The 111,150-nt window shown below is 61.2% G+C and carries 110 protein-coding genes, 1 tRNA gene, 1 other RNA gene and 6 pseudogenes (2 of these 118 cut by a window edge); 65 read left to right on the forward strand and 53 right to left on the reverse strand.

Going from position 1 to position 111,150, the window contains the following annotated elements; translation table 11 throughout:
- From FN060_RS20795 to FN060_RS20850, 12 genes are all read left to right on the forward strand, one after another.
- A protein-coding gene (locus FN060_RS20795; RefSeq protein WP_183949968.1) for a phage tail assembly chaperone crosses the window boundary here: on the forward strand, positions 1-155 show its final stretch. 262 nt of this gene lie to the left of the window's left edge; the window shows 155 of its 417 coding nt (coding positions 263-417); its start codon lies off the left edge, out of view; its stop codon occupies positions 153-155.
- Between the two features lie 77 nt (positions 156-232).
- On the forward strand, positions 233-526 hold the full coding sequence (locus FN060_RS20800; RefSeq protein WP_210310782.1) for a DUF1799 domain-containing protein: 294 nt from the start codon (positions 233-235) through the stop codon (positions 524-526).
- Entirely contained in the window at positions 526-3,063 is a 2,538-nt protein-coding gene (locus FN060_RS20805; protein WP_244665901.1) for a phage tail length tape measure family protein, read from the forward strand. Before FN060_RS20800 ends, FN060_RS20805 begins: the two co-directional genes overlap by 1 nt.
- Entirely contained in the window at positions 3,063-3,704 is a 642-nt protein-coding gene (locus tag FN060_RS20810) for a hypothetical protein (RefSeq protein ID WP_142589869.1), read from the forward strand. Before FN060_RS20805 ends, FN060_RS20810 begins: the two co-directional genes overlap by 1 nt.
- Entirely contained in the window at positions 3,705-4,334 is a 630-nt protein-coding gene (locus FN060_RS20815; RefSeq protein ID WP_142589870.1) for a hypothetical protein, read from the forward strand.
- A gap of 127 nt (positions 4,335-4,461) precedes the next feature.
- The gene (locus FN060_RS20820; RefSeq protein ID WP_142589871.1) at positions 4,462-4,884 is read left to right on the forward strand and encodes a DUF6950 family protein; all 423 of its coding nucleotides are present in this window, start codon (positions 4,462-4,464) and stop codon (positions 4,882-4,884) included.
- Complete coding sequence (locus FN060_RS20825) at positions 4,885-7,437, forward strand: phage tail tip fiber protein (protein WP_142589872.1); 2,553 nt, start codon at positions 4,885-4,887, stop codon at positions 7,435-7,437.
- On the forward strand, positions 7,434-8,924 hold the full coding sequence (locus tag FN060_RS20830; RefSeq protein ID WP_142589873.1) for a hypothetical protein: 1,491 nt from the start codon (positions 7,434-7,436) through the stop codon (positions 8,922-8,924). The genes FN060_RS20825 and FN060_RS20830 overlap by 4 nt, the downstream gene beginning before the upstream one ends.
- A gap of 8 nt (positions 8,925-8,932) precedes the next feature.
- Complete coding sequence (locus FN060_RS20835) at positions 8,933-9,976, forward strand: hypothetical protein (RefSeq protein ID WP_142589874.1); 1,044 nt, start codon at positions 8,933-8,935, stop codon at positions 9,974-9,976.
- Positions 9,973-11,286: a hyaluronate lyase N-terminal domain-containing protein gene (locus FN060_RS20840; protein WP_142589875.1), complete on the forward strand. Its 1,314-nt coding sequence runs from the start codon at positions 9,973-9,975 to the stop codon at positions 11,284-11,286. Before FN060_RS20835 ends, FN060_RS20840 begins: the two co-directional genes overlap by 4 nt.
- Positions 11,286-12,809 (forward strand): hypothetical protein, encoded by a 1,524-nt coding sequence (locus FN060_RS20845; protein WP_142589876.1) that lies wholly within the window; start codon positions 11,286-11,288, stop codon positions 12,807-12,809. The genes FN060_RS20840 and FN060_RS20845 overlap by 1 nt, the downstream gene beginning before the upstream one ends.
- A 185-nt stretch (positions 12,810-12,994) precedes the next feature.
- The gene (locus FN060_RS20850; RefSeq protein ID WP_142589877.1) at positions 12,995-13,798 is read left to right on the forward strand and encodes a DNA adenine methylase; all 804 of its coding nucleotides are present in this window, start codon (positions 12,995-12,997) and stop codon (positions 13,796-13,798) included.
- Between the two features lie 493 nt (positions 13,799-14,291).
- On the opposite strand, the gene FN060_RS20855 is transcribed toward FN060_RS20850, so the two are convergent.
- From FN060_RS20855 to FN060_RS20865, 3 genes are all read right to left on the reverse strand, one after another.
- Positions 14,292-14,368: transfer RNA gene (locus FN060_RS20855), tRNA-Met, on the reverse strand.
- A 134-nt stretch (positions 14,369-14,502) separates the two neighbouring features.
- On the reverse strand, positions 14,503-15,699 hold the full coding sequence (gene mnmA, locus FN060_RS20860; RefSeq protein ID WP_142589878.1) for a tRNA 2-thiouridine(34) synthase MnmA: 1,197 nt from the start codon (positions 15,697-15,699) through the stop codon (positions 14,503-14,505).
- Between the two features lie 136 nt (positions 15,700-15,835).
- Positions 15,836-16,963 carry a mechanosensitive ion channel family protein gene (locus tag FN060_RS20865; RefSeq protein WP_142589879.1) on the reverse strand — a complete coding sequence of 376 codons (1,128 nt, stop codon included), beginning with the start codon at positions 16,961-16,963 and terminating at the stop codon, positions 15,836-15,838.
- Between the two features lie 99 nt (positions 16,964-17,062).
- On the opposite strand from FN060_RS20865, the gene FN060_RS20870 reads away from it, so the two are divergent.
- Positions 17,063-17,482, forward strand: coding sequence for a DUF1810 domain-containing protein (locus FN060_RS20870; RefSeq protein ID WP_142589880.1), 420 nt, complete (start codon positions 17,063-17,065; stop codon positions 17,480-17,482).
- Between the two features lie 2 nt (positions 17,483-17,484).
- Here the strand turns inward: FN060_RS20870 and FN060_RS20875 are convergent, their stop codons facing one another.
- Positions 17,485-18,492 (reverse strand): TIM44-like domain-containing protein, encoded by a 1,008-nt coding sequence (locus tag FN060_RS20875; RefSeq protein WP_142589881.1) that lies wholly within the window; start codon positions 18,490-18,492, stop codon positions 17,485-17,487.
- A 170-nt stretch (positions 18,493-18,662) separates the two neighbouring features.
- On the opposite strand from FN060_RS20875, the gene FN060_RS20880 reads away from it, so the two are divergent.
- On the forward strand, positions 18,663-19,112 hold the full coding sequence (locus FN060_RS20880) for a DUF305 domain-containing protein (protein WP_142589882.1): 450 nt from the start codon (positions 18,663-18,665) through the stop codon (positions 19,110-19,112).
- Between the two features lie 59 nt (positions 19,113-19,171).
- On the opposite strand, the gene serA is transcribed toward FN060_RS20880, so the two are convergent.
- The 12 genes from serA to tolQ all read right to left on the reverse strand — a co-directional run bounded on the left by serA (position 19,172) and on the right by tolQ (position 33,695).
- Positions 19,172-20,767, reverse strand: coding sequence for a phosphoglycerate dehydrogenase (serA, locus tag FN060_RS20885; protein ID WP_142589883.1), 1,596 nt, complete (start codon positions 20,765-20,767; stop codon positions 19,172-19,174).
- 80 nt (positions 20,768-20,847) lie between these two features.
- Entirely contained in the window at positions 20,848-22,029 is a 1,182-nt protein-coding gene (locus tag FN060_RS20890; RefSeq protein WP_142589884.1) for a phosphoserine transaminase, read from the reverse strand.
- 187 nt (positions 22,030-22,216) lie between these two features.
- Complete coding sequence (locus FN060_RS20895) at positions 22,217-23,062, reverse strand: outer membrane protein (protein ID WP_142589885.1); 846 nt, start codon at positions 23,060-23,062, stop codon at positions 22,217-22,219.
- 176 nt (positions 23,063-23,238) lie between these two features.
- Entirely contained in the window at positions 23,239-24,594 is a 1,356-nt protein-coding gene (gene glmM / locus FN060_RS20900) for a phosphoglucosamine mutase (protein WP_142589886.1), read from the reverse strand.
- A gap of 212 nt (positions 24,595-24,806) precedes the next feature.
- A complete protein-coding gene (ftsH, locus tag FN060_RS20905) occupies positions 24,807-26,741 on the reverse strand; it encodes an ATP-dependent zinc metalloprotease FtsH (RefSeq protein WP_052639161.1) in 1,935 nt (644 codons plus the stop codon).
- 99 nt (positions 26,742-26,840) lie between these two features.
- Positions 26,841-28,175, reverse strand: a complete 1,335-nt coding sequence (gene tilS / locus FN060_RS20910) for a tRNA lysidine(34) synthetase TilS (protein WP_183949970.1) — start codon at positions 28,173-28,175, stop codon at positions 26,841-26,843.
- A gap of 8 nt (positions 28,176-28,183) precedes the next feature.
- Positions 28,184-29,158, reverse strand: coding sequence for a tol-pal system protein YbgF (gene ybgF, locus FN060_RS20915; RefSeq protein WP_142589888.1), 975 nt, complete (start codon positions 29,156-29,158; stop codon positions 28,184-28,186).
- Between the two features lie 176 nt (positions 29,159-29,334).
- A complete protein-coding gene (pal, locus tag FN060_RS20920; RefSeq protein WP_052639200.1) occupies positions 29,335-29,871 on the reverse strand; it encodes a peptidoglycan-associated lipoprotein Pal in 537 nt (178 codons plus the stop codon).
- Between the two features lie 174 nt (positions 29,872-30,045).
- Entirely contained in the window at positions 30,046-31,350 is a 1,305-nt protein-coding gene (gene tolB / locus FN060_RS20925) for a Tol-Pal system beta propeller repeat protein TolB (protein ID WP_142589889.1), read from the reverse strand.
- A 20-nt stretch (positions 31,351-31,370) separates the two neighbouring features.
- Positions 31,371-32,492, reverse strand: a complete 1,122-nt coding sequence (locus FN060_RS20930; RefSeq protein ID WP_142589890.1) for a hypothetical protein — start codon at positions 32,490-32,492, stop codon at positions 31,371-31,373.
- 9 nt (positions 32,493-32,501) lie between these two features.
- On the reverse strand, positions 32,502-32,954 hold the full coding sequence (tolR, locus tag FN060_RS20935; RefSeq protein WP_052639206.1) for a protein TolR: 453 nt from the start codon (positions 32,952-32,954) through the stop codon (positions 32,502-32,504).
- A 21-nt stretch (positions 32,955-32,975) separates the two neighbouring features.
- Positions 32,976-33,695: a protein TolQ gene (gene tolQ, locus FN060_RS20940; RefSeq protein ID WP_077549584.1), complete on the reverse strand. Its 720-nt coding sequence runs from the start codon at positions 33,693-33,695 to the stop codon at positions 32,976-32,978.
- Between the two features lie 304 nt (positions 33,696-33,999).
- Here tolQ and FN060_RS23605 point away from each other — a divergent pair.
- Positions 34,000-34,794, forward strand: a pseudogene (locus FN060_RS23605) (IS5 family transposase).
- A gap of 19 nt (positions 34,795-34,813) precedes the next feature.
- On the forward strand, positions 34,814-35,812 hold the full coding sequence (locus FN060_RS20950; protein WP_183949972.1) for an NAD(P)-dependent oxidoreductase: 999 nt from the start codon (positions 34,814-34,816) through the stop codon (positions 35,810-35,812).
- Positions 35,813-35,836: 24 nt separating this feature from the next.
- Here FN060_RS20950 and FN060_RS20955 read toward each other — a convergent pair whose 3' ends face one another.
- The gene (locus tag FN060_RS20955) at positions 35,837-36,064 is read right to left on the reverse strand and encodes an SEL1-like repeat protein (protein ID WP_142589892.1); all 228 of its coding nucleotides are present in this window, start codon (positions 36,062-36,064) and stop codon (positions 35,837-35,839) included.
- A 2-nt stretch (positions 36,065-36,066) separates the two neighbouring features.
- Here FN060_RS20955 and FN060_RS20960 point away from each other — a divergent pair.
- Positions 36,067-36,290 (forward strand): annotated as a pseudogene (locus FN060_RS20960) (transposase); the annotation flags it as partial.
- Here the strand turns inward: FN060_RS20960 and ybgC are convergent.
- On the reverse strand, positions 36,287-36,736 hold the full coding sequence (ybgC, locus tag FN060_RS20965) for a tol-pal system-associated acyl-CoA thioesterase (RefSeq protein WP_142589893.1): 450 nt from the start codon (positions 36,734-36,736) through the stop codon (positions 36,287-36,289). The pseudogene FN060_RS20960 and the gene ybgC overlap by 4 nt on opposite strands.
- A gap of 122 nt (positions 36,737-36,858) precedes the next feature.
- Here ybgC and FN060_RS20970 point away from each other — a divergent pair, with 122 nt between their 5' ends.
- Genes FN060_RS20970 through FN060_RS20980 form a run of 3 tightly spaced genes read left to right on the forward strand, consistent with a single transcriptional unit; the run spans position 36,859 to position 39,838 of the window.
- Positions 36,859-38,079, forward strand: a complete 1,221-nt coding sequence (locus FN060_RS20970; protein ID WP_142589894.1) for an NAD-dependent epimerase/dehydratase family protein — start codon at positions 36,859-36,861, stop codon at positions 38,077-38,079.
- Positions 38,079-38,936, forward strand: coding sequence for a glycosyltransferase (locus tag FN060_RS20975; RefSeq protein WP_142589895.1), 858 nt, complete (start codon positions 38,079-38,081; stop codon positions 38,934-38,936). Before FN060_RS20970 ends, FN060_RS20975 begins: the two co-directional genes overlap by 1 nt.
- Positions 38,933-39,838, forward strand: coding sequence for an NAD-dependent epimerase/dehydratase family protein (locus FN060_RS20980; RefSeq protein ID WP_142589896.1), 906 nt, complete (start codon positions 38,933-38,935; stop codon positions 39,836-39,838). The genes FN060_RS20975 and FN060_RS20980 overlap by 4 nt, the downstream gene beginning before the upstream one ends.
- Here the strand turns inward: FN060_RS20980 and FN060_RS20985 are convergent.
- The 6 genes from FN060_RS20985 to ruvC form a co-directional block, all read right to left on the reverse strand.
- Positions 39,825-40,040, reverse strand: coding sequence for a hypervirulence associated TUDOR domain-containing protein (locus FN060_RS20985; protein WP_142589897.1), 216 nt, complete (start codon positions 40,038-40,040; stop codon positions 39,825-39,827). The genes FN060_RS20980 and FN060_RS20985 overlap by 14 nt on opposite strands.
- 57 nt (positions 40,041-40,097) lie before the next feature.
- The gene (gene ruvB, locus FN060_RS20990; protein WP_142589898.1) at positions 40,098-41,138 is read right to left on the reverse strand and encodes a Holliday junction branch migration DNA helicase RuvB; all 1,041 of its coding nucleotides are present in this window, start codon (positions 41,136-41,138) and stop codon (positions 40,098-40,100) included.
- Between the two features lie 72 nt (positions 41,139-41,210).
- On the reverse strand, positions 41,211-41,828 hold the full coding sequence (ruvA, locus tag FN060_RS20995; RefSeq protein ID WP_142589899.1) for a Holliday junction branch migration protein RuvA: 618 nt from the start codon (positions 41,826-41,828) through the stop codon (positions 41,211-41,213).
- 15 nt (positions 41,829-41,843) lie between these two features.
- Positions 41,844-42,260 (reverse strand): type II toxin-antitoxin system VapC family toxin, encoded by a 417-nt coding sequence (locus FN060_RS21000; RefSeq protein WP_142589900.1) that lies wholly within the window; start codon positions 42,258-42,260, stop codon positions 41,844-41,846.
- Position 42,261: 1 nt separating this feature from the next.
- Positions 42,262-42,513, reverse strand: a complete 252-nt coding sequence (locus tag FN060_RS21005) for an AbrB/MazE/SpoVT family DNA-binding domain-containing protein (protein WP_142589901.1) — start codon at positions 42,511-42,513, stop codon at positions 42,262-42,264.
- Positions 42,514-42,571: 58 nt separating this feature from the next.
- A complete protein-coding gene (gene ruvC, locus FN060_RS21010; protein WP_142589902.1) occupies positions 42,572-43,084 on the reverse strand; it encodes a crossover junction endodeoxyribonuclease RuvC in 513 nt (170 codons plus the stop codon).
- Between the two features lie 202 nt (positions 43,085-43,286).
- On the opposite strand from ruvC, the gene FN060_RS21015 reads away from it, so the two are divergent.
- Together FN060_RS21015 and FN060_RS21020 are read left to right on the forward strand one after the other, a co-directional pair.
- Positions 43,287-44,303 carry a hypothetical protein gene (locus FN060_RS21015; RefSeq protein WP_142589903.1) on the forward strand — a complete coding sequence of 339 codons (1,017 nt, stop codon included), beginning with the start codon at positions 43,287-43,289 and terminating at the stop codon, positions 44,301-44,303.
- A 102-nt stretch (positions 44,304-44,405) separates the two neighbouring features.
- Complete coding sequence (locus tag FN060_RS21020) at positions 44,406-45,404, forward strand: LLM class flavin-dependent oxidoreductase (RefSeq protein ID WP_142589904.1); 999 nt, start codon at positions 44,406-44,408, stop codon at positions 45,402-45,404.
- A 22-nt stretch (positions 45,405-45,426) separates the two neighbouring features.
- Here FN060_RS21020 and FN060_RS21025 read toward each other — a convergent pair whose 3' ends face one another.
- From FN060_RS21025 to FN060_RS21060, 8 genes are all read right to left on the reverse strand, one after another.
- Complete coding sequence (locus FN060_RS21025; protein ID WP_142590138.1) at positions 45,427-46,173, reverse strand: YebC/PmpR family DNA-binding transcriptional regulator; 747 nt, start codon at positions 46,171-46,173, stop codon at positions 45,427-45,429.
- Between the two features lie 100 nt (positions 46,174-46,273).
- On the reverse strand, positions 46,274-47,125 hold the full coding sequence (locus tag FN060_RS21030; protein ID WP_142589905.1) for an MBL fold metallo-hydrolase: 852 nt from the start codon (positions 47,123-47,125) through the stop codon (positions 46,274-46,276).
- Positions 47,126-47,223: 98 nt separating this feature from the next.
- A complete protein-coding gene (locus FN060_RS21035) occupies positions 47,224-48,048 on the reverse strand; it encodes a TIGR00282 family metallophosphoesterase (RefSeq protein WP_052639235.1) in 825 nt (274 codons plus the stop codon).
- A 15-nt stretch (positions 48,049-48,063) separates the two neighbouring features.
- Complete coding sequence (locus FN060_RS21040; protein WP_142590139.1) at positions 48,064-48,639, reverse strand: 5-formyltetrahydrofolate cyclo-ligase; 576 nt, start codon at positions 48,637-48,639, stop codon at positions 48,064-48,066.
- Positions 48,639-49,928 (reverse strand): hemolysin family protein, encoded by a 1,290-nt coding sequence (locus FN060_RS21045; RefSeq protein ID WP_142589906.1) that lies wholly within the window; start codon positions 49,926-49,928, stop codon positions 48,639-48,641. The genes FN060_RS21040 and FN060_RS21045 overlap by 1 nt, the downstream gene beginning before the upstream one ends.
- A gap of 208 nt (positions 49,929-50,136) precedes the next feature.
- Positions 50,137-51,171, reverse strand: coding sequence for a sensor histidine kinase (locus FN060_RS21050; protein ID WP_142589907.1), 1,035 nt, complete (start codon positions 51,169-51,171; stop codon positions 50,137-50,139).
- A 9-nt stretch (positions 51,172-51,180) separates the two neighbouring features.
- Complete coding sequence (locus tag FN060_RS21055; RefSeq protein ID WP_052639238.1) at positions 51,181-51,624, reverse strand: response regulator; 444 nt, start codon at positions 51,622-51,624, stop codon at positions 51,181-51,183.
- Complete coding sequence (locus FN060_RS21060; protein WP_142589908.1) at positions 51,621-53,120, reverse strand: sensor histidine kinase; 1,500 nt, start codon at positions 53,118-53,120, stop codon at positions 51,621-51,623. The genes FN060_RS21055 and FN060_RS21060 overlap by 4 nt, the downstream gene beginning before the upstream one ends.
- Positions 53,121-53,279: 159 nt before the next feature.
- Here FN060_RS21060 and FN060_RS21065 point away from each other — a divergent pair, with 159 nt between their 5' ends.
- A complete protein-coding gene (locus FN060_RS21065; protein WP_142589909.1) occupies positions 53,280-53,501 on the forward strand; it encodes a hypothetical protein in 222 nt (73 codons plus the stop codon).
- Positions 53,502-53,655: 154 nt separating this feature from the next.
- The gene (locus FN060_RS21070) at positions 53,656-54,474 is read left to right on the forward strand and encodes an ion transporter (RefSeq protein WP_142589910.1); all 819 of its coding nucleotides are present in this window, start codon (positions 53,656-53,658) and stop codon (positions 54,472-54,474) included.
- 81 nt (positions 54,475-54,555) lie between these two features.
- On the opposite strand, the gene ssrS is transcribed toward FN060_RS21070, so the two are convergent.
- The 3 genes from ssrS to FN060_RS21085 form a co-directional block, all read right to left on the reverse strand.
- Positions 54,556-54,714, reverse strand: a non-coding RNA gene (ssrS, locus tag FN060_RS21075) — 6S RNA.
- A gap of 49 nt (positions 54,715-54,763) precedes the next feature.
- Positions 54,764-55,138, reverse strand: coding sequence for a cell division protein ZapA (locus tag FN060_RS21080; RefSeq protein ID WP_142589911.1), 375 nt, complete (start codon positions 55,136-55,138; stop codon positions 54,764-54,766).
- A gap of 23 nt (positions 55,139-55,161) precedes the next feature.
- The gene (locus FN060_RS21085) at positions 55,162-55,434 is read right to left on the reverse strand and encodes a DUF4164 domain-containing protein (RefSeq protein ID WP_052639244.1); all 273 of its coding nucleotides are present in this window, start codon (positions 55,432-55,434) and stop codon (positions 55,162-55,164) included.
- Between the two features lie 318 nt (positions 55,435-55,752).
- Here FN060_RS21085 and tkt point away from each other — a divergent pair, with 318 nt between their 5' ends.
- The 5 genes from tkt to FN060_RS21110 all read left to right on the forward strand — a co-directional run bounded on the left by tkt (position 55,753) and on the right by FN060_RS21110 (position 63,270).
- The gene (gene tkt / locus FN060_RS21090; RefSeq protein ID WP_142589912.1) at positions 55,753-57,762 is read left to right on the forward strand and encodes a transketolase; all 2,010 of its coding nucleotides are present in this window, start codon (positions 55,753-55,755) and stop codon (positions 57,760-57,762) included.
- Positions 57,763-57,798: 36 nt separating this feature from the next.
- Positions 57,799-58,803, forward strand: coding sequence for a type I glyceraldehyde-3-phosphate dehydrogenase (gene gap, locus FN060_RS21095; RefSeq protein ID WP_142589913.1), 1,005 nt, complete (start codon positions 57,799-57,801; stop codon positions 58,801-58,803).
- A 226-nt stretch (positions 58,804-59,029) separates the two neighbouring features.
- Entirely contained in the window at positions 59,030-60,871 is a 1,842-nt protein-coding gene (locus FN060_RS21100) for a potassium/proton antiporter (protein WP_142589914.1), read from the forward strand.
- Between the two features lie 86 nt (positions 60,872-60,957).
- A complete protein-coding gene (locus FN060_RS21105; protein ID WP_142589915.1) occupies positions 60,958-62,154 on the forward strand; it encodes a phosphoglycerate kinase in 1,197 nt (398 codons plus the stop codon).
- Between the two features lie 219 nt (positions 62,155-62,373).
- Entirely contained in the window at positions 62,374-63,270 is an 897-nt protein-coding gene (locus FN060_RS21110) for a fructose bisphosphate aldolase (RefSeq protein ID WP_142589916.1), read from the forward strand.
- Positions 63,271-63,384: 114 nt separating this feature from the next.
- Here the strand turns inward: FN060_RS21110 and FN060_RS21115 are convergent, their stop codons facing one another.
- The gene (locus FN060_RS21115) at positions 63,385-63,546 is read right to left on the reverse strand and encodes a hypothetical protein (RefSeq protein WP_172972456.1); all 162 of its coding nucleotides are present in this window, start codon (positions 63,544-63,546) and stop codon (positions 63,385-63,387) included.
- A gap of 184 nt (positions 63,547-63,730) precedes the next feature.
- Between FN060_RS21115 and FN060_RS21120 the strand changes: the two genes are divergently transcribed.
- From FN060_RS21120 to rcdA, 3 genes are all read left to right on the forward strand, one after another.
- A complete protein-coding gene (locus FN060_RS21120) occupies positions 63,731-65,008 on the forward strand; it encodes an MFS transporter (protein ID WP_077549606.1) in 1,278 nt (425 codons plus the stop codon).
- Positions 65,005-65,196 (forward strand): DUF1192 domain-containing protein, encoded by a 192-nt coding sequence (locus tag FN060_RS21125; RefSeq protein ID WP_142589917.1) that lies wholly within the window; start codon positions 65,005-65,007, stop codon positions 65,194-65,196. The genes FN060_RS21120 and FN060_RS21125 overlap by 4 nt, the downstream gene beginning before the upstream one ends.
- Positions 65,197-65,530: 334 nt before the next feature.
- Complete coding sequence (gene rcdA / locus FN060_RS21130) at positions 65,531-66,040, forward strand: protease adaptor protein RcdA (RefSeq protein WP_052639258.1); 510 nt, start codon at positions 65,531-65,533, stop codon at positions 66,038-66,040.
- Positions 66,041-66,159: 119 nt separating this feature from the next.
- Here rcdA and rpmE read toward each other — a convergent pair whose 3' ends face one another.
- Entirely contained in the window at positions 66,160-66,381 is a 222-nt protein-coding gene (gene rpmE, locus FN060_RS21135; protein ID WP_052639260.1) for a 50S ribosomal protein L31, read from the reverse strand.
- A gap of 63 nt (positions 66,382-66,444) precedes the next feature.
- Between rpmE and FN060_RS21140 the strand changes: the two genes are divergently transcribed.
- On the forward strand, positions 66,445-68,367 hold the full coding sequence (locus FN060_RS21140; protein WP_342345194.1) for an ABC transporter transmembrane domain-containing protein: 1,923 nt from the start codon (positions 66,445-66,447) through the stop codon (positions 68,365-68,367).
- Here the strand turns inward: FN060_RS21140 and FN060_RS21145 are convergent.
- The 3 genes from FN060_RS21145 to FN060_RS21155 form a co-directional block, all read right to left on the reverse strand.
- Positions 68,348-69,379 (reverse strand): peptidoglycan -binding protein, encoded by a 1,032-nt coding sequence (locus FN060_RS21145; RefSeq protein WP_142589918.1) that lies wholly within the window; start codon positions 69,377-69,379, stop codon positions 68,348-68,350. The two genes, FN060_RS21140 and FN060_RS21145, sit on opposite strands and share 20 nt — an antisense overlap.
- A gap of 3 nt (positions 69,380-69,382) precedes the next feature.
- Entirely contained in the window at positions 69,383-70,426 is a 1,044-nt protein-coding gene (locus FN060_RS21150) for a flagellar motor protein MotA (RefSeq protein WP_142589919.1), read from the reverse strand.
- A 104-nt stretch (positions 70,427-70,530) separates the two neighbouring features.
- Positions 70,531-71,331, reverse strand: coding sequence for an inositol monophosphatase family protein (locus FN060_RS21155; RefSeq protein ID WP_077549607.1), 801 nt, complete (start codon positions 71,329-71,331; stop codon positions 70,531-70,533).
- 200 nt (positions 71,332-71,531) lie between these two features.
- Between FN060_RS21155 and FN060_RS21160 the strand changes: the two genes are divergently transcribed.
- Positions 71,532-71,870, forward strand: coding sequence for an SdpI family protein (locus FN060_RS21160; RefSeq protein WP_142589920.1), 339 nt, complete (start codon positions 71,532-71,534; stop codon positions 71,868-71,870).
- Here the strand turns inward: FN060_RS21160 and FN060_RS21165 are convergent, their stop codons facing one another.
- Together FN060_RS21165 and FN060_RS21170 are read right to left on the reverse strand one after the other, a co-directional pair.
- Positions 71,871-72,986 carry a tetratricopeptide repeat protein gene (locus FN060_RS21165; protein ID WP_244665904.1) on the reverse strand — a complete coding sequence of 372 codons (1,116 nt, stop codon included), beginning with the start codon at positions 72,984-72,986 and terminating at the stop codon, positions 71,871-71,873.
- A complete protein-coding gene (locus FN060_RS21170; protein WP_142589921.1) occupies positions 72,986-73,639 on the reverse strand; it encodes a thiamine phosphate synthase in 654 nt (217 codons plus the stop codon). Before FN060_RS21170 ends, FN060_RS21165 begins: the two co-directional genes overlap by 1 nt.
- Before the next feature lie 95 nt (positions 73,640-73,734).
- Between FN060_RS21170 and FN060_RS21175 the strand changes: the two genes are divergently transcribed.
- On the forward strand, positions 73,735-74,496 hold the full coding sequence (locus tag FN060_RS21175) for a sulfite exporter TauE/SafE family protein (protein ID WP_142589922.1): 762 nt from the start codon (positions 73,735-73,737) through the stop codon (positions 74,494-74,496).
- Here FN060_RS21175 and FN060_RS21180 read toward each other — a convergent pair.
- Positions 74,485-74,853 carry a hypothetical protein gene (locus FN060_RS21180; RefSeq protein WP_142589923.1) on the reverse strand — a complete coding sequence of 123 codons (369 nt, stop codon included), beginning with the start codon at positions 74,851-74,853 and terminating at the stop codon, positions 74,485-74,487. The two genes, FN060_RS21175 and FN060_RS21180, sit on opposite strands and share 12 nt — an antisense overlap.
- 135 nt (positions 74,854-74,988) lie before the next feature.
- Between FN060_RS21180 and FN060_RS21185 the strand changes: the two genes are divergently transcribed.
- Positions 74,989-75,249: an ArsR/SmtB family transcription factor gene (locus FN060_RS21185; RefSeq protein ID WP_052639280.1), complete on the forward strand. Its 261-nt coding sequence runs from the start codon at positions 74,989-74,991 to the stop codon at positions 75,247-75,249.
- A 103-nt stretch (positions 75,250-75,352) separates the two neighbouring features.
- Here the strand turns inward: FN060_RS21185 and FN060_RS21190 are convergent, their stop codons facing one another.
- Positions 75,353-75,529 (reverse strand): YdcH family protein, encoded by a 177-nt coding sequence (locus tag FN060_RS21190; RefSeq protein WP_065814533.1) that lies wholly within the window; start codon positions 75,527-75,529, stop codon positions 75,353-75,355.
- Between the two features lie 231 nt (positions 75,530-75,760).
- Here FN060_RS21190 and FN060_RS21195 point away from each other — a divergent pair, with 231 nt between their 5' ends.
- The 6 genes from FN060_RS21195 to FN060_RS21220 all read left to right on the forward strand — a co-directional run bounded on the left by FN060_RS21195 (position 75,761) and on the right by FN060_RS21220 (position 79,523).
- On the forward strand, positions 75,761-75,964 hold the full coding sequence (locus FN060_RS21195) for a YdcH family protein (protein WP_052639282.1): 204 nt from the start codon (positions 75,761-75,763) through the stop codon (positions 75,962-75,964).
- A gap of 13 nt (positions 75,965-75,977) precedes the next feature.
- Entirely contained in the window at positions 75,978-76,475 is a 498-nt protein-coding gene (gene purE, locus FN060_RS21200; protein ID WP_052639284.1) for a 5-(carboxyamino)imidazole ribonucleotide mutase, read from the forward strand.
- On the forward strand, positions 76,475-77,554 hold the full coding sequence (locus tag FN060_RS21205) for a 5-(carboxyamino)imidazole ribonucleotide synthase (protein WP_142589924.1): 1,080 nt from the start codon (positions 76,475-76,477) through the stop codon (positions 77,552-77,554). The genes purE and FN060_RS21205 overlap by 1 nt, the downstream gene beginning before the upstream one ends.
- Before the next feature lie 129 nt (positions 77,555-77,683).
- Positions 77,684-77,809 carry a type B 50S ribosomal protein L36 gene (ykgO, locus tag FN060_RS21210; RefSeq protein ID WP_003497670.1) on the forward strand — a complete coding sequence of 42 codons (126 nt, stop codon included), beginning with the start codon at positions 77,684-77,686 and terminating at the stop codon, positions 77,807-77,809.
- Between the two features lie 98 nt (positions 77,810-77,907).
- The gene (locus FN060_RS21215; RefSeq protein ID WP_425312206.1) at positions 77,908-78,498 is read left to right on the forward strand and encodes a tetratricopeptide repeat protein; all 591 of its coding nucleotides are present in this window, start codon (positions 77,908-77,910) and stop codon (positions 78,496-78,498) included.
- A 14-nt stretch (positions 78,499-78,512) separates the two neighbouring features.
- The gene (locus FN060_RS21220) at positions 78,513-79,523 is read left to right on the forward strand and encodes an alpha/beta fold hydrolase (RefSeq protein ID WP_142589926.1); all 1,011 of its coding nucleotides are present in this window, start codon (positions 78,513-78,515) and stop codon (positions 79,521-79,523) included.
- A gap of 6 nt (positions 79,524-79,529) precedes the next feature.
- Here FN060_RS21220 and pyk read toward each other — a convergent pair whose 3' ends face one another.
- Both pyk and FN060_RS21230 read right to left on the reverse strand, forming a co-directional pair.
- On the reverse strand, positions 79,530-80,969 hold the full coding sequence (pyk, locus tag FN060_RS21225; protein WP_142589927.1) for a pyruvate kinase: 1,440 nt from the start codon (positions 80,967-80,969) through the stop codon (positions 79,530-79,532).
- Positions 80,969-81,361 (reverse strand): annotated as a pseudogene (locus FN060_RS21230) (DUF1036 domain-containing protein); the annotation flags it as partial. The gene pyk and the pseudogene FN060_RS21230, both read right to left, overlap by 1 nt.
- 272 nt (positions 81,362-81,633) lie before the next feature.
- Here FN060_RS21230 and FN060_RS21235 point away from each other — a divergent pair.
- The 4 genes and pseudogenes from FN060_RS21235 to FN060_RS21250 all read left to right on the forward strand — a co-directional run bounded on the left by FN060_RS21235 (position 81,634) and on the right by FN060_RS21250 (position 83,345).
- Positions 81,634-82,425 (forward strand): N-formylglutamate amidohydrolase, encoded by a 792-nt coding sequence (locus FN060_RS21235; RefSeq protein WP_142589928.1) that lies wholly within the window; start codon positions 81,634-81,636, stop codon positions 82,423-82,425.
- Positions 82,426-82,445: 20 nt separating this feature from the next.
- Positions 82,446-82,754, forward strand: a complete 309-nt coding sequence (locus FN060_RS21240; protein WP_142589929.1) for a DUF1244 domain-containing protein — start codon at positions 82,446-82,448, stop codon at positions 82,752-82,754.
- An 86-nt stretch (positions 82,755-82,840) separates the two neighbouring features.
- A pseudogene (locus tag FN060_RS21245) lies at positions 82,841-82,942 on the forward strand (GapR family DNA-binding domain-containing protein); the annotation flags it as partial.
- Between the two features lie 133 nt (positions 82,943-83,075).
- Positions 83,076-83,345, forward strand: a complete 270-nt coding sequence (locus FN060_RS21250) for a DUF2312 domain-containing protein (protein WP_183949974.1) — start codon at positions 83,076-83,078, stop codon at positions 83,343-83,345.
- A 180-nt stretch (positions 83,346-83,525) separates the two neighbouring features.
- On the opposite strand, the gene FN060_RS23610 is transcribed toward FN060_RS21250, so the two are convergent.
- Positions 83,526-83,813: a helix-turn-helix domain-containing protein gene (locus FN060_RS23610; RefSeq protein ID WP_142589930.1), complete on the reverse strand. Its 288-nt coding sequence runs from the start codon at positions 83,811-83,813 to the stop codon at positions 83,526-83,528.
- Positions 83,814-83,956: 143 nt separating this feature from the next.
- Here FN060_RS23610 and FN060_RS21260 point away from each other — a divergent pair, with 143 nt between their 5' ends.
- From FN060_RS21260 to FN060_RS21285, 6 genes are all read left to right on the forward strand, one after another.
- On the forward strand, positions 83,957-84,283 hold the full coding sequence (locus FN060_RS21260; protein ID WP_142589931.1) for a hypothetical protein: 327 nt from the start codon (positions 83,957-83,959) through the stop codon (positions 84,281-84,283).
- On the forward strand, positions 84,280-86,310 hold the full coding sequence (locus FN060_RS21265; protein ID WP_183949976.1) for an AAA family ATPase: 2,031 nt from the start codon (positions 84,280-84,282) through the stop codon (positions 86,308-86,310). Before FN060_RS21260 ends, FN060_RS21265 begins: the two co-directional genes overlap by 4 nt.
- Positions 86,311-86,402: 92 nt before the next feature.
- Complete coding sequence (locus FN060_RS21270; protein ID WP_142589933.1) at positions 86,403-87,218, forward strand: metallophosphoesterase; 816 nt, start codon at positions 86,403-86,405, stop codon at positions 87,216-87,218.
- 22 nt (positions 87,219-87,240) lie between these two features.
- Positions 87,241-87,522, forward strand: a complete 282-nt coding sequence (locus FN060_RS21275; protein WP_142589934.1) for a hypothetical protein — start codon at positions 87,241-87,243, stop codon at positions 87,520-87,522.
- A 258-nt stretch (positions 87,523-87,780) separates the two neighbouring features.
- A complete protein-coding gene (locus FN060_RS21280) occupies positions 87,781-89,640 on the forward strand; it encodes a lipase family alpha/beta hydrolase (protein ID WP_142589935.1) in 1,860 nt (619 codons plus the stop codon).
- Positions 89,641-89,741: 101 nt separating this feature from the next.
- Complete coding sequence (locus tag FN060_RS21285; protein ID WP_142589936.1) at positions 89,742-91,238, forward strand: hypothetical protein; 1,497 nt, start codon at positions 89,742-89,744, stop codon at positions 91,236-91,238.
- 43 nt (positions 91,239-91,281) lie between these two features.
- On the opposite strand, the gene FN060_RS21290 is transcribed toward FN060_RS21285, so the two are convergent.
- From FN060_RS21290 to FN060_RS21300, 3 genes are read right to left on the reverse strand one after another with little or no spacing between them, the layout of a single operon-like run.
- Positions 91,282-94,542, reverse strand: a complete 3,261-nt coding sequence (locus FN060_RS21290) for an error-prone DNA polymerase (RefSeq protein WP_142589937.1) — start codon at positions 94,540-94,542, stop codon at positions 91,282-91,284.
- Positions 94,543-94,553: 11 nt separating this feature from the next.
- Complete coding sequence (locus FN060_RS21295; RefSeq protein ID WP_142589938.1) at positions 94,554-96,068, reverse strand: Y-family DNA polymerase; 1,515 nt, start codon at positions 96,066-96,068, stop codon at positions 94,554-94,556.
- On the reverse strand, positions 95,986-96,744 hold the full coding sequence (locus FN060_RS21300; protein WP_142589939.1) for an ImuA family protein: 759 nt from the start codon (positions 96,742-96,744) through the stop codon (positions 95,986-95,988). Before FN060_RS21300 ends, FN060_RS21295 begins: the two co-directional genes overlap by 83 nt.
- 257 nt (positions 96,745-97,001) lie before the next feature.
- On the opposite strand from FN060_RS21300, the gene FN060_RS21305 reads away from it, so the two are divergent.
- The 5 genes from FN060_RS21305 (at position 97,002) to FN060_RS21325 (ending at position 100,974) form a co-directional block, all read left to right on the forward strand.
- Complete coding sequence (locus tag FN060_RS21305) at positions 97,002-97,256, forward strand: hypothetical protein (protein WP_142589940.1); 255 nt, start codon at positions 97,002-97,004, stop codon at positions 97,254-97,256.
- Between the two features lie 7 nt (positions 97,257-97,263).
- A complete protein-coding gene (gene dinB, locus FN060_RS21310) occupies positions 97,264-98,385 on the forward strand; it encodes a DNA polymerase IV (protein ID WP_142589941.1) in 1,122 nt (373 codons plus the stop codon).
- Between the two features lie 317 nt (positions 98,386-98,702).
- A complete protein-coding gene (locus FN060_RS23310) occupies positions 98,703-100,163 on the forward strand; it encodes a hypothetical protein (RefSeq protein WP_244665905.1) in 1,461 nt (486 codons plus the stop codon).
- A gap of 8 nt (positions 100,164-100,171) precedes the next feature.
- Positions 100,172-100,555: a hypothetical protein gene (locus FN060_RS21320; protein ID WP_142589942.1), complete on the forward strand. Its 384-nt coding sequence runs from the start codon at positions 100,172-100,174 to the stop codon at positions 100,553-100,555.
- Entirely contained in the window at positions 100,555-100,974 is a 420-nt protein-coding gene (locus FN060_RS21325; protein WP_142589943.1) for a hypothetical protein, read from the forward strand. The genes FN060_RS21320 and FN060_RS21325 overlap by 1 nt, the downstream gene beginning before the upstream one ends.
- Positions 100,975-101,281: 307 nt before the next feature.
- On the opposite strand, the gene FN060_RS21330 is transcribed toward FN060_RS21325, so the two are convergent.
- Positions 101,282-101,749 (reverse strand): Hsp20 family protein, encoded by a 468-nt coding sequence (locus FN060_RS21330; protein WP_142589944.1) that lies wholly within the window; start codon positions 101,747-101,749, stop codon positions 101,282-101,284.
- A gap of 372 nt (positions 101,750-102,121) precedes the next feature.
- On the opposite strand from FN060_RS21330, the gene FN060_RS21335 reads away from it, so the two are divergent.
- On the forward strand, positions 102,122-102,424 hold the full coding sequence (locus FN060_RS21335; protein WP_142590144.1) for a DUF982 domain-containing protein: 303 nt from the start codon (positions 102,122-102,124) through the stop codon (positions 102,422-102,424).
- Positions 102,425-102,747: 323 nt separating this feature from the next.
- On the opposite strand, the gene FN060_RS21340 is transcribed toward FN060_RS21335, so the two are convergent.
- Positions 102,748-103,041, reverse strand: coding sequence for a hypothetical protein (locus FN060_RS21340; RefSeq protein WP_142589945.1), 294 nt, complete (start codon positions 103,039-103,041; stop codon positions 102,748-102,750).
- Positions 103,042-103,154: 113 nt separating this feature from the next.
- On the opposite strand from FN060_RS21340, the gene FN060_RS21345 reads away from it, so the two are divergent.
- The 7 genes and pseudogenes from FN060_RS21345 (at position 103,155) to FN060_RS21370 (ending at position 110,739) form a co-directional block, all read left to right on the forward strand.
- Entirely contained in the window at positions 103,155-104,642 is a 1,488-nt protein-coding gene (locus FN060_RS21345) for a multicopper oxidase family protein (protein WP_142589946.1), read from the forward strand.
- Between the two features lie 118 nt (positions 104,643-104,760).
- Positions 104,761-106,884 carry a copper-transporting P-type ATPase gene (locus FN060_RS21350; protein ID WP_244665922.1) on the forward strand — a complete coding sequence of 708 codons (2,124 nt, stop codon included), beginning with the start codon at positions 104,761-104,763 and terminating at the stop codon, positions 106,882-106,884.
- A complete protein-coding gene (locus FN060_RS21355) occupies positions 106,881-107,066 on the forward strand; it encodes a DUF2933 domain-containing protein (protein WP_142589948.1) in 186 nt (61 codons plus the stop codon). The genes FN060_RS21350 and FN060_RS21355 overlap by 4 nt, the downstream gene beginning before the upstream one ends.
- 106 nt (positions 107,067-107,172) lie before the next feature.
- Positions 107,173-108,486: an MFS transporter gene (locus tag FN060_RS21360; RefSeq protein ID WP_142589949.1), complete on the forward strand. Its 1,314-nt coding sequence runs from the start codon at positions 107,173-107,175 to the stop codon at positions 108,484-108,486.
- Between the two features lie 206 nt (positions 108,487-108,692).
- Complete coding sequence (gene nirK, locus FN060_RS21365) at positions 108,693-109,778, forward strand: copper-containing nitrite reductase (protein ID WP_142589950.1); 1,086 nt, start codon at positions 108,693-108,695, stop codon at positions 109,776-109,778.
- A 10-nt stretch (positions 109,779-109,788) separates the two neighbouring features.
- Positions 109,789-109,936: pseudogene (locus FN060_RS23315) on the forward strand (DUF411 domain-containing protein); the annotation flags it as partial.
- 42 nt (positions 109,937-109,978) lie between these two features.
- Positions 109,979-110,739 (forward strand): annotated as a pseudogene (locus tag FN060_RS21370) (MauE/DoxX family redox-associated membrane protein).
- Positions 110,740-110,856: 117 nt separating this feature from the next.
- On the opposite strand, the gene FN060_RS21375 reads toward FN060_RS21370, so the two are convergent.
- Positions 110,857-111,150, reverse strand: the 3' portion of a protein-coding gene (locus FN060_RS21375; RefSeq protein ID WP_183949855.1) for a GNAT family N-acetyltransferase. The gene runs 138 nt beyond the window's last position; 294 of the gene's 432 nt are visible here — the last part of the coding sequence; the start codon falls outside the window, past its right edge; it ends in the stop codon at positions 110,857-110,859.

Below are 111,150 nucleotides of genomic sequence, written 5' to 3' on the forward strand. Positions count from 1 at the left end.
AGGGATGGCAGGACATCGTCGATGACGACGATCGGCCGATCGACTTCACCGACAAGAGCTTCCGGGAAGTGCTCGAATACCCGCGCGTCAAGTCGGCTCTGATCCGGGCATACCGCGAGGCCATCAGCGAGGACCAGGCCCGCCTAAAAAACTGACTGACGCGGCGGTCGCCTGGGCTCGCGCCCGCACCGGCCGCGTCGATCGAAGCAAACCCGCCGCGATCGATGACGACGTGCGCAAGCAGTTTGCGGAGTTGAATGTCCAGGTCGAGCACGACCAGGACGACGGGGATGACACCGAGATCATGGCCAATGCCTGGCACAGCTTCAGCGCCTTCATCGCCTGCCAGACGCAATGGCGTGCCGTGGCGGGCATGACGGGGCTGATCTGGCTTGGCCTCGACTATCTCGCCTGCAAGCAGGTTCTCCTCTCTCTCGATTTCGAGCGCGAGCAGCGCAAATCCGCCTTCAACGATCTCCGGTTCATGGAGGCCGCCGCTCTTCCCATCCTCAACGAGGTGGCGTGATGGCTACTCCACTGAAGATCTCCGCCAGGGTCGAGATCGACCCGAGCCAGGCGCGGCAAGGTGCCGCCGAGGCAAGCCGTGCCGTCGATACCATCGGCGATGCTGCCGGCCGTACCGCGACGGAGATGCAGAAGCTGATCGCAGCCTCGACCGGCCTGCACAGCAGCACCGGTAATGACAACATCCGGCGCTGGACTGGCGCGCTGGCCGATGAAGGGCTGGCGCTCGATCGACTTCGGGCGAAATACAACCCGCTCTTCTCCGTCATTCAGAACTATAAGCAGGCGCAGATCGAGATCCGCACCGCACATGCCATGGGCGCACTGTCGGCCGATGAAATGAGCGCTGCGCTCCAACGCCATCGGCAGGCGACGCTGGCGAGCATCGATGCGATCAAGGGACGGAACCGGGCGCTGGTCGACACACCAGCCATGATGGGCGGTTCGGCTCGTGGGTTTGAGACGGCCAATATCGCGGCGCAGTTTCAGGACATCGCGGTCACCTCGGCCATGGGCATGTCGCCCCTACAGATTGCCCTCCAGCAGGGCACCCAGCTTTCGATGGTTCTCAACCAGATGGAAAGCCCGGTTCGCGGACTGGCTGCTGCCTTCATGTCGGTCATCAACCCGGTCTCGCTGGTGACCATCGGCGTCGTCGCGGCCGGCGCTGCGGCGATCCAGTACTTCTCCACCCTCAATGATGATTCCGCTACGGCGAAGCAGGTTCTTGAGAACCATACCGCGCTGATCGCCCGCATTCGGGAAGCCTGGCCACAGGCGGCTGATGGCCTTCGAGCCTATGCCTCCGAAAGCAGCAAGATCCTGAAGCAGGAGATCGCCGATCAGATCAAGGCGCTTGAGAAATCCGTGCTCGATGCCGGCGTTTCTCTCCGCGACGGCCTCGGCCAGTTCGACATCCGCGATTTTGGCGGTGCGACCTTCATAATCGGCCAGATGCGATCGGCGATGGCGCAGTTGGATGAGGGCATTCGCTCCGGAAAGCCCAACCTTGAGGCTTTTGTCGGAACGCTGATCGATATCGAGAACCAGAGCGGCACGCCGGAGAACATCCGCAAGATGATTGCGGAGCTTCGCGCCTCGGCGAGTTCGGGGCTTGAAGCCCAACGCGCCCTTTCACCGCTTGAAGGTGTGATGAAGGGGATCGGCGCTGCGGCTGCGGCCGAGGCGAACCGCGTTGGCATCTTCACGAAAGCCCTCCGGGAGCTTTCGGGGATCTCGGTTGCCAATCTCACGGACACCGAACTTGCGGAAAGGCAATACCGGCTTGCGCAATCCTACGCGAACAACCGCGAGGAGCGCGACGACGCCTATCGGCAGTTCCAGGACACCCTGCGCCGGATCGAGGACCAAAACCCGACCGTCATCAACAGTGATGGCAACCGCACCAATGTACCCGCACCTGGCAGCCGGCCGGTAACGCTCGGCGACAAGCCCGACAAGGCCGCCACGGCGACGGCCAATGCCTACCGGGACCTGGTCAAGTCGGCCGACGATCGCGTGGCCCAGATGAAGCTGGAGGCGGAGCTGGCGGGCCAGACCGGTGTCGCCTCCGAAACGCTGCGCTTCAAGCTCGACCTCCTGCAGCAATCGGAGGAGAAGGGTCGCTCGCTATCGGCCAAGCAGGTCGAGGCGATCAATGCTCGAGTCGAGGCGTTCAAGAAATACGCCGAGGCGGCAGCATCCGCGCAGCTGAAGGCGGACCTGCTCTTCCAGCGTGAGCAGCTCGGTCGATCGGCGATGGACCAGCAGATCGCATCGACGCTGCGTAGCGCCGGCCTTGCGGTCGATTTCGACAGCTATGAGGCTGGCCTCATCCGGACGAACCTGCAGCTGCAGTATGCGCGGGATCTCGCCGGCGACTTCACTAGCACCCTCTTCAGCGGCCTTCGGGAAGGCAAGGGGCTGTGGGAGTCGATGGGCGACGCGGCGATCTCCGTCCTCAAGCGGATCTCCGACACCCTGTTGAACGACGTCCTGAATAGCCTCTTTCAGGTGAACGGCGCGGCATCCGGCGGCTCCGGAGGCGGCATCCTTGGCGCCCTCTTCGGCGGGTTCGGCAGTCTGTTTGGTGGCGGAACCTCCGCCTTCCCTTCTGCCCCTGGCGGTCTTTACGATCGTGGCGGCTATACCGGTCCTGGTGGCGTTCACGAGCCGCGCGGCGTGGTTCACGCTGGCGAGGTGGTCTGGTCCCAGCGGGATGTCGCCCGCGCCGGCGGCCCTCAGGTTGTCGAGGCGATGCGTCTCGGCCGACGAGGCTATAACAATGGCGGTGTCGTTGACGTCGCGCCGCTGATGTCGCCGCAGATGTCTCGTCCGAATGGTGCGGCCACGTCAGGCAAGATGCAGCTCATCCTGAAGCTCGGCCTTGATGCCGACAGCAATGGAAACATCATGCCGGCGATCCGCGAAGCCATCGCCCAGGATGCGCCCGGAATCGCGGTCGAGGTCGTGAAGCAGTACGATCAGGATCTTCCCAACCGGATGGCCGAGATCAACGAAAACCCGAGGTGGCGCTAATGGCTGCTCCGCTTTCACTTGCCGCCGTGTTCGACCAGCTGCCGATCGCTTCGGTGGAATGGTCGATCCAGCGGAACGACGAATTCTCCGGGATTGGAAGTGGTGACGTCTGGCAGGCCGAGCTGGCCGATCCGCTCTGGACGGCCGACGTCATCCTGGGCGACGGCCTGCACGATGAATTGAAGCAGGTTGCGGCACGGATCAGGGCACTGGATGGGTCGCGCGTATCGTTCCTGATGTGCGACCCGCTGTCTCTCTACCCGCAGGCGGATCCCGGCGGCCTGGTCCTCGGCGCGGCGGCCGTGACAATCCGCGCGGTGGACAGCGATCGGCGCGTCGCACTTCTTCAGGGACTGCCGGCGGGCTACGTCCTGACCATCGGCGACAAGCTGCAGATCACTCAGGGCGAGGCAATCCGGTTCTTCGAAGTCGCCGCCACCGTCGCAGCAGCTGGTACCGGTGAAGCGAACGTGTCCGTCTTCCCGAGACTTCCCCTGTCTCTAGCGCCAGGTGCGACTGTAACCCTGATCCGCCCAGCCTGCCCCGTGATCATCCAGCCGAACACCCACAAGCCGGGTGTCGGCCGCCGAGGTGCCACCAGGGGCGCAGCATTCCGAGTCCTGCAGAAGAAGAGAAGCTAGGTGCGCAATCAGCCCGCTGCCATCACGGCCGTCCAGTCAGCCGCCACAGACGCGGGCCTCATCACACGCCTCGCGGTCTGGGTCGTTGCCAAGAACAGAGCAACAGGATTGCCGGAGCCGATCGGCGTCTGGGATGGGGATGAGGATATTGCCCTCTCCGTCATCGACGGGGAGACCAATCAGGTTGTGACCCGACCCTACTATGGCGGCGGCAACCTTCTGACCGTCAGCGAGATCCCGCGCACGTCTGACTTCACCGTCCAGACGGTCAGCATCGATCTTTCGCAGCTCGCCACGGTCGCGCAGCTCGTGACCAGGACGCATGACGTTCATCGTGCTCATGTCGAGATCCACGAGATCCTCCTGCATCCGGAGACCGGCCAACCGGTCGCGGCCGACCTTCCTCTGTTCCTCGGGATTGTCGATGGCATGCCGATCAAGACGCCGCGGATCGGCGGCGAAGGACGTGCGACGCTCAAATGCGTTTCCGAGGTCATGTCGATGCTCACCCGCACCAACCCCGAGAAAGCGTCCTACGAAGCGCAGAAACTGCGCGGCGGCGATGAGTGGAACCTGTATGCCGGCGTCATCGAGACATGGGACCTTCCCTGGGGCCAGAAGGCATCCTGACGGCAGCTATTGCTCTGTCCGCTTCCGTTGACTATGCTTCCCCCCATCCACCTGACATTGCGATAGGTTCCCCACCGTCCGAAATCGGACGGTGTTTCGTTGTGCGCCGGCCGACCATGATGCCGGGATGACGCTCACCCGACACAAAGACTGGCGCCGTCGCTACGAAGCCGCGATCGACGAGATCAAGGCGCGCCCGTTCGTGTGGGGCGAGCACGATTGCGGTCCCTCGCTTGCCGGCCGCCTGGTCCATGCAATGACCGGCGTCGATCTCTCGGCGCAGTATGCCGGCACCTACCATGATGCATTGAGCGCCGCCCGTCTGATCCGGGAGCTTGGCTTCGAGACGCTGGGCGACCTGGTCGCATCGATGCTGCCTCCCATCCATCCAAGCCAGGCAGAGATCGGCGACATCGCGGCGATCGCCATGGATGGACCGATCGGCCACGCGCTCGGCGTCGTCAACGGCGAGAGGATCTTCGTGCTCACCGAAACAGGCGTCGGCACCGTTGACCTGCTCGACGCCGCCATCTGCTTCAAGGTGGGTTGAATGGGCCTCCGAAGCCTCCTTGCTCTCCTAATTCTGCTTCTGGCTGCAACGTCCGCGACAGCTGCCCCGGTCGGAGGCGCAATCGCGGCTATTGCCGGGTTCTTCTCGGCCGGCGGTGTCGCGGCCTTCCTCGTCAAGACGGCCTTCGTCATCGCTGTCAACGTGGGCATGGGGTTGATCCAGCAGGCCCGTGCTGGCAAGGCGGCAAGAAAGCGGGAGCCGATCGGCGTCACCCTTTCGGTGCAGATGGGGGATACCCAGCCGCGCACCTATCTGCTGGGCACCTATGCCACAGCTGGCCGCCGGATCTACATCGGCACCTGGGGAAGCGCTGACAACACGCCCAACGCCTATGTCACCGATGTCATCGAGCTTTCCTGCCTTCCCTCCAATGCCGGACCGCAAGGATTGCAGTCCGCTTGGATCGGCGACGTCCAGTGCACGATCCTCTGGAACGAGCCCCATCCGGACGGCAGGGGCTTCCCAGTCCAGCAATTCAGGCGAGGCGGCACCGATTATCTGTGGCTGAAATATCTCGACGGCAGTCAGGTTGCCGCCGATCCGTTCCTGATGGCAGTATTCGGTGGTCATGCCGAGCGGCCGTTCAAGTCCTCCATGGTCGGCCGTGGCTGTCAGGCCGTCATCCTGACCGCGCGCTTCAACCAGGACCTCTTCCAGCAAGGCTTGCCCCAGGGCGTCTACCAGCCGACGCCGATGCCGCTCTATGACCTGCGGCAGGACAGCACGAACGGAGGATCGGGTGCCCAGCGCTGGACGAACTCCGGAACGTGGGCGTCGAGCGACAATCTTGCGACCATGATCTACAACGTCGCACGCGGCATCTACTATGACGGCCGATGGCTGCATGGCGGGCGGAACTTCCCTCAGCATCGCCTTCCCGCCTCCTCATGGATCGCCGCACTCAATGAAGCGGACCGCCTCCTCGGCGGTCGCCGCCAGTTCCGTGGCGGTCTTGAGGTTCCGGTCGACCAGGAGCCGCTCGAAACGATCGAAGATCTCCGGCTCGGCTGTGCCGGTCGCCTGGCTGAAGTCGGCGGCATCATCAAGCTCCTGGTCGGTGCGCCGGCAGCTGCCGTCTACAGCTTCGACGATAGCGGCATCGTGGTCACCAGCGAGCAGGATTTCCAGCCGTTCCCTTCCATCTCCTCAACCTACAATACCGCGACGGCCGTCTATCCGGAGCCTTTGCAAAGGTGGACCTACAAGGACGCTCCGGAGAAGTCCTCGCCGGCGCTGGTTGCACGAGACGGCGGTCAACGGCTGCCCATCGACCTCCGTTTCGATGCCGTGCCCTTTTCGGATCAGGTTCAGTCCCTGATGAAGACAATGATCGACGAGGAGCAGCGCTGGCGCGTCCACGAGGTCGTTCTCCCGCCTTCGGCTTCGGCGCTGGAGCCGAACGACGTGGTGTCCTGGTCGAGTGAGCGGAACAGCTACTCTAACAAGAAATTCCTTATCGTCAGGAGCACGCGCCTCAGGGGCAGCCTGCACCGCACCCTGATCAAGGAACTCGACCCATCCGACTACGATCCGCCCGAGATCATCACGCCTCCGGTCGTCGGGTGGCTTGGCCCGATCCTGCCGCCGCCCCAGCCGATGTTTGGTTGGCAGGTGGAGCCCGATGTGCTGCGGGACGCGGATGGCAATCCGTGGCGGCCGACAATTCGCATCAGCGCCGCACCCGACCAGGACGATGTTCAGTTTGTTTGGGTGCAGGTGCGCCTTGCCGCCGATCAGTCGATAGTGTTCGAGAGCACCTCGACACCCTATGCGCCTCCGTACAGCTGGCTGATCAACGCCGTCTTTAAGGGCAGCACCGACTACGAGGCTCGCGGAAGGTTCACGCCCTATACCCGCCGCGAAACTGAGTGGTCGGATTGGATGCCGGTTCGGACTCCCAATGTCGGCGACGGCGATTTGATCGCGGATCTGAGCAAGATCGGTGCTGACGTCAAAGCGATCTTTACGAAGCTTTATAGCGAGATCGGCGACCTCCGGTCTTCGCTTGAGCGCCTTCTCACGGATCATCAACTTGAAGGCGCAGTGACCGAGACGCAGCGCCGGCGCGTCGAGGTAGCGGTAGAAAACGCCCGCGCCTTCTTCGAGGAAGAGATCGTCGTCATCGCAGACGACTTGGCGGCCATCGCCAGCCAGACCACAGAAATCGGGACCCAGCTCAACGAACGCTTCGCTGGTGGCATGGTCAAGTTCGAAGCGGTCGCCAGTCCGGCCGGTGTCGATGTCAGCTATGCCATCCTACTGAAGGCCGGAAGCACCGGCGCGTTCATGACAACGGGCATGCTGCTGCAGCTCTACACACAAGCCGGCGTCGTGAAGTCTCGGATCGCCTTCGACACGCAGCAGTTCGTTGTCACAGACACGGCCGGCAACGCCTCTTCGCCACTGGTCTTTGAGAACGGCCAGCTCAAGCTCAATGTCGCCAACATCGGCCTCGTCAATTCGGCGATCATCAGCCTCGGCGGTGGCCGCGTCCGGATCGATGAGAACGGCATCGTGGTGAGGTCGTCATGATCAGCTGGGCGGTAGGTGTCGACTACGAGAACGTCTCTTGCGTCAAGATCACCTATGGCGACCGGGATCCGAGGACCATCCTGGACAGCGAGCGGTCGGCGTTCCTCTACAATTCGAAATGGTCGGCCGACGTAAAGGTCCAGCTCTCGATCACGCCTCTCACCTACTACTCTTCGACGGGTGGCGACGGAAACTACTTCGTGCGCACCACGACCGGCAGCAACCGGCTCTATGCTTCGAATGCCTATTTCGGCGGGCTCCTCTATGGCCTGCCTCTGTTTGACCTCAAGCCGATCCACTTCTCGACCGGAAGGTTCCTGGACGGCAAGACGGTCCTGAGCACTCGTGGTTACGGCGATCGAGGCGGCCGCTGGCGGACAAGTGCTGCCGGGGTCAACGGCGGGATCTGGTACAAGGATTGGGATCCTCCGGACACGAGCGCCCCCACCTATTGGTCCTACGGCGTCTATGTGTTGCAGGAACTCAACGACAGCAACAGCAGCACCGGCCGCCGAGCGGGCCTCGTGATCTGGCGACTGCCGGGTGATGAGACGCCGATCATCGGCGGCGCTCCTCAGGCTCCGGTGCCTGGTCAGGACGTCATCCAGATAACCAAGGATTGGTGCCGGGCGGCCAAGCCCGGTTTCGACGTCAAGATGGCGACCGAAACCCAGCTGGCCTTTGACAGCTCCAAGCTCCCGCCCAAGGTGATTGCCGCCGCGGATATCGCCGTCCCAGCTGGCGTTTCGAGCTATGACCTCGGAATGCCTCTGCCGGCCGGGTCCGCGCCTGATGTCTACTTCTACACCGCCGGCGACGCTCTTTATTTCCCGACCAATCCGACTGAGTTCGAGAAGGGGGCGGAGTATTGGATCGACGGGCAGTATCTGTACTTCAGCAATCCATCTGGGGCCTGTCGCGCGCGCTTCATCGTCATTGCTGGCGAAGGCGATGCTCCCACCTCCGGCAACAACGACGTCTGGCGCCAGCTGACCATCAACGGCGAGGATGTTGTTCAGTTCTTACGTCCTGGCGCCGGGCCCAGCCCAAGCTTTCGGGACATCGTTCTCGATAGCCGGTGGCCATCGCTGCAGATCCTTGCGGAAGGGTACCTGCCGGTCGGGAATGGCGCACAGCAGCACGTTGTCCCGATCAATGCAGCCGGCATGTTCCCGATCGTGAAGTACATGACCGTCCACGGCGGTTATAGCGACGGCCTTGGGACGTCGTGGTCGAAGGCGATCAAGCCGCCAGTGGTAAGCCGGCTTGGGCTCTATCGGACGGGCTGGCAGTCCATCGAGGACGGCGGCGATTCCACCTATTGCCGGGTAACCTCGACGGAAGCCCGCTTCTTTACGTTTCGGGGCGCTCCCGTCTGGAAGTGGTACCCCACCGCCCAGGCATTCGACCAGAACACCCCGTCTTACGAGTACGACGACAACCCGATCATCGGGATCCGCTACTACGTGTTCGGCATCCCGGCTTAGGACCCGCTATGACCTCTTTCTATCGCACCGGAACAGTCACTCTTGAACAAGGCAGCACCGCTGTCGTCGGCAATGGTACCGGCTGGATGCTGGCGCTCATTTCAGGCGGAAACATCCTTGTCGAGGCGATCGGGAATCCACTCCCGATCGCCACTGTCGACAGCGACACCGCGATCACGGCCGAGCTGGCATGGATGGGAGCAAGCGGCACCTACAGCTATTCGATCCAGCGGGACACGGCGTACCTGAAGGAACTCGATGCCAACAGCCGAAACCTGTCGTTCATGCTCTCGGAGCTGCGGGCCGGAACGATCTTCAAGTATGACGCGGTGGGCACGCTCGCAGGCCGCGCCATGCATGACGCCAAACCGGCGAGGTTCGGATACCTCGTTATCATCGGGGTCGAGGAGCCGGAGTTCTACGTCAAGGCAAGCGATGCGGCGGGTGATTGGGCTGGGCCTTTCAACTACGGTACCGGTCCCGTAGGGCCGGCACCATCACTGGCGATCGGCACAGTACAGACACTTTCGCCAGATCAGCCGGCAAGTGTTTCGCTGACCGGCAATAACGGCGCTTACCAGATGACCTTCGCCATCCCGCGCGGCGTTCAAGGATACAAGGGCTGGGTAATTGAGCCAGAGGTAGTGGCCCACGGTTCGAAGCAGGTGCTGCGCGTTGCCGACTTTATTGGTGGAGAGGGTACGAAGCCCGCCGGGACCGGCCTCTATGTCGGCCTCGGGGGCCTGGTTGCAGACATCAATGATGCCATCGACATTCGGGGCGACGTCGGTCCGCAGGGTATACGCGGGATCACCTGGCGCGGGGCGTGGAGCAGCCTGAGCGAGTACGTAAACGGCGATCTCGTGACGGATGACGACGCCGAGGCCAACCCCGCCACGTGGATCTCCTCCACCACCAATACCAATAGCCGGCCACGCGATAACCCGGCCGACTGGCAGTACTTCCCCGGCTCAGTCCCCCGTGTGCAGGACTATGGCCTCATCACCGACGCAGCAGACATCACCCGAGATTATGGAGGCCTCGCAGCATGAGCGAAGCAATCAAGCGCCGTCGCGGCACAGACGCTGAGCATTCGACCTTTGTGGGCTTGGAGGGCGAGTTCACCTTCAACACGACTACAAAGCGGATCCACGCCCACGATGCGGTGACGCCGGGAGGCATACCAGCCGCTCGCTTAGACGAAGTCGGTGGCGGGTCTGCCTCCGAACTAGTCGAGGCGGTGAAGACCGACGACTATACGCTGACTGTTGATGACGCTGGCATCGTCATCACGGCCAACAAGGCAACCACTATTACATTCGCCCTTCCTGCGGTGGGTGCGAGCAATGCGGAAGCCTATCTCGTCTACAACGCCGGTGCTGGCACGCTGGTGATAGATCCGAACGCATCGGAGCAAATCGAAGGCGCGTCTTCGATCTCGCTGCTGACTGGTGAGTCCGCCCGCATCTGGCCGAATGAGGCGAAGACGCTCTGGCGTGCGACCGTTTGGATGGCAACGAACAAGAACGATGTCATCGCTGCATTGTTTGCAACCCCAAAGACCATCAAGAGCGCGAATTTTGCTCTTTCGAATGATGGCGGCGGGAAGGCGCTCTTCGACACCAGTGCGATTGCCGCCGGTCAGTCGAGATCTATCAAATTGCCTGACCGAGATACCGCAATCGGACGAACGCTGCTTCGTATCACGACCTTCACGGCGAGTGGAACGTGGACGCCTCATCCTGACGCAAAGATGGTTTGCTTCGCTGCGCAGGGCGCTGGCGGTGGCGGCGGTGGTGTGGCTGCTGCGGGCACTGGCGTCGGCGGAGGCGCAGGAGGCGGCGGTGGCGGATACCAGGAGCGGTGGCTTGTGTCTGGATGGGGAGCGACGGAGCCGATCACTGTTGGCGCGATGGGGTCAGGTGGCATTGGAGGTGGGGCACCCACGGCGGGAGGTGATAGTTCCGTTGGAACGCTTTGCGTCGGCAAGGGTGGTGGCGCCGGCGCTTCCGGCACCACTAGAGTGACCGGCAACCAGCGGGCAGCAGGCCCGGGCGGTGATGGCGGTGGCGGTACGGGTACCGGTGGCGTCTCGGCAGGGATGGATATCGTCATCCCCGGTGATGGCGGCCGTGTTGGTGTCCTTTTCGGGACGGGACTGACCGCGCTTTCTGGGGAAGGCGGCGGGTCCGCGCTTGGGTCAGGTGGCCGACAAGTCACCGAAGGCGGTTCTTCAGGCAATATTGGACAGAATGGCACCGGCTACGGTGGCGGTGGCTCAGGCGCTTCGAACGCAAGTGCGAACGCATACAATGGTGGCAATGGCGCGCCCGGTATTGTAATCATCACGGAATGGTCATGATGTCCCGGCGTACATTTGCTTTTAGCCTAGCTTCCTTCGCGCTCGGTGCTGGAGGCGGCGGCGCGGGCCAGAACTCCGTTTCTCGATCCTCATCGAAAATCACGCTTTCCGCCACAGTGAACCTTGGCATCGAGGCTGGGCAGGCGTTGGGCACGCTGCTTCAGGTTCGCGGCAGCGGTTCAATGGACGTCATTAGCGCCCTTGGCGTACCGCAGTTCTACAATCACTACGTCCGTAACAATCCCCGGATGCTGCATTCCTTCGCTAAGAAGGGTGACCAAAGCGACTTTGTCGTGACCGAGCTGGGCACGGCGCGAAATGATAATCCGCGCTACCACGTCTTCGTGCTTGATGGCGTTCTGATCGACGGGACCAACCGGCAATATTATGACGAGGGCAGCAATACGTGGGTCAACCTGCCGACACCATGGAACGGCACAACCTTCGCCGCCGGCGAGCAGATCAACTATGCTCACTGGATCGGGAGCGGCCTCTTCGTCTCGACCGACAAGGGAATCTACTACGACGGCGTCAAGATCGTCGGCTACAGCGGCCCAACATACAAGCCGAGCAACGGCAGTGCGCTGTTTCACAATGGCCTGCTGTTCACAAGTTGGGACGACGGCTATATCCGCGTCTATTCCTGGACACCCGGTGGAGCGGTAGGATCTCCGATCAGTTCATTCGCTCTTATGCCGTCGCATTTCCTGAGGGCCTTTGGGATCCTCAACGGGGCAGTCTACGCCATCTCTGGATATGGAAGAGCCATCAAGTACGATGCGGTAGCTAACTCTTGGGCGTATGTCAGTCAGCCTGAGAGCGTGAACGAATTCTACTGCTTGATGCAGTGGTTTGATGAGCTTCGTTTAGGCGACTATCCGAACGGAGATCAGTGGCATCTGACCGCAAGCTCGGTCACCCGCATTCCTGACTTCCCGCCGGAAGAAGCGGGCGCGGGTCCGAACGTGAGAGAGATCCAGGCCATGACAATGTATGGGGGAGACATGGTGCTTCCCCTGTTCCCGTGGGGCGTAGTTCACCGCCACGACACGATCAACAACGCCTGGCACTACCAGAGGCTCTACACGGCACCGCCGATCGACATGAGCAATGGTCCTTACATCGACACCTTCGGTGGCAATACCGACTGGCGTCAGCGTCTGCCATGCGCCGGCATCTGGAAGGATGGAGCGTTCACGGTAGGGTCGAACACACCCGGCAACCTCCAAGCGCCAGACTATGAATCCGTGCCGAACCGAGATGAATACGGGAAGGTGTGGAAGCTCGTGCGGCCCCATGCTGTGTCAGGTGAATTGTCGTGGAAGACCGTTCCGACCACGTTCACGATGGAGATCAGTGCGGCCGGGATTGTCACGAAACAGGACGGCGTAACGATCTCAACAGTCGCCGGCTTCACGCCTTCTCAGCTTGAAGGCACTGATCCGCTCACGGTTGAGTTCGGCAATGGCATCTATGGCCAGTTCCCTGGTTCGATTGTCAGCACGAGCATTCAGCAAGAATAGCACCTCCTCGGCTATCCCTGCGGCCGTCTCAATCCGATGCGGCCTACCAGGCAGCCGGAGCGCCGAAGCGCTCCTAGCGACGGGCCGAAGTTTGGCGACCTGACCCGTCCGACTGTAGCTCTCACAACCGTCGTACCTGGACCCCGAAGGGCCAGACGACAGTGAGCGGAACGGATTAATTTTTTATGCACCATCTTCATCTTGAACAAGTATCGCCTACCCTGCCGGCGGCAGCTTACATCGGCGGGAAACGCATCTTATCGAAACAGATCATCGAGCGCGTCAACGAGGTGCCGCACGACTGCTATGCCGAACCCTTCGTTGGCATGGGCGGTGTCTTCCTGAGGCGCAATAGACGACCTCGACTGGAAGTGATCAACGACATCAACGGCGAGGTCGCCAACCTCTTCCGAATCCTCCAGCGGCACTACCCGCAATTCATGGAGACGCTGCGCTTCCAGATCACGTCTCGGAGGGAATTTGAGCGGCTTTCTCAGACTGATCCCGCAACCCTCACCGATCTAGAAAGGGCGGCGCGCTTTCTCTACCTCCAGCGCCTCGCATTTGGTGGTAAGGTGGCCGGTCAGAACTTCGGGATCTCGATGTCTGGAGCGCGCTTCAATCTCCTGAAGCTCGGTCCACAGTTGGAAGACATCCATGAGAGGATGGCAGGCGTCGTCATCGAGAGCGTCACCTGGCAGAAGGTCATCGAGCGCTATGATCGAGCAGCGACCCTTTTCTACCTCGACCCTCCGTACTGGGGGAACGAGGAGGACTACGGCCGGGCGGTGTTTGCCCGCAAGGATTTCGCCGAGATGGCATTAGTTCTCGGCAGCATAAAAGGCCGCTTCATCCTATCCTTGAACGCGGTTCCAGGCGTCTTTGAGACCTTCTCAAAGTTCAGGATCGAGGAGGTCGACTGCACCTATTCGATCAGCGGCGGACCGAGGTCCAAGGCGGTAAAAGAAGTGATCATCTCCAGCCCTTGATCTCCGTTTCAAGTGGGCCGATACCAGTTGGGACCGGTGGCGGCCGGGACTGACTTACGACCGATGCGGCGGTCTCAACGTGAGAATGCCATATGCGTCGAAAACCGCTTCCCGACGACGAGCCCCGCGATCCTCACCTGGCAGACTTCACCGGCCGTAAGATCGTGGTGCAATGCGCTACCTGCGGGATGCGCCGCAGGTACGATGCAAGCGCCATGCTGAAGAAAGTGCCTGATATGAGCCTACCGGAGCTGCGGCTCAAATTGGCTGAGGCAGAAGGCTGCTTGAAGGTCCACAACCCCTACTACGATCGATGCGGCCTTAGATATGACGTCGAAGCTATGGGGCTGCTTTGAGGGGCGTTCTTGCCAGCGGCTGGATTTTCGAAAAGTCCGGATCTCGCTGTCAAAAGTCCGGAAAGGCGCGTCCGGCTACAACGGCGCCTTCGCGGCAGTCGACGAGATGCAGTGACTTCTGATATTCTGGAGAAAAGTGGTAGCGGGAGAGGGACTTGAACCCCCGACACGCGGATTATGATTCCGCTGCTCTAACCACCTGAGCTACCCCGCCACACGATGACCGGCCCTTGGTTTTCAGCGTGCTGAAAAGGCGGCTCCGTTCGGATGTGCGGCTTATAAGACCGGTGCGATGGAAGTGTCAAGCACGGTCTTTCGCGTTTTTGCCACGAGGAACGATCCGTGGCCTCAGGCAGCTACGGGCTCTGCAAGCAGCGCCTTGAGCGAAGCCTCGGCATCCGGCGCACGTTCCGAGCGCTCGATGAAGCCACCGCCCCAGACGCGCGCATCTGCGCCTTGCGCGGAATAGAGAACGCAGGCCTGTCCCGGCGCGACGCCAGCCTCCCCTTCGAGGAGATCGACATAGATGCCGCTCTCGTCACTGTGGAGCACGACAGGGGTGGGCGGACGGCTGGAGCGCACCTTGGCGAAGCAGGGAAAGCCGTTGGCGGCGTCTTCCGCCAGCGTGCCATCGCCCAGCCAGTTGACGTCGCGCAGGTAGACGCGGCGAGTATCCAGCGCTTCCTTGGGGCCGACGATGACGCGGCGGCCGCGGGCATCGAGGTAGACGACGTAGAGCGGTTCGCCGGTCGCGACCCCGATGCCGCGCCGCTGGCCGATCGTGTAGTGGAGTATGCCTTCATGCTGCCCGAGCACGCGTCCGTCCATGTGGACGATATCGCCTCCCAGCGCTGCGTTCGGCCGCACCTTGTTGATGACGTCCGTGTAGCGGCCCTGCGGCACGAAACAGATGTCCTGGCTGTCCGCCTTCTGGGCAACGACGAGCCCCATCTCCTCGGCAAGCGCCCTCACCTGCGCCTTCGACATGCCGCCGAGCGGGAAGCGCAGGTAGTCGATCTGCTCCTGGGTAGTGGCGAACAGGAACCAGCTCTGGTCGCGGTCGGCGTCGATCGGCCGGTAGAGGGCACGGCGCTTCGGGTTGCTCTGCGACGGATTTGGCTTGGAGCGGATATAGTGACCGGTGGCCAGTGCGTCCGCCCCGAGCTCCTTCGCCGTAGCCAGCAGATCGGCGAACTTGACCGTCTGGTTGCAGGCGACGCAGGGGATCGGCGTTTCGCCCATGGCATAGGCTTCGGCGAAGGGATTGATCACCGCGTCACGGAAGCGCTTCTCGTAGTCGAGCACGTAGTGGGGAATGCCGAGGGTCTCGGAGACCCGACGCGCGTCATCGATGTCCTGGCCGGCACAGCAGGAGCCGGCGCGGTGGACGGCAGCACCATGATCATAGAGCTGCAACGTAATGCCGAGCACGTCATAGCCCTGTCGCTTCAGAAGACCGGCGACCACCGAGGAATCGACGCCGCCAGACATGGCGACCACGACGCGCGTATCTTCCGGCCTCTTGTCGAAATCCAACGTATTCACGGAACTCTCTCACTCGGTCGCTCGCCTGCGGCAATCGCGGCAAGCAGCAGAACAGGCTCGGAGGGATTGTCCGTCGCGGCCCGGATCGCCCGGATATAGAAAGGATTGCCCCTCCACGCAAGGTCGCACGGCTTGATCAGGATTGCAGCGACCGGGCCCCTGCCCCATCCACCACAGCGGCATCGGCGCCGGAACCGGCTACTCCCTCCGCCCGCACCTTCGGCAGCCCCGACGGGTAATTGCGCTGGATAAAATCGATCAGCTTCTCGCGCACCTCGCAGCGCAGGTCGAAGGCCCTGCCCGCATCGGCGGCCGACACGAGGATGCGCACTTCCATCACGTTCTCCCGGAAGTCGGTAACGGCGATGTTCACCACCTGCCCGTCCCACAGCCTGGAACCTCTTGCAATCTCCTCGACCTTTCGCCGGATCTCGTCCACAGGGACGCTGTAGTCGAGATAGATCATCACGGTGCCGATCAGCGCGGCTCCCTCGCGGGTCCAGTTCTGGAAGGGCTTTTCGATGAAGTAGCCGAGCGGCAGGATCAGCCGCCGCCAGTCCCACAGGCGAACCACGACATAGGTGGAGGTGATTTCCTCGACCTTGCCCCACTCCCCCTCCACCAGCAGCGCATCGTCGATGCGGATCGGCTGGGTGATGGCGAGCTGAATGCCGGCGAACAGGTTCTTCAGGACGGGCTGGAGGGCGAGACCGAGAACGATACCCGCAACACCCGCGGAGGCGAGCAGGCTGACGCCATACTGGCGGGCCGCGGGGAAGGTCATGATCACGGCCGACAGGGTGAGCGCGATAATCAGCGTTGCCGCGACCCGCTCCAGGATCCGGGACTGCGTCACATGCTTGCGCGCAAGCAGGTTGTCTTCAGCGTCAAGCTTGAACCGGCGAAGATAGACCGTGGTCCAGATGTGCAGCGTCGTCCGCGCCATCCAGCCGACGACGACGATGAAGCAGAGAAGGAGGATATGGCGGAGGGTGCTTTCACCTTCATTGCTGAGTGGCGCGATCACCACGCCGAGCGAGAGCGTCCAGGTGAGGATCGCGAGCCGCAGCGGACGCTTCGTCCGCTGCACAAGAGAGCGCCAGAAAAGGTCGCGATTCTCCGTAAGCCGAGTGAGGATCCGGGAAATGATCTTGTGAAGGAGCCATCCTGCGCCGAAGCTCGCGATGAGGATCAAGACGCTGAGGATGGGATCCGGCAGCCAGCGGATGATGGCGTGGATATACTGTTCCAGACGTGCTTCCATGCCCCTAGGTTAGGGTGCATCGCAGCAGAGAAAAGATCGGTCGCCACAATTTCACATGTGCGGCACACTTGCGGCAGGCAGAGAAACGAGGAGAAGGCGGTGAGCGACCCATTCAACCTGCAACGCTTCATCGACGCGCAAAGCAGCGTCTATGGCCAGGTAACGACCGAACTGAGGAATGGCGGCAAGCGGTCGCATTGGATGTGGTTCATCTTCCCGCAGGTGCAGGGGCTGGGATCATCTCCCATGGCGCAGCGCTATGCCATCGCGTCACGTTCAGAGGCGGAAGCCTATCTGGAGCACCCCGTGCTCGGTCCGCGGCTGCTCGAATGCACACGGCTGATGCTGGATCATTCAGACCGGAGTGCCAACGAGATCCTCGGCTCCCCCGACGACATGAAGTTCAGGAGTTCGATGACGCTCTTTGCCGCCATCAGCGAAAAGGGCTCGCCATTCGAGCGAGCCCTCCATTCTTTCTACGATGGTGAAGAGGATCCCCTCACCCTCGCCCGCCTCTGATCTCAGGCAGCGTTCTGGATCGCCGAAAGCTGCCAGTCCTGGGCAGGCTTCCGCACGAAGGTCCAGACCTCGACAGTCTCCGTGGCGTTATCCGGATCACCCTGAACGACAGCTCCGGTATCCCGGTCGCGCATGACCTCGATACTGGAATAGCGCATGGCGACAGTCGCATATTCCTGACCGTTTTCACGCCAGGCTTCCGAGAGGTCCCCCTGCAGCAGCGTCACCTCGCGCACGTCGTTCTTGAGCCCGCTGGTGGCATTCTCCCCCAGTTCCTCGGCCAGGTAGGACATGGCCTCGGGCGTGGTGATGGCGCGGAGGGCCGCATAGTCTTCCGCCGCATATGCCGCCTGGACCTGCTTCAGCAGCTTCTCGAACTGATCGAGGTCGCGGTTGGTGACGCCGATCTCGTCCGTCGCGTCGGATGCCTGGCGAACGGCTTGAGACGCAGACGCACCTGCCCCGCCCGCAAGACCGCCGATCTTCGGAATCTGAAAGCCGCGACCCTCGCCCTGTGGGGACTGGTAGGCATGACCGTGGCCGGCAGTGGAGGGACCACCGGCAGGCTGCTGGCGCCGTGCGAAGAACCGCATGGCGAGCATCACCAGGCCGCCGATCAGCGCGATCTGCAGCAGCATCCCGAGGAAGCCGGCCGCGCCGCCGAAGCCGGAGCCCATCAACATGCCGAACAGTCCGCCAAGGAAGAGGCCACCGAGCAGGCCGCCGGCGAGACCACCGAACAGCCCGCGATTCTGAGGCGCATTCTGCGGGCGCGCGGCGTTCGGCGTCGTCGCATTCTGCTGCGGACGCGGCGCCATGGTCCGATCCACCGGTGCGGCCTGATTGGGCGCAGTCCGGGTCACCGGAGGCGCACTGAACGTGCGAGTTCCACGGCTGCCAAAGCCGCCGCCACGTCGGGCCTCTGCGAAGTCGACGGCAACCAGTGAAACCGCCATCGCGATCGTCGCGATCGCGAAGACGTGCCTGAAGCGGCGGATGGATGAAAGCATTCTTGTCTCCTCTCGATCCGCAACGTGCGGACATTGTCCGGCATATAGCGACCCCGCCTCCGGAATATAAGTCCTCTGGCTATACATACACGCCGGACTTCGCCACGCCCGTACGGGAACCAGCGCGTCCTTGCCGCCGTTCCAAGTGCAGCAAGGAAAGGAGTCCCGCCATGTCCTATATTCGCTTCCTGACGATGGTGACCGTCTCCACCGCCATCATGTTCGGGCTGATGTACCTGAACGTCTTCAGCTTCGATCATGTCTTCTTCAGCGAAACGCGGCTGTTCATGGCGCTGATCATGGGATCTGTCATGGCCGTTGTCATGCTCACCTTCATGTTGAACATGTATACCAACATGGCTGCGAACCTCGCGATATATGCTGGCGCCGCCATCCTGTTTGCTGGCTCGCTCTATCTGGTCCGCAGCCAGCAAACGGTTGGAGACGTGGCCTGGATGAAGGCGATGATCCCGCACCATTCGATCGCCATCCTCACGAGCGAACGGGCGACCATCACCGATCCGCGAGCGCGGAAACTCGCCGACGAGATCATCGACGCCCAACGCAGAGAGATCGACGAAATGAAGGGGATCATCAGCGACCTTGAGAAAGGCGGCTAACGGAAAAGCCCGGTCGGATCTCTCCGGCCGGGCTTCCGCACTGGTCCTTGGGAGGACGATCAGTCGACGTTGAATACGAGGGACTTGGCCTGGCGGATCGCCGGATTGGCGGTCAGCTTGTCGAGCACCTCCTGCTTCACCGGCTCATCAACGTAGAGAAGCGCGATCGCGTCGCCGCCTTGCTTATCGCGGCCGAGCTGGAAGTTGGCGATGTTCACGCCGCCTTCCCCGAGCGTCGTACCCATGAATCCGATCATGCCGGGCACGTCGGTGTTGGAGATGTAGATCATGTTGGCGCCGACGTCGGCGTCCATGTTGATGCCCTTGATCTGGATGAAGCGCGGCTTGCCGTCGGAGAACACGGTGCCTGCGATCGAGCGCGTCTGGTTCTCCGTCGTCACCGTCAGCTTGATGTAGCCGTCATAGACGCCGGTCTTGTCGCGCTTGACCTCCGACAGCACGATGCCCTTTTCTTTCACCATGATTGGAGCCGAGACCATGTTGACGTCCGACACCTGGTTGCGGATGAGGCCGGCCAGAAGGGCGCTGGTGAGCGCCTTGGTGTTCATCTCGGCCGTCGAGCCATCGTAGAGGATCTCGATTTCCTTGATCGCGCTTTCCGTCACCTGCCCGACGAAGGCGCCAAGCACGTCGGCAAGCCGGATGAAGGGCTTCAGGATCGGCGCTTCTTCCGCAGTGATCGACGGCATGTTGATGGCGTTCGAAACGGCTCCCTTAACGAGATAGTCCGACATCTGCTCGGCCACCTGCAGCGCGACGTTCTCCTGGGCTTCGGTCGTGGACGCGCCGAGATGCGGCGTGCAGACGACGTTCGGCAGGCCGAAAAGCGGGCTCTCCGTGGCAGGCTCAACCTCGAAGACATCGAAGCCGGCACCGGCGACGTGGCCCGACTTGATGGCTTCCGCCAGTGCGGCCTCATCGACGAGCCCGCCGCGGGCGCAGTTGATGATCCGCACGCCGGGCTTCGTCTTGGCAAGCGCTTCCTTCGACAGGATGCCGCGCGTCTTGTCGGTCATCGGCACGTGCAAAGTGATGAAGTCTGCCTTGGCGAGCAACTCATCGAGCTCGACCTTCGTCACGCCCATTTCCTCCGCGCGCTCGGCGGAGAGGAAAGGATCATAGGCAATGACATGCATGCCTAGGCCGATCGCCTTCCTGCAGACGATTCCGCCGATATTGCCGGCACCGATGACGCCGAGCGTCTTGCCGGTAATCTCGACGCCCATGAACTTCGACTTCTCCCACTTGCCTGCCTGCGTGGAGGCATCGGCGGCTGGAATCTGCCGGGCAACGGCAAACATCAGCGCAATGGCGTGCTCGGCCGTGGTGATCGAATTGCCGAACGGCGTGTTCATCACGATGATGCCGCGTTTCGAAGCTGCCGGAATGTCGACGTTGTCGACGCCAATGCCGGCGCGGCCGATCACCTTGAGGTTGGTGGCGGCGGCGATCAGCTTCTCCGTCGCCTTGGTTGCGGAGCGGATAGCAAGTCCGTCGTAGTTGCCGATGATTTCGGCAAGCTTTTCCTTGTCCTTGCCGAGTTTCGGCCGGAAATCGACTTCGACGCCGCGGTCGCGGAAGATCTGGACTGCGGTTTCCGAAAGTTCGTCGGATACGAGAACGCGAGGTGCCATTGTTGGGCTCCTTGAAAGAGGTTCAGTCTCTGGATCGGGATGAGCCGATCCCGCTTGTGCGGGATCGGAAGCACGTCAGGTCAGGCTGCGGACTTGTTCAGCGCCGCCTTCTGGGTCTGGTAAGCCCATGTGAGCCACGGCATCAGGGCTTCCATATCCGCCGTCTCGATCGTGGCGCCGGCCCAGATACGAAGACCGGATGGCGCGTCGCGATAGGCGCCGATATCGAGGGCCACGCCCTCTTTCTCCAGCAGCGAGACGATGCCCTTGGCGAAAGCCGCCTGTGCATCGGCATCGAGTGCCGTGATCTCGGGATCGACGATCTTGAGGCACACCGACGTATTGGAACGGGTCTCGTCCTTGACGGCGAGATTGGCGATCCAGTCGTTCTTGGCCACGAAGTCGAAGATCACTTTCGCATTGGCATCGGCGCGCGCGATCAGCGCCTTCAGCCCGCCAAGGGACTTCGCCCAGTTGAGGGCATCGAGATAATCCTCGACGCAGAGCATCGACGGCGTATTGATCGTCTCGCCAACGAAAATGCCCTCGATCAGCTTGCCGCCTTTGGTCATGCGGAAGATCTTCGGCAGCGGCCAGGCCGGAACGTAGCTTTCAAGCCGCTCGACGGCGCGCGGCGACAGGATCAGCATGCCGTGGCCGCCCTCCCCGCCCAGAACCTTCTGCCAGGAGAAAGTGACTACGTCGAGCTTGGAGAAGTCCATGTCCTGCGCGAAGGCCGCGGACGTGGCGTCGCAAATGGTCAGGCCCTTGCGGTCCGCCGGAATGAAGTCGGCATTCGGAACGCGAACGCCTGAGGTGGTGCCATTCCAGGTGAAGACGACATCGCGGTCGAAATCGACTTCCGCGAGGTTAGGCAGCAGACCGTAGTCGGCCTCGAACTTGCGCACGTCCTTAAGCTTCAGCTGCTTGACAACGTCCGTCACCCAGCCGGCACCGAAGCTTTCCCAAGACAACATGTCGACGCCGCGCTCGCCGAGCAGCGACCAGAGCGCCATTTCCACGGCGCCGGTATCGGAGGCCGGGACGATGCCGATGCGGTAGTCCGCCGGCACGTTGAGAATTTCACGGGTAAGATCGATGGCCTGCTTCAGCTTCGCCTTGCCGATCTTGGCGCGGTGCGAGCGACCGAGCGGAGCATCGGAGAGGGCTTCGAGCGACCAGCCAGGGCGCTTCGAGCAAGGACCAGAGGAAAAATGGGTATCGTTCGGACGTACGTCCGGCTTTTGTGCGAGATCCGCCATATGGCTATCCTTCCAGATAGAAAGCCTCTCGTTGGGGAGAGGTGTCCCGCCGCCGTGGGTATTCCTCGATCGAGTCGTAGTCAAGGGAAGAAATGTCGCGGGAGGTGATTCCGGTGGTGCGACGGACATGACGAAGGGCCGCGCGGGAAATTCCGCACGGCCCTTCGTCATCGAATAGATGAGCGTCTCACTTGTAAACGATCGGCTCCGGCGCCGGTTCATAGGCAACCGGGGTGTCGCAGCCGCCGAAGACATAGCGGGCGCCCACGCGAGCCTCATGGCTGTAGAAGCCCTTGTCGTAGCCCGGGCCGCCTCTGTCGAGGTAGCCGAACATGTCGCCGCCCGCGATGTGGCGGAAGCGGTAACCGACGTCAGCCTTGAGGGCACAGGTGATGTCGACCGTAGCGCCCGCCATCAGGGCGTAGGTGAAGCGCCAGCTCTTCTCGCCGTCGTGATCACCGCCGTAGCATCCGGGCTGATAGGGATCGTCGCAGATGCGGTTCTTCAACTTGCCCCATTTGACATAGGTGCCGCCGATGCCAGCGCCGACATAAGGCGTGACATAACCGTATGTGCCGAGATCGACATAGGCGTTCGCCATCAGCGAGTAGGCGTGCATGTAGGATCTGTCGGTGGACGAGCAGGCAACGAAGGGATTTCCTGCCCCGTCACCGCAAACCCCGCTCGTGCTGCCGCGGAAATCCGCCGAGGTCAGGTAGTCGAAGGTCACGTCCGTACGCAGGTAGCTGTTGATCTGGTAGCCGACGCCACCGCCGATCAGGAAGCTGTCCTTCAGGGAAGCGGTGTCGAAGTCGTTGAGAAACTCGTTCGAGCCCTGATAGTATTTGGCCCCACGAATCTTGTTGAACGAATAGCCGACATCTCCCCGGAGATACCAGCCACTGGCTTCCTGGACGGTGATCTCAGGCGCGTCCATGAACGGCATCGGTTCGGCAGGTTGGTAAAGGTCGGCGGAGTGGGCAAAACTCGCCGTCAGCAACAGCGCAGCCGCGCCGGGCAGACACCATTTCATAGCTTCATCTCCAAGCTAGCATCGTCATTGCCGGCGACGCCATAACCAAAGGGTTGATCCGTGATGGATAATGAAGAGGAAAGGTAAAGACCCGCTTAACTATATCGCTTTACCAAGAATCAAATAGAAAAAGCCGGCGCTGTGGCCGGCCTTTCATTCCAGGGATAGCTGCCAACTCAGGCAGCCGCCGCCCGTACATTGGCTATGACGCCGACCAGTTCATTGACGATCCGTTCGATCTGACTGCGGTCGTCGCCCTCCGCCATGACGCGGATCAACGGTTCGGTGCCGGATGGCCGGATCACGAGCCGCCCCTTGCCTGCGAGCTCTGCTTCGGCATCGGCAATCGCCTGCTGGACGATCATGTCTTCCAGAGGCTTGCCGCCTCCGAAGCGGACATTCTTCAGCAGTTGCGGCACGGGCTCGAAGCGGCGGCAGAGTTCGCTGACCGGCAGCCCCGTCCGCTTCACGCGAGCGAGAATCTGCAGAGCGGCCACCAATCCGTCGCCAGTCGTGCCGAAATCGGACAGCACGATGTGCCCGGACTGCTCGCCGCCGAGGTTGAAGTTGTGCGCACGCATGTGCTCGACGACATAGCGGTCGCCAACCTTCGTACGCGCCAGCCCGAGTCCCTTGGAGGTGAGGTAGCGCTCCAGCCCGAGGTTCGACATGACCGTTGCGACAATCCCGCCGCCCTGGAGACGATCCTCGGCCAGCCAGCTTTCGGCGATGACTGCCATCAGCTGGTCCCCGTCGACCACCTCGCCCAGTTCGTCGACGATGATGACGCGGTCGGCGTCACCATCGAGCGCGATGCCGATGTCGGCGCGAACCTCGTGGACCTTCCTCTGCAGCGCGCCGGGGCTCGTGGAGCCGCACTCAAGATTGATGTTCTGGCCGTCCGGCTCGTCGCCCATGGTCACCACGTCAGCACCGAGTTCCCAGAGGACGGCGGGCGCCACCTTGTAGGCGGCACCGTTCGCACAGTCTATGGCGACCCTGAGCCCCTGCAGCGTGGCATCGCGCGGCAGGGTCCGCTTCGCATGCTCGACGTAACGGTCATGGACTCCATCGACGCGCTTCGCGCGACCGATGTCGCCGGCCTTTGCGAGCTGCCCGGAAATGTCCTGCTCGATCAGATCCTCGATCTGCATCTCGAGCTCGTCCGAAAGCTTGTAGCCGTCCGGACCGAAGAGCTTGATGCCGTTGTCCTGGTAAGGATTGTGCGAGGCGGAGATCATCACGCCGACATCGGCGCGCAGCGATCGGGTCAGCATCGCGACTGCAGGTGTCGGGATTGGCCCGAGGATGAAGGCGTCGAGGCCAGCGGCGGTAAAGCCTGCGACCATGGCGTTCTCGAGCATGTAGCCCGAAAGCCTGGTGTCCTTGCCGATCACCACGCGGTGCCGATGGCTGCCATTGCGGAAGATCTTCCCGACGGCGATCCCGACGCGCATCGCCAGGTCCGGGGTCATCGGAAATGCGTTGGAATGCCCTCGGATTCCGTCGGTGCCAAAATAGCGGCGTGTCATGCATGCTCCTTCGTGCCGCGCCTCCATGGCGCGCTTCGCGGCATCTGCCGCGGCCAAACGGGCTCATCCGTCCCTCAGGGGCTGCGGTCATGCCATATTTCACAGGTCCTGACACGTAAAATAGCGTCAAAGACCATTACATCCCGTTACCAACAGAAAAGAGCCGCCCAAAGGGACGGCTCTTTCCGGAGTTGATCTCGATGACCCGATAACTAGTGGGGCTGCGGCTCCATTCCGCCTTCGGCTTCGCCGCCCTTGGGCTCGTCCTTCTTGGTCCCGGCAGTCGGGACAGCGGATCCGCGGGCTGGCGGAGCGTCGTCGCCGAGATCCCGGCTGGGCTTCTGCCCCTTGATCAGCGCCTTGATCTCGTCGCCAGAGAGGGTCTCGTATTCGAGCAGCCCCTCGGCAATCGCGACGAACTCGTCATGATGGTCCGTGAGGATTCGACGGGCCTCGTTATAGGCCTCGTCGATCAGGCGCCGAACCTCGACATCGATCTTCTGTGCCGTTGCCTCGGAGACATTCTTCGACTGTGACACGGAGTGGCCGAGGAAGACCTCCTGCTGGTTCTCACCATAGGCGACCTGGCCGAGCACGTCGGAGAATCCCCACTGCGTGACCATCGCCCGTGCCAGCTTGGTGGCCTGCTCGATGTCGGAGGACGCGCCGGACGTGATGTTCTCCTTGCCGAAGGTAAGCTCCTCGGCAACGCGTCCGCCCATCATGATGACCAGACGTGAGACCATCCACTTGTAGCTCATGGAATAGCGGTCGCCTTCCGGCAACTGCATGACCATGCCGAGAGCCCGGCCGCGCGGGATGATCGTCGCCTTGTGCAGGGGATCCGCGACGGGCACCCGGAGCGCGGTGATGGCGTGACCTGCTTCATGATAGGCGGTGAGCTTCTTCTCCGCCTCGGTCATGGCCGAGGAACGGCGCTCCGCGCCCATCATGATCTTGTCCTTGGCGTCCTCGAATTCCTGCATGGTGACGAGCCGCTTGTTGCGACGCGCCGCCATCAGGGCTGCTTCGTTGACAAGGTTCATCAGGTCCGCACCGGAGAAACCGGGCGTACCGCGAGCAAGCACCTTGAGGTCGACATTTGGCGCCAGCGGCACGTTACGGACGTGAACCTTGAGGATACGCTCGCGCCCGACGATGTCCGGGTTCGGCACCACGACCTGGCGGTCGAAACGGCCGGGACGCAGCAGCGCGGGATCAAGGACGTCCGGACGGTTGGTGGCAGCGATCAGGATGATGCCCTCGTTCGCCTCGAAGCCGTCCATCTCGACGAGCAACTGGTTCAAGGTCTGCTCGCGCTCATCATTGCCGCCGCCGAGGCCGGCGCCACGATGGCGGCCAACGGCGTCGATTTCGTCGATGAAGATGATGCAGGGGGCGTTCTTCTTGGCCTGCTCGAACATGTCACGGACACGGCTCGCGCCAACGCCGACGAACATCTCCACGAAATCCGAACCGGAAATGGTGAAGAACGGCACATTGGCCTCGCCGGCAACGGAGCGGGCGAGCAAGGTCTTGCCGGTACCGGGAGGACCAACCAGTAGAACGCCGCGGGGAATGCGGCCGCCGAGACGCTGGAACTTCTGCGGGTCACGCAGGAACTCAACGATTTCTTCGAGGTCCTGCTTGGCCTCGTCGACACCAGCGACGTCGTCAAAGGTCACGCGTCCATGCGCTTCCGTCAGCAGCTTCGCCTTCGACTTGCCGAACCCCATGGCGCCGCGCGAGCCGCCCTGCATTTGTCGCATGAAGAACAGCCAGACGCCGAGGATCAGCAGCATCGGCAGGAGCGTTCCGAGATAGCTCAGGAAACCCGAGGAGCCGTCGCTCTCCGGCCGCGCGACGATGGTGACGTTCTTCGACTGGAGGCGCTCCATCAGCGAGTCGTCGATCACCGGAGAATAGGTCTGGAAGCCGGCGCCGTTCTCGACATAGGTCCCCATGACGCGATTGCCCGTCACCACGACCTCGCGAACGCGGCCACTCTCCACATCACTGAGGAACTGCGAATACGCGATCTCCCGAGAGCTCGTCTGTGACGGCGCCGTCTGGAACATGCTGAACAACGCGATCAGCAGAAGCGCTATGATCGCCCAGAGGGCGAAATTGCGAAAGTTTGGGTTCATCGAACTCCCCGGAAATGAGAGGTGGCCTGAAAGCCGCCTGTGCTTGCGGCTAACATAGGGGTGCACCTAGCCCTTGCCAAGGCAAAGCGGCTGGACTGGTTATCTTTTCCGAACCGAATCCTCGATGGGAACGGGCGCGAAGTCGTCGCATCCCATCAGCTTTGCAAAAGCGCCCGCGACACTAAGGTCGAACTGAGGCAAAAAGCGGTCGAATGGTGCAAGCAGCGGCCTACAGAAGAAACCTTCCGTCGCCGTACCCCCGGAACCTTCGACAGGCTCGGGAGGCAAAACCCCCGCTGCCCGCAGTGCCACCGATGGAGGGGCCTCCTCGAACAGCCCTGCGGCGCCTTTGGGGTTCCTCGTCGGAACCAGCGACAGCGGCTCATCACCGCGATTTGTCACCCGGAAGCGGCCGTCCCAGATGGCTGCCTCGCCGGCATTCAGCGTGAGCGAGGGAAGATTGCGGTTTTCCCGGCAAAGATAAAGGCCGGACCTGCGGCGGTCGATCAGCACCCGTCCTGCGGTCATCTTCCAGGGCGTGTCGAGCCGGCATGCGTCAACCAGCTTGCCGAGGGTGAGACCCGCCGGTCCCTGCTCCCGTCCGCCAAGAATGGCAATCGACGTTGACAGGGCATAACGCAGAACGACCGGGTCCGCCGAAAGCCCCTCGACGGGTACCTGCATCAGGACCGAGTGCTGGACATTGGCGTAGGCTGAAAGCCATTCGGCCGCAGAGTCGGCGATGTCCTGGCGTCGACGTGAGACGGCATCGATCTGGTCGAGCAGGACCGCTGGCTTCTCCGCCAGTGCAAGCCGCGTGCGGACCCGCTCAGAACGGGGGTCGGCGTTGGAAGGATCCTCGAGCCAGTCCTGGTCAAATCTATCCAGAACCATACGGATGTCTTCCCGCCGCGTCCGAAGGAACGGCCGCAACAGCCAGTGGCGGCGACGGAGAAGCACTGCCTCAGCCATACCGGCGAGTCCGGGGGCATCGGGTTCGCTCGCCCGGGCCGCCCGCATCGTCACCGTCTCGATCTGATCATCAAGCGTGTGGCCGGTGAGGATAGCGGTTGCCCGAACCTCATCCGCCGCTTCGCAGAGCAGGCGATAGCGCGCCTCGCGGGCCGCGGCCGCAACACCGGTTGCGGGCTTGTCTCCGAGCCACGTCTTCGTCACATGCGGGATGCCAAGTCCCTGGCAGATGCGGCTCACCTCAGCGGCCTCCAGCGCCGATGCCGCCCTCAGGCCGTGGTCGACTGTAACCGCAAGCAGCGTGATGCCTTCATGTGGATGGCGGACCAGGGAGAGCAGGAGACCGAGTGAATCGCTCCCGCCGGACACGGCGACGAGGAGCCGGGCCGGCCTTGCCAGTCGCGCCAGCAGGCTGCGGATGGCTTCGTTAGGCGAAATGGGTGGCTGGGTTCCGGTTTGCACGGCCGCGATCAGCAGCCGAGACGCTTCTGCTCGGAAGAAACCTTGGAAAGGACGGCGCGAGGGGCCTTGGGATAGCGCTTCGTCACTTCCCGCAGGGTGGCACAGGCCGTCTCGCTATTGTCGAGGGCAGCAAGGGACATGCCGAGCTTCAACAGCATTTCTGGGGCCTTCGCTGATGTGCCGTAGGTCTGGTGGGCGTTCAGGAAGGTCTGTGCCGACTCGTTGTACTTGCCCTGCGAATACTGCGCCTCACCCAGCCAGAAGCTCGCATCTGCCGAGCGGGAGCCTTCCGGGAAACTGGCGAGATACTGCGTGAATTCCTGCTCCGCCAGTGCATAGTCACCGGAGAGAATGTGATTGTAGGCAACCTGGTAGACATCGCTCTCGCTCCCGAGCGACGCGGTCTGCTGGGGATCCTGCGCCTGCGGCAGGCCGGGTCCCGCGTCGACATCGGGGAGGCCAGCCGAATTGTCTGCCTCGTTACGAGTGACCGTCTTCGGGTTGCCGCTCTGGTCGAACTCGATCGAGCCGAGAACCGTTTCGCCGGGAGCGGCCCCGGATGGTTCCGTCGCCGGCGGGGTCTCGATGATACGCGCTACGTCGTCAGCTGGCGGCTCAGGGACGGCTGTCCCCTGGCCTGAAGCGGCGACGGCCGGTTTCCCGGCCGCTCCGTTTTCGCTTTTCTCGAGCTCCTGGAAGCGGAACTCATTGTCTTCCTGCGTCTTTCGCATTTGCTCCTGCATCTGCAGCAACTGGAAGCTCATTTCCTCGATCCGGCCATTCAACTGCCGGATCTGTTCCTCCAGCTGCTGGACGCGGATGGATGCATCGCCGCTCTGCGCAAGAACCATGGGCTGTTCCGAGTCATCCGGTTGCTGCGGGGCCTGTCTTCCCCCCGGCAGAAGTTCGGGCAATGAGAATGCCCCGGCAGGGCCGCCCGCCACCATCAGCCCCAGCATTGCTGCCAAGACAAGTTTCTTCATATCGTCCGTCCTGCTTTGATCTGCGCCCCTTTGGCGCGAGTGGAGATTTTGTCAATCCGCGCCAAAATGCAACTGAACTCTCAACCTTAATTGGAGCGAAGTTCGGCCAAACTATGAAAAAGCGAAAAGGCGGCCACCTGGACCGCCTTCACGAAATCGTTGGTCGTCGCGGACGACTACATTCCGGCGCCGCCGAGGACGGTTACTGCCCGGCGATTCTGCGACCAGCAGGAAATGTCGTCGCAAACCGCAACCGGCTTTTCCTTGCCGTAGGAGATCGTGCGCATCCGGTTGGCCGGAACGCCGCGGGAGGCAAGATATTCCTTCGTGGCGGCGGCACGGCGCGCGCCGAGCGCCAGGTTGTATTCGCGCGTTCCGCGTTCGTCGGCATGGCCTTCGACCGTAATCGCGTAGTTCGGGTAGCGCTGCAGCCACTGTGCCTGCCGGTCAAGCGTCTGCTGCGCATCGGCACGGATGGAGGTGGAGTCAGTATCGAAGAAGATCCGGTCACCGACATTGACGGTGAAGTCCTGGCTGGAGCCTGGCGTTGCGGCACCGGCGGCACCACCGAGGCCGAGATCCCCCGCATTGTTCGGAAGGTTCTTCTTGTTGGCACAGCCGGCAAGCGCGAGTGCCAGCGTCAGGGCAATGACGGCCGGGTTGCGAGCGAGTGTCTGCATGCGGCTCATCGCCGGGGTAACGGTGCGGCTCATAGCCGGTCTCTCCTTAGATCAACGTATCAGAGTTGCTGAACTCTAACTGGTCTCGGTTAACCCACCTGAAATGCATATGGTTAACAAACCGATTCGACGTCCCTTAAGTCGCTCCTTTTTCAGGAGATTGGGGCGGCAAAGAGGCAGCAATCTGCCTCTGTCCGCATTCCGCCATTATTCAAGCAGCGGCGACCACGCCGGGTCGGATGCATAGGCCGGCGTCTTGATCTGCTGCTCGTTATAGCCGGTCAGGTCGATCGAATAGAGCTGCGGCCCGCCTGCCCCGGCGTTCTGCCGGAAGAACATCAGCACGCGGCCATTCGGCGCCCAGGTCGGGCCCTCATTGTGGAACCCGGTGGTCAGGATGCGCTCGCCGGAACCGTCCGGCTTCATGACACCGATCGAAAACTTGCCGCCGGACTGCTTGGTGAAGGCGATGAGGTCGCCACGGGGGGACCAGACCGGCGTGGAATAGGACCCGTCGCCGAAGGAGATGCGAGTCTGCCCAGAACCGTCGGCGCCCATCACGTAGAGTTGCTGGCGTCCCCCGCGGTCGCTTTCGAAGACGATGCGGCTGCCGTCCGGCGAGTAGGAGGGCGAGGTATCGATGGCTGCCGTGTTGGTGAGCCGCGTCGTGGTACGCGAGCGCAGGTCCATCGTGTAGATGTTGGAATTACCCTCCTGCTGGAGGCTCATGATGACCTTCTGGCCGTCGGGCGAGAAACGCGGCGCAAACGTCATGCCGGGGAAATTGCCGACCACTTCGCGCTGCCCGGTTTCCAGCTGCAGCAGGTAGACGCGCGGCTGGTCGCCCTCGAACGACATGTAGGTGACTTCCTGCCGGTTGGGAGAGAAACGCGGCGTCAGGACGATGTCCTTGCTGTTCGTCAGCTGGCGGACGTTGAAACCGTCCTGGTCCATGATGGCCAACTGCCGCTGGCGGGCGTTCTTCGGACCGCTTTCGGACACGAATACGACGCGGGTGTCGAAATAGCCCCTCTCTCCGGTGATGCGCTCATAGATCGCATCAGCGATAATGTGGGCGACGCGACGCCAGTTCTCCGGCTGGGTGAAGAACTGCTGCCCGGTCATCTGCTGTCCGGCGAAGGTGTCCCAGAGACGGAATTCGGCACGCAGACGACCGTCGGCCTCACGGGTGACGCGGCCGGTGACGAGCGCCTGTGCGTTGATCACCTTCCAGTCCTCGAACCGCGGCTGCTGGTCCGGGTTGGAGATCTTCTCGATGAAGGCACTCTTGTTCACCGGCGCGAACAAGCCGGAGCGCTGAAGGTCGGCGGCGATCACCTGGCTGATCTGCGCGCCGAGTTCATTGCCCGACTGGAAGTCGGTGATCGCAATCGGCAGCGGCTCGACATTGCCCTTGTTGATGTTGATCTCCACCAGCGCGTGAGCCGGGGCGAAGGACATCGCCATCCCGGCAAACGCGATCATCAGGCGGATGAAAGAACGTTTCATCATAGTGTTCAGCCTTTCAGCTTTTACAGCATTTCGCTGGGGTCGAAGTTCACGACAACCTCGCTCCAGGCATCGTATTTCTCGACAGGGAGGTTCTTGAACGGGGCCGAGCGCATGACGGCGCGAAGGGCACTGCCTTCCAGCGTGCGCCGCGCCGTGTCGGAGCCTCCGGTCGCCGAGACCTGGGGCCGGCCGACGATCTGGCCGCTCTCGTCGAGGTTCATCCTGACCGTGATGATGACCCCTTCGGCGCCCTCGATACCGGCAATGATCGACCAGTTGTTCTGTATCTGGCCGCGCAGGGCGTCCATCTCGCTCTGGCTGAGTGTGGAGCCGCTGGTGGTTTTCTTGCCACCCAGCGAGGCCGTCTCCGTCGAGCGCTTGGCACCGCCGCCGGCGGCGTCCTGCTTGTTGAGGAGGGCGGCGATTTCGTCGGCGTTGAAGTCGCTTTCCTTCGAGGAGGTCGACTTGGCCGTCTCCTGCTTCTTGTCAGCGACCTTCTTGTCTGTCGGCTTCTCGGCCGCCTTTGGCGTCTCCGGCTTCTTCTCGGCCGGCTTCTCGACGGGCTTCGCCTGTTCCTTCGGCGGCTCCGGTTTCGGCCGCGCAGCAGGCACCGGAACGGCGTCGGGCAGAGGCAGTTCCTCGGCGGCGGCCTCCTCAGGCACCGGCTCGGGCATCGGCTCAGGCTTCGGCTCGGGCGCGATCTCGGGCTTTGATTCGGGAAGCGCTGCGACCTCGGTCGGCTTCGGTGCCGTTTCCTCCGGCACGATCTCCTTGACCTGGTTTGTCTCGGTCGTGGGGTTGGGCAGCGGCTTTTCGGTCTTTTCCGGCGCCGCGGCAACCTCCGTCTCGACCGGACGCTTCGCCGGTGTCGGTGGTGACTTCAGGTCAATATCGTTGTCGCCCGCGTTCTCGGCGTTCTCGACGATGTTCGGCTTGGTAGTCGGCACCGGCGCAGCTTTTTCTGCCATCGGCGCGTTCTTGTCGCCCTGCTGGATCTGTGTGATCGATTCCACCGGGATGATATCGACCGGCAGCGCCTCGACTTCGGCCACGTCAAACGACGCGGGGGAGCCGATCGACACGAGCGCCCAGCCCAGCACCAGCGAGTGCACTACCAGAGATGTCCCGAGACTTCCCTTCATCGCGACCTGTTACTGCTCCTGTTCCTGCAGGGTGACGAGCCCGAGATTCTTGAAGCCGGCAGCCGAAATGCGCGCCATCACCTTCATGACCACGCCGTAAGCCGCAGCGGTATCTCCGCGCACATAGATGCGCTCGTTGTATCCGGTGGTGGCAATAGCCTCGAGCTTCGGCACGACCTCGTCGAGAGCGATCGCGGTCTCCTGGAGATAGATCTCCCCCGCCGGATTGACGGAGACGGTGATCGGCTGCGTATCGGCGTTCATCGCCTTCGCCTGCGTTTCCGGCAGGTCGATCGGCACGCCGACCGTCATCATTGGTGCTGCGACCATGAAGATGATCAGGAGCACGAGCATGACGTCGACGAGCGGCGTGACGTTGATCTCGCTCACCAGGCCGTTCTTGCGTCCGCCGCGCCTTCTGCGCCCGCCGCTGCCACCCTTGGCTCCTACCGACATACCCATGGACGTGTCTCCTTCGGCCGCTTACTGAGCCGCCGCGCGGGGCTGCAGCTTCTCGTCGATCTGCCGCGACAGGATGGCCGAGAACTCGTCGGCAAAGCCTTCCATGCGACCGGTGAGCTTGCCAGCCTCGGCGGAGAACTTGTTGTAGGCGATGACAGCGGGGATAGCCGCCACGAGACCGATCGCCGTTGCGAGAAGCGCTTCGGCAATACCCGGCGCAACGACGGCAAGGTTGGTAGATTTTGAGCCGGCGATCGCCTGGAAGGAGGTCATGATACCGACGACGGTACCGAAGAGGCCGATGAACGGCGCAGCGGATCCGATCGTCGCCAGCGAGCCGAGGCGGGACTCGTAGGTTTCGCTCTCGCGCGCCATGGTCACGTCCATGGCCCGGTCGATACGCATCTGCAGGCCGATCGGGGAGCGCGCACCGCGCTCGAAGCTCTTCTTCCACTCACGCATGGCGGCAACGAAGATGGCAGCAAGGCCGCCGTTCTGCCGCTCGGCAAGTGTCCGGTAGAGCTCTTCCAGCGACTGGCCGGACCAGAACACCTGCTCGAACTGGTCGAACTGGCGCTTGGCTTTGCTGTAGCTGACATACTTGTCGATGACGATCGCCCAGGTCCAGACCGAGGCTCCGAGGAGACCGATCATGACCAGCTTGACGACGAAACCCGCCTGCATGAACAGCGCCCAGAGACTGACGTCGTGGGTCGCTGCCGCCAAACCTACCTCTTCCATCTATCCAATATCCCCGAATCCAAACGCCCGGCACAGGACCGGGCGGGTTCAAAAGCGCTCTCGCGAAAATCCATGGTCGCTGGTTGCTCTTTATCCCAAGGTGCCCTGAGCTTTCAGCATGGCTTCTCGCTTTCAAATTTGGTCAAAGGAAGGCGTGCGTTGCACAACTTCCTCGCGTTTCAGTAAGCGCTTATTATGGTTAAGGATCGGTTACCGGAGAACAATCGCAACCTAGGTCCTGTTGGCAAAGTGAATTCCGAAATCAGTGGAAGCATGATTCAAGACTTCTTTTTAGGAGGCGGTTTTGGCACGCGGCGACCTGACGGATATGGAATGGCGGATTATCAAAGGTCTTTTCCGTCGGAGCGCGGTAGGAAGTCCCGGCCCGCGCATGACAATCGACGGTATCTGAACGGCATGCTACATGTTCTGCGGGTCGGCTGCCCCTTGCGCGACATGCATGAGCGCTATGGAAAGGGGAATTCCGTCTATGTGCGCTTCCACCGCTGGGCGGAACAAGGGGTGTGGGATGCACTGCTTGAAACGCTGGTGGAGTTGGGGCTGGCCGATGACCGGCAGCACATGATCGACAGCACCACAGTTCGCGGCCACTCTCAGGCTGCGGGCGCTAAAGGGGACTTATAAGGAGGCTTTTGGTCGATCACGTGGCGGCTTTTCGACGAAAATCCACGCCCGCGCAGACGGTCAGGGACGCCCTCTCGGCTTCATCCTGACAGGGGGAGAGGCTTCCGACTACAATGCTGTTTCTGACCTGCTGGCGATGCCGGTTGGCAAGCCGAGGCGGTTTCTTGCCGACAAAGGATATGACGCTGACTTTCTACGCGAGGAGTTGCTGCTCCAAGGGACCAGGCCGGTCATCCCGCCGAAGGCCAACCTGAAAGCCCCGCCCGCCTGTGACTTTAGAGCCTACAAGGATCGAAACCGCATCGAGCGGATATTCAATCGGATCAAGCAGTTCCGTCGTGTTGCTACCCGATGCGACAAGACCCGAAAATCTTTCGAGGGCTTCCTCGCCCTGGCCGCCGCAAAAATATGGTTGCCATACTGTTGTCAGCAAAACCCAGGCTTGTCCGGGTAACTCATTTGGAGGCTAAATCTTGACTGTTGCTTTGGTGGGAACGTCGTCCTTTGATCGGTTCTTCAATCCAGCCCATGACGCGTTGCAACGGCGCGGCCATGGTGTGGCACGGTTCTCCACGCGCGAGGAACTGCTTGCCGCCGTTGATGCACTGCAGTCTTTGGAAATCCTTGGCGCGACCTCAAGCTTTGCAGCCGACCGGGAGCTGTTTGCCAGGATGCCGCGTCTGCGCGCACTGGTTTCTCCGTTCACAGGGGTCGAAGGGTTCGATGTTTCGGCCGCGACGGAAAACGGCATCCTCGTGGCGAATGGCCAGATTGCGGAAAACACCGTCAGCATGGCCGAGGCCGCAGTTCTCTTCACCCTGGCTTCGCTCTATGACCTTCATGGCACGGAGCGCTACCTTCGCGAAAACCTGCCGCGTCCCTCGCAGGTCCGTGCGCGCATGCTCATGGGAAAGACAGTTGGCCTGATAGGCTTTGGCAAAATTGGACAGGCTATCGCGGAACGGCTGTCTGTATGGGGCGTGAGGCTCGTCGCTTCGGTGCGCACGACGCGGCCGATGCCCGCATATGTCGCCGCGCAGAGCCTCGATGAGCTGCTCGCGACAAGCGATGTCGTTATCATGGCGGCTGCACTCACTCCTGAATCACGGGGAATGCTGGATCTTGACGCGTTGCGCCGAATGAAACCGGACGTGGTGTTTGTCAACATCACGCGGGGCGGCATCATCCCCGACGATACACTCGCCACGCTCGCCGCAGAGCGACCGGCCATGCGCCTTGCCCTCGATGTGTTCGACCCGGAGCCGTTGAAAGAGGATAGTCCGCTGCGCGAGCTTCCGAACGCCATCCTCACCCCACACATGGTGGGACATACGGTCGAGTCGCAGATACGCCTGCGAGGGGCATTTTGCGAGAACCTTCTCGCGGTGGCAGAGTGGCGGGTGCCTGAATACGTCGTCAATCCGTCTGTGATCGAAACGTGGCTGGGAAAACAGGACAGCCCACAGCTCTAATTGCGTCCGAGCTTGTATCCCTCATCAGTGCATCGTCATCCATTCGCGGGCGGCGCGTAGTGCAGCAGCGAGTTCGGCCTTGCTTATCGTCTGGGCAAGGTCACCGCGCAGTGCTGCAGCCCGGTTGGAGCCCTTGATGGCGGCGATGTTCAGCCACTTGTGGGCGGCGATGAAATCAACGGCGCAGCCGCGACCGGTCGCATACATGAGCCCCATTTCGAAGAAGACGTCGGCGTGATTGTCGCCGCCCATTCCAAGGCATCAGGCCGGTCATCCCGCCGAAGACAAACCGGAAAGCCCGCCCGTCTGCGACTTCAGAACCTACAAGGATCGAAACCGCATCGAGCGGATGTTCAATCGGATCAAGCAGTTCCGTCGTGTTGCTACCCGATACGACAAGACCCGAAAATCTTTCGATGGCTTCCTCGCCCTGGCCCCCGCAAAAATATGGTTGCCATACTTTGTCAACAGGACCTAGTTCGATGGCTGCAGAAACTTCTCCGCCACGCTCTCCGGCAACCGTCTCGGACGGCCATGCCGGTTGATCACCGCAATTACCACCTTGGCGGCGATCAGCAACGTGTCTCCGCGGCGGATTTCCTGGCTGAGAACCATCTTGGCGCCGCCGGCTTTTTCCGTCGTCGTCAGGATGGTCAGGGCATCATCCATCTTCGCCGGCATCTTGAAGTCGATCTCCATCCGGTGGACGACGAAGACCAGCCCCTCCTCGTCCGCCGCGAGAAGATCGCTCTGCTGGCAGCCGAGGCATCGCAGATAGTCTGTCCGTCCCCGTTCCAGGAAATGCAGGTAGCGGGCATGGTAGACGAGCCCAGAGAAATCCGTGTCCTCATAGTAGACCCGCTGAACCAGCCGGTGCCCGGTCTTGGTCAACTGCCCCGAAAGAAGAAAAACCGCGTCTGTCATAGTCATGCCTTAGTGGATCGACGTGATGCCCCGATGGCCGCCGGGCCGTTGAGGAGGTATTGTGTTCCTGTCACATATCCGCCCTATCTGGAACCCGGACTGACAACCAGCGGAGTTGATTCATGAAGATTGCAGTGCTTGGTGGCGACGGTTTCGTCGGCTGGCCGACCTCCCTCCACCTTTCCGACGCGGGTCACGAAATCCACATCCTCGACAACCTGTCACGCCGCTGGATCGACACGGAACTGGGCGTTCAGTCGCTGACGCCGATGGACTCCATCCAGGAGCGGACGCGGGTCTGGCATGCGGAGACGGGACGGCGCATCCACTTCCACCTGATCGACCTTGCCAAGGACTATGAACTACTGAAGGGCTGGTTCGCCCGGCATCGGCCGGACGCCATCATCCACTTCGCCGAGCAGCGCGCCGCGCCCTACTCCATGAAGAGCGACCGCCACAAGAACTACACGGTCAACAACAACGTCAACGCGACCCACAACCTGCTGAACGCCATGGTGGAACTCGATCTCGACGCCCACCTCGTCCATCTCGGGACCATGGGCGTCTACGGCTATTCCACCGTCGGCGCGGCGATTCCCGAAGGTTACCTGCCGGTCGGCATCGAAACCATGGACGGCCGTACGGTCAGCCAGGAGATCCTTTACCCGAGCAATCCCGGTTCGATCTACCACATGACCAAGTGCCTCGATCAGCAGCTCTTCGCCTTCTACGCCAAGAACGACGGCCTGAGGATCACCGACCTGCACCAAGGGATCGTCTGGGGCACCCATACCGAGCAGACGCGCCGCCATGCCCAGCTCGTCAACCGCTTCGACTATGACGGCGACTACGGCACCGTGCTGAACCGCTTCCTCATCCAGGCTGCGATCGGCTATCCGCTGACGGTCCATGGCACCGGCGGCCAGACCCGCGCCTTCATCCACATCCAGGATTCCGTCCGCTGCATTGAGATCGCCCTGAAGAACCCGCCCCAGCGCGGCGGCCGCGTCGAGATCTTCAACCAGATGACCGAGACCCATCGGGTGCGTGACCTCGCCGAGATGGTCGCAGGGATGACCGGAGCGCAGATCGCCTGGCTGCCGAACCCCCGCAAGGAAGCGGCGGAAAACGACCTTGTGGTGAAGAACGAGAAGTTCCTGAACCTCGGGCTTGCGCCGACGACGCTCGGCGAAGGGCTGCTTGAAGAGATTGTCGACGTGGCGAAGAAGTTCGCCTATCGCGTCGACCGTTCCCGCGTCCCGGCCGTCTCCGCCTGGACCAGGGACATCGCCGCCAAGGTCGAGCACGATCCGGAGGGCAAGCGGCTGAAGTCGGTGTCCTGATGACCGAGCGACCTGGAGCGGATACTCGCTCCGCCCCTCCCCGCGCTGGGCGGGCCTTCGTTACCCTGGTTACCAATACCGACTACGCTCTCGGTGCGAAGGTGCTGGCGCAGTCGCTGCGTCTCACCGCCACGTCCGCAGACATCGTCGTACTGCATACCGGAGGCGTGGACGCAACCACGCTCGCGCCGCTGGTGGCCCTGGAATGCCGGCTTGTGGAGGTCGACCACCTGCCGCTATCGGACGGCTTCAACGCCCGCCATGCTCGCAAGGCGGTCCATGGCGCTGCTCCCTTCTCCAAGGGAAGAAAGCCCGACTTCCATACGCCGCTCGACAACTTCTGCAAGCTGCGCCTCTGGCAACTCACGCAGTATGAGACCTGCGTCTTCATCGATGCCGACGCGCTCGTGCTGCGCAACATCGACAGGCTGTTCGCCTATCCGGAGTTTTCGGCAGCCCCGAATGTCTATGAGGGTCTTGCAGACTTCCACAGGCTGAACTCCGGCGTCTTCGTTGCCAGGCCTTCCGCTGAGACCTTCGGGCGAATGCTGGAGCGGCTGGATGAGCCGGACGCCTTCTGGCGGCGCACCGACCAGACCTTTCTCGAGACATTCTTTCCGGACTGGCACGGCCTGCCCGTCTTCATGAACATGCTGCAATATGTCTGGTTCAACCTGCCGGAGCTCTGGGACTGGAACAGCGTCTCGATCCTGCATTACCAGTACGAGAAGCCGTGGGAGGAGAACCATCCGAAGGCGGAGAGGCTCCGGCCGCTGGTCGAGCTCTGGAACTTCGTTCACCGGAACGGAAAGCTCCCGGACCTTTCGACGCTCCCACGACCGGGATCAGCCGGATGAGGGTGCTGGTCTCCGGCGGCGCTGGCCTTGTCGGCCGCTATATCGTCAACGGGCTGCATGGCGCGGGACATGAGGTCGTGGTGGGCGGCCGGACCGCGCCACCGCCGGACTGGTTCTTTCATACGGTCCCGTTCGTGCCGCTGTCACTGGATCCCGATCTTGACCAGCGAAGCGCGTTTGCCGGCATCGATGCGTTCGTTCATGCCGCCTTCGACCATCTGCCCGGCCGATATCGTGGCGGCGAAGGTGGCGATCCCGAGCGCTTTCGCCGGCTCAACCTCCAAGCCAGCATCCGTCTTTTCGAGGAAGCCAAGGCAGCCGGCGTTCGGCGGACAATTTTTCTCTCCAGCCGTGCCGTCTATGACGGCATTCCCCCCGGCCAGAAACTCGACGAAGACGCGTTTCTCTCCCCGACGTCGCTCTACGGGCAGGTCAAGCTGGAGGCAGAGCGGGCGCTGGCACGCCTTGATGGGCCCGGCTTCGTCACCTCCAGCCTGCGCTTGACCGGCGTCTACGGCGAGCTTCGTCCGAACAAATGGGATGACCTGATTGCCAACTACCTCGCGGGAAGAGCGGTCTTCCCGCGCGCCGGCAGCGAAGTGCATGGGCAGGACGTCGCGCAGGCGGTGCGCCTGATGATCGAATCCGACGCGAACCTCGTCCGCGGCGCCTTCAACATATCCGACATCGTCACCGATACCCGTGCAATCCTGGAGCCGATCCAGCACATCACAGGCTCCATCCACCCATTGCCGCGGGAGGCCAAGACCGCACAGGTCGCTGTAATGTCAACAGACCGTATCCGCAGCCTCGGCTGGGAGCCCGGCGGATTCGCGCTTCTTGCTGCCACGGCCGAAACGCTCGCAAGGGGCTATCTCCGACCGAACGCTACCGCTTCTTGAGTTCCGACTGGCTCTTCAGCAGCCGGTCGCCGTCCTCCTGCTTGATCAGGAAGGCCGGCTCTTCCTCGTTCGCCTTGCGCTTCACCTTTGTGCCCTTGATGGTGCGCTCGACGTCGCTCGTAAATTTCTGATCCGCCTTGCCCTGGGCCTTGTTCGCACCCCACGTCCACTCGACGTCGTCGCCCTTGCTGATCTTCGCCATCTCGTTCTCCCTGTTCCGACGGCGAAACTGCTAGGAGGATCACTCGTTCCCAAGCTCCTATTCGTCCTCGAGCGTCAGGCGAAATTGTGCAGCCTCCAGATCCTTCGGCGGCTGCAGGCCGAGATGCTTCCAGGCGGTCGCGGTCAGGACGCGCCCGCGCGGCGTGCGCTGGATGAAGCCCTGCTGTATCATGTAGGGCTCGATGATGTCCTCGATCGCGTCGCGCGGTTCGGACAGGCCTGCGGCGATGGTTTCGATGCCAACCGGACCGCCACCGAAGTTCATCGCGATCATCGTCAGATAGCGATTGTCGAGCTGGTCCAGGCCGCGATTGTCGACGAGCAGCCGCGTCAGTGCCTCGTCAGAGATCTCCCGTGTCACCGCCTCGGCCCGCGCCACCTCAGCGAAGTCGCGAACGCGCCGCAGCAGCCGCCCGGCAATGCGCGGTGTTCCCCGGGCGCGGCGGGCGATCTCGCGCGCTCCATCGTCGGTCATTGGTAAGTTCATCAGCCGCGCGCCGCGGCGCACGATCAGTTCCAGTTCCTCGACCGTATAGAAGGCGAGGCGGACGGGAATGCCGAACCGGTCACGAAGCGGTGTGGTGAGGAGGCCTAGACGAGTGGTCGCCGCGACGAGGGTAAATTTCGAAAGGTCGATCTTCACCGAGCGGGCAGCGGGTCCTTCGCCGATGATGAGGTCCAGCTGGAAATCCTCCATGGCCGGATAGAGGATTTCCTCCACCGCCGGGTTGAGCCGGTGGATCTCGTCGATGAACAGCACATCCCGCTCTTCGAGATTGGTCAGGAGCGCTGCGAGGTCGCCGGCCTTGGCGATCACCGGCCCGGAGGTCGAGCGGAAGTTGACGCCCAGTTCCTTCGCCATGATCTGCGCCAGCGTCGTCTTGCCGAGCCCGGGCGGACCGACGAACAGCACATGGTCGAGCGCCTCGCCACGGTTTTTCGCCGCCTCGATGAAGACCTTGAGATTGGCACGCGCCTCCGCCTGGCCCGTGAACTCGTCCAGCGATTGCGGGCGCAGCGTCGTGTCCAGGTCTTCGCCCCGCTTTTCCGGCGATATGAGGCGGGCGGCATCACTCATCATTCATGTCCGTCAGAAACTCCTGGTCGATCCATACACGAAGGCGGCAGACTTGGCACCCGCGCAGAACCCTCACCGTGCAAGTTCCTTCAGTCCCAGCCTGATGAGCTTGGCACTGTCTACCCCCTCGCCCGCTGTCTTCAGCGCCGCGGCAACGGCATTGGCGGCCTGGTCACGGGAATAGCCGAGATTGGTGAGTGCCGACACGGCATCGGCCACTGGCGCGGAGGCCACGCCCTCTCCCAGTTCCTGCTTCAGACCGATGTTCGCAACAGCCTCGCCGCCGAATGCAGGCGCCTTGTTCTTGAGTTCGGTGACGATCCTGACCGCCACCTTGGGTCCTACGCCCGGCGCCCGCGACACGGCCGTCTTGTCCTGCAGCGCAATGGCGTTGGCCAGTTCCGACGGCGTCAGCGTCGAGAGCACGGCGAGCGCCACCTTGGCGCCGACGCCCTGCACGCTCTGGAGCAGGTTAAACCACTCCCGCTCCAGCGCCGACAGGAAGCCGAACAGCTTCAACTGGTCCTCACGGACATAGGTCTCGATGAAAAGCACCACCGCCTCGCCGGCTGACCCCATCCGGGAAAGGGTGCGGGACGAGCAGAATGCCTCGTAGCAGACGCCATGAACATCCACGACCACATAGTCGTCGCCGATCTCGTCGATGGTGCCTTTGAGCTTGCCGATCATGGGTGGGTTCGTCCGTTACAGGTGATGGGTTTCGGGGGTGATGAGGCGAACGTCAGGAAAGTAGCGGCGATAGCCATTCGGATCGCGCGTGACGATCGAATAACCGCGGACCAAGGCGTGCGCCCCGATCAGGAAGTCCGGCAGCACTCGCTCCCGCGCTCCGCCAGCCTGCCGGTACAAGCCGAACGCCGCGCCGGCCGCGAAGGCGGCGGCCCACGGCAAGCCCTCGCGTCGGAATTCCTCCGCCGGCAGCAACGCCTCAACCTCGTTCATATCGCGATAGCGCACGGAGAATTCGGCATAGATGATCGGATTGATGATCAGCGGCACCCGCCCGGCGAGCTTCGCAAGCGCTCCGCGCGACCACTCGAGCCAGACCGGGTCGCGTACGGCGATATCGACGAGGATGTTGGTGTCGACCAGAACGGCCATTTCAACGGTCTCTCGTCATACCCATCAGGGCATCCGCATCCATAGACGGATCCCCGGTCCCTTCGAGACGCCGCAGCGTCGCGATGAAGCCCTCAAGCCGCTGCCGCTCCTGCTCGTGCAACGGATCGTTCTTTGGCGCGACAACCAGCTTGCCGTTCTCGACGGTGAAGACCACTTCGGAATTCGGTTCGATGCCAACCAGTTCCCGCAGATCCCGCGGAATGGTGACCTGTCCCTTCGACGTCACGCGCATGTTCGTGCTCCTGATTGGTAATACTTACTATTACCGACGGAACAAGTCAAGAACACAGTCAGGCAGTCGCCAGTACCTTCCGCATGCGGTCACCGCCGCGATTGTGGGCGTGGCAGATGGCGATCGCCAGCGCATCCGCCGCGTCGTTCCCGACGAAGGTGGCTTTCGGCATCAGGATCTTCAGCATCATGTGGATCTGCTGCTTCTCGCCATGCCCCACCCCGATCACGGCCTTCTTGACTGCATTAGGGGCGTATTCCGAAACGGGCAAACCTGCGCGTGCCGGGACCAGCATCACCACGCCTCGCGCCTGGCCAAGCTTCAGCGTCGCGACCGCGTCCTTGTTGACGAAGGTCTGCTCCACCGCCGCCTCGTCGGGTTGATAGGCATGAATGACTTCCGCCAGCCCGTCATGCAACTGGCACAGGCGTGAGGCGAGATCCATGTCGCCGTCCGATGTCACCGTGCCGGATGCGACGAAACGAAGACTGTTTCCAAGCGTTTCGATGATACCCCAGCCTGTTCGCCTGAGGCCGGGGTCGATGCCGATGATACGAATCGTGTCTGTCATGGACGTTATCCTAGGGCTGGAGCATCAGCATTGCCACGTAAAATGTGAACAAAACAAAAACAGAAGGCGAGCCAGCCTGCTGAGCGGCCGTTAACCATGTTGGCCAAGTTCGGTGCAAAAGCCTCGCCTTGCATGCAACACTCTTCCTCATGGTGAATTAGCTCGCCAGAACATGCGCATACGGAATCATGAGGAGGCCGACATGCGGGATCGAGACAGGCTCGAGAACGAACTGCTGGAACTACGCGCGGTGGCGGACGCCCTTGACGGCAGCCTTCGCAGATTTGCCGCCGGCGACATCTACCAGAACATGGATATCGCGTTTCCCCGCACCTTCGATGGCATGCGGAAGGATTTCAACCGGGGACTGAGATCGCTGACCGCCAGCCTCGACGAGATCATCAGCCGCACCCGTGAATTGCGATCGGAATCGACCGAGCTGCGTCTCGGCCTCCACCTCAATGGGGAAGACGACGCCGCGCGAACCGCTGCCGTATCCGCGGCACTTGCTTCTCTTGGCGGTGTCTCGAACGCCGCGCGCAGCCAGTCCGGCCGCGCCGAGCATGTCGCCACCATCCTGCACAACGCCCGTCTCGACCTCGACCGGCCCCGCCAGGCGGCGACGGCAGCCGGAGCCACGACAGGCGATGCCGCCCACTCTCTCGCCCAGTTGAAGGCGCTGGTGGAGGACCTTCGGCCGGTCGTGCGGGAAGCAGCCCTGATTGCCCTCAACAGCGGCGTCAATGCCGCGCAAGCCGGCCCCGCCAGCAGTGACACTCTTGGTGCTGCGAAAACGCTACATGCCCTGACCCAGCAGATCGGCACCACGCTCGAAGCGATCGACCGCGAAGCGGATGGAGCGATCCAATCCGTCGACGCTTCGAAGAATGCGATCGGCGAACTGGATCGGGAGTTTCAGGCGCAGCATCTTTATCTGGAGGCAGCCGGCACGCAGGCGCAGGCCCTCGGTGAAGATGCCCGTCGGCAGGAAAGAGAACTGGAGACAATCCGGTCAGAACTCGGCTTGACCTCGCGCAGGGTTCAGGATCCGGACCGGTTGCCACACCCGCCTCTTTTCCATCTGGACGCCATTGACAGGGCAGCCGCGGAGATCGAGCGGCAAGCGGACCGCTTCAAATATGCGGGAGAAAACTACCCGCCCATCACGCCGAGCCCCGGAAGCGGCCGACGCAGCCATCTGAAGCTCGTCAAATCCTGAACGAAACGGGCCGCTGGGACGGATCGCCTGTCGGCGGCTCGCATCGGCTGATCGAATTCCTATATGAGGCGGACCTCCCGCTCCATTCTTTCAGGATTGCAGATGATTCCGTTCTCCATTCTCGACCTTTCCCCCGTACCCGACGGCCTCGAGGTCCGCGACGCGCTCGACCAGTCGCGGCAGATGGCACGGACAGCAGAGGAGCATGGCTACAAGCGCATCTGGCTTGCGGAACATCACGGAATGCCGGGCATCGCCAGTGCCGCCACCTCCGTCGTCATCGGCCACATCGGGGCAGCGACCAGCCGCATCCGCATCGGCTCGGGGGGCGTCATGCTGCCCAATCACTCGCCGCTGGTGATTGCGGAACAGTTCGGTACGCTTGCAGCGCTCTTCCCCGGTCGCGTCGACCTCGGCCTCGGTCGCGCTCCCGGCACCGACATGCGCACCGCGCGGGCGCTCCGCCGCAACCTCGAGGCGGGCGCTGAGAATTTTCCCCACGATATCGTCGAATTGCAGCGTCTCCTCGGCGCGCCGACGGAAGACCAGCCGATCCTCGCCATACCCGGCGCGAACTCAAATGTGCCCCTTTGGCTGCTCGGATCCAGTATCTACAGCGCTCACCTTGCCGCAGCCCTTGGCCTCCCTTACGCCTTCGCCTCGCATTTCGCGCCGGACATGCTGATGGACGCTATCGCCATCTATCGCGAGCGTTTCCAGCCTTCGGAAACGCTTGAAAGACCTTATCTCATGGTAGGCGTCATGGGCGTGGCGGCCGATACGGACGAACAGGCCGCCCGGCTCTTCACCTCTTCGCAGCAGCAGTTCATCAATCTTCGTCGCAATGTCCGCGGCAAGTTCCCGAAGCCCGTGGACACGATGGACGGCCTCTGGTCGGACATGGAACGGATGAGCGTCGAGCACACGCTGCGATATGCTGCGGTCGGCTCGCCCTCGACGCTGGAGGCGAAGCTCAAGCCCTTCCTGACTGAAACGGGAGCCGATGAACTGATCGTCTCGATGCCGATCCATGACATCGAGGCGCGGCTGAAGTCGGTCGAACTCTTCGCCGGCCTGCCGATGATGGAGAAGGCGCTCTAGCGGGCGCCTCCTCCCAATTAGCTTAGGCCGAGAGCCTTGCCATGACTTCGTCGGAGACTTCGAAGTTCGAGTAGACGTTCTGTACGTCGTCATCGTCTTCGAGCGTGTCGATGAGCTTCATCAGCGACTGCGCCTTCTCCTCGTCCACCGGAACGGTGTTCTGCGGCTTCCAAACCGTCTTCACGGTTTCGGCTTCGCCGAGGCTCGCTTCCAGCGCCTTGGTCACTTCGCCCAGACTTTCGAAGGCGCAGGTGATGACGTGCGCATCCTCGTCGGTAACGACGTCGTCGGCGCCCGCCTCGATGGCTGCTTCCATCACCTTGTCCGCATCGCCGGCCGAAAGTTTGTAGGTAATCTCGCCGACATGGTCGAACGAGAAGGACACGGAGCCGGTCTCGCCGAGCGCGCCGCCGGCCTTGCTGAAGGTCGAGCGGACGGAAGATGCGGTGCGGTTACGGTTGTCGGTCAGCGCTTCGACGATGACGGCGACTCCACCCGGGCCATAGCCTTCGTAACGCACGGCGTCGTAGTTTTCCGCGTCAGCGCCGGAAGCCTTCTTGATCGCCCGGTCGATATTGTCCTTCGGCATCGACTGCGCCTTGGCATTCTGGATCGCCAGCCGCAGCGCCGAGTTCGCCGCGGGATCGGGCAGCCCGGACTTGGCGGCGACGGTTATCTCGCGCGCAAGCTTGGAGAACATCTTGGAACGGATCGCGTCTTGCCGTCCCTTGCGGTGCATGATGTTTTTGAACTGTGAATGGCCGGCCATGACACCCCTGATCACGTCTATTTCGTGGAATGCCGCGGGTTATAGTTTCGAAGAGCCGCCGGTTCAAGCGCCCGTCACCGTTTCACGCATCGCAGCCGTCTCACATCCCCTGGGGCACGAGGATGGTCGGCCGCCTGGGGAGCGTGCGCATGGAAACACGTATGGTCGGCTCCCGCGCGTAGGTGACATCGAAGCCCTCGCCAAGCATGGAGATGAACCGGTCGAGCGCGCCGGGCCGATGCATCGGCAGGATGATGGACGACCGCAACCGGTCGACGACCCGGCTCATGCTGTCGGCGCCGAGCGTCAACCCGCCGTCGACGGGGACCATGAGGATATCGAGCCGCCCGATCTCGCTATAGTGGCTGTCGGTGAGTTCGTGATGCAGGTGGCCCAGATGCCCGATGCAGAGGCCGGCAATTTCGAAGATGAAGATCGAATTACCGTTCTCTTCAAAATCCCCACCCCATGAGCGGATATCGGTCGCGACATTGCGGATATAGGCATCGCCCACCACGACACTATGCTGCGCCTTCTCACCCGGCATGTCGCTCCATCCGGGGAGGACATGGTTGATGCCGGCATCCGGAGCGAGCGTGAAGTGGGTGGAATGCGCCTTGTTCATTGTCACAACATCGGGAAGCCGCGAGGGCCTGTAGACGCCGCTGTAGTCGGTCGCGATGCCGATGCCGCCGGGGCTTTCGATGAAATAGGTGGAATGACCGACATAGGTGATCCTCACCGTCTCCCTGTCGACAAGTTCCGAAGGCTGTTCGGTCTGGGCAAGGATGACCGGCAGGGCATCCTGGGGAGACAAGCGGGCGAAGCGCGTATCCGGCAGTGACTGCGCGATCGCCTGGCACTGGCTGACCGCCACGGTAGCATCCTGTGCGGCGACTGACCCCGCAAGCGAAAGTCCGAATAAAAGGAAGGCGACAGTCCGCAGCATCATGCCACTCCCTGACCCGTTGTGCGGGAGAGAATGCGGCAACAACAAAAGGCGGTCCAGCGGCTTTGACCACCACTTTCCTCACATTTGTGTCATGAGGGTCAGGCCCAGAAGGCCGGTATCGTCTCGTTCAGGCGCGGACCAATTCGCAATGGCGCAATCTTCTCTGCCAGCCCACTGGAATCGGAGATCTCGATGCCGACACCGCAGATGGTCGCCGGACCGCTCGCGGCCTCGAAACGGCCCTTCGGCATCTTCGAGATGAAGCGGTTCAGCGGCTCTTCCTTGTCCATCCCGAGCGAGGAGTCGTAGTCACCGCACATGCCCGCATCCGACATGTAGCCGGTGCCGCCGTTGAGAATCTGGCAATCGGCGGTCGGCACATGGGTATGCGTTCCGACGACGAGGCTGGCGCGGCCATCGACGAAGTGGCCGAAGCACTGCTTCTCGCTGGTCGCCTCTGCATGAAAGTCGAACACGATCGCATCCGCCTGTTCCTTCAGCGGACAGGCATCGAGAATCGCTTCGGCGCTCTTGAACGGGTCGTCGAGTTCCGGATGCATGAACACCCGCCCCATGATGTTGGCGACCAGGATTCTCGCCCCGTTGCGGCCGTAGTAGATGCCGGAACCCCGACCCGGCGTTCCGGACGGATAGTTTGCGGGGCGGAGGAACTGCTCGTGGCGATCAGCAAAGACCACCGCCTCCTTCTGGTCCCAGACATGATTGCCGGTCGTCACCACATCGGCACCGGCGTTAATGGTTTCGAGGAAGATGTCTTCGGTGATCCCGAAGCCGCCTGCTGCGTTTTCGCCATTGACGATGACGAAATCGAGCCGCAGGTCCGAGATGAGGCCAGGAAGGCGTTCCCACACCGCCGTGCGCCCGCTCTTGCCAACCATGTCGCCGAGAAACAGAAGCCGCATGCTTGTCCAATCAAATCAGTCGAGGTGGCGCAGGCCACTTTCGGTCAGCACGGCCGGCAGTCTCACGTCGTGCGGTTCGGCGGGGACTGATGCCACTTCCTGGCAGTCGAAGGCAATCCCGATAAGACGCGGCTGCAGGTCTTTTTCGCGAAACCGGGCGATGGCGCGGTCATAATAGCCGCCTCCATAGCCGATCCGCTGACCGGTCGCATCGAAGGCGGCGACCGGCACCAGCATGATGTCCGGCTCCAGTTCGGCGGCATCCGGTCCCGGTGCTGATGTACCGAAACCGCAGTCGAGCAGTGGCGCACCGGGCACGAGTTCCCGGAATACGATCCGCTCCTTGTCGAGAATGACCGGCACGCAGATCCGCGCACCGCGCTGCCTCAGGCCCGCCATCAGCGGGCGCAGGTCCACCTCCGATCGAATAGGAAGGAAACCGGATACGATGTCGCCGGGGCTGACTGGGATTGTCGCGAGACCGTGATCCGCCAGTTGCAGGCTCTTCTCGATACGCTCCGCCATCGGGATCGCATCGCGGGCCGCCAGTCGGCCGGCCCTCAAGCGTGGTTTGCTTGCACTGTCGTCCATCATTCAGCCGGTTCTCCGGCTTTGCTGACAAGAAGCTTGTCGATCCGCCGGCCGTCGAGGTCGACCACCTCGAACTTCCAGCCCTGGCGTTCGAAGCATTCACCGAGTTCAGGCAGGTGCTTGATCTCATCGAGCACGAACCCGGCGACAGTCTCGTAATCCGGGTGCCCGTCTACTCGAAGGCCCATCTCATGAGAAAATTCATCGATCGGCATCCAGCCCGCCACCAGGAAGGAGCCGTCGTCGCGGGCGACGATGGCCGGCTCCTCCGTCTCGTCCTCCTGGAAGACACCGGTGATGGCCTCAAGAATGTCCCCCGAAGTGATGATGCCCTCGAAGTGCCCGTACTCGTCATAGACCAGGACCATGTGCGACGTCGTGCGCCGCAGTGCCTGTATTACGTCCAGCGCACCGGTCAGGTCGGAGACAACGGGCGCGTCCCGCATCAGGGACCTGATGTCGAAATTCTTGCCGGTGGCGATGAAGTCAAAGGCGTCCTTGACGAAGAGAACGCCCAGGATTTCGTCGGAACTCCCGTTGCGAACGGGCAGACGCGAACGCTGAGTAGCTCTCAACTGCTCCCGGATTTCCGCCGCATCGTCCTCGATGTCCACCACCTCGACGTCGCGGCGCGGGGTCATCAATCCGCGCGCCGTGCGGTCTGCAAGCCGCATGACGCCGGAAATCATCGCCGATTCCTCGGTCTCGATGACGCCGGCGCTCTGGGCTTCGGCAAGAACGGTCCGGATTTCCTCGTCCGTCACCCGATCGGCAGACGCGCCCTTCTGCCCCAGCAGGCCGAGAACGAGTTTGCCGGAAATGTCCAACAGCCAGACGAGCGGCGCGCCGATCTTGGCGACCAGCGTCATCGCCGGAGCAACGCGCGCCGCGACCGTTTCGGGAGCCCGCAACGCAATCTGCTTCGGAACCAGTTCACCGACGATGAGAGAGAGATAGGTGATGGCGACAACGACCGTACCGACGCCGATGGCGTTCGCCGTGCCGACTGCCAGACCCTGCGTCGCCAGCCATCCCGCAAAGCGCGATCCAAGCGTTGCGCCGGAGAATGCACCGGACAGGATACCGACCAGCGTGATGCCGATCTGAACCGAGGACAGGAACCGGCCCGGGTCATCGGCGAGGCGGATCGCCATCCTGGCACCCTTGTTCCCCTGCTCGGCCATGACTTTCAGCCGTACTGGGCGCGACGAAACGACGGCAAGTTCCGACATGGCAAGAACGCCGTTGAGGACGGTAAGCGCGAGGACGATCGAAATTTCGACTAACAAGAGAAGCTCTCTGTTGGGACGGAAGCCACCCGCTTGCGCGCTGCATCGGCAGCGCGACTGGATGCAGATCGCCCAGAAACTTCCGTCCAGGGATTTCGCAGCCGTCTCGTGCCAACATCGCACCGACAGAGGTCGCTTATCCAGGTGAAGAAAATGATAGGGCTCGGGAGCCCCGGTGGCAATGGCGGCCAACTGGTCGACATGGGCGTCAGGACTGGAGCGACAGAAGGAGTTCGGCGCGGGTCCCGCTGGCTCTCGGCCTGTACTGGACGGCTGAGCCGAGCGTCGCAGCCATGGACTTGACGATGCGGCTGCCGAGACCCGTGCCCTTGGGCGCATCGTTCTGCGTCCAACCGATACCGTCATCCTCGACGCTCAGGAGCACCCTCTCCCCTCCCTGCTGCTGCAGAGCGACACGAACCTCTCCCTCGCCTCCCTCGGGATAGGCATACTTGATCGCATTGGTAAGGAGCTCGGTGACGATCATCCCGACGGACACGGCTCGGTCGGAGGCAAGTGATACCGGATCGGCCTCAAGCCGGATCACCGGCCCCTGCTGTTCCATGTTGACCGAATTCTGGACTTCCTTGACGAGTGTCCCGAGATACTTGTCCATCTCCACCTGCCGCACATCGTCGGACGTGTAGAGGCTGCGGTGCATGCCGGCGATCGCCGTGATGCGCGCCTGGGTCTCGGTCAGCGCCTCCTTGACCTCTTCGCTCCGGCTGTTGGAGACCTGCAGGCGAATGAGGGCAGCGACGAGCGCCAGGCTGTTAGCGACGCGATGATTGACTTCGGCCAGCAGGACTTCCGCCCGTTCCTTGCCAAGCCGGATCTCCTGGTCGGCCTTTTCCTTGGCCTGCCGCAGCTCGGCATTGGTGATGGCCTGCCGCAGCGCGCTTTCCATCAATGGCCAGAATTCCTCCCCGACCGTCTTGATGACATAGTCGGAGGCACCGCTCTTGAGAGCCTCGATAGCGATGGTCGCCTCGCTTGAGCCGGTGACGTAGATGACGGGAAGCGAGATATTGCGCTGCTTCAACGCGGCCAGGATCTGCAGCCCCGTTTCCGAACGCAGGTAGTGGTCCAGCACGATCGCTGAGAACGATCCGTTCTCCAGCGCCTCCAATGCCGAAGACGAATCCGCGGCATGCACGACGTCATAGCCGGCACGCCCCAGATATCTCTGCGCCAGGCGGGCCAGCGCGAGATCGTCGTCGACATAGAGTATGGTCTGCGGCATCTGCTTCCGTTATTGCCCCGGCACTTGCATCACAGAGAAAAACAGACCGAGCTGACGGATCGCATGGGCGAAGCTGTCGTAGTCGACGGGCTTCGTGATGTAGACGTTCGCACCGAGGTCATAACAACGCTGAATTTCCCGCTCGTCGTCCGTGGTGGTCAGGATGACGACCGGCAGGCGCTTCGCATGCGGGTTGGACTTCACCTTCTCCAGGATGTCAATGCCCGACATGTCCGGCAGGTTGAGATCGAGGAGGATCAGAAGGTGGCGGTCCTGGGTACTGACGCCGGTACGATCGCTGCCGAGGATGTAGTCCAGCGCGGCATTGCCGTTCATGAACGGAACGATCTCATTGTTGACGCCGGCGCGCCGGACGTTCTTCTCGATGAGGCGCGCATGGCCTTCATCATCTTCCACCATGACGATGGTGACTTCCTTCGCTGCAGCTTTCATGACCCGCTACTCCTGACATACTGGGACAGATCCGTGGGCAGCCGGATGATGAAAGTGGATCCGCCCCCCAAGGTCGACGTCACGGTAATCTCGCCGCCTAAATTTCTGACTAACGATCGCACGTGGGCAAGGCCTATACCCTCTCCCGCCTTGTCTTGCACGCCGGATCTGCGGAATAGTTCGAAAACTCTCTCGTGATCTTCCGGCGCGATACCGCGTCCATTGTCCTCCACCTCGATCCGGACGCCATTTCGCCTTGCAGGCATGGCCCGCACCGCAAGATGCAACGGACGGTCCGGATGCCGGTACTTCACCGCGTTGTCGAACAGGTTGCCGAAGATCTGTTCCAGGGAAAATCGGTCCGAGACCATGCCCCGCGCACCACCGACCGCGATGCGGATCTCGCCCCCTGCCTCGTCGACCTGATGGTATATCGCGGCCGCCGTGTTCTCCAGTAGTTCTGCCAGGTCGACTGGCTCAGGCTTCAGCTCACGCCGCCCGTCCCGTGAGATCTTCAGGATCGCGTTGATCAGTGCATCCATCTTCTTGGTCGAGGAGCGGATGAAGGAAATTGCCTCGGGCAGGTCCTCCTCCACGGCTAGTCGCGCATCCCTGATCTCTTCTTCCGTCAGCGTCCCGCCTTCGGCCAGGACATAGGTCTTGACCGCGGAGAGCGTGGCGTCGAGTTCGCTGGTAAAACCCATGATGTTGACGAGCGGCGCACGCAGGTCGTGCGAGACGATGTAGGCGTAGCGCTGGATTTCCCGGTTAGCCTGCATGAGGTCTTCCGTTCGCTCCTCGACCCGTTCCTCAAGGCTTGCATTCAGTTCCTCGACCGCGGTGCGGGCCCGCGAGAGTTCTCGGACATGCTGGGCGACAATGAGAATCGCACCGCCGACCACCGCAATGATGACAATGCCACCGCCGATTGCAAACCATTGCATCGAAGCAGCGGAATCCGACAACTCTTCAGCACCGGTGTCCAGCCTGACCTGGAATGAGTCGATGAAGCCCTGGAGCAAGTCCCGGAGTTCGTTCATGACCTGCCGACCATAGCTGGAGCGAACGACCTCGATCGCTCCGGCGACGTCACCTGCATCCACCATCGCCACGGTCTGTCTCAGCTCTGAAAGCTTCTCGTTGGTCAGATGCTCGACCCGGCCGATCTGGTCGGCCATCGAAGCCTCTGCCTTAAGCGCATCTCGCAATTTCTCCATTCGCAGGGGGAGCTCACGCAGGGACTGCTGGTACGGCTCCAGAAACGCCTTGTCCTGACTTAGCAGGTAACCGCGCTGGCCAGTTTCCGCGGCATGAAGCAGGATCAGCATGTCGGCAGAAGCCGCGCGAGCCGTCCGCAACTGCATGACGTTGTCGAAATAGGCCTGCGTCATCCTCGCTTGAATGAGAGACGAGAGCACGATGCCGACAAGGATGATGGCACCGACCAGAAGCATCAGGATCGATGAACGTGCGAAGGTATTCGTATTGAGCGGCATGGCATCCCGGCGTTTTGAGGCAGCGGGAAACTCGGGCTTGCGCCCGCCAAAGTCAAGGATTCGACTTTCGTCTAATGTATTCTTTAGTCGGTGCTAATTCTCGCACTGTTCCCTGCGGAAAAACGCGTTATCGTGGGTGTCTGGGAGGGGGATTAAGTGATGGAAGAGAACCGCGTCGAATTGATTGCGCAGAGCAACCTTTTCAACGTCCGCATCGTGGAGAATGGCCTCTCGACGGAGAGGCAGTTCAGGGTTCGCGCCTTTGCCACTTCCTGGGCAGAAGGGCAAAGTCTCCGCCTGGGCGTCCATGTGGTCCAGGAAATATCGCCGGCCACGGAGCCGAGAACCTCTGCCCCCTCCGATCGCCACTCTCAACTTTGATTCAAAGATGCGTCTTACTCTCTGGGCCAGCCGACAATTGCAGCAGACGCCCACAGTGTATTTCCGACCTATTCTCTAGCCGCAGGCATAGACGCCCTTGACGAAACAAGCTCGCTGGCATCTTCCTCTCCGCGATTTCAGGGGAAGAATCCAAATGCGTGAGACGCTCGTCCGACTGCTCGCCTCCCGGCTATGGGAACAGGTGATCATCACCATCATCGTATTGAACTCGATTGTCCTGGGTTTGATGACTTACCCCGGGATCGTCGCAGCCTATGGACCGGTCCTGCGGTTCCTCGACGCCGTGATCCTCGCCATCTTCGTGGTGGAACTGGTGGTGCGCATCTACGCGTTTGGCCCACGGTTCTTCCGCGATCCCTGGAGCCTGTTCGACTTTTCGGTCGTGGCGATTGCACTCATTCCCGCCACTGGTCCGTTCCAGGTGCTCCGCGCCTTGCGCATCCTGAGGGCGCTGCGGCTGATCTCGACAATGCCGGCGCTGCGCCGGGTGGTCGGAGGTCTCATCTCCGCCCTGCCCGGCATGAGTTCGATCCTGGTTCTGATGGCAATGCTGTTCTACGTCGCTGCAGTCATGGGCACCAACCTCTTCGGCCAGAGCTTTCCCGAGTGGTTTGGCACCCTGTCGGCTTCGCTCTACACCCTTTTCCAGGTGATGACTTTGGAGAGTTGGTCCATGGGCATTGTCAGACCGGTGATGGAAGTCCATCCGCAGGCCTGGGCCTTCTTCGTGCCGTTCATCCTGCTGTCTACCTACGCGGTCCTGAACCTTTTCATCGGTGTTATCGTGTCCGCCATGCAGCAGGAATCCGAAGCATCCGCCTCCGCCGACCGGCAGGTTCTTCACGACGATACGGTTACGATACTGGCGGAGATCAGGGCGCTCCGCAGCGAGGTGGAAGCCCTGCGGGCCGAAGGCGCCATCAGGCATGGCCGCGATGGTGAAACTGTCTGATGGCGAAACGGCGCCCATGGGCGCTTCTGCCCGAAACGTCGCCAACGGGGTATATGCGCGATCTGGAAAGACATTAGAGAAGTGCGATCCACGGCAACCGATGGAGAGTTACGATCCTGGGTGCCTACAAACGTAGGTGGGCGCCATATGTCCAAGCCCACGGGCCTGGTCAGGGACAGCTCCCTTTGGATCGAGTATGGCCCCAGGGATTGTGGTTCCTGTCGTGAGGCGCAGACCGCATCCAAGATATAGGCGCAAAATCGACCTTGCGCCAGTGGCGGTCGCGGTTTCAATTAAGTGAAGTCGTCCGGCCCGTCAGCTTGGCCGCCAGCGAGTCCAGTCGGCCGGTCAGCTCACTGAGCGTCGACACCAGGACCTGCTCATTTTGGTCGCGGTCCTCGAGAGCGCCTGCCCGGGCAGAGTTGAGCTTCTCCACCTCCGCCTCCAGGTTTGCCACCTTGCGCGACAGCTCCGACAGCTCATCCATGACCATGATGCCGGCCATGACCGTAATCCGCAGGTCACCGATCTCGCCGAACTGGGATTTCAGATGGCCCACATATTGGTCGAAACGGGCGGCGAGCCCGGTCAGGTGGTCTTCCTGCCCCTCCTCGCAGGCCATGCGGTAGGCCTTGCCGTCGATCGTAACCGTCACCTGGGCCATGTCTCACTTCCCCTGTCGTGCCGTCAGCGATCCAGAACTGCGCGGATCGTTTCCATTGCGGTGACGAGCCGACGGGAGACCTCGCGGTTGACCTCTTCCAGGCGGTTCGCGCGGAACTGCGACTGGTCGAGCTCCTGCGCCAGGCGCGCCCGGTCCTCGTGCACCCGCCTTACCTCGCCCTCGATCTCGCTGTTCTGGCGCTGGTGCTCGATGCGCATGTCGACCGCATTCTCCAGGCGGCCGATGACAGCAGCCAGTTCCGCGAGCGCCTGATCCAACGTCTTGTCCGCCGGCATCCATGTCTTCCGTTGAATATGGCCCATGCGCCGACTCGGAACGGCGTCATCTGCCGAGAATGTCGTCAGCCTATTCTTGCCGACCCGAGGGGTCAACAAAACCGCGACCTAGTGCGCGTCAATCCTGTGAATCGTCGAGCACGCCTGCAACCGGAATACTAGTCGCGACGCCCTTGCGGGACTTGCGATCGCTGGTCTCTGCGGCATCCTGGGAATGCCGGGTTTGTTGACTTGTGCGGCGCACCTGCTAAGGATCAGCCCGCTTTCATCCGGTCCCCGTCAGGACCGTGAACGACACCCGGAAACAGCGGAATAGCCATGATCTCTCGCGAAAAACACAATCGGATGGCGAACGCGATCCGCTTCCTCTCCATGGATGCAGTCGAGAAGGCCAATTCCGGCCATCCAGGCCTGCCCATGGGCGCCGCTGACGTCGCGACCGTCCTGTTCACCCGCTACATGAACTTCGACCCGAAGAACCCGCTCTGGGCCGATCGTGATCGTTTCGTGCTGTCGGCAGGCCATGGGTCGATGCTCCTCTATTCCCTGCTCTACCTGACGGGCTACGACGACATCACCATCGACGACCTCAAGGAATTCCGCCAGCTCGGTTCCAAGACGGCCGGTCATCCTGAATACGGCCATATCTCGGGGATTGAAACCACCACCGGCCCTCTTGGTCAGGGACTGGCCAATGCCGTCGGCATGGCGATCGCCGAGCGCAAGCTGGCCGAGGAATTTGGCCCAGAACTTCAGGATCACCACACCTATGTGCTTGCCGGCGACGGCTGCCTGATGGAGGGGATCAGCCAGGAGGCTATCGCGCTTGCCGGGCACCTGAAGCTCAACAAGCTCATCGTCTTCTGGGACGACAATTCCATCACCATCGACGGTGCCGTCTCACTGTCGGATTCCACCGACCAGATCGCCCGCTTCAAGGCGGTCAACTGGAACACGATTCAGGTCGACGGCCACGATCCGGACGCCATCGGTGCAGCCATCGAGGCGGCGCAGATCTCAGACAAGCCGACCCTCATTGCCTGCAAGACCGTGATCGGCTTCGGCGCCCCCAACAAGCAGGGGTCGCACAAGGTGCATGGCAGCCCGCTCGGTGCCGACGAAATCGCAGCCGCGCGCAAGTCACTGGAATGGGAGGCGGAAGCCTTCAGCGTTCCGGCCGACGTCCTCGACGCATGGCGCCTCGCCGGGCTGCGCTCCACCAAGGTGCGCAAGGAATGGGAGGAGCGTCTCGCAGCCTCCCCGACCGAAAAGCGCGCCGAGTTCATCCGTCGTTTCGCTGGCGACCTGCCGGGAAGCTTCGACAGCACGATCGACACCTTCAAGAAGAAGCTTGCCGAAAACAATCCGACGGTCGCCACCCGCAAGGCCTCGGAAGATGTTCTCGAAGTCGTCAACGGGCTTCTGCCCGAAGTCTTGGGCGGGTCCGCCGACTTGACGCCGTCGAACAACACCAAGACCAGCCAGATGAAGGCAATCACGCCGACCGATTTCTCGGGGCGCTATATCCACTACGGCATCCGCGAACACGGCATGGCCGCGGCGATGAACGGTATTGCCCTGCACGGAGGCCTGATCCCCTATGGTGGCGGCTTCCTGATCTTCTCGGATTACTGCCGGCCGTCCGTGCGCCTGGCCGCCCTCATGGGCATCCGCGTCGTTCACGTGTGGACGCATGATTCCATCGGCGTCGGCGAAGACGGCCCGACCCACCAGCCGATCGAGCATCTCGCGTCGCTGCGGGCGATCCCGAACCTGCTCCTCTTCCGTCCGGCCGACGAGACCGAGACGGCCGAATGCTGGCAGCTCGCGCTGAAGGAAAAGAAGCGTCCGTCCGGTCTGGCCCTGACGCGCCAGAACCTGACGCCCGTCCGCAAGGACTATGAGGAGAAGAACCTCTGCGCCTATGGTGCCTACGACCTCATCTCGGCTAGCGATGCCAAAGTGACGATCTTTGCATCGGGTTCCGAGGTCGAGATCGCCGTCAAGGCTGCCGGGCAGCTCAACCAGAAGGGCGTCGCGACCCGTGTTGTCTCGGTGCCCTGTGTGGAACTGTTCATGGAACAGCCCGACGATTACCGCGAGGCGATCATCGGCACTTCGCCGGTCAAGATCGCCGTGGAGGCGGCTGTCCGGGAAGGCTGGGATGCCCTGATCGGTTCCGACGGCATCTTCATCGGCATGAAGTCCTTCGGGGCATCGGCGCCGGGCAAGGATCTCTACAAGCATTTCGGCATAACGGCGGAAGCCGTGGTGGCGGCGGCCGAGAAGCGACTTCCTGAAGCCGTTCCTTCGCGTCAGCAAGGTTGAACCATACGTTACGACAGTCAGACGGGAGTATGTGAAATGACAGTGAAAGTGGGCATCAACGGTTTTGGCCGCATCGGCCGCAACGTCCTGCGCGCGATCCAGGAATCCGGCCGCACCGACATCGAAGTCGTGGCCATCAACGATCTGGGCCCGGTCGAGACCAACGCCCACCTGCTGCGCTATGACAGCGTGCACGGCAAGTTTCCGGCCGAGGTGCGGGTGGAAGGCGACTCGATCGTCGTTGCCGGCGGTAAGCCGATCAAGGTAACGGCGGTCAAGGATCCCAAGGAACTGCCCTGGGGCGATGTCGACATCGCCATGGAGTGCACCGGCATCTTCACCTCCAAGGAGAAGGCCTCGCTCCACCTCTCCAACGGCTCCAAGCGCGTCCTCGTCTCGGCCCCGGCCGACGGTGCGGACAAGACCATCGTCTTCGGCGTCAACCACGACACGCTGACGAAGGACGACCTCGTCGTCTCCAACGCGTCCTGCACGACCAACTGCCTGGCACCTGTTGCCTATGTCCTGCACAAGGCATTCGGCATCGAGAAGGGCTACATGACCACGGTTCACTCCTACACGGGTGACCAGCCGACCCTCGACACCATGCACAAGGATCTCTACCGGGCCCGGGCCGCGGCCCTGTCGATGATCCCGACATCCACCGGTGCCGCCAAGGCCGTCGGCCTCGTCCTGCCGGAACTGAAGGGCAAGCTGGACGGCTCGGCGATCCGCGTACCCACCCCGAACGTCTCGGTCGTCGACCTGAAGTTCATCCCCTCGCGCAACGTCACGAAGGAAGAAGTCAACGAGGCGATCAAGGCTGCCGCCGAAGGTGAACTGAAGGGCATCCTCGACTACGTCACCGGACCGCTGGTCTCGATCGACTTCAACCACGACGCCCATTCTTCGAACTTCGCGGCTGACCAGACCAAGGTTCTGGAAGGCAACCTCGTCCGCATCCTGACGTGGTACGACAACGAGTGGGGCTTCTCGAACCGCATGTCCGATACGGCTGTGGCCATGGGCAAGCTCATCTAAGCTCTTCATAAATCGAAATCAGAAAAGCGGCGGCCGGCATCCGGTCCGCCGCTTTTTCTTTTACCTGCCCTTCTGTTGCCGGATTTGTTCCCGTCTTATCTATGGCAGGTTCGATTCTTCCGCTCGCGGAAATCCACGACAATATGCTGCTTGGAGCTTCGGGCGCGTCGCCGTGATGGACGGTGCAAGCGGGATCCGAACTGTCCGGAAAAGGGTAAGACCGAAGATGGTAGAGGCATTCTACATATTCCTGTTGGTCGGCACGATCCTCGTGCTGGCGGCGGCCTTTTCCAGTCTCATCGCCTTCCGCTTCGGCGCGCCGCTGCTGCTTGTCTTTCTGTCTATCGGCCTCATCGCCGGGGTGGATGGCCTCGGCATCGCCTTCGACAACTTCGCGTTTGCCTACATGCTGGGCTCGCTCGCGCTAGCGGTCATCCTCTTCGATTCAGGCTTTGGGACATCAATCCATTCATTCCGTGTCGCCGCCTGGCCTGCGCTCACCCTTGCCTCGATAGGCGTCGTCCTGACCGCATCCCTCTTCGCATTCGGCGCCATGCTGCTGCTCGACCTCTCCTGGCTCGAAGGTCTTCTGCTCGGTTCGATCGTCGGTTCCACCGATGCGGCAGCCGTCTTCTTCCTGCTGCGCATCGGCGGCATCAACATCCGCGAACAGGTCCGTTCCACGCTGGAAGTCGAATCCGGCACTAACGACCCGATGGCGATCTTCCTGACCATCGCACTCGTGGAGGTCCTGGCCAGCGGGGAAGGACTTTCGGGCCTCGATGCGCAATTCCTGATGCTGTTCGTCGAGCAGATGGCGCTCGGCCTCCTCTTCGGCCTTCTAGGTGGCATGATGATCGTCTGGATCCTCAACCGCTTCACCTCCGACCGCAGCCTGGCACCCATCTTCGCGCTTGCGCTCGGCCTTCTGGTGTTCGCCTTCACGGGCGCGATCGGCGGTAGCGGCTTCCTGGCCGTCTATGTTGCGGGCATCTACTCCGGCAACCGCAGGATCTTCGCACGAGAGGCCATCGCTCGCTTTCACGCGGGACTGACGTGGCTTGCCCAGATCATCATGTTCATCGTGCTCGGTCTGCTCGCCACCCCGTCACAGTTCCCGTCGATCGCCATCCCGGCAATACTCCTCGGGCTCTTCCTGGTCTTCATCGCGCGCCCGCTGGCAGTCTGGCTGAGCCTCCTGCCCTTCCAGATGACGCAGCAGGAGACCGGCTTCGTCGCCTGGGTCGGGCTGCGTGGAGCGGTATCGATCCTGCTCGCCATCCTGCCGATGCTGGGTGGCATGGAAAACGGTCTCCTGTTCTTCAATACGGCCTTCATCATCGTCATGGTCTCGCTGGTCCTGCAGGGGTGGACCATCAAGCCGATGGCGCGCAAGCTCGGGCTGATCATTCCGCCGCGTATGGGCGAGGTTGACAAGATCGAACTCGACCTGCCGGGGAAGTCCACGCACGAACTCCTTTCATACCGCGTCATGAAGGACAGCCCGATCCTGCGCGGTGAACGCATCCCTCGCTGGGCCATGCCGTCGCTCGTCATCCGCGACGGTCGCAGCATGCGCTATCAATATGCGGGCCGGCTGCAGGAGGGCGACCAGGTCTACCTGTTCGTTACGCCGCCCTATATCCGCCTGCTGGACCGGCTCTTTGCCAGCCGCGCGCCGGTGGAAGAGGATGACGAGGATTTCTTTGGTGCCTTCGCGATTTCGCCCTCGCGGCCTGCCAAGGAACTCGACGCCGCCTATGGCCCGGGCCTTCTGTCACCGACCGAGCAGAACATGACCATCGCGGACCTCCTGACGCATCGGCTCGGAGGAAGAGCCGAGTATGCAGATCGCGTGCGCTTCGGTTCTGTGGTGCTGATCGTCCGGGACCTGGACGAACAGGATGCCATCAAGAGCGTCGGCGTTTCACTCGAACCGGTAGAACCGGCCACGGCGCTGCCCGTGTTCATCAACATGCGCGAGATCGCCCACAGGGTCCGTGACCGCCTCCGGCAGTATCGCGGCAAATCGATCAAAGCGCCGGAGGCACGGCACCACGGCGAATAGAGTATGCCAGGCGCGACGCTCGTGCCTTGCGCGACGGATCAGGAATAGTATGGTCCGTCGCGACCAAGTGCCTACGAGGATCATCCATGCCTGCTTTCAAGACTCTCGACGACCTCACCGACATTGCCGGGAAGCGTGTGCTCCTGCGCGTCGATCTCAACGTTCCGGTTGCAGACGGTGAAGTGACCGATGCAACCCGTATCGAGCGCGTCGCGCCGACAATCCGTGAGCTCTCCGACAAAGGGGCCAAGGTGATCCTGCTCGCGCATTTCGGCCGTCCCAAGGGAGCAGTGGTCCCGGATATGTCCTTGTCGGTGATCTCGTCGGCGGTCGAACAGGTTCTGGACCACGCCGTCTTCTTTGCCTCCGACTGCATCGGAGCGCCGGCCGAGGAGGCCATCGCCAAGATGAATGACGGCGATATCCTGCTCCTGGAGAACACGCGCTTTCACAAGGGCGAGGAGAAGAACGATCCCGACTTCACCGCGGCACTTGCGAAGAACGGGGACATCTACGTCAACGACGCCTTCTCCGCCGCGCACCGCGCCCACGCATCGACCGAGGGGCTGGCCCATCACCTGCCCTCCTATGCCGGCCGCACGATGCAGGCGGAACTGGAGGCTCTTGAAAAAGGTCTCGGCAACCCCGCCCGTCCCGTGGTCGCGATCGTCGGCGGCGCCAAGGTTTCGACCAAGATCGACCTCCTGATGAACCTCGTGAAGAAGGTGGACGCGCTGGTCATTGGCGGCGGCATGGCGAACACCTTCCTGGCCGCCCGCGGCGTTTCCGTCGGCAAATCGCTGTGCGAGCACGACCTTGCGACGACCGCGAACAACATCATGGCAGAAGCGGAAGCCTCCGGCTGTGCCATCGTCCTGCCGGTAGACGGTGTCATCGCCCGGGAATTCAAGGCGGGCGCCGAGAGCGAAGTGGTGGCCATCGACGCAATCCCGGCCGATGCGATGGTGCTGGACGTGGGACCGGAGTCCATCGAGAAGGTCAATGACTGGATCTCCAAGGCGCAGACGCTGGTTTGGAACGGGCCGCTCGGGGCATTCGAGATAGCGCCCTTCGACAAGGCTACCGTCGCGGCTGCCCGTCACGCTGCGGAAGAGACGCGGTCCGGTAAGCTCGTGTCGATCGCTGGTGGCGGCGATACGGTCGCCGCGCTCAACCACGCCGGCGTCGCAGACGACTTCACCTACATCTCGACGGCGGGCGGCGCCTTCCTCGAGTGGATGGAAGGCAAGGAGCTTCCGGGCGTCGCGGTGCTCGCGAAGTAAGAGAAGCCTTGAAGGCGCGTAAGCTAGAGGCTGGCGCGCCTTCATCAACCACGTTTAAAACATTTAGAGATTTTAAACGATTGAAATAATTTCAATCGTTTCAAACAATTAGAGCGGGATTTGCCTCTCAGGCAACTTCTGATATCGCCCGATCACGGTTTACGGCTAACGGAAACAGCGGTGTGTGCGTATCGCGCCGTTTTGGGATAGGAGTAAGACATGGTCCACGCGAAGATGTTGGAAAAGATCAGTTCGGCACCGGGCTTCATCGCGGCTCTGGACCAGAGCGGCGGCTCGACTCCGAAGGCGCTGAGCCTCTACGGCATCTCGGACTCCGACTATCAGGGCGACGAGGAAATGTTCCGCCTGATGCATGCCATGCGCGTCCGCATCATGAAGGCACCTGCCTTTACGGGTGAGAAGATCATCGGAGCCATCCTCTTCGAACGCACCATGGATGGTGACGTCGACGGGCAGCCCGTCCCCTCCTACCTCTGGGAAAAGCGCGGCGTCGTTCCGTTCCTCAAGGTAGACAAGGGCTTGGAGGCGGAGCAGACCGGCGTCCAGATGATGAAGGCCATGCCTGATCTTGATGCGCTCTTGGTCCGCGGTCGCGAAAAGGGAATCTTCGGCACCAAGATGCGCTCGGTGATTGCCGAGGCCGACAAGGCAGGAATCGCTGCCGTGGTGAAGCAGCAGTTCGAGGTGGGTCGCCAGATCATCGGCCAGGGCCTCATGCCGATCATCGAGCCTGAAGTCTCGATCAAGAGCCCGACGAAGGAAGAGGCCGAGGCGATCCTGCGGGACGAGATCGCGCAGCAGCTCGACAAGCTCCCGGCGGGTGAGAACGTCATGCTGAAGCTGACGATCCCGACGGTGGCGGATTTCTACGCGCCGCTCATCGCCCACAAGTCGGTGATCCGCGTCGTTGCCCTTTCCGGCGGCTACACCACCGCGGACGCCTGTGAGAAGCTGAGCCATAACCGTGGCATGATCGCCAGCTTCTCGCGTGCGCTGACGGAAAAGCTGCGCGTTTCCATGAGTGACGCGGAGTTTAATTCCAGCCTGGCCGAGACGATCGATCAGATCTACGCCGCAAGCGTCAACAAGGGCTGAGGCCAGGCCGAAGCCAGCGGCAGGAATGCGAAGGCTTCTTGGCGGACCACCCGCACATATCGTAGGCCGCGCCGTCATCGGCGCGGCCTTTTCCGTGATCGATCCAGGAAGCGGCTAGGTCAGATCCCTCGCCAGCAGGGTCACGGCCCAGATCACGATCGCAGCAACGGCGATCTTCCAGAAATCGGCTCTGCGCCTCAGTCCCGGCAGCCCGAGCGGCCTGATGATATGGACCAGCATGGCCAGCAGCAGAAGGAGACCGATCGCCTTCGTCATTGAATATCTCCCAAGCACCAGCTCCGTCACAGGCTGGTCATCTTTGCTGGCCACCAATGCGCAGCACCGAATCGGCTATGCCGGAACGTTGTCACCGCCCGTTAATCCTCGATTGACGGCAGACGCAACATATAATCCCCTGTCCTCCCGAAGCCTGCTGAATGGAAGAAGCTGGTCATGAACGATGCGACGTAATCTCCTCCCTATTCTGGCGCTCCTGACGAGCACGCTGTTCCTGTTCCTCGGCAATGGCCTGCAGGGCCTGCTGCTCCCGGTCCGCGGCTCGGCCGAAGGCTATTCGAACGAGATCCTCGGCCTGATCGGCACCACCTGGGCCACGGGTTTCGTCGTCGGCTGCTTCGTTGCTCCGAATCTGGTGCGCCGCATCGGCCATGTCCGTGCCTTTGCGGGCTTCGGCGCCCTCATCTGCCTCAACGTCCTGCTCACCGGCATCCTCGTCGACCAGACGGCCTGGCTGATCCTGCGTGCCGTTACTGGCTTCTGCACCGCCGGGACCTCGATGATCATCGAAAGCTGGCTGAACGAGCGTGCCACGAACGAGAGCCGGGGTGCGATCTTCTCCTTCTATATCTCGATCACCCTATTCGGTGTCGTCGGCGGGCAGATGATGGTGCCCTTTGCAGACGTGTCGACACCCATCCTGTTCATGATCTGCGGCATCCTCTACTGCCTTGCGATCATCCCGACAGCCGTCTCCAAGGCGGCGTCACCACAGCCGCTGAAGCGCGTGCGGCTTGACCTCAAAGGCCTTTACCGGAATTCGCCCGTTTCCTTCATCGCCATCCTGCTGATCGGAACCGCCAATGGCGCCTATGGCACGCTGGTGGCGGTTTTTGGTGCCCGCGCCGGACTGACGGAAGACATGATCGCGATCATGGTCAGCGTCACGATCCTTGCCGGTGCCGTGGCGCAGTTCCCTGCGGGCCGTCTGTCGGACCGCATGGACCGCCGATATGTCCTCGCAGGCCTGGCGGGTCTTGGAGCGGTCGCCGGCGTGGGCTTGAGCCTCTTCCAGCCCGCAAACGTCTACATGATCCTGATCCTGGTCAGCCTCTATGGAGCGGCGGCCAACGCCCTCTACCCCATCGCTGTCGCCCATGCGAACGACCATGCCTCATCCGAGGACTTCGTGAAGATTTCCGGTGGCCTGCTCCTCCTCTACGGGGTGGGCACGATCATCGGACCGACCCTCGGCGGTCCGGTCATGACCTGGCTCGGCCCTCACGCGCTCTTCGCCGTCACCGCGCTTTCCCATATCCTGGTGACCGCCTATGCGATCTTCAGAAGCCGGATCAGGGCGCCGGTACCGGTGGAGGAACGAGACAGCTATGCCGGCTCGCCGGCACTTGCGCCTTCCTTGACGACTCCCGAGAGCCTGCTGCTTAATCCTCGTGCGGCCGAAGGCAGCAGCGACCAGGATCAGGAGAGGACAGCGTCATGAGCTTCATGGATGACGACAGACCGAAGAAACCGGTTTCTCACGAGATTGGGTGCGAACTGGACGCCCTGTCGGCCGATGAACTCGACAGGCGGATTACACTCCTGCAGGACGAGATCCGTCGCCTGGAGGCGGAAAAGCAGAAGAAAGCAGCCGGCCGACGCGCTGCGGACAGTTTCTTCCGCTCCTGATGTCCAAGAACGGGAGTCTATCCTGAATCCTTTCTTTCTTTAACCGGATGTTAATCATTAACGTAGAGGATGATGAACATCCGGGCTTCCTGGATTCAGACGGTTTCACCGCGTGGCGAATAGGTCTGACTTTCTCCCTGTTTTACCTTGAGAGCCGCTTTCGCGGCTCTTCTTTTTGGCGTACTGAGCAAAGGTGTGGGTATTAACCCTTCCTTAAGAAACGCCTTGCGGTTTGCCGCTATAAACCCCATCTTAACTTCGAGAAGAGGCGCCAGGGAACTTTCCTTTCCCGCGGTCATTGCCTGTATTGTGATGCGTTAGCAGGATGATATCGATGTCCGAACACGGATTGAACACTGTCAACTTTGCAGGCCGCGCCGCAGCCTCGTCGCAGTTCAAGGCGCTGTATACCGAGGGCATGTCGTTGGTCGAAGAGACCGCGAGCTACCTCGATGGCCCCGGACGCGCCGCCTCCAAGGTCCTGCCGCGGGTGGCATCGGTCCTCTACGCAGCCGAATCGATGCGCCTGACCACCCGCCTGATGCAGATGGCCTCGTGGCTCCTGCTGCAGCGTGCCGTCAACAATGGCGAGATGAGCCGCGATCAGGTCCTGGCGGAGAAGAACAAGGTCCGCCTCGATGGCTTCAACGTCGACAAGAACGCGCCGGGCTGGCTCGACCTGCCCGAAGGCTTCCGTGACCTCGTCGAGCGCTCCCTGAGGCTGCAGAATCGCGTCGCCCTGCTCGATCGTGAAATTTACCGCCCGGGCGACGCCCCGGTGCCAAGCAACGAGAATGGCGTTCGTGCCCAGCTGAACCTGCTGCACACAGCCTTCGGCGCCTGAAAATACTGACGCTTTCGCGAAAGGCGGGTCTTGGCCCGCCTTTTTTGTTTTGCGCCAGCCGCTGGGTACAAAAAAACCCGGCCGGAGCCGGGTCTTTCAAAACTGATTCAGCACAAGGCTTAGAGGCCGAGGCCGCCGAAGCGCTTGTTGAACTTGGAAACGCGGCCGCCGCGGTCCATGAGCTGCTGATTGCCGCCGGTCCAGGCCGGGTGCGACTTCGGATCGATTTCAAGGTTCATAGTGGCGCCTTCCGAACCCCAGGTCGAGCGGGTTTCGTACTCGGTGCCGTCGGTCATGACGACCTTGATCGTGTGGTATTGCGGATGGATGTCAGCCTTCATGTCGATAATCCTGCGCTGCGAGGTCCATATGTCGCAATTGCGATCGCAGACCCTCTTCAATAAATGAAGCCGCAGACCGGCTGGCCACGGCTTCCCAATTCGATGCGGAGCCTATACAGGAAGGGCGCCGGGAGCACAAGTGGCGCCGGTCTCAGAAAAGAGTCCGATCGCTCTGGGGGTAAAGTGGCGCATTCAGAAGACAGACAGCCGAAAGGCAAGGCCATCCGACCGCTGGCAAGGCTTCTTCCCTATCTGTCCCGCTATCGCGGCCTCGTCATGGGGGCCCTCTTCGCCCTCGTCCTTTCCGCCGCGACAACCCTTGCCCTTCCACTCGCAGTCCGGCGCATGGTGGATCACGGCTTCGCCGCCGCCGACGGCAGCTTCATCAACAACTACTTCGGCATGCTGCTCGGACTGGCCACGCTTCTCGCCCTGGCGAGCGCGCTTCGCTACTATTTCGTGATCACGGTGGGAGAACGTGTGGTTGCGGATCTTCGCCGCGACGTCTTCGCGCGCGTCACCAGCCTTTCGCCGGCCTTCTTCGACGTCAACCAGTCTGGCGAGATCGTCTCGCGCCTTACCGCCGACACCACCCAGATCAAGTCCGCTTTCGGATCGGCGGCCTCTCAGGCGCTGCGCAACACCATCCTCTGTCTTGGGGCGATGGCCATGATGATCTACACGAGCCCGCAGCTCTCGGGGCTCGCGCTCGGCGCCATTCCGGTCATCGTCTTCCCGCTGGTCGCCTTCGGGCGCTCCGTCCGCAAGCGCTCGCGCGCTGCACAGGATACGCTCGCCCGCACCTCCGCCTTCGCAGCCGAGACGATCGGTGCGACCCGAACGGTCCAGGCCTTCAACGGCGAGACCGCAGCCACCGCCCGCTATGCGGCAACGGTCGAGGATGCGTTCGGCGCGGCCCGGGCCGCCATCCGCTCGCGGGCGCTTCTGACCGGCTTTGCGATCTTCATGATATTCGGCAGCATTGTCGGCGTGTTGTGGTACGGCGCCCAGAACGTGCTGGCCGGTACGATGACGGCAGGGACGCTTGGCCAGTTCGTTCTCTACTCGGTGATTGCCGCAAGCGCGCTTGGCCAGTTGTCGGAAGTCTGGGGCGAACTTTCGCAGGCCGGCGGCGCTGCCGAACGCCTGACGGAACTGCTGCACGAGATCCCCGCCGTCCGCGAGCCTGCCTCGCCCATCCCCCTGCCGAGGCCGCCGCGCGGTGCCGTCACCTTCGAGAACGTCTCCTTCGCCTATCCGTCCCGCGAGAACAGCGTGACGCTGAACAACCTCTCGCTCGATGTCCGTCCTGGCGAGACGGTGGCGATCGTCGGCCCTTCCGGCGCCGGCAAGAGCACGATCTTCTCACTGCTGCTGCGCTTCTACGATCCAGTCTCCGGAACCATACGTCTGGACGGCATTGACCTGCGAGAGGCGTCGCTCTCGGATCTCCGCAGCCGTCTCGCACTCGTTCCGCAGGACGTGACGATCTTTGCGGCCTCCATCCACGACAATATCGCCTTCGGCAGCACCGGCGTCAGCCGCGACGCCGTGCGTGCCGCCGCCATTGCTGCGCAGGCACACGAATTCATCGAGAAGCTCGACAGCGGCTATGACACGCTTGCCGGCGAGCGCGGCGTTACCCTCTCCGGAGGTCAGCGGCAGCGCATCGCCATCGCCCGCGCCATCCTGCGCGACGCGCCGGTCCTGCTGCTCGACGAGGCAACCTCTGCCCTTGACGCCGAAAGCGAAACATTGGTGCAGAAGGCCCTCGACGGACTGATGAAGGAGCGGACGACGCTGGTGATCGCCCACCGACTTGCGACCGTCCTCAAGGCAGACCGCATCCTTGTCATGGACGAGGGCCGGATCGTCGAGGAAGGAACGCATCAAAGCCTTGTCGCCAAGGGTGGCCTTTATGCGCGGCTGGCGCGGCTGCAGTTCCACGACATCAATCGCGAAGCCGTCAGCGCTCCGTTAGCTTGAGTTCGATGCGCCGGTTCTGGTTGCGGGCCTCCGTGGCATCGCCCTCGGCTATCGGCTGGAACTCGCCGAAACCGGCAGCAACCAGCCGGTTGGCCGGCACGCCCTGCTCGATCAGGTACTTCACCACGGACGTCGCACGCGCCGAGGATAACTCCCAGTTGTCGCGATAGCGTCCGGTGCCGGAAAGCGGTGCATTGTCGGTGTGCCCATCGACGCGAAGCACCCAGTTGATCTCCGCCGGGATCTCCTTGGCAAGATCGAGCAACGCTTCGGCAAGCTTGGCCATTTCCGCGCGCCCCGCCTCGTCCAGTTCGCTTCCCCCGACCGGAAACAGCACTTCCGACTGGAAGACGAAACGGTCGCCGACGATGCGGATGTTCTCGCGGTCGGAGAGGATTTCACGCAGACGGCCAAAGAAGTCTGAGCGATAGCGGTTGAGCTCCTGCACCCGCTGCGCCAGCGCCACGTTCAGGCGTCGGCCGAGGTCGGCGATCTGCGCCTGCGAAGCCTGGTCCTTCGCCTCCGAAGCCTGTAGCGCCTGCTCCACCGCCGCAATCTGCGCCCGCAAGGCGGCAATCTGCTGATTGAGAAGCTCGATCTGGCTCATCGCCCGCGCGCTGACCTGCTGTTCCTCGTTCAGATCCTGCGTCAGCTGGCCGATACGCGCATTAGCGGCGTCGCTCGTGCCGGCACCCTGGTCGAGCAGCGCCTGCAGTCGTGACCTCTCGCTCTCGGAACTCGCTAGCGAGGATTGCAGGTTGGCCAGCGTATCTTCGAGATCCTGCGCATTGCCCTTCTCGAGAGCCAGCAACTCGGTGAGTTCCGCAATCTGGCTGTTCAGCCGGTTCAGCACCTCGTCGCGTCCGGTGATCTCGCGGCTGAGCAGGAACTGCGCCAGCACAAAGACGGTAAGCAGGAACATGATGGCAAGCAGCAGGGTCGACAGGGCGTCGACAAAACCTGGCCAGTAGTCGACGCCGCGCTCGCGACGGCGGTTTTTGACGAGCGCCATCGGCTACTTGCTCCCGATCTTCTCGGAAAGACGGTCCAATGTCCGGCGCAGCGCCTTCGCCTCCTCCTGCTGCGCCTCGATCCAGTCGCGCAGCATCTGCTGCTCGTTGCGCATGTTCTTCACGAGCCCCTGAATGCCCTCGGCGAGGTTCGCCATTGCCGACAGCGACTTCTCGTTGACCGCTCCGTCCGGCGACCTCGACTGGACGGCGGACAGCTTCCGCAACTGCTCGGTCAGAGCCCGCAATTCCTCGTTCGGTCCAAGCGCGGACGCCGCGGCCGGCGAGATATCGGACCCCATGTCGGTGACCGACGACAGCCAGTTTTCCAGTTCGGTATAGAAGCGGTTCTGGGCGCGGCCGGCCTGGATATCGAGGAAGCCGAGAATCAGCGAGCCGGAGAGGCCGAGAAGCGACGAGGAAAAGGCCGTCCCCATGCCGGAGAGCGGCGCCGTGAGGCCGCTCTTGAGCGCGTTCAGCACGTCGTTCGTGTCTCCGCCATTGGGATCGAGCGTCTGGATCACCGTGCTGATCGAGCTGATCGTGCCGATCAGGCCCCAGAAGGTTCCGAGCAGGCCCAGGAAGACGAGGAGCCCGATCAGGTATCGCGAAATCTCGCGCGACTCGTCCAGCCGGGTGCCAATCGAATCGAGGATCGAGCGCTGCGAGGAGGGAGACAGCGACATGATCCGGCGGCGGCTGACAAGAGCCCGCATCGGAGCAAGCAGGCGCGGCTCGCGGCCGACCTTGTCTGCGCTTCCGGCTGCCCGGAACGAGTTGAACCACCGGACCTCCGGGATGAGGCTGATCACCTGGTTGAAGACCAGCACGATGCCGATGATCAGGACGCCGAGGATGAAGCCGTTCAATCCCGGATTGGTCATGAAGGCAGTGTGCGCCTGGCGGTACAGGATGGCGGCGATGAACCCGACAAGGATGAGGAAGATCAGCATCGTCCACAGAAAGGGGACGGGATTGGAGAGCTTGTGGCTGTAGCCGGCCCGGCCGGTTTCCGCCTCATCCAGATCGTCCACTCTCGCATCCACCATGTCGTGACTCGGCCTCCGGTACTGTTTGCCGGAGGCTAGTGGAAAAATGAGACGAATTGAAGTGCGTAACAGTCCACAGCCGGGGATGGCGGCCCGGCTTGCGGCTATCGCGTCGGCACGGGCCGGTTGGCAACCTCGAGCAGGGCCTTCTGGATGTGCTCGTTGCCGGCGACGACGGTACGCTCACCGAACATATCGGTCCCGCCCCTCATGTCGCTGACGAAGCCGCCGGCCTCGCGGATCAGCACCAGGCCTGCCGCCATGTCCCAGGGAGAAAGCTCGGCTTCCCAGAAGCCGTCGAGCCGTCCGGCCGCCACATAGGCAAGATCGAGCGCTGCCGCACCCATGCGACGGATGCCGGCTACTTCGCCCATCACGTGGCGAAGCTCGACCAGGAACTTGCCGTGGTTTCCGCGCCCGAGATGCGGAACGCCGCAGCCGATCACGCAATCGGACAACACGCGCCGCGCCGCAACCCGCAGACGGCGGTCGTTCAGGAACGCGCCGCCACCCTTCTCCGCCGTGTAAAGCTCATCCGTCGCTGGATTGAAGACGACGCCGGCGACGATCTCGCCGTTGCGCTCCAAGGCGATCGAGACCGCAAATTGCGGAATGCCGTGCAGGAAGTTCGTCGTTCCGTCGAGCGGATCAACAAGCCAGCGATGGGCGCCGTCCGTTCCCTTGATCTCCTCGCTTTCCTCGCCGAGGAAACCGTAGGTCGGCCGCGCCTTGAGCAGTTCGTCCCGCACGATCTTCTCCGCCTTCAGGTCGGCCTGGGAGACGAAGTCGCTCGGTCCCTTCACCGAAACCTGCAGGTTCTGCACCTCGCCGAAGTCGCGCGACAGCGACTTACCAGCCTTGAGGGCAGCCTGAACCATGACGTTGAGAAGGGCGGAACGTGCCATGCGGGAAGGTCCTTGGATTGCGGAAGCCTGTCCCGCATGTGAAATTCCGCGGGACGCCTTGTCAGGCAATGTAGTGATCGGCGGGTTCAAGACCACAAAAACGAGGGAAATTCAAGTCGTCCAAGGACCCCGCTCTTGCGACGATCCGCGCTACCTCTAGATGATGACTACCATTTGGACCGCATGCGTCGGAGAGACAGATGAAGATGACCCTACCCCTGACCGCAAGCGCCGCTCTCCTGACAGCGATGGTGGCCGCATCGATCTGGGGATGGTGGCTCCGGGGATCCGAAGTCGAGTTGGCTGTCCACTTTTTGTTGGACGGCACGCCGAACCGCTATGCGCCGGCTCCATTCGCATTCTCGATAGTCCCGCTGGCCGCAGCCTTCGCCACGCTGCTCTTTGCAGTCACGCCGCGTTTCGATCCGAAGGCTTCGGCCTCGCCGCGACTTTACAAGGGCCTTTGGCTCCTCGTCCTCCTGACGCTGGCAGCCGGACACGCACTCATCGTCTGGCACGCGCTTACAACCGTCCGCTGATCAGCTTCGCCGGAACCGGTTGGCAGCCTCGATCGCCTTCTTCTGCTGCTCCTCGTTGATGCCGAGGAAGAAATCCTCGAGTTCCGGGTCGGCCAGGCCGGCGCGACGCGACAGCACGTACCACTTCGCCGCCTCCACAGGGTCAGGCCGGGTACCGAGCGCATTGATGTAGAGATGGGCGAGCTTGTTCTGCGCCACGACATTGCCGCGCAGTGCCGCCACCCGCATCCACTGGAAGCCTCCGTCGAAGTCACGTTCGCCGGCGACACCGTTCACCAGCCAAAGCCCGAGATCGAGCTGCGCCGTATCATAGCCGGCCTTTGCGGCGCGCAGCAGCCACATCCGGGCCTGAGCCTTCTTCTCCTGCGGAGTGTCGGCAAGCGTCACGTAGAGCTGGGCTACGGCATATTGCGCGTCCGCGAGCCCCTGCGCCGCCGCCTTTTCATAGAACGGCAGCGCGAGCTTCAGTCCCTTCTCGCCGGGATTGTCGGAAACCAGGATCTGGGCCCAGTTGAACTGCGCCGACGAGTTGCCCGCCTCCGCCGCCCTGCGCATGTAGTCGTCCGCCTTCGCCTTGTCGCGCTCCACATGACGGCCCGTCATCAGCATCAGGGCATATTCGAACATCGCGGCCGGATCGCCCCGCTCCGCGGCCTGTCCGTACCAGAAGGCTGCCGTCTTCGCATCCCGTTTGATCCCCAGTCCCTTGGACATCATTTCCGCGACCAGTGTCTGGGCGGCGGCATCGCCCGCCTCTGCCCTCGGCAGTGCCTCGGCCAGCGCGGTGACGTAAAGGCCGCGCTGGTAAGCGCCATAGGCCTCGTCTACGGGCCTGTCACTTGGCTTTTCTTCCGGTGCGGGAGGAAGGGCTGCCCCCATTCGCTGATAGAGCTCGACCCCGCCGGAAGGCACAATACCATCCGGCTGCGCGCTCTCGCCGCCCTCTCCCACCCTACCCTTCTTCATCGGCTGGGCGTCGGGTTCGACGGGTCGCGTCATCGCCCGTTGCGCCTCCTGCGCGGCGGCATCGACCGCCGGTATGGAGGCCACCGCCGTAGTGGCGAGAAGGAGCCGGGCAACAATGGTCGAAAGCGAAAACGGGCGCATGCCGTTCATCAAGCGTCAAACCGTGGCGCTTTTTCGTCGAGAAGCCGGTTGGCTTCCGCGACCGCCTGTTCCGCCGCTTGCGCGCCGCCGAAGACGGCCTCCCGCAGGGCCACGAACTCCGCACCGGTTTCCGCCACGGCCACTACGGAGGCGACGTCGTTGCCACCCATGACGATGCAAGGGATCTCCACCATCGACGCCCACCACTCGCCAAGTGCCAGGTTCTTCGGATGCGGCTCCGGCTTGATGTCGCCGTCGAATTTGCCAAAGAAGATGTAATCGGGCTGCAGTTCGCCGATCTCCAGCGCCGTGTGACGCTCGGTGGCGCCGCCTGCGCCGACGATCATCTTCGGCGTGAACTTGACGATGGCGTCGTCCAATTCCTCCTTCTTTCCTGCAACATGAAGGCCGTCGGCCTTGGCCCGTCCGGCGACACGGCTGTCGCCCGCGACCAGCGCGGCGGCACCCGCCGCCTGGATGATCGGCACCATGGTCTCGGCCAAGGCCTGGAATGCTTGGTCGTTCCGGTCGTACTGCGGGATGATGACGGTCGCCACGTCGCCCCCGGCCAGCGCTGAACGAAGCTGGTCCGCCAGAGTCTGCACATCGTCCCCGGCAGGAAGGATCAGGACGAGGCGGCAGCGGTTCTCGACGTCGGTCATGGTGTTTCCTGTACCGCGAAATTGTGAGACGAGTAGTTTCTCGCCTTTTCCTCCCGTTCGATAGACCGGACCGATAGCTGGATCAACCATCTGCCATGCCTCTCGATCTCACCTTCTTCCTGGCGGCCATCCCGGCCGTCATCCTCGTCGGCCTGTCCAAGGGCGGCTTCGGCGGCGCCTTTGCGCTGATGGGCGTGCCGATCCTGGCGCTCGTCGTCAATCCGCTACAGGCTGCAGCGATCTTCCTTCCCATCCTGATCGTCATGGATGTCGTCGCCCTCTGGGCGTGGCGCAACGACAATGACCGGCGTACGCTGCTGATACTCCTGCCGGGCGGCATCCTGGGGATTGCGCTCGGTTGGGCAACCTCGGCCTATGTTTCCCCGAACGCCCTGAAGTTCGTGATCGCCGTCTCCACCATCCTCTTCGCCGCCCGATACTTCTACCAGGCGTGGTGGCCGCATGCGGGGGGCGAGGCGCCACCGCTGCCGCACCGCCCCGTCCGCGCGACCCTCTGGGGCACGCTTTCCGGCTATGCCAGTTTCGTGGCCCATGCGGGCGGCCCGCCCTTCCAGATCTACGTCCTGCCACTCAAGCTCGATCCGCGATCCTATACCGGCGCCAGCGTGCGCTTCTTCGCCCTGGTGAACGCGATCAAGCTGATACCCTATTTTGCGCTCGGCGCGCTCGACACGGAAAACCTCGTCGCATCCGCCACGCTGTTTCCCGTCGCCCTCGTCGCCACCATGCTCGGAGCCTGGATCATCCGCAACCTGAAGACCGAGGTCTTCTATCCGCTCACCTACGGCCTCGCCCTCGTCACCGGCCTGAAGCTTCTCTGGGACTCACTGGCCTGAGGCATCAGGCTCGATCAGACCTTCGCCGAAGCGTCGCCCCCTGATTCGCCTCGATATCTCGAGGTGGAACACGAGGCGGCAAAGCCAGTAGACCAGGACCGAGACCGCGAGCAGGCTTCCGGTGACCAACAGGCCCGTCGCGAGGGATTGCGGTAGATCCAGAAGATAGACCGGCGGCAGGACGACGAGTGAGGCGACCGCCACCGCGATCCCTGCGAAGACGCGGCGGAGCGCCAGCCACAGGACCTCCTCCACCCGCAGCATCTGCCCTCGCACCATGGGCAACTCACGGGCCGACGTTAGCGCCTGACATGCGTCCTCGAACGCCTGATCATAGTCTTCTCTGGCGTAGCCCATCGCCCACCTCCCGTCTCAAGAGCGAACCCTAGGTCGGCTCCTGGTCTCGGGCAAGCTGCATCACCTTTTTCGGCGGCCTTGCTGCAGCGCACAAACAGGATTGTCTCCCGGCAAGGCTTGGGCTAGCCTGCGGTCATGACGAGCACCGACCCCTTCGCTGCCATCGCCGATCCGCACCGGCGCCACCTGCTGGAGGAGCTTCGTCGCGCACCGAGAACGGTTGGGGAACTTGCGGAGGGTCTTCCAATCAGCCGGCCCGCGGTTTCGCAGCACCTGAAGGCCTTGCTCGACTGCAATCTGGTCGTGGTGAATGTCGCGGGAACGCGCCGGATCTATTCCGTCAACAACAGCGGGTTCGACAGGTTGAACCTCTGGCTGGACCAGTTCTGGTCGTGACCAGCAGATGGCCACGACCAGAAGGCTTGGGTGGATGATTTCGTTGCCGCCTTGCGTGGCACCGCTATGGCTGGCGCCGGCGGCGGGACATTCTCCTTGAGGGTTAGTGGCGCGTCGACGCCTTCAGACGTTGCAATTCGTCCTTGAGACGAAGCTTGCGGCGCTTGAGGTCTGCGATCTCGCGATCGTCAGCAGAGGGAGACGCAAGAACGCTCTGGAGCTCCTCTTCGAGAGCACCGTGCTTCTTTTCAAGCGATGCAATATGAGCCTGAATGGTCATGCGGCATGTCCTCCTTGGCAACCTGCCCCGGCCATCCCTTTGAGCCGGAGGCTTCAGGTTTACGAAGAAATTGTGACATGAACCGCGGCGTTTGTCGAAGGTGAAAACAAGGCTTCAGCGCGGCAAATTGGTGGCCGTGCATAACTTCCAGTTAATGCCGTTTGGTGGTAGGAGCTTGCGCACATTACCGACGATCGGGCACAGGTTTCGAGTTGAATGGGGACAGTTGAAATGGCGGACCAGGAACAGGCGGATATTCGACTGGCGCTTGCGAGGCTCCGTCAGGAGCACGAGGATTATGACGCCGCGATCAACGCGATGATCCAGGTTGGCAGCGAAGCCCTGCGCATCCAGCGCATGAAGAAGAAGAAGCTGGTCATCAAGGACAAGATCACCCAGTTGGAAGACCAGATCCTGCCCGACATCATCGCCTGAGGGGAATATGCGGATGACGTCCGAGAGACCTGCAGTCGCCATCATCATGGGAAGCCAGTCCGACTGGGAGACGATGAAGAATGCCGCCGATACGCTCGACGCGCTCGATGTCGACTATGAAGCGAGAATCATCTCCGCCCACCGCACGCCGGACCGGCTCGTCAGCTTCGCCAGGGGCGCCCGCGACGAGGGGTTCAAGGTGATCATCGCCGGTGCCGGCGGAGCGGCGCATCTCCCCGGCATGACGGCAGCCATGACACCCCTTCCCGTCTTTGGTGTTCCCGTCCAATCCAAGGCTCTCTCCGGGCAGGACAGCCTTCTCTCCATCGTCCAGATGCCCGCGGGCATCCCCGTCGGCACACTGGCGATCGGGCGCGCAGGCGCGGTGAACGCTGCGCTGCTTGCCGCCGCGGTCCTCGCGCTCGGCGACGAGGATCTTGCCGACCGGCTCGACGAATGGCGCGCCGACCAGAGCGCCAGCGTTGCCGAATACCCTATGGACGAAGGCTGATGAGCGCCACCACGATCGGGATCATCGGTGGCGGGCAGTTGGGCCGGATGCTGGCCATGGCAGCTGCCCGACTCAATTTCCGCATCATCGTGCTGGAACCGCAGTCCGATTGTCCCGCCGCGCAGCTTGCCAGCGAACAGATCGTTGCTCCCTATGACGATCCGGATGCGCTCAACGCGCTCGCCCGCGCCTGCCAGATCGTCACCTATGAGTTCGAGAACGTGCCGGTCGCGGCGGCAGCGAGGCTCCAGCAGTTCGTGCCGGTCTATCCACCGCCGAGAGCGCTCGAGGTCGCCCAGGACCGGCTGACCGAGAAACGCTTCCTGAACGACTGCGGCATAGCCACCGCCGATTTCCGAGCGGTCGACAGCCAGGACGACTTGGAGAAGGCACTCGCGGACTTCGATGATCGTGGCGTGCTCAAGACCCGCCGCCTCGGCTATGACGGAAAGGGCCAGCGTCTCTTCCGCTCGCAGGAGGACGATCCGGCGGGTGTCTTCGATTCGCTCGGCCGGGTGCCACTGATTCTGGAGAGCCTGGTTGCCTTTGAGCGGGAGATCTCCATCATCGCCGCTCGCGGCCGGGACGGTACCGTCGCCTGCTACGATCCTGCCGAGAACGTCCATCTGAACGGCATCCTCCACACCTCGACCCTGCCCGCCCGCATATCGGACGCGACCGCGGCCCATGCCGCCGAGGCGGCTCGCAGGCTTCTCGAAGCCCTCGACTATGTCGGCGTCATCGGCATCGAATTCTTCGTCATGCCAGATGGCAGCGTCGTCGCCAACGAGATCGCCCCCCGGGTCCACAACACCGGCCACTGGACGGAGGCCGCCTGCGTCGTCTCGCAGTTCGAACAGCACATTCGCGCCGTCTCCGGCCTGGCACTCGGAAATCCTGAGCGCCATTCCGATTGCGTGATGACCAACCTGATCGGCGACGACATCCGCAATGTTCCAGAATGGCTCGCGCAACGGGACGTTCTGGTGCACCTCTACGGCAAGACGGAGGCCCGCGAGGGCCGCAAGATGGGTCACGTGACGCAACTCACCGGCCCCAAAAAGCAGCGGAATGGTTGACAGGCGCGATGCGTCGCGGTATCTGCACGCCAACCTTGAGAGCGCGCCCTTCTTCCCGGGAAAAAGCGGCGCGCTTTTGATTGTAATGACAAGCGGGCCCAAACGCTCGTAAACCTGCGGACAAGAGCAATGAAGATCAAGAATTCGCTGAAAGCGCTGAAGGCCCGCCATCGCGACAACCGTCTGGTTCGCCGCAAGGGCCGCGTATACATCATCAACAAGCAGAACCCGCGCTTCAAGGCCCGCCAGGGCTGATCGGCACTGCGGCATCGGCCCGGCCGGTACCGTTCAATTTGTCGAGCGCAGGCTTATTCGGGTTTGACCTTCGGCGCGTGCGGATTACATATTTCCGCATGCGCCATTTTCGTTTCAGCCTGCTCCTTGTTTCCGTCCTCGCCGCGGCCTCTGCGGCATCGGCGCAGCCTTCCGAACCTGCCGCCGCCCCGGCCACGCAGGCCTCACCGGAAGTGAGGCTTGCCGCTCTCTTCGATTCGCTGAAGCGCGAACGCGACCCCGACAAGGCCCGCGGCATCGCCAGCCAGATACTGGCCGAGTGGGATGATTCGGGCAGCGCCACCGTCAACCTTCTGATGCAGTGGGCGGCGAAGGCCGCAAACGAGAAGCGCAACGCAGCCGCCCTCGACTTCCTCGATCAGGCGACCATCCTCAAGCCCGACTATGCGGAGGTCTGGAACCGCCGCGCCGGCCTTCACTTCACCATGGGCGATCGCCGCAAGGCAATGGCAGACATCAACCAGGTCCTGATCCGGGAGCCGCGTCACTTCGGTGCGCTTTCCGGGCTTGCGGGAATACTCGCCGAGAATGGCCAGGACGAACTGGCGCTGAAGGCGTGGCAGCGATACCTCGCGGTCTATCCTGCAGACCGGGAGGCCCAGGAGGCGGCGATCAAGCTTGAGGAAAAGCTTGCCGGCAGCCGCACCTGAGGATTCCTCACCCGATGATCATCCTTCCCTTAACGATCGCCGGGCTGTTCGCGGCCGCCTTCGGGTTCACCGCCTGGAAGGCACGCGCCATCGAGCAGAGCTTTCCCAATCACGGCGAACTGATCGATGTCGGCGGCTTCCGCATGAACTCGCTGTTCGTCCCTGCGGGCGAGGATGCGGACCTGCCGCCGATCGTCTTCATCCATGGGGCAAGCGGCAACCTGCGCGATCAGGAGACGGCCTTCCGCAGTCGGCTTGAGGGCCGCGCCGACCTGCTCTTCGTCGATCGGCCCGGGCACGGCTATTCGGAGCGCGGCAGCGAACGGAACGCCTGGCCCGATGGCCAGGCAAATGCCATTGCGCGGCTGATGGAACTGCGCGGCATCGAAAGTGCCATTATCGTGGGCCACTCCTTCGGCGGCGCGATCGCTGCGAGCTTCGCACTGGAGCACCCCGAAAAGACGGCTGGACTGCTCTTCCTCGCGCCCGCTACCCATCCCTGGCCGGGCGGCGTCGACTGGTATTACGACCTGGCAAAGAAGCCCTACATCGGATGGCTTTTCAGCCGCCTTGTGGCGCTGCCGGCCGGGCTAGTGCGCATCGATGGAGCGACCCACTCCGTCTTCCATCCGAACCCCCGTCCGGAGAAATACGTAACGGAAGGCGCGCCGGCGCTCGTCCTTCGCCCCCGCAACTTCCGCAACAACGCAATCGACGTCGCCAATCTCAACGAATACGTGAAGCAGGTGGCGGGCCGATACAGCTCGATCACCGCACCGACCGTTGCGATCACCGGAAACCGCGACGCCATCGTCGCCGAGGAGATCCACTCGGTCGGCCTGAAGCGAGATATCGAGCATGCCGACCTCGTCTGGATCGACAACCTCGGACACAAGCCTGACTATGTCGTACCGGATGTGGCCGTGGCAGCGCTGGAAAAGCTGGCGGGGCACGACCGCGATCTCGAGGCTATCGCCCGCGCGGCCGAGTCCCGCTTAAGGGGCCAGAGCGCCCCTCGCTCCTGACCTGAATCAGATGCCGCTCTGTCCGTCCGCCCCGATATAGGCGATGCGCAGCATGTTGGTCGCGCCTGGCGTGCCGAGCGGTACACCGGCCGAAATGATGATGCGGTCGCCCGGAGCGCCAAAGCCTTCCGAAACGACGATCCGGCAGGCACGGTTGACCATGTCGTCAAGATCCTCTGCGTCATGGGAGACGACGCAGTGCAGGCCCCAGCAGACCGAAAGCCTCCGCGCCGTCTGGACGATCGGCGACAAGGCGATGATCGGAACCTGCGGCCGTTCGCGCGAGGCGCGCAGGCCCGTATTGCCGGACGAGGTATAGGTGACGATGGCCGACAGTCTCAGCGTCTCGGCAATTTGCCGGGCCGCAAGCGAAATGGCGTCTGCGCCCGTTGCTTCCGGCGTCGGCCGCTGCGCGTAGATGATGTTCGAATAATAGGGATCCTGCTCGACCGTGCTGGCAACCGAGGCCATGGTCGCCACCGCTTCGACCGGATAATCGCCGGAGGCGGATTCCGCCGAGAGCATGACGGCGTCGGCACCTTCGAAGACCGCGGTTGCCACGTCCGAGACTTCCGCACGTGTCGGCACAGGCGAACTGATCATCGATTCGAGCATCTGCGTGGCGACAACTACCGGCTTGCCGGCCCGGCGGCAGGCGCGGGTTAGCTGCTTCTGCAGCCCTGGCACCGCCTCGAGCGGCATCTCCACGCCAAGGTCTCCGCGGGCCACCATCAACGCGTCGGACAGTTCGATGATCTCGTCGATCCGCTCGATCGCCTGTGGCTTCTCTATCTTCGACATCAGGCCGACGCGGCCGCGGGCGATCTTGCGCACTTCCGCGAGGTCTTCCGGCCGTTGCACGAAGGAAAGCGCCACCCAGTCGACTTCTCCCGTCGCCAGAACGGCATCGAGATCGGAGCGATCCTTGTCGGTCAGCACGCCCACCGGCAGAAGCGTGTCGGGCAAGCTGATCCCCTTGCGGTCGGAGATCTTGTTGCCCGAAACGACGGTACAGACGATCTTCTTCCCGTCGGTCTTTTCGGCGCGCAGCATGAGCTTGCCGTCGTCGATCAGCAGGCGGTCGCCCGGCTTCACGGCCGACAAAATTTCCGGATGCGGAAGGAAGACGCGCGTGGCATCGCCCGGCTCGTCACGATTATCGAGCGTGAACGTCTGCCCCGGCTCCAGCGCCACCTTGGTCTCGGCGAACTTCCCGACGCGCAGCTTCGGCCCCTGGAGGTCGGCGAGAATGCCGATCGGTCGACCGCACTTTGTCTCGACGGCGCGAATGCGCTGGATCAGCATGCGCATCGTGTCGTGGCTGGCATGGCTCATATTGATGCGGAAGAGGTCTGCGCCCGCTTCATGCAACTTCTGGATCGTGTCTTCCTCGGATGACGCAGGCCCCAGGGTCGCAAGGATTTTCACTTTGCGGTTACGCTTCATCAATTCTGGCCTTCCTGCGTGCTCGGGGCGTCCGACAACTGTACCATCCAGCTGCCCTGGCGCCCGGTATCGTATTCCTTGAAGCCCATGCGCTGGTAGCCGCGGGCGAAGCAGTCCTGGACGCCGACGATCTTGAACTCGTTTTCGGCGACGCACATGTTGACCTCACCGGTCCAGCGGCCACCGCGTGCCGCATCCTCGGCATAGAGGTAGTAGTACCGCGACTGCAGCTCGCCTTCGATCAGCGTGGCGCAGGTCGAGGCCGGGACCTGCCACCAGCCTTCCGTCGTCCAGCCTTCCTCCGCCCGATAACCGATCGCGACGCCGACCAGATTCTGCGTGCCGTTGCAGACCCGGAAGTCCGCTCTGGCGGCACCGGCGGCAAACAGCGGGATGCACAGCGAGGCGAGGAATGCGGCAGCGGGGACGTAACGCAGCGGCAAGGTGAGGGAAAGGCGGGATGATCTCGACACGGCTTCCGATGGAACCCCATGGTTATTCGCGAAGCACTTTCTTCGCCCTTCGAAGGTGGAAAGTCAACGCAACTCTAATCGATTATAGCGGTCCGGACTCATCGTTCGGCGAGCCTATGCTTGCGCCTTGGCTGCCTGCATGCGATCAACCGGAGCCTACCTCCAGCACCATGCCGGGACCCGCAACTGCCATGCCAGACTTCGCACCGTTCGAGATCATAGAAGGCGATTATGACGCCGCCATGGTGCTGCTCGCCGACCATGCGATGAACCGGCTTCCGCCGGAGTATGGAAGCCTCGGATTGCCGGACAGTGCGTTTCGGCGCCACATCGCCTTCGATATCGGCATCGAAGGGCTGACCCGGCAGTTGGCAGCAAAATTGGGCGTCCCCGCCGTGCTCGGATGTTTCTCGCGGCTGCTGATCGACCCCAACCGGGGCGAGGACGATCCGACGCTGATCATGAAGATTTCCGACGGCGCCATCATTCCTGGCAATTACCCGATCACGGACGAGGAATGGTCGAGGCGTCTCGATACCTACCACCGACCCTATCACCGCGCGGTGGAACGCACGATCGCAAAGGCAGGCGCAGGCGGGCGCGCGCCGCTCGTCCTCTCGCTGCATTCCTTCACGCCGGCCTGGAAGGGCGTCCCCCGCCCCTGGCACGCCGCCGTCCTCTGGGACAGCGATGACAGGGCGGTCCGGCCCCTGCTCGAAATGCTGCACCGGGAGGAAGGTCTCGTCATCGGCGACAACCAGCCCTATGATGGCGCGCTTCGTGGTGACACCATGTACCGTCACTGCATGACGTCCGGCACGCCGCATGCCCTTCTGGAGGTGCGGCAGGACCTGATCGGCGACGAGGCCGGCATCGATGAGTGGGCCGGTCGTCTCGCTCCGATCTTCGCAGCGCTGAACGACGATCCGGCGCTGCACGAATACCGGGTCTTTGCCTCGCGAACCGGCCCCTCCGGAAGCTGACATTGAAAAGGGAGAAGACCATGAGCGGATTGACGGAACAGCAGAAGACGGAATTCGAGGCAGCCGCCTTCCGCCGGCTCGTCCAGCACCTGCGCGAGCGCAGCGACGTTCAGAACATCGACCTCATGAACCTCGGCGGCTTCTGCCGTAACTGCCTTTCCAACTGGTATCGCGACGCCGCCATCGCTGCGGGCGTGGAAATGAGCAAGGACCAGTCGCGCGAGACCATCTACGGCATGCCCTACGAGGAGTGGAAGAAGCTCCACCAGAATGAAGCATCCGACGATCAAAAAGCCGCATTTGAGAGAAACAAGCCTGTTGATCACTGAGGCCGCCGTCGATTCGGCTTGACCTCGGCCGCCCTTCGCGGCAGGTGACGAACCAATCTGCAGAACCCGCACTACAGGAGACCTCGATGTCTGATGCTCATGGCGTCGCCCGCGACCAACTCCGCGCATTTGTCGAGCGCATCGAAAGACTGGAAGAAGAAAAGAAGACGATCGCAGATGACTTTCAACTCAGCGACTCCATACTGTAACCAAACTTATATCGAAATATCAGCGCCTTAAGACGGGAATCAGGGCGCTGCGTCTACCGGTGAGCATTGTTGACTACGCTGCGGGAAAGGCTGCGGCTGAATGGAGTTGGAAATGGCTATGGATATTGCAGAAGGTCAGGGATCAACAGAGAACGTTGCTGCCGCCGAGCTGCGTCAATTCATCGAGCGGATAGAGAGACTCGAAGAAGAGAAGCAGACGATCCAAGATGACATAAAAGATGTCTTCGGCGAAGCGAAAGGCCGGGGCTATGACACTAAGGCGATGAAGACGATCATCCGTCTCAGAAAGAAAGATGCCAACGAGCGCCTGGAGGAGGAGACAATCCTTCAGACATATATGGCCGCTCTTGGGATGGAATAATTCATTGGAGATGAGGGCCCACATGGGTTTTCATCTCCAACCGCTACAGCCCTGCTCGACGCACTCATACGATACTGCTACCTAAATTAGGGTAGCTGCATCCCTATATGAACCAAAGCGCGCTCCGAAGTCTCCCCTTCGCCACGTCATTAGCGCGGTGAAGCAGCTTTTCCGGCCCTCTTACTCTGGCTGACGCCTCCGCTCAGACAAAGCGATAGCAGCTCTCTTCCCTTTCGCGAGCCGAACGCCCGCCCCATGCTCTGCCGTTGGCTGAATATACTCGACGTCATAGCGTTCCAGCACGTTAACAAACCTCTCGATCATCTCAATTGACACGTGCTTTCTTCCTTTTTCTATACTTCGAAGTGTCACAACGCCAATTTCCGCTTCGGCAGCGAACTTCTCCTGTGACAGGCCCGTAAGGGCTCGCCCAGCTCGCAAAATCTCGGGAGAAAAATCGATCTTCATAGGCTGAAGAACGCACGCGCCGAGAATATGTCAACATTTGTCGATTTTCGACATTGAAATTGACATTTTGCGCGACTCGTTGTCTAAAATCGATACACGCGAAAGCCATATCGATCATCGGCTTCAGAATCAGCGAGGCGTCCATGTCTGATCTTCCTAATGCACCCTCTCAATCACTACGTGAGATGATTGCCTCCTACCGTAAGCTCGCTGACGATTTGGAGTTCTACCTCGATCTAGGCCCTACGGTGATCGATACGGAGACAACCGTCTCAGAGTGGGCGGTCGCGCGACGGGCCGTCCCAGCGATCATCGGTAAGATGAAACGGCATCCAACCATTCAGGATGGGCATGTCGGGATTTCAACCGAGATCGTTTTCTGGAATCTTGAACAGCGGCTCGCCCGCTCTCAAAACAGATGGTACCGGCTCGGCAAAGCGATTGTTGCGCTGCCTGGGACACCTCAATGAATTCTCGCATCCAAAAGAGAAAGCTGAGAGAGGCAGCAGAAAAGTTCCGGGAAGCAGCAGAGGAGTTCCGAGTAGCTGCAAAGACACACAGGTTCTCCCTCAACCGTCATGGCGGTCAAGCCACACTCAGCAAGGCTCCACGCTTATTCCTTGGCTACTGTGCCTTGGTAAGGGCGTTAAAAAGTTTCCCCGAATTCCTCACCAGCCAAAGCTCAGTCGTACTCGTTCTAATCCCCAAAACGTGGATGCTGGCCGACCTCGAATATCTCGCGGAGGTGTGCTTTGAAGGGAGCAGCAAGAAGCCAAACTACATCAATTGGTTCAGTCATCCCACCAGCCGGAACAAGAAGGGCCAATGGGACTTCAGCCCGCAGGTGCAGTTGGCCTACCCCAAGGTGGTGTTATTCGCCAGACAAGGTGCGGAACTTCACCCCGAGGTGGAGGCGGCGGCAGATGCAGTTCTAAATCTTAGCCCTGCTACAGATCGAGACTTAGCAGCGCTTGCGCGACTGCTTGCAACCGACACGGCGTCAACCGAGGACAATGATTTTCTCAGGCAACAACCATCTACCTTCATTGATGCAGTCTTTCGACGAGGCCGCTCTCCAACTCCCGCGATCAATCGCTTGAAACGTCTGATCGTTAAAACTGCCGCATCAAGTAAGGTTCTCCCCATCGAAGCTTTCGACCATGCTGGGGATTGGGTGAAGCACCTGCGGGATGACCTAACGGCATGGCAGGAGGGTCGGCTTCGATGGCAGGACCTAGATAAGGGTGTTCTCGTGTACGGTGCTCCCGGAACAGGAAAGACTTCATTCGCGATATCGGCCGCGCATCACCTGGGTGTGCCCATTATTGCTGGATCGCTCGCCCAGTGGCAGAGCGCGGGGCATCTTGGCGATCTGTTGCGCACAATGTATGCGGACTTCAATGAGGCGCGCAGCGCCGCGCCATCTGTGCTGCTCATTGACGAGTTGGACGCGGTTGGCGACCGTCGGAAATTTTCCGGTGACAATGCGCAGTACTGCACGGAGGTCGTCAACGCTCTTCTGGAAGCTCTCGACGGCACAATAGGGCGCGAGGGAGTCATCGTCATCGGCGCATCCAACTTCCCTGAACGCATAGACCCCGCGCTATTGAGGCCGGGACGGCTGGAGAAGCACTTCGAGCTGTCTCGCCCGACCCCTACCGCTCGTGCACAGATAATGGGGTTCTATCTTCCGGAGGCGGATGTTGATTTGGTTGCCATGGCGGCACGACGTCTCCGTGGAGCAACAGGAGCAGACATTGAACACTTCAGCCGCAGGGTCAGGCAGCGTGCCCGACAACAGGGCCGTGCTGTGACACCTGCTGATCTGTTGAGTGAACTACCACCTGAGGCCTCACCGGATGAGCGAGACATTTGGAGAGTTTGCATTCATGAGGCGGGCCATGCGGTCCTGACCAAGCTGTTCAACCTTGGAGACATCGAATTCGTCGAAATTGCGATTGGGCATCACTTTAGAGGTAGCGGCCTCGACGAGGCCTACGGCCGGGTTGTGGTCACGGCGGCCCATCTTCAAATTGAAACCGAGACGGCAATGTGCGACGAGATTGCTATGTCACTCGGCGGCATGGCTGCGGAAGAACTTTTTCTCGGCGACAGGTCAACCCTCTCTGGCGGTACCAATCGGAGCGATCTCGCCACCGCAACTGCACGAGCGATCAAGATTGTGGGTCAATTTGCGATGGGTCGTTCGCTTCACGTCTTACCCGTCGACCTCATAGATGCGGCTGACGCTGGCATATTCGAAAAATTTCCTCCGCTTCTGAGGGAAGTCAACGCGCTTCTGCGCAGGGAGTACAAGAGAGCCAAGGTAGCGTTGCAGCTCCACCAGGACTCGATACTGGCGCTTGCCACTGCCCTACAGAGAGAGGGAAGATTGTCCGGAGATCGACTGGAGGAGCTTCTAAGCTCGGTAACAGTACCCACCTCCAGAGCAGCTGGCGGCCTCCTTAGGCGCGAAGTCCAAGCCGCTCTTCAATGAGCACTTGAACGAAAAGGTGTCGTTTTCACCGCCGGATTGTCCACCGTAACGCATTGCCTTTTAACAAGCTTATCAAGACAGGGGAATGTCCCTTGAAAGCATGGATCATCAGTGACCTTCACGTAATTGATCTAGAACCTTTTCGGTCAGATCGACTTCTGATCCCTGACGCGGACGTCTGCATCTGCGCTGGAGACATCTCAAACTCCGTCGAATTGTCAATCAAATACCTCGCCCGGCATATTAGTCCGCACATGCCAGTAGTGGCAGTTCTCGGGAACCATGACTGTTACGGGAGCACGATTGAAGCTTCGCTCAGGACTGCGGCGCAACATCGGCTCAACAGCAGAGTCTCGATCCTGGAAAATGAAACTCTTGTGGTCGGAGACGTCCGCATCATAGGTGCGACGCTCTGGACCGACTTCGAGATTGAGCATGGCGTGGCAGATGGCGAGTTGCCGCTCGCTGATAGACGAGCCTTAGCCATTGACTACTGCAGGCGGTCTATACTTGATTTCCATGCAATCTCCCCGTCGGACCAGTATTCTGACGGGATGCCGGGTGTGCTGACAGCCAGGGAACTGATAGCCAGGCACACTGTCAGCCGCGAGTTTATATCTTCAGAACTCGCCGAGCCGTTCCCCGGAAGGACGGTTGTCCTATCACATCACGCTCCCTCGCCAAGGTCACTTCACCCGCGCTTCAAGGGCCGACCAAGCAACGCCGCATTCGCATCTGACCTGTCGGACCTGATCCATAAGACAAAACCTGACTTCTGGATTCATGGCCATGTCCATCACTTCCTAGATTATCAGGAAGGACGAACTAAAGTGCTCTGCAACCCACGCGGCTATCGGCGCGAATGGGACGAAACGGGGTTCAAGACAAGCTTTGTCGTCGAAGTCTGACCGAGGACTGGCGAGAACGATCATGCAACAGGCCCCCAAAATCGAAACACGCCTCGATTACCGTAAGACCCTTGCGCTGATCGCGCCATCGACACTTGGACCAGGCGCTGAGGTTTGGCTATCAGAAACGGGCCTCCAGCGACTTCTGCAGTTCATAGAGCAGGTTGCAGCGTTAAAAGTGAAATTTGAAATCCTTTCCGCCATCGAAAGCGAGGGTAAGATCGACTTCCGCTATAGAGCTGTGGGAGAGGACGCCGATGAAGTCGCCCGCCTAGCCGAGACTTTTAGGCGGGATGTCTGTTGACGGCATTTTTCGATATCCTCCTGACGCTCGTTACCGCCGCAGCATTCATCTTCGACCCAGCAATTGCAAAGCTGCCGCGCTCGGCGTAGGTACGAAGACAGACGACGTGAGAGCAGTCCACCTACCGCGCTAGCCCAAGCAATTGGATTTTGCGCAAGAAAGCTCGCAATCCGCTGAATGAGTTGATTTACAGCCAAATGCGGTGCAGAATTTCGATGATAGACGGGGAGCCAGCTTTCTTTGCCAGGGGGGCACAGAATGCGCTTGTTTCATAGCCTAATCTACACGTTGACGTTAGCTGCTGCTCTGTGTGCAAACTCGACCGGCGCTAAGGCTATAAGCTATCTGAAAGGCTACAGCGGCGTTACTGTTGTGTTCATTCCCGGGATATATGGGTCCATTCTGAAGGACGACGACGGGAACGTCTTTTGGGGCGAGAACGGGATTGGAGATAAAGGGCTATCGGTTCAGCGTTTTCCAGAACTCAAAGCTTCTCTCTTCCAGGATGTTCGGTTCGAGGTAGGAATAGTCGGGGGGACTGTCAGAGGTTACTCTGGCATCCGCCAAAACCTTCAGCAGCTTGGCCAAAATATTTTGGTCTTTCCATACGATTGGCGACTATCGAACAAAACCAGCGCGGCGAAACTAAACGACTTTCTATGCGAACGGTTTCCCGACATCAGAAAGAGCGAGCGGTTGGTCTTTGTCGCTCACTCAATGGGCGGCCTTGTTCTAAGGCACTGGATCAAGGACCACATGGGAAAGAGGCAAACGAGATGTGAAGGCATTGGCATTGACAGTATCAATAGCTTCAACTTCGCCGGGACACCCCACGCTGGTTCGCTGGAGCCAATCAAGACCCTCCTGAATGGAGAAACGGCATTAGACCGCAACCCCATCTATTCATGGCTCTTCACAGCGCGAATGGCCTCTGATGCATTAACTTTCGAAAGCGCCTACGAACTTCTACCCGCAGCCAGTATAGCCGGTCCTGATTGTGCGGGTATCGACGAGAATGCGGCGATGTACGTCTCAAAGGACGTGGGAACGGGACAAGATGTACCGGTGTTCCTCGACACAATCGAGAGCTGGCATGCGCTTCAAATCCCTGTTGAACTTCCATCGGAAATTTCGAGAGCCGAAGCATTGGCTTTAGTTGAGAAACGCATCGCTGCTGCGTCCGAGATTGTTTGTGAGTTGATCGAGTATCGGTTTCCGCCACCAGTCTCTGAAAGGATGCACTTTATTGTTGGGGAATTAAAGGACCCCCGGACAAAAGACTTTGCGTCACAAACCGCAAACGCCGTGAAACTCATCGTTCGACCGAGTAAACCGATCAAGCTGGAAGTAGTGTTAGGCAAGGGTGATGGAACCGTCCCGTATTGGTCTGGTGAGCCCCGGGGAATGAACCTTATCGGTCACAAGAAATATCCGCATTCCACGGATCGTCAGCACGCAGAATTGCTTGATGACAGCGCGATACTAGCACATTTACAAAGAGTATTAGAGGAAGCTGCCTACGAGGTAGCTTTGATGGGTGATCGGCCTATCGACACTGATATTCAAAGCACCGAGCAATGGTTTGAAGCAACAAAGGCGGCCACAGCGTTACCTCTAGAGACCATCTCACCTGAAGGTTACACAGCCCTCGTCTCCTACCTCTCAAAAAAAGCAGTTTCGGTAGGCGTGTCTGGCGTGGACATCTACCGCAATGCTAAGAGCTATGAGGCCTCAGACGCTGCGCGCTACCAGGCAGTTGCGTACGCGACCGCATCGCGTGTAGGCACCGGCTTGAATGACATTTCGGAGGCGTGGGCCAATCAAAACGCAGCAAATGCACTTTTCAAACTCGGAAACGAACAACTCGCGGTAGCCACCGCTCTAAGAGCCGGTGAGATGGCCGCGCAACTGGCAGATCAACCCAATGCGACGTCTAGCGCAGGATATTCTGCCGAGTTGAACAAGATCGAGAGCAAGTGGCGAAGCATCGTACTGCATTCAACTCCTATCTATGAAGATCATGACCTACGTTCACTAGTTGCTGAGAGCCCGAAATTCGATCCAGGAATTTTTAGTAACGAGATGGTAGTTCCTTACACCACGCTACCGCGCATCTAAGGGAAGTAGCTGATGTCTCAGTCCGATAAAGCCTAGCATGTACTTTAAGCGAGCGGGGGCGGCAGCGCCTTAGGCAATGGCACTGGTTTATCATGGAGACTATGAAACAATCGCTGCAGCGGGCGCTTCATTTAGCAGTTGGCTTCACTTCTGAGGTTGCTGCCGAAATTCGCAGACATGTTGTAAAGCTGACGGTTGGGATCATATCCGTTGGCTTGGTTTTGCTTCTCGGACCAGTCTGGACTGAGGTAAAGCGTGCCTGGACCAATATAGACAACATTTCCACAGATAGGGCGTTGGCCTTGGCGCGGCAGGTGGTCGGGGCGCGCGTACAGATCGCAATCCCTTTCAGGAACGTTGGCAACCCGAACCAATTGATTGCAACATGGGTGACTTCAGATGCCGCCAGACATGATCCATGCATCACGTCGCTCGATGACGATGAGGATGAGTTACCCTTCTATGATGAGCAGGCGTGTCCCTGGGGCAGCGGAACAGCGCAGGCCATTCTGTTAGTTGGCAACGGCGACACCTACCAAGAATATCCGACCGGAACCTACGCTTTTAACATCGCGTCACCTCCACCCGAGGTAGGGGAGGCATTCTCTGCAGCCGACTACCACGAGTACTTCGGCGTCACCGATTGGAACGGTGATGGCATCATGGAAATCCTCTCGATTGCCGCACATGCAGGGCCCAGTGTGCCAATACACGTCTATCGTGTCACGCTTTTCGACACCGGAACATACAAGTCTGTTCAACTCGAAGTTCAGAGCGACCGCAATCGGACCATACAAAAGTTAAGACCTACCGAAGCAGAAAACGCATCACGAGCTTGGCTTAACGACCGATGGAGAGAGTTTCTTAAATATTACTCAAGTGAAGAATGTGAAAGGGACTTATCGGGTAAGCTTACCTGCATACTTATCAAGGATGAGTGGGATTCTCCTCTTTCTCAAGAGAACGAGCAAATATTCGTGCTCGCAGGAAAGCTTCACCAAAATTGGCTGGAACAAAATGGTTCAACGTTTAGCATTGGGAAGATCAAGCTAAATTTCCTCCCTGGCGAAATCGCCGAAACTGAAGAAAATGGTTACTGTGAAATCGAAGACGGTGACGTTTCATTCGTCAACGCATTTAAGGGGCCGCTTTTCGTTGTTGATCGAAAAAAGAAACTATCCTCTGCACTTTACGTCATAGATGGCGGACACTACCGGGAGATTCCCAACGTCATCGTTGGGAGGGAATACGTTTGGCTCTCACTTGCACAACATGACGATCTGATTGCGATTAGGAAGGCAACGTATGAGACAGTTTTGGTCGACGTGGCAGAATGGGCGGATGGTATACCCGCAAACGCGGTTCCAACTTTCGAAGCTCAAGAAGATGAAGACACTGACGACGAGTCCCCGGAAGTTTCCGGTTTTCCAGCATCTTACCGCACAGTGAAAGACGTCCCAATTTCGACTGTGGTTCTGGAGGATGGAAGTCTGACGCTGAACGGTGAGCCGCTATCGTTGTCCATCGATGACGTGAAAATAAACAGTGCGATTGAGTTTGAGGACGCCGCACAATGCTATTCCGCAGAATATCCATAAGCAGCTGTCAGTCAGAGCTGTCCTACCCTCCGCCAAAGGCATGCTATTGAAAGTTTCTTGACTTCACCTTCAACGTGTCGATGTGCAGGTCCGGAATATAAATGTCACTGTTCGCCATGACGGGAATCTGATTGTCACCCGGATCGGGGGCAGCGCCGCGCTTGGCACCATCACTGCGGCCATGTGGCAGGGGGAACTCTCCATCACGGTCACCAAGGCTTGCAAGGTCGCCGGAGTAATCGAACAGCCGTTGTGCTACGAGATGCACGACCTCGCCCTCGCGCTGTATCCTGCCATGGATGGCCATCATCGACGCCATCATGACGATCCGCCGCTGCTTCTCGAACAGCGATGGCCAGATCACGGCGTTGACGATGCCTGTCTCGTCTTCGAGCGTCAGAAACATCACACCCTTGGCGCTGCCAGGCTTCTGGCGGACAAGCACCAGTCCTGCGGTCCAGAGCCACCGCCCATCGCGCTCCGCCATAGCCTCGGCGCAGGTGACGATCCGCTTTTTCGCAAGATCGGGGCGCAAGAAGGATACGGGATGGGCTCGCAGAGTGAGGCCTGTGTGGGAATAGTCCTCCACGACCTCCCTGCCCTCCGTCATCGATTTCAACACCACGTTTGGTTCCTGCATCTCCATGACGGACTTGGCTTCACGATCTGCAGCGGCTGCCCATAGCTCCAGCGGCTCATCACGCAGCGCCTTGATGTTCCAGAGCGTCTGTCGACGTTCGAGCTTCAGCGACGGCAGGAAAGCATCAGCCTCGGCCAGCTTGACCAGTGAGGCGGTCGACACGGTGGAACGCCGCCACATGTCGTCGACGCTCTCGAAGGGTTGCTCGGCACGGGCGAGCACGATCCGGGCGGCATCGTTGAGCGGCAGCCCCTTTACCACGCGCATCCCAAGACGAACGGCAAAACGACCCGGCCTGTTCGTCTCCTCCATCGTGCAGTCCCAACGGGAGGCGTTGACGCAGACAGGCCTGACCTCCACGCCGTGGTTCCTGGCATCCTGGACGATCTGCGCTACCGAATAGAAGCCCATTGGCTGCGAGTTCAGGAGCGCGGTGCAGAAGACATCCGGGTGGTGGCACTTCACCCAGGAGCTGGCATAGGCAATCAGCGCGAACGAGGCGGCGTGGCTTTCCGGGAAGCCATAGGAGCCAAAGCCTTCAAGCTGTGTGAAGGTGCGCTCCGCGAAGTCTCTGGAATAGCCGTTCTTCACCATCCCGTCGACGAGCTTGTCCTTGAACTTCGAGACACCGCCCGTGAACTTGAAGGTCGCCATTGCACGCCGAAGCTGGTCAGCCTCGCCTGCGCTGAACCCTGCGCAGACCATCGCAACCTTCATGGCGCTCTCCTGGAAGAGCGGCACGCCGAGCGTCTTGCCAAGCACCGCCTCCAGTTCCGGTGTCGGATATTCGATCTGCTCCTTGCCCTCCCTGCGGCGCAGATACGGATGCACCATGTCGCCCTGGATCGGACCCGGCCGAACGATGGCGACCTGGACGACAAGGTCATAGAAGGTGCGGGGCTTGAGCCTTGGCAACATCGCCATCTGTGCCCGGGACTCAATCTGGAAGGTGCCAAGCGTGTCTGCCTTCCTGATCATGGCATAGGTCTTCGGGTCTTCCTGAGGAACATCCGCCAGCCCCATGGCCTCGTTCTTGTGCTCTGCCAACAGTTCAAAGGACCGCGCCATGCAGGACAGCATGCCAAGCGCCAGCACGTCCACCTTCATGAACTTCAGCGCGTCGATGTCGTCCTTGTCCCACTCGACCACCTGACGGTCTTCCATTGCGGCAGGCTCGATAGGCACGAGATCATCGAGGCGATCCTGGGTGAGCACGAAGCCACCCGGATGTTGGCCAAGGTGACGGGGAGTATCCACGAGCTGTGAAGCGAGATCGAGCGCCAGACGCAGCCGATAATCCGACGTATTCATGTTGTTCTCGGCGAGCTGCTTTTCCCCGATGCCGTTCTTCGACCACCCCCAGACCCCGGATGTGATCTGCCTGATCAGGTCCTCGGGCAGACCCAGCGCCTTGCCCACATCGCGCAATGCGCCCTTGGTCCTGTAGCGGGTGACCGCAGAGCAAAGCGCAGAACGCGAGCGGCCGTAGGTCTCGTATATCCACTGTATGACCTCCTCACGCCTGTTGTGCTCGAAGTCGACATCGATGTCGGGAGGTTCGTTTCGCTCCATCGAGACGAACCGCTCGAACAACAGATCGCTTGTTTCCGGGTCGATGCTCGTGATCCCGAGACAGTAGCAGACAGCGGAGTTGGCAGCCGAGCCCCTGCCCTGGCAAAGGATGTTCTTCGAGCGGGCGAACCGGACGATGGAGTAGACGGTGAGGAAGTATGGCGCATAGTTCATCTTCCGGATCAGGTCGAGTTCGTGCAGGATCGCCTTTCTGACCTTGTCTGGAATGCCTTCCGGATAGCGCTCGGCCGCCCCTTCCCATACGAACTTCGTCAGCGACTGCTGGGCATCCAGACCTGGTACGATGGCTTCTTCCGGATACTGGTATTGCAACTCGCCCATGTCGAAGCGACAGCGCTCGACGATCTCGCGGGTCCTTGCCAGCGCCTCCGGGTAATCCGCAAACAGGCGGTGCATCTCGTCGGGCGCTTTCAGGAAGCGGTCAGCGTGCCGCTCACGGTCGAAGCCGACACTGTCGATGGTGGTGCGGTTGCGGATGCAGGTGACGATGTCCTGGAGCTGGCGGCGGCCAGGCTCGTGGAAAAGGACGTCATTGGTCACCACCGTCTTCACCTTGTGGCGCTGAGCCATGTTCGACAGGTTGTGCAGCCGCAGTCGATCATTCGGCCGTCGTCGCAGGCAAAGCGAGACATAGGCACGGTCGCCAAAGATCGTCGCCACCTTTCGGAGCTGCCCGACATAGACATCATCCGCCTCGTCGGGAACGAGGATTGCGATCAAGCCTTCGCTGTAGGCCTCAACATCAGAAAGGTCGAGGATGCACCTGGCCTTGCCGCCCCGGCTTTTGCCAAGCGTCAGCAAGCGGGTAAGCCTGGAATAGGCAGCACGGTCGGTCGGATAGACCAGCAGAGACATCCCGTCGGCGAGGTCAAGACGGCAGCCAGCCACCAGACGCACGCCCGTCGTTTTGGTGGCCTCCCATGCCCGGACAATGCCCGCGAGCGAGTTGCGGTCGACGACGCCAATGGCATCGATACCCAAGACTGCCGCCGTCGCGAACAGCTCCTCCGCAGAACTTGCGCCTCGAAGGAAGGAGAAGTGCGTTGTTACCTGAAGCTCGGCATAGCGCATGGTCGAAGACCTCACCCGAAGATGCCGTGCAGGAACCACCTGTGCGAACCCGTTCCGGTGTCGACACCGTCGCCTGCGCGGAAGACCCAGAGCCGCTCGCCCTGCTCGTCCTCTACGACGAAGTAGTCGCGCACCGCCTGCATCTCGCACGGACGCAGCCACCATTCACCGAAGATGCGCTCTGGCCCGTCGGCGCGAAGGATACGGCGGCGCTTGCCGCGCCAGGTCACGACGACTGGTGGCTGGTCGGGCAGGACCGCCATGGTCTCGATCTCCTCCGGGTACGCGAGCAGGCGTGACGGCCTTGGCCACTTCGCCGCCCAGTCGGCACCCGTTTCCACGGCCGTTGGACCAATACGCCTTACGGAGCGTTCGGGAACATCGGAGGCGACAGGTGTGACGCGGTAAAGGCGCTGGCCGCGATTGCCGAGGATGTCGACAAGCGGCGTTACATCCACCACCTCTTCCTCGACCAGTGCGCTTGCGCCCTGTTTCTCCTCCAGAGGCTCCGCGATGATTGCTACCAGTACCATCCGCTCGATGCCGAAGCCGGGATCGATCTTCTCGATGCGATCACACAGAAGCTTGGCCAGCCGTGTCGGATCGCGCACAGGCTTGGCAAGGCCTGCACGAAGAGACTGACGGGTATTGTCAACCCGATGGATGATGAGGTCGGAGCGACGGACGCCGAGCCCCCGCTCCTCCAGCTTTGCGGACAACTGGGCGACCAGCCGCCGGATGTATTTGGCGATGGTCTCGGCTGCCCCAATCGGCTCCTGGAAGTTCCGCGCCACTTCCACCAGTTCAGGGGTGCGCAGCGGCTCAATGGGTTCAGCAACACGACCGAAGAGCTGATCGAGACGGCGGCCGACCTCTGGACCAAAACGCAGCGTCAGCGGCGCACGCGGCAAAGCCGACAGTTCACCGACCGTCTCCACGCCAAGCACCCTCAGGTCTTGAATTACGGGAGGCGGTAGCCGCAGGCAGTGGATCGGAAGTCCTGTGATGGCTTTGGTGACATCGCCCCGTGGCACCACCGTGGTCTCGGCAGTCGTCAGTCGAGCGAGGGCATGAGCAGCACCCCAGGTGTCGGCAACAGCGGCACGGGCTGTCAACCCCCTGCCCCTCAGCCCGTTGACGATGCCGGAGATCAGTAACTGCTCGCCACCCTGGAGGTGATCGGCTCCTTCGGTATCCATGACAATGCCATCGACCCCGTCCACGGCGACGACCGGGCTATACTGCCGAAGTGCCCATAGCGCTAGGCGCTCAACGGCTGCTGCATCGGCGACAGGATCAGCATCAACCATATGCAGATTGGCGACCATGGCCTGCGCCTTGCTCGCAGCCATGCCGATCTTCAGGCCCAACTTCCTGGCGGCCGTGTCGGCTGTCGATATCCAGCGCTTTGCGCCACTACGGGAGATGACGACCAGTGGCTGGTCAACCGGTACGGCTCCCTCGCCATGACGACGTATCCGATCTGTCGCCAGATACGGGAAGTAGACAGACACGACCCTTGGCATCGCAGGCTCCTAACTCAAACTCGGCGCACTCGCCCGCCTTCACCCGCATCAGTTCCGCCAGCCACCGCGCTCGTCCGACACCCGCCACTGGAAGCGGTTCCGATGGCAAGACGCTGATCCGCCAGCGTGTGGTAGAGGCCGTCGGCTGACCATAATCGGAGGCCTCCGTCTGCCGCCGCCAACGGCGCACCACCAGTCCAAGCGTCCCTGTCTTCTCGGCCGCCAGTTGCAGCCGACGAGACGCCGTCATCGGCAGCCTCACAAGCTCGCCGACGACGGCTGCCAGTCCGCCAAAAGACAGGCCCTCCTCCATGGAAGCGAGCACATCCTCTTCCCGATCCGCATCGCAGTAGATGACGCGATCCGGATGAAGCCCCGCCTGCGACAGGGCTGGCGCAAACAGGTCCGGGCGCGTCAAGCACCACAGGACCTTCCCTTTGGCACGGGCCGCAATCCCTGCCGTGAACAAGGCTGCGGCAGCACCATCCACCGTGCCTGCACCGCCACCCGCAACCTCATGCAGGGCACCATAGGCAAGCCCACCACCCGGCAGCCGTTCGTCCAGCTCTGGCACCCCGAACGGCAGGACAACGGCCTTGCGCGACACGCTCCCTTCAAGGTGCGCGATACGGATTCTCAACTCCTCGACAACCCGTGAGGCCTGGGCATGCGACATCGTTCACGACCCTCCTCAAGGCTCGCGTTGGGTGAGACTTCATGTCCCTTAAAATGTTGATGTTCTGTATTTGTTCCGCTACGAAGGAAGAGTCAAGCGGGTCAAAGCAGGCCATGATGAGGGTATTTTAGCGTCGGCGAAGATTCATCCTGCTGAATCAGCTTGGTAACAAGTCTGCGGAGCCACCAAGTGCCCCAAAGATTCTTTTAGTCAGCCGCCAAAGCGTCGAAGGCTGTGGATTGGCGGGAGGGAAGGACATGAGCAAGACCACGTCAAAGCCGCTGGACCTGAACGCGACGCTGCGGCAGGTGCGCCATGCCGTCATCGCTGTAGAGTGCCCAGCCTGTGGGCGCTCCGGCCAGCTCGACCGAGCCATCCTCGTCAAGAAGCATGGCGCGAGCATCACGTTTGCGCGGCTGCGCAGGATCGCAGCGATGGGTTGCGACCGCCTGGTGAGCACAGACGGCGACCGCTGCCAGACACGCTTTCCATGCCTCGACCCGGACGTTTAGTGCGATAATGGATGGGGTCGAGCAGGAAGCGGAACCATGCGAGCAGGAGCAGGCGCGTCCCGCCCGCAAGATCATCCATGTCGACATGGATGCTTTCTATGCCTCGGTCGAGCAGCGCGACAACCCCGAGCTTCGCGGTAGGCCTGTGGCTGTGGGCCATGGAGAGGCACGCGGGGTTGTTGCGGCGGCAAGCTACGAAGCCCGCACCTACGGCGTCCACTCGGCTATGGCTTCGGTCACGGCACTCCGGAAGTGCCCGGGCCTCATCTTCGTGCGACCCCGCTTCGACGTCTACAAGGCGGTCTCACTGCAGATCAGGGAAATCTTCTCCGAATACACGACGCTGATCGAACCTCTGTCGCTCGACGAAGCCTATCTCGATGTGACGGAGAACCTGAAGGGACAGGAGATCGCGACCGAGATCGCGCATGAGATCAGGGCGAAGATCAAGCAGGTCACCGGACTCAACGCGTCAGCCGGAATTTCCTACTGCAAGTTTCTCGCCAAGATGGCTTCTGACCTCAACAAGCCGAACGGCCAGGCGGTGATCACGCCAAGGAACGGCCCGAAGTTCATGGAGGCACTGCCGATCAAGAAGTTCCACGGCGTCGGTCCGGCAACAGCCGAGAAGATGCATAGGCTAGGCATTGAAACCGGCGCTGATCTGAAGTCGAAGTCGCTCGACTTCCTCCTCCGGCACTTCGGGAAGTCAGGCCCCTACTTCTATGGCCTGTCCCGTGGCATCGATGAGCGCCAGGTCCGCTCGAACCGGGTTCGGAAGTCGGTAGGTGCCGAAGATACCTTCCGCCAGGACATCCACAGCCTGGAAGCGGCTCAGGCCCAGATCGTTACGCTGATCGACAAGGTCTGGCGCTACTGCGATAGCAACGACATCCGCCCACGGACCGTCACGGTCAAGATCAAGTATGCTGACTTCCAGCAGATCACGCGCAGCCGCTCAACGAATGCACCAATTTCTTCAGCCACTCTGATCCGAGAAATCTGCGACACCATCCTGGTAAGCGAGTTCCCGAGCGACAAAGGCGTAAGGCTGCTCGGCGTCACCCTCTCCATGTTAGAGCGAGCGGGCCCCGAGGCTTCTAGCCAGCAGTTCGATCTAGGACTATAACGCGATCAAGTGAAACAGCCACCTCAATAAACTAGCCATGGATGAGCTGTTGCTCCGTCTGCGCCTCCATGTGATGGGTACGGTCGGCACACGCTCGGAATCCCAGATCACATTGAAGCTTATCCGCCACTCGTAGGCGGCGGCAACTTTGCGCCACTAGCGGACATTGCATAAGGACGTGATAGTCGAAGCGGGGCCGTGTGCGGATCGTGCGAACGCCATTCGGCAAAGCGTACATTGAGCTACTATCGTGCAGCGGTACTGTCCGGCCAGAGCGGACGGTCGCCGCTCTGGCCCGCGCTGAAACGATCAGCCAGTTGAACCCGACGCAGCAGACGCCCTACGGTTGCCGACTGTGTCCTATATTGCTATCGCTGGGAGCAACGCCTCAGCATACGGTTGCCAAGTTGCTTATTCGTCCTCGTCTTACGGACTATCATGGGATTCACGCCGCGCAGGTCGATCTCGACTTTGCGATTCCGTTTCTGGACGAGGACATTCCCCTGTACCTTGACCCCTTTATGCTATGGCGGTCGCCTTCTCAACAGGATCAGGCGCTACACACGGGCCTGATCAATGCCTTCAATTACCTTGGAGTTCTCGCCGCGCAAGGCAACGAAGCTCAAGCAATCGAGACTTTAGTTATAGCATCCGAATGCGACGAAGTCGGCTTGGGCACCTCCCTGACCCGAAAAGGAAAGCGGATTGGCGCAGATAAAGCGCGCGAGGTCATCGACCTATTCAAAGCGGTTCCACGCTACCAGGAAAGCGGGTTCCGACACTTCGAGGAAATCCAATTCTTCATCGAAGGAATATCAAAAGACCGCATTTCCGATATTGCCTGCAATTTTCTAAAGTCGTTTCTAATCGATTTCACGATTGAGCAATGCACCAAACTTGGCATTCCAACGCAGGAGTGCGTTGTCGAACATGTTTATGACTCACGCTCGGGTCGCTTTAAACGGGAAGCAGGCGTCCCATTGCCCGTGAACCCTGAAAAGGACTCGCCTATCATCTTTGTGCCGAAGCGGTGGCTCCGATTTGCTCCATGGATTAGCTATGATGAGTATTTTGAAAAACACTGTCCGCAAGATGAGATTTCGCACAAAGTTGAGGAGCTGACGCGTGTCCGAGTTCTAAGTTATAACCGCCAAAATTACGGTGTTATCGACCAGTATATCCAGTTGAAAGAGCGAACGGCAGCCGATTGCGCAAACGATCCGCTGTTTTCCCAAATCCCTGTCACTTCGGCCAAGCGGGTCCTTGCGGAGATAAAGAAACTTCCGACGGGAAAAACCAATGGGGCAGATGTGAAGTATGAACAGTTGGTCGGGCGACTGCTCCCGTCACTGTTTTATCCAAACCTTGACTTCGCACAGGAGCAGGCACGCACGGACGACGGGGTGTCGATCCGCGACTTGATTTTTTACAACACCCGCTCGACGCCCCTCCTACAAGAGTTGATGGACGACTACGGGTCGCGGCAAGTCACGTTCGAGATGAAGAACGTGGCGGCCATTGAGCGAACGCATATCGACCAGATCAACCGATACCTGACAGACGAGCTTGGCAAGTTCGGAGTTTTCGTCACACGGAAACCGCTCAAGCGCGCAGAATTTGCGCGCACGGTCAATCTATGGGGAGGGCAGCGGAAAGCCGTGATCACCCTTACCGACGCAGACCTAGAGCAGATGGTGGAAGTGTTTGACAGTAAACAGCGTTCGCCGCTCGACATCCTGAACAAGAAATACGTCGAGTTTCGACGCGCTTGCCCATAGGAGAATTCATGGACAGCATAGAAGATGTAGAGCGACTCGAAAAACTCGTCGGTCAATTGCAAGGGCTATACGCCGAAATAGGTGCACTCGCCAAGAAAAGCCCGAATGACGCAGTAAATCCTTTCAAGCTAAAATTCATAAATCGCGTGTTGGCGATGGGCAACGAAGTACTTGGGGAAAAATACAAGCCCTTCGAAGAATTTAATCAGTTTGATTCTGACGATGCTCCGTCTACGAGCGACGTAACCATGGTCATCTCGCAATACATGGAGGAAGCTGAACGATTTCGATCCGATAATGTTAGGTTTGCCTATGGTGTGTGGAAGTATGTAGTTGATGGCGAACCGAGTGACATCCGATCTGGCCCGCCGACGAAGATTGGGAGAAAGTAATGGCATTTGAAGATGACTACCATTTTTCGTACATTACTACAGACGCTAAGGTTGCAGAGTACGAGGCGAGTCATGACGTTTTCGCGTCTTTGCTCGACGAAGTGAAGGAGCTTTCAAAGAAGAAGCCAGACGCATCTATGAGTGCGGGAAAAGTCAAGATCGTGAACCGAGTTCTTGATAACCTGCTGGTCGTCCTCGAAGGTCAGCCAGATGCAAAATATCTCGATACTCTCGATGACGACGACTTACCACAAGTCAGTGATGCCGTCTTGGTAATGGTGCAATTCAAGTCGGCCCTCGCATCATTCAGGGATAGGCACTATCAGCACGTTCCTGGCTATGGTCATCATTGGATCACTGCAGAGTTGATCGAACACCTTAAAGATGAATACAAGGCAGATGACGAACAAGAAACGTAGTGAGAGATCACTCTTAGGGGATACATCGGGCACGGCGGAGGGTTGATGCCAGCGTCACGCCCATTGCGGACCCGTGGTGGGCCGACGGAACCGCGACTTCAGGCATACGGACTACATTTGTAATGACCGAAGTGCGGGCGCGAAACTACCCTTACCTTCCAGGTCGCCAAGTTCGCTTTGCGCCAATAGCGGCCATCAAAGCTGAGAAACACGGGGTGCCGCTTGACTGAATGCAGTGCGAATGGCGGGCCCGCCCTACGCGGGCCCTCTATTCGTGGTCTTCCTTTATCTGGGAAGTTCAGCGAGTTCAGGCGACCTGCTTGTCAGACTCAATCTGCAGCGGCGGGGCCGCCGTCCCATTGCCTATCTCGATTCGCCGGGGCTTCATCGCCTCCGGGACTTCCTGCTTTAGGACAATTCGCAGGAGACCGTCGGAGAGCGACGCCGTCTCGACGTGAACATGGTCAGCCAGTTCGAAGCGACGCTCGAACGACTGCCCGCCAATGCCCCGATGTAGGTACTCCCCTTCCTTCTTCTCTGCTTTCGACCCTTTGATGATCAGGACGTTGCGCTCCTGGGTCACGTCGAGATCGCTTTGGCTGAAGCCTGCGACTGCCATGGTGATCGCATACTCGTCATCGCCAAGCTTGACGATGTCGTAGGGTGGCCAGAGGTCAACCGCCTGCAGGCGCTGCGCGTTATTGAGAAGGTTGAACACACGGTCGAAGCCAATGCTGGACCGGTAGAGGGGTGCGAAATCAAGTTCCGTTCTCATTACCATATCCTCCGTAAAGCAACATGGATTGGAGACGCCACCGAAAACCTGCGTCTCCGGCCTATCGGCCCCTACCAAGGCTGCCGATGCAAAGAATCTGGTTGGCGAAAAATGCCTGTTCAAGAACCTCGGATGAAATTTTTCGCCGCTGCGTAATCCCGCTCAGGTATGGGGCAACAGCTACCCGCCCCCCTGCCTTGATGTGCAGTAAGCGCCTACGTTCGCGCCCTTTGACATATACGGTTTTCCTATCAGCTTTAGTGACCTGAGTGGTGTTCTGACTTGAACAGAAGAACGCGGCAAACCACATGGATAATCGGCGTTGGCACAACGCCGTCCTTGTTGATCACAAACAGAATCAGTGAGGTAGAAATGATCTCAAAGCTCTTTGATCGTCCGGTGTATCTGAAGGAACAAAAGAACCTCGTTCGCGAGATTGCGGCCGTGGAGGACGCGATTGATTACCTGGAGGGTTGGCCAGAACGAGACCGGGACCTGATCCATGAAGCGGCCTTGAGGACCTGCTACATGGCACATGACGGTTTGAAACCTCTTCGGGCAGCCCGCGATGCGATACGCTCTTTTGCCAAGAAGAAGGGTATCCTTGCTAAGGAACCTGCTGTGAAGCCTTGGATGATCAGGCCTGTTGGCGGTAGTGGCAGGGCAGCGCTCTAATGCGTTGGAGCGAGAGGCTAAGAAAGCTGCCTCTCGCCTTCATCAAGGCCCATAGGCGCAGAGGCGGCTTCGCTTGGTCCCGCCGCCGTTTTGCACCAGGCGCGGACCTCCGACCACACATCGATATGGTAACGTGGCAGGTGCACACATTCATCTGAGTGACGGACTTGACCTTCCCACGTTGGAAGCATCAGCGTCGAGAACAGACGGTCTGCCAAGCGGCGACACCACCGACCAGAACCGCACCCGAACATTGATAAAGATCAAGGTGCACAATGGGAGGCGTGGCATGGTGAGATGACGGAGGATCGACGATGCGCAGGCTAGCACAGAGAGCGTTGGCATGGAGGCTGCTCGCGGCGCTCCTTGCTGTTGCCCTCGTGTTCAGTGCGCCGGTTACGCATGCGGCTCCGCAGACCTGTCTGGACGGACACCACCAGATAGTGGACGGTGATGCAGGCGACGCGACTTCCAAGCCCGAGCATTCTCCCAACCAGAACTGCTGCAGCGCCATCTGCATCTTCTGCCTCGCGGTTGCTGCGCAGCCCGCAGGATCGGTTCATGCGGTCCTGCTTCTGACCAGGCTCCTGGATATCACTGACGATGTCGCTGGCCACGACCCGTCTCCCGGCTTCGAACCCCCTCGATCCATTGGTTGATGAACTGCTCGCCGCTGGCGGGCCATCCCCACCATTGGGCCGATCACGGCCAAGAAGATCGAGAGAACGTCATGTTTCGTCGTCAATTTCTGAAGACGCTCGCCGTCGGTGCGGCAGCTATCTCACCCCTTGCACAGAAGTCCTGGGCGCTCACTAGCGCAGGACTTCTGTCACCCATCGAACTCGCAGTCACCAAGCGCTCCATTGAAGTGAATGGCCGATCCGCCAGCGTCTTCGGCCTCGTTCAAGGCAATGGACAGGGCGGCCTTACCCTGGACGCAGAGGACGGCTTCAACGTGATGCTGTCCAACACGACGGATGAAGCGACGCTCATTCACTGGCATGGGCTTACCCCTCCATGGGAGATGGACGGTGTCCCCGACAATCCGGCAGCGCTCCTCGCGGCAGGAGAGAAACGGCACTACCAGTTCGATCTCGCAGGCGGCGGCACCCACTGGATGCACGCCCATACACTGCAGGAACAAAGCCTGCTGGCAGCGCCCCTTATCGTGCGGACGGCGGAGGACCGCGCCCGTGACGAGCAGGACCTCGTGATCCTTCTCCACGACTTCTCGTTCAGGTCGCCGGAGGAATTGCTGGCGGAACTGCAGCAAGGTTCCGCGATGGGCGGCGGACACGGTGGCGGCTCGATGCCGATGGATCACGGGAGCATGATGTCCAACATGGCGCAAATGCACGGCGGCGGCATGCCTATGGGTGGCATGACGATGGGCGGCATGGGCATGGGCGGCATGGGTATGATGGACCTGAACGACATCGAGTATGATGCGTACCTCGCCAATGACCGCACGCTGGACGATCCGGAGATCGTGCAGGTCGAGAAGGGTGGCCGCGTTCGGCTACGCATTATCAATGGTGCAACGGCGACCGCCTTCACCATCGACACGGGAACCGTCGTGGGAAGTCTGGCCGCCGTCGATGGCATGGCCATCGAACCCGTCACCGGCACCCGCTTCCCGATCAGCATGGGCCAGCGGCTGGATATCGTGCTGCAACTCCCACCGGGCCCTGTGTCGCTTCCGATCCTTGCCTTGCGCGAAGGCTCTGAGGAGCAAACAGGGGTCATCCTTGCAACGGCTGACGCGTCCATTTCGAAGGTCGCCACAAGAGCTTCTTCCGCCGGACCGGTCCTCGACCTTTCACTGGAGGCGATGCTTAAAGCGGCGTCACCTCTGGACGAGCGGCCCGCAACGAAGACCTATCCTCTGATCCTCTCCGGCAGCATGACCGGCTACTCATGGGGGATCAGCGGCGATGCGATGGCCGCCAATCCCGACGAAAGGGTTCGCATCGTCATGCGCAACATGTCGATGATGGCGCATCCGATGCACCTTCACGGACACCACTTCCAGGCGGTCGGCATCAACGGACAACGCATTCGCGGAGCCGTGAGAGATACGGTTCACGTTCCTCCCATGGCAGAGGTTGCCATCGAGTTCGATGCGAACAACCCCGGCCGCTGGCCGTTCCACTGCCACCACCTCTACCACATGGCGGCGGGGATGATGTCCTTCGTGTCCTATAATCGCGCGATCTGATCGGAGGGCGGAGATGAAGCACGAACATCACGGCCATCATGCTCACGATGATCACCATTCAGAGCATGACCAAGAGCACCGCCATCAGGTGGCAGAGAAGCAATTACCTCCCCCGGCCATGCCGGGGGAAGGCACCGTCTACACCTGCCCGATGCATCCGCAGGTGAGGCAGATCGGCCCCGGTAACTGCCCGATCTGCGGCATGGCACTGGAGCCGGAAGTGGCGACCCTGGAAACGGGGCCAAGTCCGGAACTGGTGGACATGAGCCGACGGTTCTGGATTGGCCTCGTCCTCAGCATCCCGGTCCTTGCTCTGGAGATGGGTGGCCATCTCACGAACCTCCACATGCTGCTGGGGCCACAGACGTCGAACTGGCTGCAGATGGTACTCGCGACACCGGTTGTGCTCTGGGCAGGCTGGCCCTTCTTCGAACGGGGTTGGAAGTCCCTGGTGACCCGTCATTTGAACATGTTCACCCTGATTGCGATGGGGACGGGTGCCGCCTGGGTTTACAGTGTCGTCGCGACGGTTGCGCCAGGCGTCTTTCCAGACACGTTCCGCGCGGAAGAGGGTTCGGTCGCCGTCTACTTCGAGGCGGCCGCCGTCATCACCGTCCTGGTCCTGCTCGGGCAGGTTCTGGAACTGAGGGCACGCGAACAGACAGGCGGGGCGATCCGCGCGCTTCTCGATCTGGCACCAAAGACGGCACGTCGGGTTCTTGCCGATGGAACTGACGAGGATGTCAATCTTGATGCCGTGGCGGTCGGCGACCGCCTCCGGGTTCGACCGGGGGAAAAAGTCCCTGTCGATGGTGTGCTTCTGGAGGGTCGCAGCTCGGTGGATGAATCCATGATCACCGGCGAGTCGATGCCGGTCACCAAGGAGGTCGGGTCGACGCTCATCGGCGGCACCATGAACCAGACCGGCGGCTTCATCATGGAGGCAGGCAAGGTCGGACGCGACACGATGCTCTCCCAGATCGTTCGCATGGTCGCGGACGCCCAACGCTCTCGCGCACCTATCCAGCGCCTCGCAGATGAAGTCTCGGGATGGTTCGTTCCGGTCGTCATCGTGGTTGCGCTCGTCGCGTTCGCCGCCTGGATGATCTATGGGCCTGAGCCTCGTTTCGCTCATGGCCTGGTGGCAGCCGTCGCTGTTCTCATCATTGCCTGCCCCTGTGCCCTTGGGCTTGCGACACCTATGTCGATCATGGTCGGTGTCGGTCGGGGAGCTGGTCTCGGCGTGTTGATCAAGAACGCCGAGGCCCTGGAGCGCTTCGAGAAGGTCGACACGCTCGTCGTCGACAAGACGGGAACCCTGACAGAGGGACGTCCCAAGGTCACTGCCATCGCGCCAGCGGAAGGCATGTCGGAAGAGGAGTTGCTGCGGCTGGCCGCGACGGTCGAACGCTCAAGCGAACATCCGCTGGCACTCGCGATTGTCAACGCGGCCGGTGAGCGTGGCATCACCCTGGGGGATGCCATCGATTTCGACAGCCCTGTGGGCAAGGGAGTGACGGGGACGGTCGAGGGAAAGCGGCTGATCCTCGGCAGTCACCGCATCATGGAGGAAGAGGGTGTCGACGTCAGCGCCATGACCGCGAAGGCGGAGGAGCTGCGCAACGAAGGCGCAACCGTCATATTCACCTCCATCGATGGCAGGCTGGCAGGTCTGTTTGCCATTGCCGATCCCATCAAGCCGACGACACCGGATGCGGTAAAGGCGCTCGTCGAACACGGTGTTCGGGTCGTGATGCTGACGGGCGACAACAAGACGACTGCTCAGGCAGTCGCGCGACGCCTCGGGATTACCGAGGTGGAGGCGGAAGTCCTGCCCGAGGACAAGAGCAAGATCGTCTCGCGCTTGCGCAGTGAAGGCAGGATCGTCGCCATGGCGGGCGATGGTGTTAACGATGCTCCCGCGCTTGCCGCAGCCGATGTCGGTGTCGCCATGGGGACCGGAACCGACGTCGCAATCGAAAGCGCAGGCGTGACACTCCTGAAAGGAGACCTGCAGGGGATCGTCCGGGCACGGCAGATGAGCCGGGCAACGATGAGCAACATCCGGCAGAACCTCTTCTTTGCCTTCATCTACAATGCGGCAGGCGTGCCTGTCGCGGCGGGCGTCCTCTATCCGGTCTTTGGTCTGCTGCTCTCACCGATCATCGCGGCAGCGGCAATGGCACTGTCCTCCGTCAGCGTCATCGCCAACTCCCTTCGCCTGAGAAGCCTGAAGATATGACACCCAACCGCACGCTCCTGCTGATGGCCGCATCCCTGGCGCTGATCCTGTTGTTCTACGTCCTTCGTGAGCACTGGGGGCATGTGCTTGGGTATTTGCCCTACCTGATCCTGTTGGCCTGCCCACTGATACACCTGTTTCATCGACATGGCGGTCACGACCACAAGGATCACCGGTCGTGACCTACAAGCGGTCGGTATCACCCGATAGGCTGGTCGGCATCGTCGAGGCGATGCACGGCTTCCGACCGATCAAGAAGTACCTGTAGTCACCGAACGGATTGTCGTCATGCTGGACATCCTAAAGAACCGAACCTACCGGCACCTGTTCATGGCGCAGGTCATTGCGCTCATCGGGACCGGGCTCGCGACCGTCGCGCTCGGCCTTCTTGCCTACGACATCGCTGGCGCGGAAGCAGGCGCAGTTCTGGGGACGGCACTTGCCATAAAGATGATCGCCTATGTGGGTGTCGCTCCCGTAGCGGGAGCATTCGCGGAAGTTCTCCCTCGCCGCCCCATGCTGGTAACCCTAGACCTCATACGGGCGGGCGTGGCGCTTTGCCTGCCGTTCGTCACGGAGGTCTGGCAGGTCTATGTCCTGATCTTCGTACTGCAGTCTTCCTCGGCAGCATTCACGCCGACCTTCCAGGCGACGATCCCGGATGTGCTCCCCGAGGAGAAGGATTATACGCGAGCCCTATCGCTTTCCCGGCTGGCCTACGATCTGGAAAGCCTCCTCAGCCCTGCTCTGGCGGCACTCCTTCTGACGGCCGTCTCGTTTCATTCCCTGTTCGGCGGAACGGTGATCGGCTTTCTTGCCTCTGCCGCACTGGTAGTATCGGTCGTCCTACCTAAGGCGGCCAAGTCCGAGCGCCGCAGCATCTACAACAGAACTACGCGCGGTATCCGTCTCTACCTCGCCACTCCAAGACTGCGGGGACTGCTGGCGATCAGCTTGGCCGTCTCTGCAGCGGGTTCAATGGTCATCGTCAACACGGTCGTCTTCGTCCAGGCGCAGTTCGGTCTGAGGCAGGAGGACACGGCACTAGCGCTTGCGGCCTTCGGTGGCGGTTCCATGCTGGCGGCCTTCGCCCTTCCAAAGCTGCTGGATCGATTGCCTGACCGTCCGGTGATGGCGGGAGGCTCGGGGATTCTGGTTGCCGGGCTCGTGACGACGGCCTTTGTCGAAACCTATTCTTCGCTGCTTCTGATCTGGTACGTGCTGGGAATCGGTTACTCCGCCGCTCAGACGCCATCGGGCCGCCTGCTTCGTCGTTCCTCCCATGCGGAAGATCGTCCAGCCATGTTCTCAGCACAGTTTGCCCTGTCGCATGCCTGCTGGCTCTTCACCTATCCGCTTGCCGGATGGCTGGGGGCCGCAATCGGCCTCGGTGAAACGGCGCTTGTCCTGTCGGTTATCGCTGTGACTGGACTTGTCGCCGCACTCTACCTATGGCCTTCCTCAGCGGACCTGGAGATCGAGCACAGTCATGAGGACTTGCCTGACCAGGACCCGCATCTGCAGGAAGGGACGCGTCGTGGCCGCCATCGCCACAGCCACGCCATCCTGATTGACCCTCTGCATCCCGAATGGCCGCGCTGACAAAAGCTAAGTTGCTACCCCTTATCCCAGCACTCGTTACCTGCCTGTCTGGTGGATCACCATCCGCTAACCGACCATGGGCGAACCGGCACCTTGAGATGATCACGAACATGCGAGCAGGACTTCTGTTTGCGGTACCGCAAGGATGAGCCGGCGGCGTAGTGTCCAATAAAGGCTGACGAAGTCAGATGTCACAGGACGAAGTAATGATCCGCCACACGCTCTTCCCCGCCATCGCCGCCGCACTGTCGGCCACGGCATTACTGTCGGCCACGGCATTGCCGGTGCTGGCCGACGCCACCCACAATCATCCGGCGGCGAACGGGACCGCTACTGCTCCCCTCGATATCGTACGGGCGGCGACAGACCTTGCTCCGCCAGTAGGTGCGAGGGGACCGGAAACGATCAAGGTGAAGCTCGACACGGTCGAAGTTACTGGCAGCCTGGCGGACGGCGCAACCTACCACTACTGGACCTTCAACAAGAAGGTACCGGGCCCGTTCGTTCGAGCAAGAGTCGGCGACGCCGTCGAAGTTGAACTAACCAACCTTGCCGATAGCAGTGAACGCCACAGCGTGGACTTCCATGCGGTCACGGGACCGGGAGGCGGAGCGGAGGCGACGGACGCCGCACCCGGCGAGAACAAGGGCTTCACCTTCAAAGCAATGAAGCCGGGCCTTTACGTCTACCACTGCGCCGTACCGCTTGCGGCACACCATATTGCCAACGGCATGTACGGGTTGATCCTGGTGGAACCGGAAGGTGGTCTTCCTCCGGTGGACCGCGAATTCTACGTGATGCAAGGCGAGGTTTACACGGAGGAGCCCTATGGCACGAAGGGCAAGTTGACGGAGAGCCTCGACAGGCTAATGGAGGAGACGCCGGAATACTATGTCTTCAACGGCGCAGCCAACGCGCTCACCGGAGACAACGCGCTGACCGCGAAGGTTGGAGAGACTGTGCGCATCTACTTCGGTGTCGGCGGCCCCAACAAGACGTCGAGCTTCCACGTAATCGGCGAAATCTTTGACAAGGTCTATCAACTCGCGTCGCTGACGGCGGAGCCGCTGTCCGACGTGCAGACCATCACGGTACCGCCCGGCGGCGCTGCGGTGGTCGACATGACCATGGACGTTCCTGGTGAGTACGCGCTGGTGGACCATGCTTTGTCACGGGCAGCGCGTGGCTTGGTGGGAAAGCTAATAGTCGAAGGTGAGGAGCGGACGGACATCTTCAAAGCAGCAATGACACCCACTGCCCAGGCGGAGCACGGTAAACACGAGATGCACTGAAGCTTCTCGCGAACGTCCACCGCTTTCCGCGCTTGCCGTGGCGGGTATGCCATCCGGCTCGCTTTTCATGGGGGATGACCCACGGGCTAGCTATGACGTGAGGGCCGTGCCTCGACAGTTCAGCACCTTGCGTCTATCTTGCGGTGAGACCGAGCTAGAGCATTCGCCGCTGCAAGGGGAATCGCCGCAAAGACGCATTACTGGAAAACAAGGCCATCCTCTATGAATGGTCATGCCCGGTCATACATGCCCGTATGGCCTGAAGGCAAAGGACCTGCTCCGCCGCTCTGGCTACGAGGTCGAGGACCACCACCTGACCACCCGTGAAGAGACCGATGCGTTTAAGGCGAAGCATGGTGTCTCGACCACCCCGCAGGTATTGTCAGCGGCTACCGTGTGGGCGGCCACGATGACCTGCGCAGGTTCCTCGGCAAGTCGGTGGCTGACCCCAAGGCGACCACCTATCGACCGGTCATCGTTCTGTTTACGCTGACGGCTCTGATGGCTCTCGCTGCAAGCGATGCCATCCTGGGCGACCCGTTCACACTGTGCGCAGCGGAGTGGTTCATCGCCTTTTTCAATGGTCGTCCTGGCGATGCTGAAGCTCCAGAACGTCGAGAGCTTCGCGACCATGTTCCTGAACTACGACCTCCTGGCTAAACGTTGGGTACCCTACAACTACATCTATCCTTACGCGGAGGGGCTGGCAGGCTTTCTAATGGTGGCGGGAGTGGCGAACTGGCTCTCTGTCCCGGTGGCGCTATTCATCGGCACCATTGGAGCAGTCTTGGTCTTCAAGGCGGTCTACATCGGCAGACGGGAGCTGAAGTGCGCCTGCGTTGGCGAATCGAGCAACGTACCGCTCGGCTTCATCTCGCTGACTGAGAACCTGATGATGATCGCCATGGCGATCTGGATGGCACTCGCTTCGACTGGGCTGACGCCTGGTCACGCGATGTAGTAACAGAGCAAGAGACGCCGAGCCCCGACTCACGAGGGTACTGTAGTGCCTAAACTTAGCGGCATAGGCCATGTCCGCTTTGGGCCGAGTTCTGCCGTGACGCAAAAGCGCGATGACTTATGAGATCATCTTGTGAAGCTGGATGCTCTCTTTGTTGTCTGGATCGAAGATGAAAGGCGTGTACCCAAGCCTTAGATAGAATCCTGATGCAGCGGGACGTGCGTAGACGAGAAGCTCCCTGATACCTAGCGTAGTTGCGAGCCCTTCGAGGCAGCCCATAAGGGCGGTGCCATGCCCAGCTCTTTGTAAATCGGAGACAATTGCCACAAGTCTCACGATGGCCTTCTTATCCGTTTTCTGATCGAGGCGCACGGTACCTATCGGTATTCCGTCAAGCTTCAGCAGGAGCGA

It is taken from the genome of Pseudorhizobium halotolerans (assembly GCF_902153235.2).
Taxonomy (GTDB): Bacteria; Pseudomonadota; Alphaproteobacteria; order Rhizobiales; family Rhizobiaceae; genus Neorhizobium; species Neorhizobium flavum.

What these genes read in the sequence shown, in the direction of transcription:
- FN060_RS20805 (WP_244665901.1), top strand. Translation starts at nt 526, where the DNA reads ATGGCTACTCCACTGAAGATCTCCGCCAGGGTCGAGATCGACCCGAGC.
- FN060_RS20810 (WP_142589869.1), top strand. Translation starts at nt 3,063, where the DNA reads ATGGCTGCTCCGCTTTCACTTGCCGCCGTGTTCGACCAGCTGCCGATC.
- FN060_RS20820 (WP_142589871.1), top strand. Translation starts at nt 4,462, where the DNA reads ATGACGCTCACCCGACACAAAGACTGGCGCCGTCGCTACGAAGCCGCG.
- FN060_RS20825 (WP_142589872.1), top strand. Translation starts at nt 4,885, where the DNA reads ATGGGCCTCCGAAGCCTCCTTGCTCTCCTAATTCTGCTTCTGGCTGCA.
- FN060_RS20830 (WP_142589873.1), top strand. Translation starts at nt 7,434, where the DNA reads ATGATCAGCTGGGCGGTAGGTGTCGACTACGAGAACGTCTCTTGCGTC.
- FN060_RS20835 (WP_142589874.1), top strand. Translation starts at nt 8,933, where the DNA reads ATGACCTCTTTCTATCGCACCGGAACAGTCACTCTTGAACAAGGCAGC.
- FN060_RS20840 (WP_142589875.1), top strand. Translation starts at nt 9,973, where the DNA reads ATGAGCGAAGCAATCAAGCGCCGTCGCGGCACAGACGCTGAGCATTCG.
- FN060_RS20845 (WP_142589876.1), top strand. Translation starts at nt 11,286, where the DNA reads ATGTCCCGGCGTACATTTGCTTTTAGCCTAGCTTCCTTCGCGCTCGGT.
- FN060_RS20850 (WP_142589877.1), top strand. Translation starts at nt 12,995, where the DNA reads ATGCACCATCTTCATCTTGAACAAGTATCGCCTACCCTGCCGGCGGCA.
- FN060_RS20865 (WP_142589879.1), bottom strand. Translation starts at nt 16,963, where the DNA reads ATGGAAGCACGTCTGGAACAGTATATCCACGCCATCATCCGCTGGCTG.
- FN060_RS20875 (WP_142589881.1), bottom strand. Translation starts at nt 18,492, where the DNA reads ATGCTTTCATCCATCCGCCGCTTCAGGCACGTCTTCGCGATCGCGACG.
- FN060_RS20880 (WP_142589882.1), top strand. Translation starts at nt 18,663, where the DNA reads ATGTCCTATATTCGCTTCCTGACGATGGTGACCGTCTCCACCGCCATC.
- serA (WP_142589883.1), bottom strand. Translation starts at nt 20,767, where the DNA reads ATGGCACCTCGCGTTCTCGTATCCGACGAACTTTCGGAAACCGCAGTC.
- FN060_RS20890 (WP_142589884.1), bottom strand. Translation starts at nt 22,029, where the DNA reads ATGGCGGATCTCGCACAAAAGCCGGACGTACGTCCGAACGATACCCAT.
- FN060_RS20895 (WP_142589885.1), bottom strand. Translation starts at nt 23,062, where the DNA reads ATGAAATGGTGTCTGCCCGGCGCGGCTGCGCTGTTGCTGACGGCGAGT.
- glmM (WP_142589886.1), bottom strand. Translation starts at nt 24,594, where the DNA reads ATGACACGCCGCTATTTTGGCACCGACGGAATCCGAGGGCATTCCAAC.
- ftsH (WP_052639161.1), bottom strand. Translation starts at nt 26,741, where the DNA reads ATGAACCCAAACTTTCGCAATTTCGCCCTCTGGGCGATCATAGCGCTT.
- ybgF (WP_142589888.1), bottom strand. Translation starts at nt 29,158, where the DNA reads ATGAAGAAACTTGTCTTGGCAGCAATGCTGGGGCTGATGGTGGCGGGC.
- pal (WP_052639200.1), bottom strand. Translation starts at nt 29,871, where the DNA reads ATGAGCCGCACCGTTACCCCGGCGATGAGCCGCATGCAGACACTCGCT.
- tolB (WP_142589889.1), bottom strand. Translation starts at nt 31,350, where the DNA reads ATGATGAAACGTTCTTTCATCCGCCTGATGATCGCGTTTGCCGGGATG.
- FN060_RS20930 (WP_142589890.1), bottom strand. Translation starts at nt 32,492, where the DNA reads ATGAAGGGAAGTCTCGGGACATCTCTGGTAGTGCACTCGCTGGTGCTG.
- tolR (WP_052639206.1), bottom strand. Translation starts at nt 32,954, where the DNA reads ATGGGTATGTCGGTAGGAGCCAAGGGTGGCAGCGGCGGGCGCAGAAGG.
- tolQ (WP_077549584.1), bottom strand. Translation starts at nt 33,695, where the DNA reads ATGGAAGAGGTAGGTTTGGCGGCAGCGACCCACGACGTCAGTCTCTGG.
- FN060_RS20955 (WP_142589892.1), bottom strand. Translation starts at nt 36,064, where the DNA reads ATGGGCGGCGACAATCACGCCGACGTCTTCTTCGAAATGGGGCTCATG.
- ybgC (WP_142589893.1), bottom strand. Translation starts at nt 36,736, where the DNA reads ATGACAGACGCGGTTTTTCTTCTTTCGGGGCAGTTGACCAAGACCGGG.
- FN060_RS20970 (WP_142589894.1), top strand. Translation starts at nt 36,859, where the DNA reads ATGAAGATTGCAGTGCTTGGTGGCGACGGTTTCGTCGGCTGGCCGACC.
- FN060_RS20975 (WP_142589895.1), top strand. Translation starts at nt 38,079, where the DNA reads ATGACCGAGCGACCTGGAGCGGATACTCGCTCCGCCCCTCCCCGCGCT.
- FN060_RS20980 (WP_142589896.1), top strand. Translation starts at nt 38,933, where the DNA reads ATGAGGGTGCTGGTCTCCGGCGGCGCTGGCCTTGTCGGCCGCTATATC.
- FN060_RS20985 (WP_142589897.1), bottom strand. Translation starts at nt 40,040, where the DNA reads ATGGCGAAGATCAGCAAGGGCGACGACGTCGAGTGGACGTGGGGTGCG.
- ruvB (WP_142589898.1), bottom strand. Translation starts at nt 41,138, where the DNA reads ATGAGTGATGCCGCCCGCCTCATATCGCCGGAAAAGCGGGGCGAAGAC.
- ruvA (WP_142589899.1), bottom strand. Translation starts at nt 41,828, where the DNA reads ATGATCGGCAAGCTCAAAGGCACCATCGACGAGATCGGCGACGACTAT.
- FN060_RS21000 (WP_142589900.1), bottom strand. Translation starts at nt 42,260, where the DNA reads ATGGCCGTTCTGGTCGACACCAACATCCTCGTCGATATCGCCGTACGC.
- FN060_RS21005 (WP_142589901.1), bottom strand. Translation starts at nt 42,513, where the DNA reads ATGCGCGTGACGTCGAAGGGACAGGTCACCATTCCGCGGGATCTGCGG.
- ruvC (WP_142589902.1), bottom strand. Translation starts at nt 43,084, where the DNA reads ATGACAGACACGATTCGTATCATCGGCATCGACCCCGGCCTCAGGCGA.
- FN060_RS21015 (WP_142589903.1), top strand. Translation starts at nt 43,287, where the DNA reads ATGCGGGATCGAGACAGGCTCGAGAACGAACTGCTGGAACTACGCGCG.
- FN060_RS21020 (WP_142589904.1), top strand. Translation starts at nt 44,406, where the DNA reads ATGATTCCGTTCTCCATTCTCGACCTTTCCCCCGTACCCGACGGCCTC.
- FN060_RS21025 (WP_142590138.1), bottom strand. Translation starts at nt 46,173, where the DNA reads ATGGCCGGCCATTCACAGTTCAAAAACATCATGCACCGCAAGGGACGG.
- FN060_RS21030 (WP_142589905.1), bottom strand. Translation starts at nt 47,125, where the DNA reads ATGATGCTGCGGACTGTCGCCTTCCTTTTATTCGGACTTTCGCTTGCG.
- FN060_RS21035 (WP_052639235.1), bottom strand. Translation starts at nt 48,048, where the DNA reads ATGCGGCTTCTGTTTCTCGGCGACATGGTTGGCAAGAGCGGGCGCACG.
- FN060_RS21040 (WP_142590139.1), bottom strand. Translation starts at nt 48,639, where the DNA reads ATGGACGACAGTGCAAGCAAACCACGCTTGAGGGCCGGCCGACTGGCG.
- FN060_RS21050 (WP_142589907.1), bottom strand. Translation starts at nt 51,171, where the DNA reads ATGCCGCAGACCATACTCTATGTCGACGACGATCTCGCGCTGGCCCGC.
- FN060_RS21055 (WP_052639238.1), bottom strand. Translation starts at nt 51,624, where the DNA reads ATGAAAGCTGCAGCGAAGGAAGTCACCATCGTCATGGTGGAAGATGAT.
- FN060_RS21060 (WP_142589908.1), bottom strand. Translation starts at nt 53,120, where the DNA reads ATGCCGCTCAATACGAATACCTTCGCACGTTCATCGATCCTGATGCTT.
- FN060_RS21065 (WP_142589909.1), top strand. Translation starts at nt 53,280, where the DNA reads ATGGAAGAGAACCGCGTCGAATTGATTGCGCAGAGCAACCTTTTCAAC.
- FN060_RS21070 (WP_142589910.1), top strand. Translation starts at nt 53,656, where the DNA reads ATGCGTGAGACGCTCGTCCGACTGCTCGCCTCCCGGCTATGGGAACAG.
- FN060_RS21080 (WP_142589911.1), bottom strand. Translation starts at nt 55,138, where the DNA reads ATGGCCCAGGTGACGGTTACGATCGACGGCAAGGCCTACCGCATGGCC.
- FN060_RS21085 (WP_052639244.1), bottom strand. Translation starts at nt 55,434, where the DNA reads ATGCCGGCGGACAAGACGTTGGATCAGGCGCTCGCGGAACTGGCTGCT.
- tkt (WP_142589912.1), top strand. Translation starts at nt 55,753, where the DNA reads ATGATCTCTCGCGAAAAACACAATCGGATGGCGAACGCGATCCGCTTC.
- gap (WP_142589913.1), top strand. Translation starts at nt 57,799, where the DNA reads ATGACAGTGAAAGTGGGCATCAACGGTTTTGGCCGCATCGGCCGCAAC.
- FN060_RS21100 (WP_142589914.1), top strand. Translation starts at nt 59,030, where the DNA reads ATGGTAGAGGCATTCTACATATTCCTGTTGGTCGGCACGATCCTCGTG.
- FN060_RS21105 (WP_142589915.1), top strand. Translation starts at nt 60,958, where the DNA reads ATGCCTGCTTTCAAGACTCTCGACGACCTCACCGACATTGCCGGGAAG.
- FN060_RS21110 (WP_142589916.1), top strand. Translation starts at nt 62,374, where the DNA reads ATGGTCCACGCGAAGATGTTGGAAAAGATCAGTTCGGCACCGGGCTTC.
- FN060_RS21115 (WP_172972456.1), bottom strand. Translation starts at nt 63,546, where the DNA reads ATGACGAAGGCGATCGGTCTCCTTCTGCTGCTGGCCATGCTGGTCCAT.
- FN060_RS21120 (WP_077549606.1), top strand. Translation starts at nt 63,731, where the DNA reads ATGCGACGTAATCTCCTCCCTATTCTGGCGCTCCTGACGAGCACGCTG.
- FN060_RS21125 (WP_142589917.1), top strand. Translation starts at nt 65,005, where the DNA reads ATGAGCTTCATGGATGACGACAGACCGAAGAAACCGGTTTCTCACGAG.
- rcdA (WP_052639258.1), top strand. Translation starts at nt 65,531, where the DNA reads ATGTCCGAACACGGATTGAACACTGTCAACTTTGCAGGCCGCGCCGCA.
- rpmE (WP_052639260.1), bottom strand. Translation starts at nt 66,381, where the DNA reads ATGAAGGCTGACATCCATCCGCAATACCACACGATCAAGGTCGTCATG.
- FN060_RS21140 (WP_342345194.1), top strand. Translation starts at nt 66,445, where the DNA reads ATGAAGCCGCAGACCGGCTGGCCACGGCTTCCCAATTCGATGCGGAGC.
- FN060_RS21145 (WP_142589918.1), bottom strand. Translation starts at nt 69,379, where the DNA reads ATGGCGCTCGTCAAAAACCGCCGTCGCGAGCGCGGCGTCGACTACTGG.
- FN060_RS21150 (WP_142589919.1), bottom strand. Translation starts at nt 70,426, where the DNA reads ATGGTGGATGCGAGAGTGGACGATCTGGATGAGGCGGAAACCGGCCGG.
- FN060_RS21155 (WP_077549607.1), bottom strand. Translation starts at nt 71,331, where the DNA reads ATGGCACGTTCCGCCCTTCTCAACGTCATGGTTCAGGCTGCCCTCAAG.
- FN060_RS21160 (WP_142589920.1), top strand. Translation starts at nt 71,532, where the DNA reads ATGAAGATGACCCTACCCCTGACCGCAAGCGCCGCTCTCCTGACAGCG.
- FN060_RS21165 (WP_244665904.1), bottom strand. Translation starts at nt 72,986, where the DNA reads ATGAACGGCATGCGCCCGTTTTCGCTTTCGACCATTGTTGCCCGGCTC.
- FN060_RS21170 (WP_142589921.1), bottom strand. Translation starts at nt 73,639, where the DNA reads ATGACCGACGTCGAGAACCGCTGCCGCCTCGTCCTGATCCTTCCTGCC.
- FN060_RS21175 (WP_142589922.1), top strand. Translation starts at nt 73,735, where the DNA reads ATGCCTCTCGATCTCACCTTCTTCCTGGCGGCCATCCCGGCCGTCATC.
- FN060_RS21180 (WP_142589923.1), bottom strand. Translation starts at nt 74,853, where the DNA reads ATGGGCTACGCCAGAGAAGACTATGATCAGGCGTTCGAGGACGCATGT.
- FN060_RS21185 (WP_052639280.1), top strand. Translation starts at nt 74,989, where the DNA reads ATGACGAGCACCGACCCCTTCGCTGCCATCGCCGATCCGCACCGGCGC.
- FN060_RS21190 (WP_065814533.1), bottom strand. Translation starts at nt 75,529, where the DNA reads ATGACCATTCAGGCTCATATTGCATCGCTTGAAAAGAAGCACGGTGCT.
- FN060_RS21195 (WP_052639282.1), top strand. Translation starts at nt 75,761, where the DNA reads ATGGCGGACCAGGAACAGGCGGATATTCGACTGGCGCTTGCGAGGCTC.
- purE (WP_052639284.1), top strand. Translation starts at nt 75,978, where the DNA reads ATGACGTCCGAGAGACCTGCAGTCGCCATCATCATGGGAAGCCAGTCC.
- FN060_RS21205 (WP_142589924.1), top strand. Translation starts at nt 76,475, where the DNA reads ATGAGCGCCACCACGATCGGGATCATCGGTGGCGGGCAGTTGGGCCGG.
- ykgO (WP_003497670.1), top strand. Translation starts at nt 77,684, where the DNA reads ATGAAGATCAAGAATTCGCTGAAAGCGCTGAAGGCCCGCCATCGCGAC.
- FN060_RS21215 (WP_425312206.1), top strand. Translation starts at nt 77,908, where the DNA reads ATGCGCCATTTTCGTTTCAGCCTGCTCCTTGTTTCCGTCCTCGCCGCG.
- FN060_RS21220 (WP_142589926.1), top strand. Translation starts at nt 78,513, where the DNA reads ATGATCATCCTTCCCTTAACGATCGCCGGGCTGTTCGCGGCCGCCTTC.
- pyk (WP_142589927.1), bottom strand. Translation starts at nt 80,969, where the DNA reads ATGAAGCGTAACCGCAAAGTGAAAATCCTTGCGACCCTGGGGCCTGCG.
- FN060_RS21235 (WP_142589928.1), top strand. Translation starts at nt 81,634, where the DNA reads ATGCCAGACTTCGCACCGTTCGAGATCATAGAAGGCGATTATGACGCC.
- FN060_RS21240 (WP_142589929.1), top strand. Translation starts at nt 82,446, where the DNA reads ATGAGCGGATTGACGGAACAGCAGAAGACGGAATTCGAGGCAGCCGCC.
- FN060_RS21250 (WP_183949974.1), top strand. Translation starts at nt 83,076, where the DNA reads ATGGCTATGGATATTGCAGAAGGTCAGGGATCAACAGAGAACGTTGCT.
- FN060_RS23610 (WP_142589930.1), bottom strand. Translation starts at nt 83,813, where the DNA reads ATGAAGATCGATTTTTCTCCCGAGATTTTGCGAGCTGGGCGAGCCCTT.
- FN060_RS21260 (WP_142589931.1), top strand. Translation starts at nt 83,957, where the DNA reads ATGTCTGATCTTCCTAATGCACCCTCTCAATCACTACGTGAGATGATT.
- FN060_RS21265 (WP_183949976.1), top strand. Translation starts at nt 84,280, where the DNA reads ATGAATTCTCGCATCCAAAAGAGAAAGCTGAGAGAGGCAGCAGAAAAG.
- FN060_RS21275 (WP_142589934.1), top strand. Translation starts at nt 87,241, where the DNA reads ATGCAACAGGCCCCCAAAATCGAAACACGCCTCGATTACCGTAAGACC.
- FN060_RS21280 (WP_142589935.1), top strand. Translation starts at nt 87,781, where the DNA reads ATGCGCTTGTTTCATAGCCTAATCTACACGTTGACGTTAGCTGCTGCT.
- FN060_RS21285 (WP_142589936.1), top strand. Translation starts at nt 89,742, where the DNA reads ATGAAACAATCGCTGCAGCGGGCGCTTCATTTAGCAGTTGGCTTCACT.
- FN060_RS21290 (WP_142589937.1), bottom strand. Translation starts at nt 94,542, where the DNA reads ATGCGCTATGCCGAGCTTCAGGTAACAACGCACTTCTCCTTCCTTCGA.
- FN060_RS21295 (WP_142589938.1), bottom strand. Translation starts at nt 96,068, where the DNA reads ATGCCAAGGGTCGTGTCTGTCTACTTCCCGTATCTGGCGACAGATCGG.
- FN060_RS21300 (WP_142589939.1), bottom strand. Translation starts at nt 96,744, where the DNA reads ATGTCGCATGCCCAGGCCTCACGGGTTGTCGAGGAGTTGAGAATCCGT.
- FN060_RS21305 (WP_142589940.1), top strand. Translation starts at nt 97,002, where the DNA reads ATGAGCAAGACCACGTCAAAGCCGCTGGACCTGAACGCGACGCTGCGG.
- dinB (WP_142589941.1), top strand. Translation starts at nt 97,264, where the DNA reads ATGGATGGGGTCGAGCAGGAAGCGGAACCATGCGAGCAGGAGCAGGCG.
- FN060_RS21320 (WP_142589942.1), top strand. Translation starts at nt 100,172, where the DNA reads ATGGACAGCATAGAAGATGTAGAGCGACTCGAAAAACTCGTCGGTCAA.
- FN060_RS21325 (WP_142589943.1), top strand. Translation starts at nt 100,555, where the DNA reads ATGGCATTTGAAGATGACTACCATTTTTCGTACATTACTACAGACGCT.
- FN060_RS21330 (WP_142589944.1), bottom strand. Translation starts at nt 101,749, where the DNA reads ATGAGAACGGAACTTGATTTCGCACCCCTCTACCGGTCCAGCATTGGC.
- FN060_RS21335 (WP_142590144.1), top strand. Translation starts at nt 102,122, where the DNA reads ATGATCTCAAAGCTCTTTGATCGTCCGGTGTATCTGAAGGAACAAAAG.
- FN060_RS21345 (WP_142589946.1), top strand. Translation starts at nt 103,155, where the DNA reads ATGTTTCGTCGTCAATTTCTGAAGACGCTCGCCGTCGGTGCGGCAGCT.
- FN060_RS21350 (WP_244665922.1), top strand. Translation starts at nt 104,761, where the DNA reads ATGCCGGGGGAAGGCACCGTCTACACCTGCCCGATGCATCCGCAGGTG.
- FN060_RS21355 (WP_142589948.1), top strand. Translation starts at nt 106,881, where the DNA reads ATGACACCCAACCGCACGCTCCTGCTGATGGCCGCATCCCTGGCGCTG.
- FN060_RS21360 (WP_142589949.1), top strand. Translation starts at nt 107,173, where the DNA reads ATGCTGGACATCCTAAAGAACCGAACCTACCGGCACCTGTTCATGGCG.
- nirK (WP_142589950.1), top strand. Translation starts at nt 108,693, where the DNA reads ATGATCCGCCACACGCTCTTCCCCGCCATCGCCGCCGCACTGTCGGCC.